At 72.8% G+C, this 111,097-nt stretch carries 109 protein-coding genes, 1 tRNA gene, 1 other RNA gene and 2 pseudogenes (1 of these 113 cut by a window edge); 67 read left to right on the top strand and 46 right to left on the bottom strand.

Translation table 11 applies throughout. From position 1 onward, the window contains the following. A protein-coding gene (locus GA0070564_RS02450) for a GNAT family N-acetyltransferase (RefSeq protein ID WP_091601813.1) crosses the window boundary here: on the bottom strand, positions 1-563 show its start. It extends 592 nt beyond the left edge of the window; the window shows 563 of its 1,155 coding nt (coding positions 1-563); the start codon lies at positions 561-563; its stop codon lies off the left edge, out of view. A gap of 170 nt (positions 564-733) precedes the next feature. On the opposite strand from GA0070564_RS02450, the gene secA reads away from it, so the two are divergent. Then, positions 734-3,646: a preprotein translocase subunit SecA gene (gene secA / locus GA0070564_RS02445; protein WP_091601810.1), complete on the top strand. Its 2,913-nt coding sequence runs from the start codon at positions 734-736 to the stop codon at positions 3,644-3,646. Between the two features lie 303 nt (positions 3,647-3,949). Here the strand turns inward: secA and GA0070564_RS02440 are convergent, their stop codons facing one another. Together GA0070564_RS02440 and GA0070564_RS02435 are read right to left on the bottom strand one after the other, a co-directional pair. Continuing rightward, on the bottom strand, positions 3,950-4,552 hold the full coding sequence (locus GA0070564_RS02440) for an Rv3235 family protein (RefSeq protein ID WP_091601807.1): 603 nt from the start codon (positions 4,550-4,552) through the stop codon (positions 3,950-3,952). Between the two features lie 101 nt (positions 4,553-4,653). Then, a complete protein-coding gene (locus tag GA0070564_RS02435) occupies positions 4,654-4,881 on the bottom strand; it encodes a helix-turn-helix transcriptional regulator (RefSeq protein WP_091601804.1) in 228 nt (75 codons plus the stop codon). A gap of 207 nt (positions 4,882-5,088) precedes the next feature. On the opposite strand from GA0070564_RS02435, the gene GA0070564_RS02430 reads away from it, so the two are divergent. Further along, the gene (locus tag GA0070564_RS02430) at positions 5,089-5,598 is read left to right on the top strand and encodes a DUF6912 family protein (RefSeq protein WP_091604402.1); all 510 of its coding nucleotides are present in this window, start codon (positions 5,089-5,091) and stop codon (positions 5,596-5,598) included. Between the two features lie 49 nt (positions 5,599-5,647). On the opposite strand, the gene GA0070564_RS02425 is transcribed toward GA0070564_RS02430, so the two are convergent. After that, on the bottom strand, positions 5,648-6,643 hold the full coding sequence (locus GA0070564_RS02425; protein WP_091601801.1) for a hypothetical protein: 996 nt from the start codon (positions 6,641-6,643) through the stop codon (positions 5,648-5,650). 352 nt (positions 6,644-6,995) lie between these two features. On the opposite strand from GA0070564_RS02425, the gene pruA reads away from it, so the two are divergent. The 10 genes from pruA (at position 6,996) to GA0070564_RS02375 (ending at position 15,913) form a co-directional block, all read left to right on the top strand. Next, positions 6,996-8,624 carry an L-glutamate gamma-semialdehyde dehydrogenase gene (gene pruA, locus GA0070564_RS02420; RefSeq protein ID WP_091601798.1) on the top strand — a complete coding sequence of 543 codons (1,629 nt, stop codon included), beginning with the start codon at positions 6,996-6,998 and terminating at the stop codon, positions 8,622-8,624. A 147-nt stretch (positions 8,625-8,771) separates the two neighbouring features. After that, complete coding sequence (locus tag GA0070564_RS02415) at positions 8,772-9,287, top strand: PadR family transcriptional regulator (RefSeq protein WP_091601795.1); 516 nt, start codon at positions 8,772-8,774, stop codon at positions 9,285-9,287. Between the two features lie 44 nt (positions 9,288-9,331). Then, entirely contained in the window at positions 9,332-10,453 is a 1,122-nt protein-coding gene (gene prfB / locus GA0070564_RS02410) for a peptide chain release factor 2 (RefSeq protein ID WP_091601792.1), read from the top strand. 118 nt (positions 10,454-10,571) lie between these two features. Continuing rightward, complete coding sequence (ftsE, locus tag GA0070564_RS02405; protein ID WP_088969966.1) at positions 10,572-11,252, top strand: cell division ATP-binding protein FtsE; 681 nt, start codon at positions 10,572-10,574, stop codon at positions 11,250-11,252. A 72-nt stretch (positions 11,253-11,324) separates the two neighbouring features. Further along, on the top strand, positions 11,325-12,200 hold the full coding sequence (gene ftsX / locus GA0070564_RS02400) for a permease-like cell division protein FtsX (RefSeq protein ID WP_091601789.1): 876 nt from the start codon (positions 11,325-11,327) through the stop codon (positions 12,198-12,200). Between the two features lie 199 nt (positions 12,201-12,399). After that, the gene (gene smpB, locus GA0070564_RS02395) at positions 12,400-12,879 is read left to right on the top strand and encodes an SsrA-binding protein SmpB (protein ID WP_091601786.1); all 480 of its coding nucleotides are present in this window, start codon (positions 12,400-12,402) and stop codon (positions 12,877-12,879) included. 105 nt (positions 12,880-12,984) lie between these two features. Continuing rightward, positions 12,985-13,360: a transfer-messenger RNA gene (gene ssrA, locus GA0070564_RS02390) on the top strand. 224 nt (positions 13,361-13,584) lie between these two features. After that, positions 13,585-14,250, top strand: coding sequence for a hypothetical protein (locus GA0070564_RS02385; RefSeq protein WP_141714687.1), 666 nt, complete (start codon positions 13,585-13,587; stop codon positions 14,248-14,250). 127 nt (positions 14,251-14,377) lie between these two features. Continuing rightward, on the top strand, positions 14,378-14,848 hold the full coding sequence (locus GA0070564_RS02380; RefSeq protein WP_091601780.1) for a hypothetical protein: 471 nt from the start codon (positions 14,378-14,380) through the stop codon (positions 14,846-14,848). A gap of 42 nt (positions 14,849-14,890) precedes the next feature. After that, positions 14,891-15,913 (top strand): hypothetical protein, encoded by a 1,023-nt coding sequence (locus GA0070564_RS02375; RefSeq protein WP_091601777.1) that lies wholly within the window; start codon positions 14,891-14,893, stop codon positions 15,911-15,913. Between the two features lie 14 nt (positions 15,914-15,927). Here the strand turns inward: GA0070564_RS02375 and mdlC are convergent, their stop codons facing one another. Both mdlC and GA0070564_RS02365 read right to left on the bottom strand, forming a co-directional pair. Beyond that, complete coding sequence (gene mdlC / locus GA0070564_RS02370) at positions 15,928-17,523, bottom strand: benzoylformate decarboxylase (RefSeq protein ID WP_091601774.1); 1,596 nt, start codon at positions 17,521-17,523, stop codon at positions 15,928-15,930. A 107-nt stretch (positions 17,524-17,630) separates the two neighbouring features. After that, complete coding sequence (locus GA0070564_RS02365) at positions 17,631-18,434, bottom strand: S-methyl-5'-thioadenosine phosphorylase (protein WP_091601771.1); 804 nt, start codon at positions 18,432-18,434, stop codon at positions 17,631-17,633. 148 nt (positions 18,435-18,582) lie between these two features. Here GA0070564_RS02365 and GA0070564_RS02360 point away from each other — a divergent pair, with 148 nt between their 5' ends. Both GA0070564_RS02360 and GA0070564_RS02355 read left to right on the top strand, forming a co-directional pair. Further along, positions 18,583-19,173: a YqgE/AlgH family protein gene (locus GA0070564_RS02360; protein WP_091601768.1), complete on the top strand. Its 591-nt coding sequence runs from the start codon at positions 18,583-18,585 to the stop codon at positions 19,171-19,173. A gap of 91 nt (positions 19,174-19,264) precedes the next feature. Continuing rightward, a tRNA-Ala gene (locus GA0070564_RS02355) sits at positions 19,265-19,337 on the top strand. Between the two features lie 83 nt (positions 19,338-19,420). Here the strand turns inward: GA0070564_RS02355 and GA0070564_RS02350 are convergent. Further along, on the bottom strand, positions 19,421-20,302 hold the full coding sequence (locus GA0070564_RS02350; protein WP_091601765.1) for a helix-turn-helix domain-containing protein: 882 nt from the start codon (positions 20,300-20,302) through the stop codon (positions 19,421-19,423). Between the two features lie 237 nt (positions 20,303-20,539). On the opposite strand from GA0070564_RS02350, the gene GA0070564_RS02345 reads away from it, so the two are divergent. The 4 genes from GA0070564_RS02345 (at position 20,540) to GA0070564_RS02330 (ending at position 23,652) form a co-directional block, all read left to right on the top strand. Next, positions 20,540-21,277, top strand: a complete 738-nt coding sequence (locus GA0070564_RS02345; protein ID WP_091601762.1) for an SDR family oxidoreductase — start codon at positions 20,540-20,542, stop codon at positions 21,275-21,277. A 24-nt stretch (positions 21,278-21,301) separates the two neighbouring features. After that, positions 21,302-21,604: a hypothetical protein gene (locus GA0070564_RS02340; RefSeq protein WP_091601759.1), complete on the top strand. Its 303-nt coding sequence runs from the start codon at positions 21,302-21,304 to the stop codon at positions 21,602-21,604. A 98-nt stretch (positions 21,605-21,702) separates the two neighbouring features. Next, positions 21,703-22,680, top strand: coding sequence for a zinc-dependent alcohol dehydrogenase family protein (locus GA0070564_RS02335; protein WP_091601756.1), 978 nt, complete (start codon positions 21,703-21,705; stop codon positions 22,678-22,680). Positions 22,681-22,758: 78 nt separating this feature from the next. Next, the gene (locus GA0070564_RS02330; protein ID WP_091601753.1) at positions 22,759-23,652 is read left to right on the top strand and encodes a lytic polysaccharide monooxygenase auxiliary activity family 9 protein; all 894 of its coding nucleotides are present in this window, start codon (positions 22,759-22,761) and stop codon (positions 23,650-23,652) included. A gap of 90 nt (positions 23,653-23,742) precedes the next feature. On the opposite strand, the gene GA0070564_RS02325 is transcribed toward GA0070564_RS02330, so the two are convergent. After that, positions 23,743-25,005, bottom strand: coding sequence for a nucleotide sugar dehydrogenase (locus GA0070564_RS02325; RefSeq protein WP_091601750.1), 1,263 nt, complete (start codon positions 25,003-25,005; stop codon positions 23,743-23,745). Positions 25,006-25,206: 201 nt separating this feature from the next. Next, complete coding sequence (locus GA0070564_RS02320) at positions 25,207-25,980, bottom strand: hypothetical protein (RefSeq protein ID WP_091601747.1); 774 nt, start codon at positions 25,978-25,980, stop codon at positions 25,207-25,209. Between the two features lie 170 nt (positions 25,981-26,150). Here GA0070564_RS02320 and GA0070564_RS02315 point away from each other — a divergent pair, with 170 nt between their 5' ends. Beyond that, positions 26,151-28,472, top strand: coding sequence for a glycosyltransferase (locus GA0070564_RS02315; protein WP_091601744.1), 2,322 nt, complete (start codon positions 26,151-26,153; stop codon positions 28,470-28,472). Positions 28,473-28,575: 103 nt separating this feature from the next. After that, entirely contained in the window at positions 28,576-29,658 is a 1,083-nt protein-coding gene (gene wecB, locus GA0070564_RS02310) for a non-hydrolyzing UDP-N-acetylglucosamine 2-epimerase (RefSeq protein ID WP_091601741.1), read from the top strand. A gap of 194 nt (positions 29,659-29,852) precedes the next feature. On the opposite strand, the gene GA0070564_RS02305 is transcribed toward wecB, so the two are convergent. Together GA0070564_RS02305 and GA0070564_RS02300 are read right to left on the bottom strand one after the other, a co-directional pair. Further along, on the bottom strand, positions 29,853-31,001 hold the full coding sequence (locus GA0070564_RS02305) for a class I SAM-dependent methyltransferase (protein ID WP_176730529.1): 1,149 nt from the start codon (positions 30,999-31,001) through the stop codon (positions 29,853-29,855). A gap of 158 nt (positions 31,002-31,159) precedes the next feature. Continuing rightward, entirely contained in the window at positions 31,160-33,145 is a 1,986-nt protein-coding gene (locus GA0070564_RS02300) for a glycosyltransferase family protein (protein ID WP_091601735.1), read from the bottom strand. Positions 33,146-33,435: 290 nt separating this feature from the next. Between GA0070564_RS02300 and GA0070564_RS29700 the strand changes: the two genes are divergently transcribed. Then, a complete protein-coding gene (locus GA0070564_RS29700; protein WP_091601732.1) occupies positions 33,436-34,218 on the top strand; it encodes a sulfotransferase in 783 nt (260 codons plus the stop codon). Positions 34,219-34,240: 22 nt separating this feature from the next. Here the strand turns inward: GA0070564_RS29700 and GA0070564_RS02290 are convergent, their stop codons facing one another. The 5 genes from GA0070564_RS02290 to GA0070564_RS02270 are packed head-to-tail and all read right to left on the bottom strand — an operon-like array spanning position 34,241 to position 40,687. Then, positions 34,241-35,251 (bottom strand): glycosyltransferase family 2 protein, encoded by a 1,011-nt coding sequence (locus GA0070564_RS02290; protein ID WP_245669790.1) that lies wholly within the window; start codon positions 35,249-35,251, stop codon positions 34,241-34,243. Next, entirely contained in the window at positions 35,248-36,912 is a 1,665-nt protein-coding gene (locus GA0070564_RS02285) for a glycosyltransferase family 2 protein (protein ID WP_091601729.1), read from the bottom strand. Before GA0070564_RS02285 ends, GA0070564_RS02290 begins: the two co-directional genes overlap by 4 nt. Then, positions 36,909-38,756, bottom strand: coding sequence for a hypothetical protein (locus tag GA0070564_RS02280; RefSeq protein WP_091601726.1), 1,848 nt, complete (start codon positions 38,754-38,756; stop codon positions 36,909-36,911). The genes GA0070564_RS02285 and GA0070564_RS02280 overlap by 4 nt, the downstream gene beginning before the upstream one ends. A gap of 47 nt (positions 38,757-38,803) precedes the next feature. Next, complete coding sequence (gene galE / locus GA0070564_RS02275; protein ID WP_245669789.1) at positions 38,804-39,949, bottom strand: UDP-glucose 4-epimerase GalE; 1,146 nt, start codon at positions 39,947-39,949, stop codon at positions 38,804-38,806. 30 nt (positions 39,950-39,979) lie between these two features. Further along, positions 39,980-40,687: a TetR/AcrR family transcriptional regulator gene (locus GA0070564_RS02270; RefSeq protein WP_245669836.1), complete on the bottom strand. Its 708-nt coding sequence runs from the start codon at positions 40,685-40,687 to the stop codon at positions 39,980-39,982. 195 nt (positions 40,688-40,882) lie between these two features. On the opposite strand from GA0070564_RS02270, the gene GA0070564_RS02265 reads away from it, so the two are divergent. Together GA0070564_RS02265 and GA0070564_RS02260 are read left to right on the top strand one after the other, a co-directional pair. Beyond that, entirely contained in the window at positions 40,883-41,779 is an 897-nt protein-coding gene (locus GA0070564_RS02265) for an ABC transporter permease (RefSeq protein ID WP_091601720.1), read from the top strand. Next, entirely contained in the window at positions 41,766-42,572 is an 807-nt protein-coding gene (locus tag GA0070564_RS02260; protein WP_091601717.1) for an ABC transporter ATP-binding protein, read from the top strand. The genes GA0070564_RS02265 and GA0070564_RS02260 overlap by 14 nt, the downstream gene beginning before the upstream one ends. 7 nt (positions 42,573-42,579) lie before the next feature. Here GA0070564_RS02260 and mgrA read toward each other — a convergent pair whose 3' ends face one another. Then, entirely contained in the window at positions 42,580-43,572 is a 993-nt protein-coding gene (mgrA, locus tag GA0070564_RS02255) for an L-glyceraldehyde 3-phosphate reductase (protein ID WP_091601715.1), read from the bottom strand. 44 nt (positions 43,573-43,616) lie between these two features. Here mgrA and GA0070564_RS02250 point away from each other — a divergent pair, with 44 nt between their 5' ends. The 8 genes from GA0070564_RS02250 to GA0070564_RS02215 all read left to right on the top strand — a co-directional run bounded on the left by GA0070564_RS02250 (position 43,617) and on the right by GA0070564_RS02215 (position 52,319). Then, positions 43,617-44,585, top strand: a complete 969-nt coding sequence (locus GA0070564_RS02250; protein ID WP_091601712.1) for an aldo/keto reductase — start codon at positions 43,617-43,619, stop codon at positions 44,583-44,585. Between the two features lie 4 nt (positions 44,586-44,589). Next, positions 44,590-45,087 (top strand): hemerythrin domain-containing protein, encoded by a 498-nt coding sequence (locus tag GA0070564_RS02245; RefSeq protein ID WP_091601709.1) that lies wholly within the window; start codon positions 44,590-44,592, stop codon positions 45,085-45,087. A 134-nt stretch (positions 45,088-45,221) separates the two neighbouring features. Beyond that, positions 45,222-46,505 carry a sensor histidine kinase gene (locus GA0070564_RS02240; protein ID WP_218104869.1) on the top strand — a complete coding sequence of 428 codons (1,284 nt, stop codon included), beginning with the start codon at positions 45,222-45,224 and terminating at the stop codon, positions 46,503-46,505. Further along, positions 46,502-47,152 (top strand): response regulator, encoded by a 651-nt coding sequence (locus GA0070564_RS02235; RefSeq protein WP_091601706.1) that lies wholly within the window; start codon positions 46,502-46,504, stop codon positions 47,150-47,152. Before GA0070564_RS02240 ends, GA0070564_RS02235 begins: the two co-directional genes overlap by 4 nt. A 77-nt stretch (positions 47,153-47,229) precedes the next feature. Next, the gene (locus GA0070564_RS02230) at positions 47,230-48,294 is read left to right on the top strand and encodes a hypothetical protein (protein WP_091601703.1); all 1,065 of its coding nucleotides are present in this window, start codon (positions 47,230-47,232) and stop codon (positions 48,292-48,294) included. 59 nt (positions 48,295-48,353) lie between these two features. Further along, positions 48,354-49,814 carry a magnesium chelatase ATPase subunit I gene (locus GA0070564_RS02225; RefSeq protein WP_091601700.1) on the top strand — a complete coding sequence of 487 codons (1,461 nt, stop codon included), beginning with the start codon at positions 48,354-48,356 and terminating at the stop codon, positions 49,812-49,814. Positions 49,815-49,816: 2 nt separating this feature from the next. Beyond that, the gene (locus GA0070564_RS02220) at positions 49,817-51,769 is read left to right on the top strand and encodes a vWA domain-containing protein (protein WP_091601697.1); all 1,953 of its coding nucleotides are present in this window, start codon (positions 49,817-49,819) and stop codon (positions 51,767-51,769) included. Between the two features lie 73 nt (positions 51,770-51,842). Then, positions 51,843-52,319 (top strand): hypothetical protein, encoded by a 477-nt coding sequence (locus GA0070564_RS02215; protein WP_176730578.1) that lies wholly within the window; start codon positions 51,843-51,845, stop codon positions 52,317-52,319. Positions 52,320-52,324: 5 nt separating this feature from the next. Here GA0070564_RS02215 and GA0070564_RS02210 read toward each other — a convergent pair whose 3' ends face one another. Further along, entirely contained in the window at positions 52,325-53,320 is a 996-nt protein-coding gene (locus tag GA0070564_RS02210) for a GlxA family transcriptional regulator (protein WP_091601692.1), read from the bottom strand. A 54-nt stretch (positions 53,321-53,374) separates the two neighbouring features. On the opposite strand from GA0070564_RS02210, the gene GA0070564_RS02205 reads away from it, so the two are divergent. Beyond that, positions 53,375-54,676 (top strand): MFS transporter, encoded by a 1,302-nt coding sequence (locus GA0070564_RS02205; RefSeq protein WP_091601689.1) that lies wholly within the window; start codon positions 53,375-53,377, stop codon positions 54,674-54,676. Between the two features lie 3 nt (positions 54,677-54,679). On the opposite strand, the gene GA0070564_RS02200 is transcribed toward GA0070564_RS02205, so the two are convergent. The 3 genes from GA0070564_RS02200 to GA0070564_RS02190 form a co-directional block, all read right to left on the bottom strand. Continuing rightward, entirely contained in the window at positions 54,680-55,444 is a 765-nt protein-coding gene (locus GA0070564_RS02200) for an RICIN domain-containing protein (RefSeq protein WP_091601686.1), read from the bottom strand. 93 nt (positions 55,445-55,537) lie between these two features. Further along, complete coding sequence (locus GA0070564_RS02195) at positions 55,538-55,822, bottom strand: DUF427 domain-containing protein (RefSeq protein ID WP_091601683.1); 285 nt, start codon at positions 55,820-55,822, stop codon at positions 55,538-55,540. Positions 55,823-55,861: 39 nt separating this feature from the next. Further along, positions 55,862-56,332 carry an aminoacyl-tRNA deacylase gene (locus GA0070564_RS02190; protein WP_176730528.1) on the bottom strand — a complete coding sequence of 157 codons (471 nt, stop codon included), beginning with the start codon at positions 56,330-56,332 and terminating at the stop codon, positions 55,862-55,864. A 94-nt stretch (positions 56,333-56,426) separates the two neighbouring features. Between GA0070564_RS02190 and GA0070564_RS02185 the strand changes: the two genes are divergently transcribed. From GA0070564_RS02185 to GA0070564_RS02170, 4 genes are all read left to right on the top strand, one after another. After that, complete coding sequence (locus tag GA0070564_RS02185) at positions 56,427-57,824, top strand: FAD-binding oxidoreductase (RefSeq protein ID WP_091601677.1); 1,398 nt, start codon at positions 56,427-56,429, stop codon at positions 57,822-57,824. Further along, on the top strand, positions 57,821-59,164 hold the full coding sequence (locus tag GA0070564_RS02180) for a class I SAM-dependent methyltransferase (RefSeq protein ID WP_091601674.1): 1,344 nt from the start codon (positions 57,821-57,823) through the stop codon (positions 59,162-59,164). The genes GA0070564_RS02185 and GA0070564_RS02180 overlap by 4 nt, the downstream gene beginning before the upstream one ends. Positions 59,165-59,259: 95 nt before the next feature. Further along, on the top strand, positions 59,260-59,820 hold the full coding sequence (locus GA0070564_RS02175) for a helix-turn-helix domain-containing protein (protein WP_091601671.1): 561 nt from the start codon (positions 59,260-59,262) through the stop codon (positions 59,818-59,820). Next, a complete protein-coding gene (locus tag GA0070564_RS02170) occupies positions 59,813-60,673 on the top strand; it encodes an SRPBCC family protein (RefSeq protein WP_091601668.1) in 861 nt (286 codons plus the stop codon). Before GA0070564_RS02175 ends, GA0070564_RS02170 begins: the two co-directional genes overlap by 8 nt. A 56-nt stretch (positions 60,674-60,729) precedes the next feature. On the opposite strand, the gene GA0070564_RS02165 is transcribed toward GA0070564_RS02170, so the two are convergent. From GA0070564_RS02165 to GA0070564_RS02155, 3 genes are all read right to left on the bottom strand, one after another. Beyond that, on the bottom strand, positions 60,730-61,047 hold the full coding sequence (locus GA0070564_RS02165) for a helix-turn-helix domain-containing protein (RefSeq protein WP_091601666.1): 318 nt from the start codon (positions 61,045-61,047) through the stop codon (positions 60,730-60,732). After that, on the bottom strand, positions 61,044-61,352 hold the full coding sequence (locus tag GA0070564_RS02160) for a type II toxin-antitoxin system RelE/ParE family toxin (RefSeq protein WP_091601662.1): 309 nt from the start codon (positions 61,350-61,352) through the stop codon (positions 61,044-61,046). The genes GA0070564_RS02165 and GA0070564_RS02160 overlap by 4 nt, the downstream gene beginning before the upstream one ends. 97 nt (positions 61,353-61,449) lie before the next feature. After that, entirely contained in the window at positions 61,450-61,977 is a 528-nt protein-coding gene (locus tag GA0070564_RS02155; RefSeq protein ID WP_091601657.1) for a DUF6244 family protein, read from the bottom strand. 273 nt (positions 61,978-62,250) lie between these two features. Here GA0070564_RS02155 and GA0070564_RS02150 point away from each other — a divergent pair, with 273 nt between their 5' ends. The 7 genes from GA0070564_RS02150 to GA0070564_RS02120 all read left to right on the top strand — a co-directional run bounded on the left by GA0070564_RS02150 (position 62,251) and on the right by GA0070564_RS02120 (position 71,682). Further along, entirely contained in the window at positions 62,251-62,928 is a 678-nt protein-coding gene (locus GA0070564_RS02150; RefSeq protein WP_245669788.1) for a S1C family serine protease, read from the top strand. Between the two features lie 136 nt (positions 62,929-63,064). Then, the gene (locus GA0070564_RS02145; protein ID WP_091601654.1) at positions 63,065-63,298 is read left to right on the top strand and encodes a zinc-ribbon domain-containing protein; all 234 of its coding nucleotides are present in this window, start codon (positions 63,065-63,067) and stop codon (positions 63,296-63,298) included. A 224-nt stretch (positions 63,299-63,522) separates the two neighbouring features. Continuing rightward, positions 63,523-64,929 carry an MFS transporter gene (locus tag GA0070564_RS02140; protein WP_091601651.1) on the top strand — a complete coding sequence of 469 codons (1,407 nt, stop codon included), beginning with the start codon at positions 63,523-63,525 and terminating at the stop codon, positions 64,927-64,929. Further along, complete coding sequence (locus tag GA0070564_RS02135; RefSeq protein ID WP_091601647.1) at positions 64,926-66,005, top strand: hypothetical protein; 1,080 nt, start codon at positions 64,926-64,928, stop codon at positions 66,003-66,005. Before GA0070564_RS02140 ends, GA0070564_RS02135 begins: the two co-directional genes overlap by 4 nt. Then, the gene (locus GA0070564_RS02130) at positions 66,002-67,483 is read left to right on the top strand and encodes a hypothetical protein (protein WP_091601644.1); all 1,482 of its coding nucleotides are present in this window, start codon (positions 66,002-66,004) and stop codon (positions 67,481-67,483) included. The genes GA0070564_RS02135 and GA0070564_RS02130 overlap by 4 nt, the downstream gene beginning before the upstream one ends. 91 nt (positions 67,484-67,574) lie before the next feature. Next, positions 67,575-69,128 (top strand): glycosyl hydrolase, encoded by a 1,554-nt coding sequence (locus tag GA0070564_RS02125; RefSeq protein ID WP_091604390.1) that lies wholly within the window; start codon positions 67,575-67,577, stop codon positions 69,126-69,128. Between the two features lie 235 nt (positions 69,129-69,363). Next, positions 69,364-71,682 (top strand): putative bifunctional diguanylate cyclase/phosphodiesterase, encoded by a 2,319-nt coding sequence (locus GA0070564_RS02120; RefSeq protein WP_245669787.1) that lies wholly within the window; start codon positions 69,364-69,366, stop codon positions 71,680-71,682. Here GA0070564_RS02120 and GA0070564_RS02115 read toward each other — a convergent pair whose 3' ends face one another. Then, entirely contained in the window at positions 71,683-72,282 is a 600-nt protein-coding gene (locus GA0070564_RS02115) for a TIGR03086 family metal-binding protein (protein ID WP_091601641.1), read from the bottom strand. 102 nt (positions 72,283-72,384) lie between these two features. On the opposite strand from GA0070564_RS02115, the gene GA0070564_RS02110 reads away from it, so the two are divergent. Next, complete coding sequence (locus tag GA0070564_RS02110; protein ID WP_091601638.1) at positions 72,385-73,143, top strand: MerR family transcriptional regulator; 759 nt, start codon at positions 72,385-72,387, stop codon at positions 73,141-73,143. Between the two features lie 183 nt (positions 73,144-73,326). Continuing rightward, a complete protein-coding gene (locus tag GA0070564_RS02105; RefSeq protein WP_091601635.1) occupies positions 73,327-73,611 on the top strand; it encodes a putative quinol monooxygenase in 285 nt (94 codons plus the stop codon). 69 nt (positions 73,612-73,680) lie between these two features. Here GA0070564_RS02105 and GA0070564_RS02100 read toward each other — a convergent pair whose 3' ends face one another. Beyond that, positions 73,681-75,216 (bottom strand): GntP family permease, encoded by a 1,536-nt coding sequence (locus GA0070564_RS02100; RefSeq protein WP_425412397.1) that lies wholly within the window; start codon positions 75,214-75,216, stop codon positions 73,681-73,683. A gap of 26 nt (positions 75,217-75,242) precedes the next feature. Continuing rightward, entirely contained in the window at positions 75,243-76,784 is a 1,542-nt protein-coding gene (locus GA0070564_RS02095) for a gluconokinase (RefSeq protein ID WP_091601633.1), read from the bottom strand. Between the two features lie 278 nt (positions 76,785-77,062). On the opposite strand from GA0070564_RS02095, the gene GA0070564_RS02090 reads away from it, so the two are divergent. The 3 genes from GA0070564_RS02090 to GA0070564_RS02080 all read left to right on the top strand — a co-directional run bounded on the left by GA0070564_RS02090 (position 77,063) and on the right by GA0070564_RS02080 (position 79,101). Continuing rightward, a complete protein-coding gene (locus GA0070564_RS02090) occupies positions 77,063-78,172 on the top strand; it encodes a hypothetical protein (RefSeq protein WP_091601629.1) in 1,110 nt (369 codons plus the stop codon). Between the two features lie 90 nt (positions 78,173-78,262). After that, positions 78,263-78,799 carry a membrane protein insertion efficiency factor YidD gene (gene yidD / locus GA0070564_RS02085; protein WP_245669786.1) on the top strand — a complete coding sequence of 179 codons (537 nt, stop codon included), beginning with the start codon at positions 78,263-78,265 and terminating at the stop codon, positions 78,797-78,799. Then, positions 78,796-79,101: a DUF1499 domain-containing protein gene (locus GA0070564_RS02080; protein WP_091601623.1), complete on the top strand. Its 306-nt coding sequence runs from the start codon at positions 78,796-78,798 to the stop codon at positions 79,099-79,101. The genes yidD and GA0070564_RS02080 overlap by 4 nt, the downstream gene beginning before the upstream one ends. A 10-nt stretch (positions 79,102-79,111) precedes the next feature. Here GA0070564_RS02080 and GA0070564_RS02075 read toward each other — a convergent pair whose 3' ends face one another. After that, complete coding sequence (locus GA0070564_RS02075) at positions 79,112-79,549, bottom strand: VOC family protein (RefSeq protein ID WP_091601620.1); 438 nt, start codon at positions 79,547-79,549, stop codon at positions 79,112-79,114. 106 nt (positions 79,550-79,655) lie between these two features. Here GA0070564_RS02075 and GA0070564_RS02070 point away from each other — a divergent pair, with 106 nt between their 5' ends. Further along, positions 79,656-80,522, top strand: a complete 867-nt coding sequence (locus tag GA0070564_RS02070; RefSeq protein WP_245669785.1) for a hypothetical protein — start codon at positions 79,656-79,658, stop codon at positions 80,520-80,522. After that, positions 80,519-80,890, top strand: a complete 372-nt coding sequence (locus GA0070564_RS02065; protein WP_091601617.1) for a GntR family transcriptional regulator — start codon at positions 80,519-80,521, stop codon at positions 80,888-80,890. Before GA0070564_RS02070 ends, GA0070564_RS02065 begins: the two co-directional genes overlap by 4 nt. Here GA0070564_RS02065 and GA0070564_RS02060 read toward each other — a convergent pair. Further along, complete coding sequence (locus GA0070564_RS02060; protein ID WP_091601615.1) at positions 80,856-81,446, bottom strand: hypothetical protein; 591 nt, start codon at positions 81,444-81,446, stop codon at positions 80,856-80,858. The two genes, GA0070564_RS02065 and GA0070564_RS02060, sit on opposite strands and share 35 nt — an antisense overlap. A gap of 170 nt (positions 81,447-81,616) precedes the next feature. Further along, positions 81,617-81,985, bottom strand: coding sequence for a VOC family protein (locus GA0070564_RS02055; protein ID WP_425412416.1), 369 nt, complete (start codon positions 81,983-81,985; stop codon positions 81,617-81,619). A 150-nt stretch (positions 81,986-82,135) separates the two neighbouring features. On the opposite strand from GA0070564_RS02055, the gene GA0070564_RS02050 reads away from it, so the two are divergent. The 5 genes from GA0070564_RS02050 to GA0070564_RS02030 all read left to right on the top strand — a co-directional run bounded on the left by GA0070564_RS02050 (position 82,136) and on the right by GA0070564_RS02030 (position 88,385). Beyond that, positions 82,136-83,350, top strand: a complete 1,215-nt coding sequence (locus GA0070564_RS02050) for an RNA polymerase sigma factor (RefSeq protein ID WP_218104884.1) — start codon at positions 82,136-82,138, stop codon at positions 83,348-83,350. An 86-nt stretch (positions 83,351-83,436) separates the two neighbouring features. Then, positions 83,437-83,805 (top strand): YciI family protein, encoded by a 369-nt coding sequence (locus GA0070564_RS02045; protein WP_245669784.1) that lies wholly within the window; start codon positions 83,437-83,439, stop codon positions 83,803-83,805. Positions 83,806-84,014: 209 nt separating this feature from the next. Beyond that, positions 84,015-84,893, top strand: coding sequence for a hypothetical protein (locus GA0070564_RS02040; protein ID WP_091601603.1), 879 nt, complete (start codon positions 84,015-84,017; stop codon positions 84,891-84,893). Positions 84,894-85,072: 179 nt separating this feature from the next. Continuing rightward, positions 85,073-87,226 carry an MMPL family transporter gene (locus GA0070564_RS02035; protein ID WP_091601601.1) on the top strand — a complete coding sequence of 718 codons (2,154 nt, stop codon included), beginning with the start codon at positions 85,073-85,075 and terminating at the stop codon, positions 87,224-87,226. Between the two features lie 118 nt (positions 87,227-87,344). After that, positions 87,345-88,385: a hypothetical protein gene (locus tag GA0070564_RS02030; RefSeq protein WP_091601599.1), complete on the top strand. Its 1,041-nt coding sequence runs from the start codon at positions 87,345-87,347 to the stop codon at positions 88,383-88,385. Here the strand turns inward: GA0070564_RS02030 and GA0070564_RS02025 are convergent. The 3 genes from GA0070564_RS02025 to GA0070564_RS02015 all read right to left on the bottom strand — a co-directional run bounded on the left by GA0070564_RS02025 (position 88,382) and on the right by GA0070564_RS02015 (position 91,129). After that, entirely contained in the window at positions 88,382-89,290 is a 909-nt protein-coding gene (locus GA0070564_RS02025) for an HNH endonuclease (protein WP_091604377.1), read from the bottom strand. The genes GA0070564_RS02030 and GA0070564_RS02025 overlap by 4 nt on opposite strands. Positions 89,291-89,396: 106 nt before the next feature. Beyond that, a complete protein-coding gene (locus tag GA0070564_RS02020) occupies positions 89,397-89,894 on the bottom strand; it encodes a flavoprotein (protein ID WP_091601597.1) in 498 nt (165 codons plus the stop codon). Further along, a complete protein-coding gene (locus GA0070564_RS02015; protein WP_091601593.1) occupies positions 89,891-91,129 on the bottom strand; it encodes a helix-turn-helix transcriptional regulator in 1,239 nt (412 codons plus the stop codon). The genes GA0070564_RS02020 and GA0070564_RS02015 overlap by 4 nt, the downstream gene beginning before the upstream one ends. A 249-nt stretch (positions 91,130-91,378) precedes the next feature. Here GA0070564_RS02015 and GA0070564_RS02010 point away from each other — a divergent pair, with 249 nt between their 5' ends. The 4 genes from GA0070564_RS02010 to GA0070564_RS01995 all read left to right on the top strand — a co-directional run bounded on the left by GA0070564_RS02010 (position 91,379) and on the right by GA0070564_RS01995 (position 92,496). Next, complete coding sequence (locus GA0070564_RS02010) at positions 91,379-91,603, top strand: hypothetical protein (RefSeq protein ID WP_091601590.1); 225 nt, start codon at positions 91,379-91,381, stop codon at positions 91,601-91,603. Next, positions 91,600-91,863: a DivIVA domain-containing protein gene (locus tag GA0070564_RS02005; RefSeq protein ID WP_091601587.1), complete on the top strand. Its 264-nt coding sequence runs from the start codon at positions 91,600-91,602 to the stop codon at positions 91,861-91,863. The genes GA0070564_RS02010 and GA0070564_RS02005 overlap by 4 nt, the downstream gene beginning before the upstream one ends. Next, on the top strand, positions 91,860-92,108 hold the full coding sequence (locus tag GA0070564_RS02000) for a hypothetical protein (RefSeq protein ID WP_091604374.1): 249 nt from the start codon (positions 91,860-91,862) through the stop codon (positions 92,106-92,108). Before GA0070564_RS02005 ends, GA0070564_RS02000 begins: the two co-directional genes overlap by 4 nt. A gap of 97 nt (positions 92,109-92,205) precedes the next feature. Continuing rightward, a complete protein-coding gene (locus GA0070564_RS01995) occupies positions 92,206-92,496 on the top strand; it encodes a GIY-YIG nuclease family protein (RefSeq protein WP_091601584.1) in 291 nt (96 codons plus the stop codon). 26 nt (positions 92,497-92,522) lie between these two features. Here GA0070564_RS01995 and GA0070564_RS01990 read toward each other — a convergent pair whose 3' ends face one another. The 4 genes from GA0070564_RS01990 to GA0070564_RS01975 form a co-directional block, all read right to left on the bottom strand. Beyond that, positions 92,523-93,461, bottom strand: a complete 939-nt coding sequence (locus GA0070564_RS01990) for a sensor histidine kinase (RefSeq protein WP_091601581.1) — start codon at positions 93,459-93,461, stop codon at positions 92,523-92,525. Beyond that, on the bottom strand, positions 93,458-93,799 hold the full coding sequence (locus GA0070564_RS01985) for an STAS domain-containing protein (RefSeq protein ID WP_218104868.1): 342 nt from the start codon (positions 93,797-93,799) through the stop codon (positions 93,458-93,460). The genes GA0070564_RS01990 and GA0070564_RS01985 overlap by 4 nt, the downstream gene beginning before the upstream one ends. 41 nt (positions 93,800-93,840) lie before the next feature. Further along, positions 93,841-94,068, bottom strand: coding sequence for a hypothetical protein (locus GA0070564_RS01980; RefSeq protein ID WP_091601576.1), 228 nt, complete (start codon positions 94,066-94,068; stop codon positions 93,841-93,843). Positions 94,069-94,148: 80 nt separating this feature from the next. After that, positions 94,149-94,970, bottom strand: a complete 822-nt coding sequence (locus tag GA0070564_RS01975) for an alpha/beta fold hydrolase (RefSeq protein ID WP_091601573.1) — start codon at positions 94,968-94,970, stop codon at positions 94,149-94,151. Between the two features lie 129 nt (positions 94,971-95,099). Between GA0070564_RS01975 and GA0070564_RS01970 the strand changes: the two genes are divergently transcribed. Beyond that, positions 95,100-96,176: a sigma-70 family RNA polymerase sigma factor gene (locus GA0070564_RS01970; protein WP_091601570.1), complete on the top strand. Its 1,077-nt coding sequence runs from the start codon at positions 95,100-95,102 to the stop codon at positions 96,174-96,176. Here the strand turns inward: GA0070564_RS01970 and GA0070564_RS30420 are convergent. Beyond that, positions 96,147-96,338: pseudogene (locus GA0070564_RS30420) on the bottom strand (hypothetical protein); the annotation flags it as partial. The gene GA0070564_RS01970 and the pseudogene GA0070564_RS30420 sit on opposite strands and share 30 nt — an antisense overlap. 75 nt (positions 96,339-96,413) lie before the next feature. After that, positions 96,414-97,178 (bottom strand): SDR family oxidoreductase, encoded by a 765-nt coding sequence (locus tag GA0070564_RS01960; protein ID WP_091604371.1) that lies wholly within the window; start codon positions 97,176-97,178, stop codon positions 96,414-96,416. A 100-nt stretch (positions 97,179-97,278) separates the two neighbouring features. Between GA0070564_RS01960 and GA0070564_RS01955 the strand changes: the two are divergent. Continuing rightward, positions 97,279-98,127 (top strand): annotated as a pseudogene (locus GA0070564_RS01955) (helix-turn-helix transcriptional regulator). Positions 98,128-98,150: 23 nt separating this feature from the next. Beyond that, on the top strand, positions 98,151-98,702 hold the full coding sequence (locus GA0070564_RS01950; protein ID WP_091601568.1) for a YciI family protein: 552 nt from the start codon (positions 98,151-98,153) through the stop codon (positions 98,700-98,702). A 152-nt stretch (positions 98,703-98,854) separates the two neighbouring features. Here the strand turns inward: GA0070564_RS01950 and GA0070564_RS01945 are convergent, their stop codons facing one another. The 3 genes from GA0070564_RS01945 to GA0070564_RS01940 form a co-directional block, all read right to left on the bottom strand. Then, entirely contained in the window at positions 98,855-101,008 is a 2,154-nt protein-coding gene (locus GA0070564_RS01945) for a choice-of-anchor J domain-containing protein (RefSeq protein WP_342672521.1), read from the bottom strand. 344 nt (positions 101,009-101,352) lie between these two features. Continuing rightward, the gene (locus GA0070564_RS29130) at positions 101,353-101,499 is read right to left on the bottom strand and encodes a hypothetical protein (RefSeq protein ID WP_176730527.1); all 147 of its coding nucleotides are present in this window, start codon (positions 101,497-101,499) and stop codon (positions 101,353-101,355) included. A gap of 92 nt (positions 101,500-101,591) precedes the next feature. After that, positions 101,592-101,939, bottom strand: coding sequence for a GYD domain-containing protein (locus GA0070564_RS01940; RefSeq protein ID WP_245669783.1), 348 nt, complete (start codon positions 101,937-101,939; stop codon positions 101,592-101,594). A 117-nt stretch (positions 101,940-102,056) separates the two neighbouring features. Between GA0070564_RS01940 and GA0070564_RS01935 the strand changes: the two genes are divergently transcribed. From GA0070564_RS01935 to GA0070564_RS01925, 3 genes are all read left to right on the top strand, one after another. Then, positions 102,057-103,388, top strand: a complete 1,332-nt coding sequence (locus GA0070564_RS01935; protein ID WP_091601562.1) for an AAA family ATPase — start codon at positions 102,057-102,059, stop codon at positions 103,386-103,388. 120 nt (positions 103,389-103,508) lie between these two features. Beyond that, on the top strand, positions 103,509-104,117 hold the full coding sequence (locus GA0070564_RS01930) for a hypothetical protein (protein WP_141714686.1): 609 nt from the start codon (positions 103,509-103,511) through the stop codon (positions 104,115-104,117). Positions 104,118-104,372: 255 nt separating this feature from the next. Next, positions 104,373-104,888, top strand: coding sequence for a GNAT family N-acetyltransferase (locus GA0070564_RS01925; RefSeq protein WP_091601555.1), 516 nt, complete (start codon positions 104,373-104,375; stop codon positions 104,886-104,888). Between the two features lie 11 nt (positions 104,889-104,899). On the opposite strand, the gene GA0070564_RS01920 is transcribed toward GA0070564_RS01925, so the two are convergent. Next, complete coding sequence (locus GA0070564_RS01920; protein WP_141714685.1) at positions 104,900-105,682, bottom strand: hypothetical protein; 783 nt, start codon at positions 105,680-105,682, stop codon at positions 104,900-104,902. Positions 105,683-105,830: 148 nt separating this feature from the next. Here GA0070564_RS01920 and GA0070564_RS01915 point away from each other — a divergent pair, with 148 nt between their 5' ends. Beyond that, entirely contained in the window at positions 105,831-107,069 is a 1,239-nt protein-coding gene (locus tag GA0070564_RS01915) for a hypothetical protein (protein WP_141714684.1), read from the top strand. A gap of 48 nt (positions 107,070-107,117) precedes the next feature. Here the strand turns inward: GA0070564_RS01915 and GA0070564_RS01910 are convergent, their stop codons facing one another. Continuing rightward, a complete protein-coding gene (locus GA0070564_RS01910) occupies positions 107,118-108,101 on the bottom strand; it encodes an aldo/keto reductase (protein WP_091601547.1) in 984 nt (327 codons plus the stop codon). A gap of 71 nt (positions 108,102-108,172) precedes the next feature. Next, on the bottom strand, positions 108,173-108,925 hold the full coding sequence (locus tag GA0070564_RS01905) for an SDR family oxidoreductase (RefSeq protein ID WP_091601545.1): 753 nt from the start codon (positions 108,923-108,925) through the stop codon (positions 108,173-108,175). 101 nt (positions 108,926-109,026) lie between these two features. Here GA0070564_RS01905 and GA0070564_RS01900 point away from each other — a divergent pair, with 101 nt between their 5' ends. Further along, a complete protein-coding gene (locus tag GA0070564_RS01900; protein ID WP_091601542.1) occupies positions 109,027-109,863 on the top strand; it encodes a helix-turn-helix transcriptional regulator in 837 nt (278 codons plus the stop codon). A 6-nt stretch (positions 109,864-109,869) separates the two neighbouring features. Here the strand turns inward: GA0070564_RS01900 and GA0070564_RS01895 are convergent, their stop codons facing one another. After that, entirely contained in the window at positions 109,870-110,721 is an 852-nt protein-coding gene (locus GA0070564_RS01895) for an aldo/keto reductase (protein ID WP_091601539.1), read from the bottom strand. Between the last annotated feature and the right edge of the window lie 376 nt (positions 110,722-111,097).

Genomic DNA, 111,097 nt, shown 5'->3' with positions numbered 1-111,097 from the left:
GCGGGGCCGGGCTCGTCCGGGGCGGGCACCTCGCCGGGGAACAGGGTGCCGATCCAGCCGACCCTCGGTGCGCCCCCGGCCGCCGCGACCTGGCGCAGCTCGCCGTCGACGTGGAAGCCGGCGCGCAGCGCCACCAGGCGGGAGGCGTGGTTGCCCAGCTCCGCCTGCCAGACCAGCCGGCGCAGGCTCAGCCCGTCGAAGGCCCAGCGGGCGACCGCCCGGGTCGCCCGGACGGTGACGCCGCGACCGCGCGCCCAGGGTGCCGTCCAGTAGCCGATCTCGCCGCTGCCCCCGGCGGGGTCGACGGAGATCAGGCCGCAGGAGCCGAGCAGCTCGCCGGTGTCGGCGTCACACACCGCGAAGGGGGCGCCGGTGCCGTCGGCCCAGGCGCTCGCCGACATGCCGGTGACGAAGCCTTCGGCGTGTTCCGGCAGGTACGGGCGCGGTACGGTGGTCCAACGCTGGATGTCCGGATCCTGGCAGGCGCGGTGCACGTCTGCGGCGTCGCCGGGCCGCCAGGGGCGCAGCAGCAGGCCGGCCTCGGTGATCTCCACAGGCTCCATTCCGGGCATCCTGCCGGATCGTTCGCGCTGGGCGTAACCGGGATATGGTGCGCCGGACACAGCGGTTGCCAGTTATGTCTGATTCACGGCCTCGGACCGCCGCCACCAGTGACCATCGCCCCGATGGAACGCCTACGATGGTTCGAGACTGTCTAGGGGAGCGTTGATCCGTGTCGATTCTGGAAAAGGTCCTCCGCGCCGGCGAGGGCCGTATGGTGCGCCGGCTCAAGGCCATCGCCAACGCCGTCAACTCGATCGAGGACGACTACGTCAACCTCAGCGACGAGGAGCTGCGCGGGCTGACCGAGCAGTACCGCGAGCGGATCGCCGACGGTGAGTCCCTCGACGACCTGCTGCCGGAGGCGTTCGCCACCGTCCGCGAGGCGGCTGCCCGGGTGCTCGGCCAGCGCCCCTACGACGTCCAGGTGATGGGTGGCGCCGCCCTGCACTTCGGCAACATCGCCGAGATGAAGACCGGTGAGGGCAAGACCCTGACCTCGGTCATGGCGGTCTACCTCAACGCGCTCTCCGGCAAGGGCGTGCACGTGGTCACGGTCAACGACTACCTGGCCCAGCGCGACGCCGCCTGGATGGGCCGGGTGCACGAGTTCCTCGGCCTGACCGTCGGCGTGGTGCTGCCCAACCGGCCGGCCGGCGAGCACCGCGCCGCGTACGAGTGCGACATCACCTACGGCACGAACAACGAGTTCGGCTTCGACTACCTGCGCGACAACATGGCCTGGTCGCAGGAGGAGCTGGTCCAGCGCGGTCACAACTTCGCGGTGGTCGACGAGGTCGACTCGATCCTCATCGACGAGGCCCGGACCCCGCTGATCATCTCCGGCCCGGCCGAGCACTCCGCCCGGTGGTACCAGGAGTTCGCCTCGGTGATCGCCCGGCTCCAGCCCGGCACCGACGGCGAGGGCGACTACGAGGTCGACTACGCCAAGCGGACCATCGCGGTGACCGAGCGCGGCGTCGCCAAGATCGAGGACCGGCTCGGCATCGACAACCTGTACGAGTCGGTGAACACCCCGCTCGTCGGCTACATGAACAACGCCATCAAGGCCAAGGAGCTCTACAAGCGCGACAAGGACTACATCGTCAGCGACGGCGAGGTCCTGATCGTCGACGAGTTCACCGGCCGCATCCTGCACGGGCGCCGCTACAACGAGGGCATGCACCAGGCGATCGAGGCCAAGGAGGGGGTGGAGATCAAGCAGGAGAACCAGACCCTGGCCACCATCACCCTCCAGAACTACTTCCGCCTCTACGAGAAGCTCTCCGGCATGACCGGTACCGCCCAGACCGAGGCGGGCGAGTTCAACAAGGTCTACAAGGTCGGCGTGGTCTCCATCCCGACCCACCGGCCGATGGTCCGCGAGGACCGCCCCGACGTCATCTACAAGACCGAGAAGGCCAAGTTCAACGCGGTCATCGAGGACATCGCCGAGCGGCACGCGGCCGGCCAGCCGGTGCTGGTCGGCACCGTCTCGGTGGAGAACTCCGAGATCCTCTCCACGCTGCTGCGCCGCCGCGGCATCCCGCACTCGGTGCTGAACGCGAAGTTCCACGCCAAGGAGGCGGAGATCGTCGCCCAGGCCGGGCGCAAGGGCGCGGTCACCGTGGCCACCAACATGGCCGGCCGCGGCACCGACATCCTGCTCGGCGGCAACGCGGAATACCTCGCCGCCAACGAGCTGCGCCAGCGCGGCCTCGACCCGGCGGAGAACGAGGAGGAGTACGCCAAGGCGATGGAGGAGGTCCTCCCCGTCTGGAAGCAGGCGTGCGAGGCCGAGGCGGAGGAGGTCGCCGCCGCCGGTGGCCTCTACGTGCTGGGCACCGAGCGGCACGAGTCCCGCCGGATCGACAACCAGCTGCGTGGTCGTGCCGGCCGGCAGGGCGACCCGGGCGAGTCCCGGTTCTACCTGTCGCTCCAGGACGAGCTGATGAAGCGGTTCCGGGCCGGTGCCGTCGAGGCGGTGATGGAGCGCTTCAACATCCCCGAGGACGTGCCCATCGAGTCGAAGATGGTCACCCGCCAGATCAAGAGCGCCCAGGCCCAGATCGAGGGCCAGAACGCCGAGATCCGCAAGAACGTCCTCAAGTACGACGAGGTGCTCAACAAGCAGCGCCAGGTGATCTACGCCGAGCGCCTGCGGGTGCTCAACGGCGAGGACCTCTCCGACCAGGTCCGCAACATGATCGACGACACGGTCGGCGCGTACGTGGTGGGCGCCACCAGCGACGGCTACGCCGAGGACTGGGACCTCGACCAGCTCTGGTCCAGCCTCAAGCAGCTCTACCCGGTGAGCGTCACCGTCGAGGAGCTGGAGGATGAGGTCGGCTCCCGGGCCGGCCTGGACCAGGACTTCCTGCTCGCCCGCCTCAAGGAGGACGCGCACGCCGCGTACGACCGGCGTGAGGAGACCCTCGGCGAGGAGGCGACCCGCCAGCTCGAGCGGATGGTGCTGCTCCAGGTCATCGACCGCAAGTGGCGCGAGCACCTCTACGAGATGGACTACCTCCAGGAGGGCATCAGCCTGCGGGCGTACGCCCAGCGCGACCCGGTCATCGAGTACCAGCGCGAGGGCTTCGACATGTTCGCCACCATGATGGACGGCATCAAGGAGGAGACGGTCGGGTTCCTCTACAACCTGGAGGTGCAGGTCCAGGAGCCGGAGCCCGAGGCCGAGGAGGTGCAGCTGCTGGAGAAGCCGGTCGAGATCAAGGCCAAGGGCCTCAACCGCGCGCAGCAGCAGGGCCTCCAGTACTCCGCCCCGACCATCGACGGCGAGGCGGGCGCGGGTGCGGTTGCCGTCGAACGCCCCGAGGAGCAGGCCCCGGCGCTCGGCCTCGGTGGTCCGGCGGCCCCGGAGCGCCCCGCCGCCCGGTCGAACACGCCGCGCCGGCCGGCGGGTGCGAGCGGCCAGGCGATGGCCGCGGCCGGTGCCTCCCGCCGGGCCGCCGCCCCCGGCCAGGCGGAGGCGGGCAACGGCCCGTCCCGCAACGCGCCCTGCCCGTGCGGCTCCGGCCGGAAGTACAAGCGCTGCCACGGCGCCGCGAACGGCGGCGACCTGTGACCTGCGCCCGTCGTCGCCCGTCCTGCGGGTGACAACGGAACGACCAGTGGTCCACGCGACGGGCCCCGGCCAACGGCCGGGGCCCGTCCGCATGTCCCGCCCCCGTCGCCTGCCCGGGCCGGCCACCCGAGTCACGGCATCCGGGACGCGCCGGAGGGGGCGCACGGCGCCGGTCCCGGCGTCATGGTCACGCTCGATCCTGGATGTAGTGGCCTCGTGGCGACGACGAGGCCACTACATCCAGGTTCCAGCACGATCTTGCGGCCGAGCGCCGGCGGCCGAGCGTCCGCGGCCGGGTCGGGGTCAGAGCACCTGGAGGGCGGTGCAGAGCCACCTGCCGCGCCGCTGCTCCAGTCGCAGCGCCATCGCCCAGCTGGGCCCGGTGGCGCTGCTCAGCACGGCGGCCACCTCGACCGCGCCGGCCCGCGGCTCGCACACCCGGATCCGGCGCAGTCGGACGGACGGGCGGGTCGAGCGACGGCGGACCGGTCCGGTGCGGGCGGCGGCCCGGGTGAGTTCCTGGACGACCTCGGCCGACTTCCCGGGTTCGCTCATCGGGCGGATCTGGCCGATGGGCCGGTAGCCGTTGAGGATCTCCAGGCAGGTGGCGACGAACCGGTGACCGGCCCGGGCGGCCTCCGGGGTGGCTGTGGCGCGTACGGCCGGGGGAACCGGCGCGGACGGGTGCCGGCCCGGTCCGGCCGGGGTGGGTCGGACGTCGCGGAGCCGGCCGGCGGGGCGGGTCGGCTCGGGGCGGCCCGGGTCGTGGAGGTCGAGGGTGAGCTGGAGGCCGGCCGGCGGGAGCCAGGGCTCGGCCTCCTCGTCGGTGAAGGGCGGGTCGATCGAGGGTGCCGGGCGCAGCCGGATCGGTGGACGGGGCGACACCGGACGGCGGGAGTCGACCATCGTGAACGGCCCCAATCCTTGCGTTTGCCTTCGTTTGCCTCCGACAAGAGTCATTCTCGGGCATGCTCAGGCCCCGGTCAATGCCCGGTGGAGCCGTCGGGTCACTCCGCGTCGCGGTCGGTCAGCGGGTTGCCACGGACCCATTCGGCCGTCTCGGCGTACTTGTGCTGGATGTATTCCTCCAGCCGGGCGCGCTCGACGCGCCACTGCCCACGGCCGCCGATCTTGATCGCGGGCAGCTCTCCGCTGCGCACCATGTGGTACACCTGCGAGTCCGACACGTTCAGCTCGGTGGCCACGTCGGAGAGCAGGAGGAACCTCGGTTCCACGAAGACTCCCGGGGTTGAGGGCGTTTGCCTCAGTTTGCCACCGGCGACCGACACTGCCCAGCAGGCCGTGCCGTCGGTCGTCCGGGGACAATCCGGGCGGGAAGCTGCGGCCCGGGCGGTGCGCGGTGTATGACGGTTGCGGCGTACGGCATGATCTGCGCCCGGGACCGGCGGCCGCCGGCCCGGACCGAGCAGGGGAGACGACCGGTGACCGACGAGCTTGTCCGGGTGTACGTGCCGGCGACCGTCCCGATGCTGGCCCGGCTGCACGCCGAGGGCCTGCGCGCGAGCGAGGCGCACGCCGTGACCCGCGACCTGCGTGAGTGGTACGCCGAGGGCGACGAGGAGGAGTTGGAGTACGTCGCCTTCACCCGTGCCGCCCAGGACGCGTTGCTGCTGCTCCGGGAGGACCCGTCGGCGCCCCGTCGCCGGGTGGTGGTCTCGGTGGACCTGCCCGCCGCGGCGGTCGAGCGGGCCGACGGGGTGCTCGGTTCCAGCCTGGTGCTGCTGTCGGCGCCGGTGCCCGCGGCCGCGGTGGCGGCCCTGCACACCGACGGCGCGGAGGCGGTCGCCGACGTCACCGCGGCGGTGGACGCGGCGCGGGAGGCCCTGGCGGGTGACCCGGACGCCCAGTTCACCGTCGACTCCGCCGAGGACCACGAGCTGGAGTGGTACGACGCGTCGGAGCTGGACCTGCTGCTGCGCACCGCCTCCTGACGGAGCGACCGGCCGACCGGCGTCCGGCCGGTCGGCGGAACGCGGGGGGTCAGCTCTCGGCGGGTTCCTCGTCGTGGCGGGCCGGGCCGAGGGTGCGGCCGAAGGCGATCAGCGCGGTGAGCGCCCCGACGAAGAGCACCCAGATCCCGTTGTCGATCCGGGAGGTGCCCAGCGACGTCTGGGCCACGGCGTCGGCTTCGCTGAGCGCGGCGGCCAGGTCGAGCAGCCCCCGGCCACCCACCCGGAGGATCACCTCGGTGAGCAGCAGGAGCAGCCCGGGCCCCGCCCCGGCCAGCAGGTACGCGGGCCAGCGCAGCGCCGGCGCCTGCGGGTCGCGGCGGGCCGCCCGGCGGCGGGCCCAGGTCAGGTAGCCGAACGCCAGCAGCCCGGCGACCAGCCCGGCGAGCAGTGACTCGGTCCGGGACACCCACTTGGCCGCGTCGACCGTGCCGGCCTGGGTGCCGTCCGCGCCGAACAGGTCGAACAGCGGGTCGCGGGCCCGGCTGAAGGCCACCACGAACAGCAGGGTGCCGAGGGCGGCGGTGACGATCGCGCCGACCGGGGCGGCGGTCCGGGCGCCGGCCAGGGCGCCGCCGATGATCGCGGCGGCGGCGGCCGTACCGGCGATGGTGTTGGTGGTGGCGTTGTCCGCGTACGTCAGGTTGATCGCCACCGCGGTGCCGAGGCCGACGAGCAGGCCGGTGCCGACGGCCACCAGGAAGCGCAGGGTGCCCCGGTCGGCGCCCTGCCGGGCGAGCAGCCCGGTGGTGGCCAGCGCGACGGCCGCGCCGGCGACCAGCGCGGCGGAGATCACGCCGGGCAGGGCGAAGGCGGAGAGGCTGATCGCGGTGACGCCGGCGGCGGCCGAGCTGACCGCCTGCCGGGTCGACCAGAGCATCGCCGCCAGCCAGCCGACGGCGAGCAGCGCCAGGACGGGGGCGCCGGGGGTACGACCCGGCCGGTGCCCGTCGAGCTCGGCGGCCCGGTCGGTGGTGGCCGGTCGGTCCGGCTCCGCGGCCGTGGAGCTGCCGGGCTGGTTGCTCATCGTCTCCCCTTCGACACGCGGGCCCGCGGGGGCGGGCGCCTGCACCGGCAACCCAGCGTACGCGCCCGGCGGCCCGCCTCCCGCAGCGCCGCCACGGTGCGGGCGGCCTGCTTTCCGTCGGTTTCCGGCCCGCTTCGGATACGGATCGGCGCCGGCGCGGCCCGGGAACCTGCTGATCGACGGAGGTGCGGGAAGGCGGGGGCCCGACCGGTGTCCGATCGGGCGTGGGAGAATCGCCGCGAGGTCCCGCCGCCGCGCCCGGTACGCCACGCGACGCCCGGTGTCCGGCCGTCCGGTCGGTGCCCGCGGGTCCGATTTCGCCACCGCTGTCGAGATCGCACAGGAGCCTGTGATGGACGCCGTGTTCTCCGTACCCGAGCCGCACAACGAGCCGGTCCACACCTACGAGCCCGGCAGCGCCGAGCGGGAGCGGCTCCAGCGGAGGCTGACCGAGCTGGCCGCCGAGCGGATCGAGCTGCCGATGACCATCGCCGGCGAGCAGCGGATGGCCGGTGGCGCGTCGATCGACGTGGTGCAGCCGCACAAGCACGCCCACGTGCTGGGCGTGACCGGCCACGCGAACCACTCCGACGCCCGGGCCGCGGTCAAGGCGGCCAAGGACGCCGCGCCGATGTGGCGGGCGCTGCCGTTCGAGGAGCGGGCGGCGATCTTCCTGCGCGCCGCCGAGCTGCTCGCCGGCCCGTGGCGGGACACCCTGAACGCGGCCACCATGCTCGGTCAGTCCAAGACCGCCGTCCAGGCGGAGATCGACGCGGCCTGCGAGTTCATCGACTTCCTCCGGTTCAACGTGCACTTCGCCCGCCAGCTGCTGGAGGCGCAGCCGAAGTCGTCGCCGGGGGTGTGGAACCGGTTCGACCACCGCCCGCTCGAGGGCTTCGTCTACGCGGTCACCCCGTTCAACTTCACCGCGATCGCCGGCAACCTGCCCTCGGCGCCGGCCCTGCTCGGCAACACCGTGGTCTGGAAGCCGGGCCCGACCCAGCAGTTCGCCGCGCACTTCACCATGCGGCTGTTCGAGGCGGCCGGCCTCCCGCCCGGCGTGATCAACATGGTCACCGGCCGGGGCGAGGAGGTCTCCGACGTGGTGCTCGCCGACCCCGACCTGGCCGGCATCCACTTCACCGGCTCCACGAAGGTCTTCCAGCAGCTGTGGCGGACCGTCGGGGAGAACATCGCCGGCTACCGGGGCTACCCGCGGCTGGTCGGCGAGACCGGTGGCAAGGACTTCGTCGTCGCGCACACCAGCGCCGACGTGGACGCGCTGCACACCGCGCTGATCCGGGGCGCCTACGAGTACCAGGGCCAGAAGTGCTCGGCCGCCTCCCGGGCGTACGTGCCGCGCTCCATCTGGGAGGGCGGGCTGCGCGACCGGCTGGCCGCCACCGCCGACTCGCTGACGTACGGCGACGTCACCGACTTCAGCAACTTCGGTGGCGCGGTCATCGACGACAAGGCGTTCGGCCGGCACACCGCCGCGCTGGAGCTGATCCGCTCCGACGACAGCTGCACCGTCCTGGCCGGCGGCACCGCCGACGACTCGGTCGGGTACTTCGTCCGGCCGACCCTGTTCGAGTGCACCGACGCCGCGCACGAGACGTTCACCACCGAGTACTTCGGCCCGATCCTCGGCGTGCACGTCTTCGACGACGCCCGCTTCGACGACGTGGTCCACCAGGCCGAGTCGATCGCCCCGTACGCGCTGACCGGCTCGATCTTCGCCACCGACCGCCGGGTGGTCGACGCGGTGGCGGAGAAGATGCGGTACGCCGCCGGCAACTTCTACATCAACGACAAGCCGACCGGCGCGGTGGTCGGGCAGCAGCCGTTCGGCGGCGCCCGGGCCAGCGGCACCAACGACAAGGCCGGCTCCTGGCACAACCTGGTGCGGTGGATGTCGCCGCGGACGATCAAGGAGACCTTCGTCCCGCCGACCGACCACACGTACCCCCACATGGGCTGACGCGCGTCGCCAGAAGGGCTCCCCACCGGCCGGAGGGGAGCCCTTCTGCGCACTGTCGTCGGCCGACAGTGCACATAGGAAGACCCGTCGGGTGGCGAAAACGGCAAATCCTGGACGCCGGGTCGACAAAGTGGCAGCTTAAAGGGCATGGCGGAATCCGGAGTCAACCCGACGGCGGCGGCCCTGCTCGGCCTGCTGCACGACGGCCCGATGACAGGCGGCCAGCTGATGGCCGCCGCTGAGCGCCGGCTGGCGCCGTACTGGTCGATGACCCGCAGTCAGGTCTACCGGGAGCTTCCGGTCCTGGCCGAGCGGGGTTTCGTGCGGCTGGGCAAGCCGGGCCCCCGGATGAGTCAGCCGTACGCGATCACGGCGGCCGGAAAACGGACATTCTCCCGCTGGCTGGCGGAGGACCCGGGGCGGGACACCATCCGCAACCCGGTGGCGCTGCGCATCGCCTTCGGCAACCTGCACTCGGCCAGCCAGCTGAAGAGCCTGTACGAGACGGCCAACCAGTACCACACCGACGCTCTCGCGGCCGTCCGCGAGCAGGTGAAGAACGCCAAGAAGGAAGGCGAAACGTACGACGCCGGCGCGCTGGAGTTCGCCGTCGCCTACCATCGGGCCGCCCTGTCCTGGCTGAAGGCCGCCCCGGTCGGCTGACGCCTCCGACTGCTGGAGCGGTCGAGGCAGTACGCTTGCTTGTCGTGACCGCTGCCGATTACGCCGAACAGCTCAAGGACCTCGACGCCACCCTGCGCAACATCGAGGCGGTGCTCGACCTCGACCGGCTGCGCCAGGACAAGGCCCGGCTGGAGGAGCAGGCGTCCGCGCCGGATCTCTGGGACGACCAGGCCAAGGCGCAGGAGGTGACCTCGCAGCTGTCGTACGTCAACGGCGAGATCGACAAGCTGGGCAGCCTGCGCTCCCGGATCGACGACGCCCAGGTCCTGCTGGAGCTGGCCGAGGACGAGTCCGACCCGGGCGTGCTGACCGAGGTCGAGACGGAGATCGCCGGGCTGACCAAGGCCATCCAGGAGATGGAGGTCCGCACCCTGCTCTCCGGCGAGTACGACTCCCGGGAGGCGCTGGTCGCGATCCGGGCCCAGGCCGGTGGCGTGGACGCGGCGGACTTCGCCGAGATGCTGCTGCGGATGTACCTGCGCTGGGCCGAGCGGCACGGCTACCCGACGGAGGTCTACGAGACCTCGTACGCGGAGGAGGCCGGCCTGAAGTCCGCCACCTTCGCGGTCAAGGTGCCGTACGCCTTCGGCACCCTGAGCGTGGAGTCGGGCACCCACCGCCTGGTCCGGATCAGCCCGTTCGACAACCAGGGCCGTCGGCAGACCAGCTTCGCCGGCGTCGAGGTGCTGCCGGTGGTCGAGCAGACCGACCACATCGACATCCCGGAGAACGAGGTCCGGGTGGACGTCTACCGCTCCTCCGGGCCGGGCGGGCAGAGCGTCAACACCACCGACTCGGCGGTGCGGCTGACCCACATCCCGACCGGCATCGTGGTGACCTGCCAGAACGAGAAGTCCCAGCTGCAGAACAAGGCCTCCGCCATGCGGGTGCTCCAGGCCCGGCTGCTGGAGCGCAAGCGGCAGGAGGAGGAGGAGAAGATGGCCGGTCTCAAGAGCACCGGCACCGGCTCCTGGGGCGAGCAGATGCGCTCGTACGTCCTGCACCCGTATCAGATGGTGAAGGATCTCCGAACCGAGCAGGAGACCGGCAATCCGTCCTCGGTCTTCGACGGCGAGCTGGACGCCTTCATCGAGGCCGGCATCAGGTGGCGCAAGCAGCAGCAGCTCGCCAACGACGCTGCGTGATCATGCGTGGGCGGAGCGCGTCATCGATCTTCCGTTGACCCGGTGAATCGATGACGCGCCTCGCATCACGGGGGCGTGGCACTTGGCTCTGCGGTTACACCGCGTAGACTCACCACCCGTGATTCAGCTTGAGCAAGTGACGAAGACGTACCCGAAGGCGTCCCGGCCTTCGCTCGACAACGTGTCCGTCTCGATCGAGAAGGGCGAGTTCGTCTTCTTCATCGGTCCATCCGGCTCCGGCAAGTCCACGATCATCAAGATGCTGCTGCACGAGGTCAGCCCCAACAAGGGCCGCGTCGTCGTGAACGGCAAGGACGTCACCACGATGCGCTCCTGGAAGCGACCCCACTTCCGGCGTTCGATCGGCTGCGTCTTCCAGGACTTCCGCCTGCTGCCCAACCGCACCGCGTACGAGAACGTGGCGTTCGCCCTCGAGGTGATCGGCAAGACCAAGGCGGTCGCCCGCCGGGTCGTGCCCGAGGTCCTCGAGCTGGTCGGTCTGGGCGGCAAGGAGCACCGGTACCCGCACGAGCTCTCCGGTGGTGAGCAGCAGCGGGTGGCGGTGGCGCGGGCCTTCGTGAACCGTCCGCTGATCCTGCTCGCGGACGAGCCGACCGGAAACCTGGACCCGGACACCTCGATCGAGATCATGCGTCTGCTGGACCGGATCAACCGCACCGGCACGACCGTCGTGATGGTCACGCACGACTCCAACATCGTGAACCAGATGCGCCGCCGCGTCGTGGAGATCGAGAGCGGCCGCATCGTGCGCGACCAGGCCCGCGGCGTCTACGGCTGAGCCGACGCTCGCCCGCCAGCCGTAGATCCTGACGACGAACACCTCACGCCGGAGAGCCGGAGGAATTTCCCGATGCGGATGAAATACGTCCTGACCGAGGTCATGGTCGGACTGTGGCGCAACGTCACGATGACCATCGCGATGATCATCACGATGGCCGTGTCGCTGTTCATGCTGGGCGGCAGTGGACTGCTGTACCAGAAGGTCAGCGACATGAAGGACCTGTACTACGAGAACATCCAGGTCTCCGTCTTCCTGAAGACCGACGTCAAGCCCGAGCAGCGCACCGAGCTGGAGACCAAGCTGAAGGGCGACAGCCTGGTCAAGACGGTCGACTACGTCAACAAGGACGAGGCGTACAAGCGCTTCCAGCAGATGTACCAGGACGCGCCGGACCTGGTGAACGCGGTCAAGCCGGACCAGCTGCCCGAGTCGTTCCGGCTCACCCTGGTCGACCCCGAGCAGTACAAGCAGATCTACTCGCAGTACAAGGACGTCGCCGGCGTCGACGAGATCGTCGACCAGAGCAAGCTGCTGGACAAGGTCTTCGGCGTGCTCGGCGGCATCCAGACCTTCGCGCTGGCGATCTCGATCGTGATGGCGATGGCCGCGCTGCTGCTGGTCGCCAACACGATCCAGGTGGCCGCCTACAGCAAGCGCCGCGAGGTCGCCGTCATGAAGCTGGTTGGCGCCTCCAACTGGTTCATCCAGGCGCCGTTCGTGCTGGAGGCGGTGGTGGCCGGCCTGATCGGTTCGCTCTTCGGCCTGGTGGCGCTGATCGCGCTGAAGACCCTGGGCGGTGGCGGCTCGCTGTCGGCGCTCGAGGGCCTGATCTCCCCGATCTCCTGGGGCGACATCTTCCTGGTGTTCCCGCTGATGGCCGGCGTCGGTGCCGTGGTCAGCGCGATCACCGCCTGGGTGACCCTCCGGTTCTACCTGCGGGTCTAGTCGCCGCACGGCTCTCCGAGAGCCCCTCCGCGCCGGAATAAACGGCGCGGAGGGGCTCTTGTCGGTGAGGCTTGTTCGGCCGGTGCCGGCAACGACCGACGGGCCCGCAGCGTGGGCCCGAACAAGCCTCATTCCGGTAGCATGATCTCCGCTCCGCGGCCGGGTGGTCGCGGACCCACGAGGAGGGAGGTGGCGCCGGATGCCACGGGAAAAGGGCCGCAAGGTGGTCGCCTCCAACAAGAAGGCCCGCCACGACTACGCCATCCTCGACACGTACGAGGCGGGCATGGCGTTGACCGGCACCGAGGTCAAGTCGTTGCGGGCCGGGCGCGCGTCGTTGGTGGACGCGTTCGCCCAGGAGCGCGACGGCGAGTTGTACCTGCACGGCATGCACATCCCGGAGTACACGCAGGGCACCTGGACCAACCACGAGCCCCGGCGGACGCGCAAGCTGCTGCTCAAGCGGCTGGAGATCGACCGGTTGGTCGGCAAGACCAAGGAGGGCGGCCTGACCATGGTGCCGCTCCAGGTCTACTTCTCCGACGGCTGGGCCAAGGTCGAGATCGCCCTGGCCAAGGGCAAGAAGTCGTACGACAAGCGGCAGGATCTGGCCAAGCGGGACGCCGACCGGGAGATCCAGCGGGCGGCGGGCCGGCGTGGCAAGGGGATGGACGACTGACTCGTCCGGTTCGTCCGGGTCGGCACGCCCGGGTGGGGCTCGGGATGAAACCCGTTGCGGTAGGCGTTAGGCTTGTCAGTGCCACCGACACTGGTGGCCTGTCGAGGGGGTGACTGGTTTCGACTTCGTACGCAGCGACAGGGGAAGCGAGCCGAGGAAGCCGACGTCGTCTCGAGAATCGGTCGTCGGAAACCAATAAGCGCCAAGAACAATCGCGCTGACTTCGCTCTCGCCGCCTGAGGCGAGTAGTGAGTCTGTCGGCCTGGGAGCGCCTCCGTCCCAGTATGCCGGCATCAGTTAGGAGGCTGGCCAACCGGACCCGGTCGCGGGGTCCGTGCGGCGAGATCAATCAGCGACTGGGCCCGTCACACCAACTTGCTCGCGTGAGCGGTGGGGCCGAGTAGAGGCATAGCGAGCTGCGCTCGGAGAAGCCCTGACAAACCGGCGAAGGACCCGGGTTCGATTCCCGGCACCTCCACCACCGTGACCTGTGCGCCCCGTCCACCCGGACCGGGGCGCACAGTCGTCTCCCCCCACCCAGCCCTGCCCCCCACCCGCCCACCTCCGTTGATCATGAAGTTGGCGGCGGCGAAACGGACATCTCACGCCGCTAACTTCATGATCAACGGATCGAGGCGCGAGGCGCGAGGTGTGAGGGGTGAGGACGGGCGGTGGGGGTTGTGGGGGCGGTCTAGGGTGTCGGGCGTGATGCAGGAGCCGTTGCGGTTGTCGATCGGGGTTTCCGGTGGGCAGCGGGCCTTCGCCGGGGTGGTGGGCGGGCTGTTCGCCGCCTTCGGGGCGGCGCTCGTGCTGCTGCCGCTGACCGGGGAGGCCCTGCTGCGCCGGATCGGCGGGTTCGGGGATCCGGTGCCGTCGTACGAGGAGGCCCGGGACCTGCCGCCCGGGATGCTCCCACCCGACCTGGCCGGTCGACCGGCTCAGGACGACGGGTTCGGATCGGTGCGGCTGGTGGGGCTCTGTGGGCTGCCGGTCGTCCTGCTCGGCCTCTACCTCGTGCTCCGGGTGCTGCGGACCGCGGCCTGGCTGGACGGCACCCGGGTCCGGGTGCGGGGGGCCGTCGGCAGCCGGACCGTGGACCTCGCCACCGCCGAGGTCACCGCCGGGGCCACCGGGTACCGGGCGGGAGAAGACGCCGTCGTCCGGGTGCCCACCGTGGTGGCCCGGGATCCCGCGACCGGCCGCCGGGTGACCGTCCCGTTGCGGAGCCCTGGGCTGGCCACCCTCCCGCCGCACGAGCTGCGGGCGTTGGCCGACGCCATGACGTCCGGCCGCCCGACCGGGGGCCGGGACTCCGACGTGCACGCCCTCGCCGGCCAGCTGCGGGAGATGGCGAGCAGACCGCTGGACTGAGGCACGGCGATGCTGGCGGGACCGCCGGGGACGATGGGGCCAATGAGGCGGCCCCGGTGCCTGGACAGGGCGGACCGACGGGTCCACCATCGCTGTACGCGGTAGCAGCGCAGCGCGGGAGGTGCCCATGGTCACCCGTCCGATCCGGCAGCCGACCACCGTCCCCGGGACCGGCCGGCCGCCCGTCCCGCAGCCGTCCCGGCCCACCTTCACCGGCGACGTGCACGCCCTGGCCCGGGCGCTCGCCGTGCCGCCGGGGGAGGCGCGCTGGCGGGAGCGGCTGATCCTGCGGCTGGCCCCCGTGCACCGGAGCTTCGCCGAGCACGTCCGGACCACCGAGGGGCCCGCCGGCCGCTACGCCGAGCTGCTCGACCAGGCGCCGCGACTCGACCACGGCGTACGGCTGCTGACCCGGGAGCACACCGCGATCGCCGCCGCCCTGGCCGCCCTGCAACGCGCCGCCGAGGTGCCCGGCGTGCCGTGCCAGGAGTTGTGCGGCCGGGCCGGGCACCTGCTGCGGGCGCTGGCCCGGCACCGGCAGCGCGGCGCGGACCTGATCTGGCAGGCGTACCAGACCGATCTCGGGGGCGAGACCTGACCGTCGGGGAACCGGCGCGGCGGAGTGGGCGTCCAACAACCCATGCGTCGCATTCTCGCCCTGCTGAGCCTTCCCCTCCTGGTCGTCGCGGCCGGCTGCGCCCCGGCCGGCTCCGACCCGTCCACCGCCGGCGCAGCCGAGCCGTCCGTGCCCGACCAGCGCCGGGCGGCGTTCGACGAGCGGGCCGCCGAGGTGGCCGAAGCGTGGCGCCCGGGCCCGGGCTGGGACACCGGGTACGTCCCGTTGCAGGAGCCGACCGTGCTGGCCGGCGACCCCCGGTTCAGCCCGGACACCGAGGCGGCCTTCCGCGCCGGCTGGTACCGGCTGCAGAACCCGCTGCCGATGTTCAAGCTGGCCCCCGGCACCATCCGGTTCCCGGACGGCACGATGACCGTGCCGCTGGTCGGCGCGGACGAGGCGTTCCGCCAGCTCGACCAGGGTGACCCGCCGCCGTGCGAGGGCCGGCCGATGACGCCGTCCGGCCGGTCGACGCCGCCGGGGTCCGACCCGACCGCGCCGGCCGGGCGACCCAAGGCGCCGGGACCCGGCCCGACGATCGAGCCCGGCCCGGACACTCCGGTGCAGAGCGAGCCGTCCACCGCCTGCATCCCGCTCACCGTCACCGGGGTACGGCTCGGCACGGCGTCCGTACGGACCAGCCGGGGCGTGGCCGAGGCGCCGGCCTGGCTCTTCACGGTGGCGGAGCTGGCGGTGCCGGTGGCCCGGGTGGCCGTGGCCCCCGTCGCCGTCACCGCCCCACCCGAGGTGAGTGGCCCGGGCGCGGCGGCACCGCCGGACGTGGTCGCCGGGGTGAGCCTGCGCGCGGTGACCGGCGACCGGGTCGACTACCGGGTGGGGGTGGGCGCCTGCGACAGCGGTGTCACGCCGCTGGTCGTGGAGCGGGACGACGTCGTGGTGGTCGGCGCGGTCGTGGTCCGCCCCACCGGGCCGTGCACGATGCAGCTCAAGCTGGAACCGGTGAGCGTCACCCTCACCGCTGGGCTGGGCGACCGTCCGGTGCTGGACGTGGTCACCGGCGCCCCGCTGGCCCTCACCCGTGACTGAAACCCGAGCCGCGGTCACAGGATGGCCGGCACCTCGGTGCTGATCGGCACCGGCAGCACGGTCGGCCGGTCGGCGGCGAGCGCCTCGGCCACGGCGTCACCCAGCCGGTCCAGGTCGTCGACGACGGTCGTCGCGCAGCCGTAGCCGCGCGCCACGGCGGTCACGTCCAGTCCGGGCAGGTCCAGCGCGGGCACTCCGGGGGTGTGCTTGAGTTCCGCGAACGCCTTGAGGATGGCGTACTGCTGGTTGACCGGCACCACCACGGCCAGCGGCAGGCGCAGCCGCGCCGCCGTCCAGAGTGCCTGCACCGAGTAGTGGAACGAACCGTCGCCGATCACCGCCACCACCGGCCGGCCGCGCCCGGTGTCCCGCTCGGCCAGCGCCACGCCCACGGCGGCCGGCAGGCCGAATCCGAGCCCTCCGCTGGCCATCGTGAGGTAGGACGCCGGCCGGCGGATCCGCACCCGCCGGCGCAGGGCGGCCAGGTTGGACGGTGACTCCTGCACCAGCACCCCGTCGGCCGGCCAGCAGGCGGCCAGGGCCGCGAAGAGCGCGTCCGGGTTCGGGGGATCGGTCACCTCCGGCGGCGCCGGGTCGGGTCGGGGCCCCGGCCGGGCCCGGTCGGTGGACGGCAGCAGCTCCCGTAGCGCGGTCAGGGCCAGCCCGGCGTCGGCGAGCAGGCTCTCCCCGACCGGCGCCCGGGCGGCCTCCTCCGGGTCGTCGGTGACGTGCAGCAGCCGAGCGCCGGGCGGCAGGTGGTCGCCCGGCACGTGCGGGTAGTAGCGGAACACCGGCGCGCCGACCACCAGGACCGTGTCGTGGCCGCGCAGCGCCTCGGCGAGCGGCCCGATCGCGTACGGCAGGACGCCCCGGAACTGCGGGTGGTCCTCGGGGAAGACGGCCCGCTCCGGTGCCGGGGCCGCCCAGACCGGGGCGGCCAGCCACTCGGCCAGCTCCACCGCGGCCGGCCAAGCCCCCGCCCGGTCCACCGCCGCGCCGAGCACCAGCACCGGCGCCCGGCTGCCCGCCAGCAGGTCGGCGAAGTCCCGCAGCCGCGCGGGGTCGGGCGCGAACCGGGTGGCCACCGTCCGGACCTGCGGCGGCGGGTCGGCCACCCGGTCCCAGTCGTCCATCGGCAGGGAGAGGAAGACCGGCCCGGCGGGAGGCTGCACCGCCGTGGCGTACGCCCGCATGAAGGCCGCCGGGATGTCCTGCGCGCGGGCCGGCTCGTAGCCCCACTTGACGTACGGTCGCACCAGCTCCGCCGCCCGTGGGCTGGCCAGCCGGGGCTCGACGAGCAGCATCTCCCGGGTCTGCTGGCCGGCGCTGACGATCAGCGGGGTCCGGTTGTGCCAGGCGGTGACCAGGTTGCCCATCCCGTTGCCGGTGCCCGGCGCGGTGTGCAGGTTGACGTGGGCGGGCCGGGCGGTGGCCTGGGCGTACCCGTCGGCCATCGCCATCGCCGACGCCTCCTGCAGGGCGTGCACGTAGTGGAAGTCGGCGGGGAAGTCCTGGAGGAAGGGCTCCTCGGTCGAGCCCGGGTTGCCGAAGACGGTGGTCAGGTCGAGCGCACGCAGCAGGTCGTAGGTCGTCTCGCGGACCGTCGCCATTGCCAGCTGCCCCCGTCTGCCGCGTGGTGCCGGAGATGGCTGGGTGGTCCGCCCCCCGACCAACCGAATCTATCGGCAGCAAGCCGCCTTTTCGGGCGCTTCCGGCGTCAGGGCAGCTCGAAGGGGAGCTTGATCCCGTCCAGGGCGTGCGCGCACGGGCAGTCCCGCGCCACGGGCAGCGCCGCCACCGCGTCCAGCAGCACCGCGCGCAACGTGTCGGTGTTCTCCGCGAAGACCCGGAACACCTCGTCCTGGGTCACCGACTCGCCGGCCGCCACGCCCGCGTCCAGGTCGGTGACCAGGGCGATCGAGGTGTAGCAGAGGGCCAGCTCGCGGGCCAGGACCGCCTCCGGGTGGCCGGTCATGTTGACCACCGAGCCGCCGATCGAGGCGAACCAGCGGGACTCGGCGCGGGTGGAGAAGCGCGGCCCCTCGACCACCACCACCGTGCCGCCGTCCACCGCGGTCACCTGCCGGCCGGTCGCCGCGTCGAGCAGCGTACGCCGGCCGGTGGGGCAGTACGGGTCGGCGAAGGAGAGGTGCACCGCGCCCCGGTCGTAGTAGGTCTGGGTGCGGCCACTGGTCCGGTCGATCAGCTGGTCCGGCACCACGAAGGTGCCCGGCCCGAGCTCCGGCCGCAGGCCGCCCACCGCGCACGGGGCGAGCACCTGGCGTACCCCGAGCGACCGCAGCGCCCACAGGTTGGCCCGGTAGGGGATCAGGTGTGGCGGGTGCCGGTGGTCGCGGCCGTGGCGGGGCAGGAACGCCACCGTCCGGCCGCCCACCTCGGCGATGGTGATCGCGTCCGACGGCGCCCCGTACGGCGTCTCGACCGTGTGCTCCGTGGCGCCGTCCAGGAGCGCGTAGAGCCCCGATCCGCCGATCACCGCCAGTTCCGCCGTTGGACCCATCGACGCTCCCTCGATCCTGTTCGATCATCCGCCCGTCAGACCTTAGCCAGCGGCGGGGACGCAGGCTATGGTGCCAGGCATGGCGATGACAGCGCGGACGGTCGAGGGCGTCGGGTCCGCCCCGGTGCGCGGCTGACGGAGGTCCGAGATGCAGGGAGAGGGACAGGCGATCGGTGGTCGCGCTATGGAGTCGATGACCGGACGGCTGCTGGTCGCGACGCCCACCCTGAAGGACCCGAACTTCGACCGTACGGTGGTGCTGCTCGTCGCCCACGAGGCCGGCGGCGCCCTGGGTGTGGTGCTGAACCGGGCGACCGAGGTGCCGGTGGCCGACGTGCTCGGCGACTGGAGCGACCTGGCCCGCGATCCGGCGGTGCTCTTCGAGGGCGGCCCGGTCCAGCCCGACTCGGCGATCTGCCTGGCCCGGATGCGCCACCCGATCAAGCCGTTGAAGGGCTTCCACCGGGTCTCCGGCGCGGTGGGCACCATCGACCTGTCGGTGGACCCGGAGCGGCTGCGGGAGAGCATCGGCGGCATCCGGGTCTTCGCCGGCTACTCCGGGTGGGGTTCGGGGCAGCTGGAGCAGGAGATCGAGGAAGGGTCGTGGTTCGTGCTCGACGCGCTGCCCGGTGACGCCTTCGTCGAGCGGCCGGACGACCTGTGGCCGATGGTGCTGCGCCGACAGGGCGGCATGCTGGCCGCCGTCGCCCACTTCCCGCCCGACGTCGCGCTCAACTGAGCGACCCGCGGAGGGGGGACCCCCGCGAGATGACCATGCCGAAGGCCGTGTGTATAGTTCTCTCGTGCCCGGGCAACCGGGACGACCGCAAGGGGCCGTGGCGCAGCTGGTAGCGCACCACACTGGCAGTGTGGGGGTCAGGGGTTCGAGTCCCCTCGGCTCCACCCGAGCGGAAGAAAGCCCTGGCGGGTAGTACCCGCCAGGGCTTTCTTCGTCCTCGGCGTCCCCGGCCGGTCCGGGCGCATCCTCACCGGCCGGACGGTTCGGGCGCCTCCCCGGGTGGCCGGCCCGTCGCCGGCGGCTGGCCCGCGAGCCCCCGAGCCGGTGCCGCGAGGGCGGCCAGGGCCGCGGCGCTGCGGCTGCCCGGTTCGGGCGCGCCGACCAGCAGTTGCTGACCGGGAGCGTCGCGGACGTCGAAGGTCTGGTAGGTCAGCTCGACCCGCCCTGCCTCGGGGTGGTTGATGACCTTGAACATGCGGGTGAGGCCCTGCACGGTCTGGTCCGCCCAGAGGGTGCGGAACCGCGGCGAGTCCCGTCGCAGGTCGGCCACGAGCGTCCGGATCCGGGGATCCTCCGGGAAGAGGCCGGCGTTCAGTCGCAGGGCGTGTACGACGTTCTCGGTCAGGGCCGGCCAGTCGGGGAAGACGGTACGGGCCCGCGGGTGCCCGAACAGCACCCGGACCATGTTGGTCGGGCCGGTGAACGGGGACAGCAGCGCGGCCGCCACGTCGTTGGTGGCCAGCACGTCGAACGCGGGACCGAGCACGTAGGCGGCGGCGGTGGGGAAGGCGTCCAGCAACCGCAGCAGGGCGGGGTGGACGGAGTCCCGGGAGTTGTCCGGGCCGAGGCGGGGATGGAGCCCGGCGAGCCGGAAGAGGTGGCCGCGCGCGTCCAGGTCGAGGCGCAGGGCCCGGCCGAGCGCGTCGAGCAGCTGTGCCGAGGGGTTGCGCTCCCGGCCCTGCTCGAGGCGGGCGTAGTAGTCGACGCTCACCCCGGCCAGGACGGCGAGTTCCTCGCGGCGCAGCCCGGGTACCCGGCGGTCGCCGCCCGCGTGCAGGCCGACCTCTTTCGGGTCGACCCGGGCGCGGTTGGCGCGGAGGAACTCCCCGAGCCGGTTTGAATCGGGCATGCTGACCAGCCTAGGGCTCCGGACCGGGGTCCCCGGCCGGCTCGCGACTTCGCCGGGGGCACACGGGTCGCAGGTTCGCGCACCGAACGGGACACGGAGCACCGAAGTCGGACGGAACGTACCCGGTGCCAGGGTGTGGCGCACCCCGGAAGTCGCACCCTTCCGGGGCCCGCGTACCGGCCGGATCGTTGAGCGAGCGGCGTTCGGCCGCAGGCCCGGATTGCAACAGGAGGATCAATGGGAACCGGTACCGGCTCGAAGATCGTTCTCATCACCGGCGCGAGCAGTGGCATCGGGGCGGCGACCGCCCGTCGGCTGGCCGCCGACGGCCACCACGTCGTGCTCGGCGCCCGGCGCGTGGACCGGCTGGCCGCCCTCGTCGACGAACTGCACGCCGCCGGCGGCACCGCCGAGCACCATGAGCTGGACGTCACGAGCCGGGACAGTGTGCGCTCCTTCGTCGAGGGCGCCCACGACCGGCACGGCCGCATCGACGTGCTGGTCAACAACGCCGGCGTGATGGCCCTGTCCACCCTCGACGCGCTGCGGGTGGAGGAGTGGGAGCAGATGCTCGACGTGAACCTGCGCGGCACCCTGTACGGGATCGCCGCCGCGCTGCCGCTGATGCGGGCGCGCGGCACGGGGCACATCGTCAACATCGGCTCCACCGCCGCGTACCGCGTCGACCCGACCGCCGCGGTCTACTGCGCCACCAAGTACGCGGTCCGGGCGCTCACCGAAGGGTTGCGCCAGGAGAACCGGGCCGTGCGGGTGACCCTGGTCAGCCCGGGCTACACCCACTCCGAGCTCACCGAGCGGGGTGGCGATCCCCAGGTGCGGGCCGCCGCCCACGCGGCCGCCGAGGAGCTGGGAATGCCGGCCTCGGCCGTCGCCGACGCGATCGCCCAGGCCATCGCCCAGCCCGACAGCGTCGACGTCAACGAGATCGTCATGCGGTCCACCGCGCAGGGCTGACCACACACCACGAGGAGTGCAACCATGAGCGAAGCGCTCGAGATGACGACGTTCCGGCTCGTCCCCGGCCTCACCGGCGCCGACTTCCTCGACGCCAACGCGGCGATCAACGACTACCTGCGGCGCCAGCCCGGTTTCCGGTGGCGCCGGATCGTCCAGGACGACGACGGCACCATCACCGACATCGTCGCGTGGGACTCCGTCGCGCAGGGCCGGCGCAGCGCCTCGGGGATCATGACCGAGATGGCCGACTCCCCGGTGCACGCCACCATCGACCACGCCACGGTCGACTTCCGGATCGTCCCGGTCCTCCAGCACACCAGCTGACCCCTCGGCGGCCACCCCGGCCGGGTGAGGGACGACCGGACAACCGGCGTCTGCGAGGACGCCTCGACAACAGAAAGGTGCGGTGCGTCGTGCGTGCCATGACACTGCGGGAGTTCGGTGCTCCCCTTCGGGTCGACGAGATCGACCGACCCACCGCCGGCGCCGGTCAGGTGCTCGTGCGGATCGTCGCCAGTGGCGTCAACCCGCTGGACACCAAGATCCAGGCCGGTCAGGCTCCGCACGCCCGCGTCCGACCGCCGGCGGTGCTCGGCATGGACCTCGCCGGGGTGGTCGCCGCCGTGGGGCCGGACGTCACGGACCTCGAGCCGGGTGACGAGGTGTACGGGCTCACCGGCGGCGTCGGTGACCTCCAGGGTTCGCTGGCCGAGTACGCGGCCGTGGACCGGCGGCTGCTGGCGCGCAAGCCGTCCGCGCTCTCCATGCGGGAGGCCGCCGCGCTGCCGCTGGCCCTGATCACCGCCTGGGAGGGGCTGGTCGACCGGGCCGGGGTCCACGCCGGGCAGAAGGTGCTGGTGCAGGGGGGCGCCGGCGGTGTCGGGCACGTCGCGATCCAGCTCGCCCGCGCCCGGGGCGCCGACGTGTACGCGACGGGCGGCCCGTCGAGCCTGGAGGTGATCCGCAGCCTCGGCGCGGTGCCCATCGACTACACCGCCGTCAGCGTGGAGGAGTACGTCGCGACGTACACCGGGGGTGCGGGTTTCGACATCGTCGCCGACAACGTGGGCGGTGCGACGCTCGACGCCTCGTTCACGGCGGTGCGTACCTACCACGGCCACGTGGTCAGCGCGCTCGGGTGGGGCACGCACGCCCTCGCGCCGTTGTCGTTCCGCGGGGCGACCTACTCCGGGGTGTTCACCCTGCTGCCCATGCTGACCGGGCAGGGCCGGGAGCACCACGGCGAGATCCTGCGTGAGGGCGCGGCGTTGGCCGACGCCGGGGCGCTCCGTCCCCGGCTCGATCCTCGTCGCTTCACCCTCGACACCGTGGGGGAGGCGCACGACCTGGTCGCCCGGGGCGCCGCGCAGGGCAAGGTCGTCGTCGACATCGACGCCTGAGGGCGGGTGGCGGGATTCCGCCGCGCCGTCGAACCTTTGCCGCCCCGCGCCCGTACCTGTGCGCGGGAGGTCGATCTCATGGCCGTACGCCGACTGCTCACCGCCGCCCTCGCCGGCGCGGTGACGCTGCTGCCCGTCACCACCCCCGCCCACGCGCACGGCGCACCCACCAGCCCGGTCAGCCGGGCGGCGGCCTGCGGGCCGGCGGGTACGGCGGCCGACACGCCGGCCTGCCTGGCGGCCGTCGCGGCCGGCGCGGCGGTACGCGAGTGGGACAACGTCCGGGTGGCCCGGGTGGACGGGCGGGACCGGCAGCGGATCCCCGACGGGGAGCTGTGCAGCGGTGGGCTGTCCGCGTACCACGGGCTGGACCTGGCCCGGGACGACTGGCCGGCGACCCCGCTGTCCCCTGGCCGGGCGTTCACCTTCCGCTACCGGACCACCATCGGGCACAAGGGCACGTTCCGGCTCTACGTGACCCGTCCCGGCTACCACCCCGGTCGCCGACTCACCTGGGCGGACCTGGAGCAGCGGCCGTTCCTCACGGCCACCGACCCGCCGGTGCGGGCGGGGGCGTACCAGATGCCGGGGCGGGTGCCGACCGGCCGGACCGGCCGCCACCTGATCTACACGATCTGGCGGAACTCCGACACCCAGGACACCTACTACTCCTGCTCGGACGTGGACTTCCCGGTGCCGGCGACGCCCCGTACCCGGGTCGCGTCGGCCGGGCCGGCGGCGACGGCCGACGCCACTCCGGCGGCGCTCGCCGACTCGGACGGCGGGGTGCCGGTGGCCTCGGTGACCGCCCTGGGCCGGGTGAACCTGACCCTGGTGGCCGGGGCGGCCGGCGTGGTCGTGGTGCTGCTGGCGGCGCTGGTCGGCGCGCGGTTGCGTCGGGCCGGCGCGCCGCCGCCGGGCCGGCGGTGCGAGGTCCGCAACCACCGGGCCGGCCGTCGCCGGGTCTGGTGACCCGCCGGCCCGGCCGGGTCGGCGCCGGAAACGACGGAGCCGCGCCGCACCCTGGGGTGCGACGCGGCTGCGCTGGTCAGCGGTGGAGCGTCAGAGCCGGTACGCCTTGTCGCTCTTGGTGACGCCGCGGGTGTCGAAGAAGCGCGGGGCGATCTCGGCCAGCCGGTCGGCGTCGTACTGCTTGTGGTTCTGCACCAGGATGACCAGGTCGGCGGCGGCGACGGCGCTCTCCAGGTCGTCCACCCGCAGCACGTCCACGTCGGAGATCTTCCACTGGCTCACGAACGGGTCGTGGTAGCTCAGCTTGGCGCCCAGGGCGCCCAGCTTCTGGGCCAGCTCGACGGCCGGGGACTCACGCTGGTCGGCGATGTTCGGCTTGTAGGTCACGCCGAGCAGCAGCACCGACGCGCCGTTGGTGGCCTTGCCGGCGTCGTTGAGCAGGTTCTGCGCCCGGTGCGCCACGTACGCGGGCATCGTCGCGTTGATCTCCTGCGCCAGCTCGACGAAGCGGAACGGGTAGCCCAGCTTCGCCCGCACGTTGTGGCTCAGGTAGTTCGGGTCGATCGGGATGCAGTGGCCGCCGACCCCCGGACCCGGGTAGAACGCCTGGAAGCCGAACGGCTTGCTGGCGGCGGCGTGGATGACGTCCCACAGGTCGATGTCCAGCTCGTGGCAGAACCGGGCCATCTCGTTGACCAGCGCGATGTTGATGTGCCGGTAGGTGTTCTCCAGCAGCTTGGCGGTCTCCGCCTCGCGGGTGCCCTTGGCCCGGACCACCGTCTCGATGAACCGGCCGTAGAACTGCGCGGCCCGCTCGGAGCAGGCCGGGGTGTGCCCGCCGACCACCTTCGGGGTGTTGTGCGCGCCGAACTTCTCGTTGCCCGGGTCGATCCGCTCGGGGGAGAAGGCCAGGTGGAAGTCGGTGCCCGCGGTCAGGCCGGAGGCCTTCTCCAGGATCGGCCGGACCACCTCGTCGGTCGTACCCGGGTAGGTGGTCGACTCCAGGATGACCAGCATGCCCTCGGTGAGGTTCGCGGCCACGGCCTCGGTCGCGCCGATCACCGCGCGCAGGTCCGGGCCCTGGTCCTCGGAGAGCGGGGTCGGCACGCAGATCACCGCGGCGGCGGCGCCCCGGATCTCGGAGGCGTCGGTGGTGGCCCGGAAGCCGGCGCCGATCATGTCGGCGATGTCGCCGTCGGACAGGTCGTCGACGTGCGACTTGCCGGAGTTCAGCGACTCCACGACGCGGGCGTTGATGTCGAAGCCGAGGACGGTCATCCCGGCCTTGGTCGCCTCCTGGGCGAGCGGTAGGCCGACGTAGCCGAGCCCGAGAATCACGACATCGACAGACACTGCCTGCTCCTTCACTGGGATGTCCACGCGGTGCGGGCGGGTTGGCCACCGACCGACCGGATGATCAGAAGTGGTGCTATTGGGCGTCTCGTGCCCGGTCGCTGCGGGAATCCCGGACGGGGCCGCCGTCGGATCAGCGAGGACGTTGACGAAGCGTACCCGTCCGGGCGGCGGATGCCCCACCCGAGCGCTCGGTGTCGCCTAGCGGTGACGCAGCGTGCGCTTGACCTTGCGCTTGGCCTTGCGGGCGAGGTTGCGCGCCTTGCGGGCCGCGCCGAGGACCTTGCGGCCCTGCGGCGTCATGCGCAGCACCCCCTTGAGGGTCTGGTCCTGCTTGCGCGACTCGCGCTCCTTCTCCAGCTCCAGGGCCAGGCTGTCCAGGTGCTTGAGCAGGGCGTGCTCGCTGCGCCGCTGGTCCTCCAGGTACTGCCCGACCACCGCCCGGGCCTCGCCCACGGTGATCCGGGTGGTGCTGTGCGCGGTGCCCGCGGTGGTCAGCCGGACCGCGGCCTCGGCCGTGGCCAGCAGGGCGCCGGTCGCCACCGCGGTGGTCTCCGGGGCGCCCCGGCGCAGCACCGCGCAGGGCGAGCCGCTGAACGCCCGCAGGCCGTGCCACTGGAGGCCGGCCAGGGCCACCGTGGCCGTCTCGGCGTCCGCCGCCGGACCGACCGGGTCGAGCGCCACCAGCAGCTGCCCGTCCGGGCGCAGGGCCGCCTGGAGCCGGGCGTTGACGGCGCCCAGCCACTGCGGGTCGACGTTGCTGCGCTCGATGACGATCGTGTCGAAGAGTCCCTCGATGACGACCTCGTCCGGATCCGGACCGACCTCCAGCACCACCGCCTCCGCGAAGGGGGTGCTCAGCGAGTCGTGGCCGTGGTGCCGGTCGTCGGTGATGACGAGCAGAGCCTGGTCGTGCTCGTCCGATCCGCGCAGGGGATGCTGAACCTCAACGGCCGATGCCGTATCGATCGTCATCCTGCGTTACCTCCCGGCCAGAGTCCTGGTTACGATGCGCGGCGAGATTAGCGCATGTGCCGGCGACGGTGGGCCGCGGCACCCGCTCCACGGGGGACGGGTCGTACCGTGTCGTCCGGCGGCAATCGCCAGTCGCCGGGGGCGGCGCGATGATACCGAGGAGCTAAAGCGTGGCAGGTGGCGAGTCACCCGAGGTCAGCGGATTGCGGAGCGGCAAGGCGGGGGACCGCCCGTGGCTCCAGCCGTCGGCCACCGCTCCGGACCGTGCCGGGATCACCGCGTGGCGCAACCAGGTCGACACGCTGCACAGCGAGATCCAGGCCGACCTCACCGCCGACGGGACGCACAACCGGGTGCTCACCCCCGGGGTCAGCGTGGTCATCCCCTCCTACAAGGGGGTCGGGCACATCCGGCGCTGCCTGGACTCGCTGGCCGAGCAGACCCTCGACCGGGGCCTGATCGAGCTGATCGTGGTGCTCAACGGGCCGGAGGACGGCACCCACGCGGTGCTCGACGACTTCCGGGCCGCGAACCCGGGCCTGGCGGTACGCGTCGTGCGGCTCAACCGGGCCGGGGCGTCCCGGGCCCGCAACGCCGGCATCGCCGCCGCCCGGCGGGAGTACACCACCTTCGTCGACGACGACGACCGGGTGTCGCCGGAGTTCCTGGAGGTGCTCTACCGCCACGCGAGCCCGCAGGTCGTGCCGATCGCCGGGCTGGTCAACGTGCGCCCGGACGGCACCGAGGACGCCGAGAACCCGATCAACACCATGCTGGTGGAGCACGCCGGCAAGATCACCGCGCCGGCCGAGGCGCGGGTGACCACCACCTTCAACGCCTGCAAGCTGGTCGCCACCAGCCTGCTGCGCGACGTCTACTACGACACCGACCTGGCCAGCGGCGAGGACGTGCTGTTCTGGATGACCGTGGTGGTGCGCGGGCACATCAACTTCTACCCGTGCCCCACCGAGGGCGCGATCTACTACCGCGAGCTGCGCGAGGGCTCGGTGTCCCGGCCCGAGCCGACCTTCGACTTCTACGTCACCCAGCGGCTCGAGGTGATCACCAGGCTGGAGCGGCTGCTGCCCGAGTGCGACGTGCGCAGCAAGGAGCTGCTCGCCACCCGGATCCGGGCGCAGACGGCGTTCCTCGCCGAATACCTCAAGGTCAACCCCGGCGAGTACGGCCGGGTGGTCGAGGAGATCGACCGCTACCCGATCTTCCACATGCCGTACGAGCGGATGAACGGCGGACTGGAGCGCGGCCTGGTCATCGCGTACGCGTTCCCGCCGTACGCCGACACCAGCGCGGTCGTGATGGGCAAGCGGGTGCGGATGATGGGGCGTACCGCCGACGTCATCTACAACGCGATGGACCGGATCCGCCCCACCGACGAGTCGCTGACCCGGATCTCCGGCCCGTTCATCAACCGCAAGGCCGCCCTGCCCACCCCGTCGTACTTCTCCGACTTCGGGTCGATGGAGAAGTTCGCGCTGGCCGGTCTGAAGCAGATCGAGCAGTGGCAGCAGAACCGGCGCAACTGGCCGTACCCGTGGATCTACAGCCGGGCGCAGTTCGCCCACTCGCACTTCCTCGCCGCCGCGTACAAGCTGGCGAACCCGAAGGTGCGCTGGACCGCCGAGTTCTCCGACCCGCTCTCCCGCGACATCGCCGACCAGGAGCGCGGCACCCCGGTCAAGGAGGGGGTGCTGATGGACAAGCTCCGCAACGGCCTGGCCGAGCTGGAGCTGCCGATCCCCGAGTCGACCAACTGCTTCGTCTGGACCGAGGAGATCGCGTACGCGCTGGCGGACGAGATCATCTTCACCAACGAGAACCAGATGGAGTACATGCTCAGCTACTGCTCCAGCCCGGAGCTGGCCGAGGTGGCCCGGCAGAAGGCCGTCGTCTCCCCGCACCCGACGCTGTCGCCGAACTTCTACCAGATGGTGGAGACCGACTACGCGCTGGAGCCGGGCGTCGCGAACATCGCGTACTTCGGCAACTTCTATGCCACCCGGGGTCTGGACGACGTCCTCGCGGCGATCGCGGCGCAGGACACCTGGACCCGCGCCCACCTGCGCATGCACGTCTTCACCACCAAGCCGGAGGAGCTCCAGAAGCGGGCCGCCGAGCTGGGCATCTCCGACGCCGTCCGGGTCGGGCCGTACGCCCGGTTCCTGGAGTTCCTGAACCTGACCACCAAGTTCGACTGCCTGCTGGTCAACGACGCGGTCACCGGTGACAGCCACGCGCAGAACCCGTACCTGCCGTCGAAGTGGTCGGACTACAAGGGCAGCGGCAGCCCGGTCTGGGGCCTGGTGGAGGAGGGCAGCCCGCTCAGCCGGCAGCCCCTGCACTACCAGTGCCCGGTCGGCGACGTCGCCGCGGCGACCGAGATCATCGCGCAGATCGTCCGGAACAAGGTCGGGGAGCGTCCGTACGACGCCGCCCCGGCGGGTGAGTGGACCTCCGTCGACCAGCCCGTCTGACCCACCCGGGGACATTTCCCGCACTCCCCTCTGGCATGCTGCGCTGGAGGGGAGGGGCGCCGCAGCGGTGCCCGATCCGTCATATCGATGCTGGAAGGCTCTGATGCCCGATCTCGTCCTGCACGTCACCGGTGCCCGGCCGAACTTCCCCAAGGCGGCCCCGGTCATCCGCGCGCTCGCCGATCTCGGCGTGCCGCAGGAACTCATCCACACCGGTCAGCACTACGACGAGAAGATGTCGGACGTCTTCTTCCGCGAGCTCGGGCTGCCCAAGCCGGACGTGAACCTGGGCGTCGGCTCCGGCAGCCACGCCGGCCAGACCGCGGCGATCATGACCGGGCTGGAGGAGATCTTCCTGTCCCGCAACCCGGGCATGGTGGTCGTCTACGGCGACGTCAACTCGACAGTCGCCGCCGCCCTGGTCGCCTCCAAGCTCCAGATCCCGGTCGCGCACGTCGAGGCCGGCCTGCGCAGCTTCGACATGTCCATGCCGGAGGAGATCAACCGGCTGGTCACCGACCGGCTGTCCAACCTGCTCCTGGCCACCAGCCCGGACGCCATCGCGCACCTCGGCAACGAGGGCACCGACCCGGACAAGATCCACCTGGTCGGCAACCCGATGATCGACACCCTGCTGGCCAACGTCGACCGGTTCGACGCCGACCGGGCCCGCACCGAGTACGACCTGGGTGACCGCTACATCGTGGCGACCCTGCACCGTCCCGGCAACGTCGACGACCCGGCCGACGCGGCGGCGCTGGTGAAGGCCATGCACGCGGTCGCCGACCAGGCCGAGATCGTGCTGCCGCTGCACCCGCGCGGACGGGCCCGGCTGGAGGCCGCCGGCCTCTTCGACCACCCGAAGCTGAAGGTCATCGACCCGCTGGGCTACGTCGAGTTCCTCGGCCTGGTCCGGGGCGCCTCGGCCGTGGTCACCGACTCCGGTGGCGTGCAGGAGGAGACGACCATGCTGGGCGTCCCCTGCCTGACCCTGCGCCCGAACACCGAGCGCCCGGTCACCATCACCCACGGCACCAACCGGCTGGTGACCCGGGAGGCCCTGCCGCAGGTGGTCGCCGACGTGCTGGCCGCCGGGCGCAGCGAGACCTGGCCGACGCCGCCGCTGTGGGACGGCCACGCCGGCGAGCGGATCGCCGCGGTCATCAAGCAGTACCTGCGGGACTGAGCCGAGCCACACCGAATAAGGCGCCCGCCACCCCTCGATGGGGATGGCGGGCGCCTTTTCGCGTCGTGCCGGGCGGCCCGGTCGTGCCCGGCGGCCCGGGTGTGCCGGCGGCCCCGGGTGTGCCGGCGGCCCCGGGTGTTAAGCGGGGCCCCCTCCTATACGAAATGCGTTAACAGGGGGCCCTTCCTTGCACCTCAGGCGATGGTCTGGCGCTCGCGCGGCTCGGCGGAGGTCCAGCTGCCCGGCCAGGTGCTGCGCAGCACCGAGGCGTCCTTCTCCAGCTTCAGCCGCTCCTCGGTGATCGACGGGGCGGTGTCGCGCCAGAGCTGGACGACCTCCTGCTCGTCCTTGCGGATCAGGTCGTCGAGCACCACCACCGCGTCCTCGCCGAGCCGGTCGCCGAGCAGCGGCATGGCGGGGAAGCGGGCGTGCGCCCCGGTGTCGGCGGGCGGGCCGTCCACGAAGAGCAGGCCGATCCCGTCCAGGTCACGCCAGGCGTCGGCGGCGTACCAGTGGTAGGTCTCGCCGGCCACGTCGATCGGCGTAAGCGGCGCGTGGCGCACCTCGGCGAGGTCCTGCACGCCGTGGGCGGTGAGCAGCTCGACGGTGCGGCGGGCGTAGTCCGCGTCGTGCTCCAGGGCGACCACCTTGCCGTCGATGCCGAACTGGCGCATGGCCAGCGCCGACCAGAGGGTGGAGAGCCCGCTGCCGCACTCGACCACCAGCTTGGGCCGCTCGTTGCGCAGGATGCTCACCAGCAGCAGCAGCACGTCCGGGGAGGCGGCCCAGCCGCGCATCGGCGGCACCCGGTTGCCGATCGGCACCATGGCGTAGAGGTTCAGCAGCGCCTCGACGCCCTTGTACGCGTTCGCGTTCTCCTGCCGGGTGACCAGCTTGCCGTAGTCCTCGCAGCGGGCGATCGCCTTGGCGAGCCGCTCCACGCCGGCGTTCGACGCCTGCCGCTCGCGGGCGAGGTGGTCGGTGAGCCGCCGCTCCAGCTGCTGGTCGAGGCGCTCGCCGAGCTCCTGGAGTTGCCGCTCGTGCCGGCCCAGCCGCTCGTCGGTGTGCTCCTGACCGGCTTCGATCAGCTGGCTCAGGTGCCACTGGTTGTAGCGGTGCTGCCGGTTGGACCGGAGGATGGCGATCACCACCAACCCGATCAGCACCACCAGCAGCACGGTGGTGGACGACGCCCCGCCCACCGTGCCGGCCACAATCGCCGCCACCGCCGTGGCGGCGGCGACCACGATCACCGCGACCGGCTGGGCCAGTGCCTTTCCGACGCCCCCCAGCGTCGAGCGGGCCCGGTCCGTCGTGCCGTGCCGCTCATCGGTCCTCTGCATCGACGCTCCTGAACTGAGGGTGAACTGAGTGCGGGCTGCGGGCATTATATGGCCGCCCGAAGTCCGGGCATACCGGTCGTCCCGGGCCACTTTTCGTGCCCCGGAACGGGCCCCGGCGAGAGGTCCCGGGGCCGTCCACGGACGACCCCGGGAACCGCTCAGCGGGTGCTGTAGTCCGCGAAGTACCCCCGTGCCTTCGCCACGTCGCCGTGCAACAGGGCCGCCCAGGCGTCGATCACGCCGGTCGGGTTGACCTTGGTGAGCATCTCCTGGTGGGCCGCGGCGGACCGCTCCGCCCAGACCTGCGGATCCGCGTTGGCGAGCACCGACTCGGCCGCCTCGGCGATCGAGTTCGGGATCCACCGGTTGTCGTAGATGTCGCGGGCACCCGGCCAGGGCCGGATCACCGGCACCGCGCCGGAGGCCATGCCCTCGGCGCAGCCGAGGTGGAAGCTCTCGATGTCGCTCATCGACAGGATGTTGCCGACCTTGCGGTACCAGCGGCCCATGTCCCGCCCGGGGGCGTCGAAGACCACCGCGCCGCGCAGCAGCGGGTCACGGTCGATCCGCTCCTGGCACCAGCCGACGTACTCCCGCTCCTCGGCCTTCGGCCAGACGTACTCGTTCTGCCAGGGCGGCAGCGAGCGGACGAACATGGTGAACCGGCGGTCCTGCCGGCGCACCTCGGCCAGCAGGTCCAGCGCCAGGTCGAAGCGCTTGTTGCTCCACTCCATGCCGACGAAGCCGATGTTGAACCGGGCCTCCGGCAGCTTGGGGCGGTCGACCCACTCCACGTCGAGGAAGTTGGGGATGTAGACCAGCTTCTCGGCCGGCCAGTTGAGCTCGTTGCGGATCCGCCGGCCGATCGGCGGGGAGACGTGGACGACCGCGTCGACCTTGTCGATGTCGATCAGCGCCGGGTAAGGAGCGTCCAGCTCGAAGCGGTGCAGCCGGACCACCAGGAACTGGTTCGGCTTCTTGCGCTCGGCGAACCACGCCGCGCTCGGCCGGGCCCACTCGGCGATGATCACGTCGGAGTCGTCGGCGAGCTGCTGGGTGCGCGGGGTCTTGATCGAGACCTTGGGCCAGTCGTCGAGCGTCACGTCCAGGTCGGTACGCGCGTCCAGCCGGTGCGCCAGCTCCCGGATGAACTTCAGGTCGTACCCGGAGATCACCGTCCTCAGCGTGCGCTCCGGGTGCGCCGGGCCCTGCGGCAGCGTCGCGGCCAGCACGGTGCCGGCCCCCCGGTCCTGCTCCGCGGCGGTCCACTCGGTCGGGAAGGTCTCCGGCAGGCCCGGAACGGCGATGGTCTTCGCCTCCTGGTCCCACCCGAGCCGGTTGGCCGGCGCCCAGGCGGCGTCGGTACCGCGCAGCCGGGCGGCGGCGAACGAGTACGGCATCTCATCGTGCACCGAGGGCGCGCCCGGGCGCAGCAGCCGGCGCCAGACGGCCAGCTCCTCGGCCTCCGGGGCCACCCCGGCGGGCAGCTCGTCGTCCGCCGCGTCGGCGCAGGACGGGCAGGTCCGGTCGGCGGCCAGCGGCGGGAGCACCACCACCCGGGGCCGGGCGCTCACCGTGGCCCGCTCCACCGACTCGCGGGCCAGCTCGCTGTCGGTGATGAACCCACCGATCTTGCCGGCGACCGCGTCCAGCTCGTCGGCGTACCCGGACTCGGCGCCCTGGACGATCCGCTCCGCCGGCAGGGCCAGCGACCAGATCAGCCGGCCCGGGGTGCCGCCGGCCAGCGCGGCGGCCGCGGCGCGCGGCGACTCGGCGACCACCAGGGCGGCGCCCTCCAGGCCGGGCAGCAGCTTCGGCGCGGGCGGGGCGGCCGGCGGCGGGGGCACCGGCGCGGCGGCCGGGCGACGCTGCTGCATCATCCGGCGGGAGCGGCGGTAGACCTTCACCAGCGGCTGCCGGATCGACGGCGCGAGCCAGGGCATCTTGGGCTGCTGCGGCGGGGCGGGACGCTTCGGCTGCGGCTTGGGCGGTGGCTGCCAGGACGTCTCGGTCACGCTCGCCCCGGCGGCCGTGAAGGCCGCCCGGAACGCGTTCCGCCAGCAGCAGACCCCGGGCAGATCGGGCCATCGACCGTCCCGCAGGAGAACGACGGGCGTGACCCGCTCGGGGCTGGCAGTATCCATCGGGTGGGGTCCCCCTCTTGGGCCGGCCCCAGGTCCTTCTGCCGCGACCGGGCCCTGTTCGTGTTGACGGAAAAGGGTGGTGACGTCGCCGGCAGCCCGGTGGCGCGGGGGCGCTCGGGAGGGCGCTCCCGACGGACGGTGGCAACTTCGCCATCAGGATAGACCGGCCCGATAGTCGACGTGGAGCAGCCTTCACCCGGCGGGGACGCCCGGCCGGCTGCGGTAGAGTGCCCGACGTCCCGCCCAAGATCCAACGTGGTGTCCGGTTTCCACCGCTCGTGGAGAGGCTCATGCGCGCACACCTGCCGTCCCGACTGACCCGTCGCGCGGGCGACGCCCGGAGCTACCGGTACGTCTTCGTGGTCACCTACGGCCGGTCGGGCTCGACGCTGCTGATGGGCCTGCTGAACACCATCCCGGGCTACCGGATCCGGGGCGAGAACGACAACGCCCTGCACCACCTCTTCCGGGCGTACGCCTCGGTGCGCGACGCGTACCCGAAGCGGGCGGAGACCGCCTGGTCGACCGGGGACCCCTGGTACGGCGCGGACCGGTGGCGTCCGGAGGAGTTCCGCCGGTCGCTGGTCGACGCCTTCGTCGCGCAGGTGCTGCGGCCGGCCCCCGAGGACCGGGTGCTCGGGTTCAAGGAGATCCGGTACACCACCGAGCACATCCGCGACCTCGACCCGTACCTGGACTTCCTGCGGACGGCGTTCCCGAACTCGAAGATCGTCTTCAACCACCGGCTCCCCACCGACGTGGCGAAGAGCGCCTGGTGGGCGGAGAACCCCAAGGCGCTGGAGCGGATCAAGGCCGCCGACGCCCGGCTGGCCGCGATCCCGGCCGACGACCGGCACTTCCACTTCCACTTCGACCGGATCGACGACAGCCTGGACACCATCCGGGAGCTGTTCCGCTTCCTCGGCGAGGAGATGGACACCAAGCGGGTCCGGGCCACCCTGGAGACCCCGCACTCGTACCGGCCGGGGGAGCGCCCGGTCGCCGCCGGCTCGGCCGCCGGTCGGGCCCGTACGCTGGCCCGCCGGGTCGTCGTCCGGCTCCGCCGCCGCTGAACCCCGCCCGGCCCGTCGCCGGTCAGCCGCCGCGGCCGAGCCGGCGGTAGACCGCGCGCAGGCCGGCGTACGCCCGCCAGTCGTCCCGGGCCACCAGGCGGTGCTTCAACCCGGCCATGCCCCCGGGCACCGGGTAGCCCTCCGCCGGCAGCCGGCGCCGGTAGTCGCGCGCCATCCGGTGGAAGAACGCCTCCCGCAGCTCCGGCGGCACCCGGCGCTCGTTGCCGACGATCACCAGATAGTGGTCGATCATGATGCGGAACAGGTCGGGGCGGAACCGGTCGTGGCGCGGGGCCGCCGCGTCCACCACCTCGAAGAGCCGCTCGTACTGGTCGAAGACCTCGAAGTGGCGGCGGCTCGGGGTCTTGGTGATCGCCCCGGTGTCGGCCCGCTGCCGATAGCAGTAGCAGACCCGGTCCAGCAGGTCGATGCTCCCCGCCGACATCAGCAGCGGGTGGCTGTAGGAGCAGTCCTCGTACCAGCCGGGGGCGAAGCGCAGGCCGGTCCGCTCCAGCAGCTCCCGCCGGACCACCTTCGTGCAGGCCGACTGGGCCAGCCGGAGCAGCTCCGGCCGCTGCGCCAGGGTGATCGGGGCGGCCGGGCGGGCCAGCACCCCGGGCGTCGACCCCGGCACCGTCCGGCCGTCGGGGAAGACCTCCTCGTGGTCGACCACCAGCACGTCCGGTCCGGTCTCGGCGAGCCGGGCCAGCACCGCCGCCACCGAGCCCTCGGGCAGCCAGTCGTCGGCGTCGACGAACCAGACGTACCGGCCGGTGGCGCGGGCCAGGCCGGCGTTGCGCGCCCCACCCAGGCCGGCGTTCTCGGCCAGGTGCAGCACCCGGACCCGGCCGTCGGCGTCGGCGTACCGGTCCAGCAGCGCGGGGCTGCCGTCGGGGGAGCGGTCGTCGACCGCCACGACCTCCAGGTCGGCGGTCGGGTCGGCCAGGATCGAGTCCAGGCACTGCGGCAGGAACGCCTCCACGGCGTACACCGGCACCACCACCGACAGCAGCGGGCCGCGCCGGTCGGTCACGGCTGGCCGTCCTCGGGGCCCGCGCCGTCGCCCGGGCGGGCCGCCGGCGGGGCGGGCCGGGACAGCCGGCGCCGGACCCGGGTGGAGAACTTCCGCCCGGCCAGCGTGCCGACCACCATCGTCGCCTTCGCCAGCGACCGTACGCCGGCCACCTCCACCGCGCTGGGCACCCAGCGGGTCCCGCCGAGCGCCGGGTCGGCGATCATCCGGATCCCCTCGGCGAGCTGCCGCTGCGGCACCCGGTCCAGGTCGATCACGCCGATCATCCGGTCCGGCACCCGCAGGCTGCCGTGCAGCTCGGTAACCAGGTCGGCCGGCGCGTCGGCGGTCACGCCCAGCCGGCGGGCCCGGCCCAGCGCGGCGGTCCGCCACAGCCGGGTCACCGGCGCGTCGGGGGCGTCGGAGGCGCGCAGCTCGACCAGCCCGACCTGCTCCCGGTCGGCCAGCTCGACCAGCCGGCCCACCGCGTGCGGCCCGAGCCCGTGCCGGGTCGACACGTCCAGCCGCCAGGCCGCCGGGAACGGGTCGGCGGGCGCCTCGGTGACCAGCCGCACCCGAGGGTCACCCCGGTAGGTCTCGGCGATCAGCCGCAGGTCCAGCTCCGGGTCGGCGAGCACCCGGCGGCGTCCCTCGTCCAGCCGGTCCCAGGGGCCCACCAGGTGCAGCACCAGGTCCGGCTCGTCGCCGCCGAGGATGGCGTCGACGGCGGTGCGGATCCGCTCCAGCGACCCGTCGCCGACGGTCAGCCGCACGTCCACCAGCGGCACCGACCAGCCCGTCCCGCCGACCTTGCGCAGCCAGCGCGGGTACGGCATCCGGTCGGCCAGGAACGGCCGGTTGTAGCGCTGGACCTGCTCGCGGGCCCGCATCACGTGGCTCGCGCCCAGGTGCCAGCTGCCGGCACCCGGCTCGGGGACGAAGAGCGCCCCGGCCTGGGCGAGCCGGTAGCCCAGCTCGGTGTCCTCGCCGAGGCGCAGCTCGGTGTCCAGGCCGCCGCAGGCCTCGTAGAGCTCCCGGCTCAGCGCGGCGGTCGCCCCGGCGTGGATGGTGAAGGCCAGGTGGTCGGCGGCGCGCAGCTTGTCGGTCCGGTCGATGTACCGCTCGACGTAGTCGTGCGGCTCGCCGGTGGTGGCGAAGAGGGCCTGCGGGGTCCCCGCGTCCCAGTGCTCCACCACGGCCGCCGGGGTGGGCCAGTCGGGGGCGCCGGGTCGGGTGTCGACGAACCGCTTGTAACCCAGGGTCACCGCGTACGGCGCCTGGTGGTGCCAGCGCAGCTGGGCCTCGACGTGCTCCGGGTAGGCCACCATGTCGGCGTCGAGCCAGTGCAGCACCGCGCCGGTGCTCTGGGTGGCGCCCACGTGCAGGGCGTTGGCCCGCCCCCAGCCGGTGGAGTGGTCGGCGGCGCGGATCAGCCGGGTACGCGTCGGCCGGTTCTCGGGCAGCGTGATCGGCGGCTCGGAGCCGTCGTCGACCACGACGACCTCCAGCAGCTCCGCCGGGTAGGTCTGCCGGCTCAGCGAGGCCAGGGTGAGGTCCAGGCTCTCCTGGCAGTTGAACGCCGGGATGATCACGCTGACCGACAGCTCGGGCCGCCAGTCGCCCAGGGCGGGGACGGTCAGCGTCGACCAGTCGTTGCGGCGGACGCGGGGCGCGGGGTTCATGCGGTTCCGAAGGTCTCGTGGGGCGGCAGTCCGGTCCACTGCCGCAGCGGGTTCTGCACGAAGTAGTCCAGGCCAGGGTCCCAGGTGTGCCCCTCGCCGTGGCGGGTGTAGAGGAATCCGAAGCCGTGCGTGCGGTAGACCAGGCCGCCGGCGTCCAGCACCCGGTCCAGCAGGGCGCGGTCGATGGACCGGTTCACCGGCCGCCAGCCGCCGACCGCCTCCAGGTCGCCGCGGGAGAGCAGCATGGTGCCGCCGGCCACCACGGCGTCGTACATCTCGGAGCCCATCCGGCGCCGCACGGTCAGGTCGCGGGGCTCCAGGTAGACGAACTCGGCGCCCTTGCCGACCACCGTCCCGCCCGAGTAGTGCCGGGCCAGGACCAGGTCCCAGACGTGCTCCACGCCGTAGCGGTCGTCGTCGTCAACCTTGGTGACCAGGGTGCCCCGGGCGTACCGGGTCACCTCGGACAGCGCCTCGCCGAAGACGACGTCCCCGGCCACCGGCACCACCTGCACCGGCAGCGGGCAGTCGGCGACCGCGGCGGCCACCGCCGGCGGCAGCTCGACGCCGTGCAGCCCGACCACCACCTCCAGCTCCGGGTAGGACTGTCCGGCCAGGTCGCGCAGCGCGGTGACCAGCCGCTCGGGGCGGCGGGTCATCAGCAGCGCGGTGACCGACGGCGGCCGGGCCAGGGTCGGGTAACCGTCGGTGACCCGGGGCAGGACCAGACCGGTGGCGTGTCCGCGCAGGGCGGCCCGGCGCTGCCGGATGCTGGCCAGCTCGCGGTCGACGGGGTCGGCGTCCGGGGCCGGCGGCGCGGCGGCGGTCAGCTCGGCCAGTTCCGGCCCGAGCAGGGCGGCGGCCTCGGCCGGCAGGTCGGGGGCGTGCACCAGCAGGCCGGTCATGGCGAGCTGGGCGACGGTGGCGGCCACGGCCGGGCCGGTGCCGGCCCCGCCGGCCAGGACCACCGCGGCCAGTTCCTTGAGTACGCCGGACTGCCGCCCGTCGAGCGGGTCACCGACCCGGCCGGCGACCACGACGTGGTCGTCGGCGCCGGTGGTGACCTGCCAGCGGAGCGTGCCGTCCCGGTCGAGCAGCCGCAGCGTGCCGGTGGGCATCTTCGCGCCGTAGCGGTTGCGGCCGACCGGGTTGGCGGTGCCGGCGTCGACCAGCACCACGCTGCCACCGGAGGCGTCGCGGACGCCGGTGGGCTCGCCGGTGAGCCGGGGGGCGGGCACGTTGAGCCGCCCGTCCGGCGTCTCGGCCGGGGTGTCCGCGCCGGCCGGGAGCAGCCGCAGGTCGTACGGGCGGACCGGGGCGTCGCCCGGCTCCGGCCCGGCCGGGACGCGGGTCACCGCGGCCGGGGTGAGCCAGCCGGGCAGCTCGCCGTCGACGGCCAGGTCGGGGGCGCCGGGGAGGGGCAGCGCGGTGGGCGGGCGCAGGGCGTCCAGCACGGCGGCCACCACCCGGTGCAGCGGCACCGGGTCGGCCAGGGTCACCGCGACGCGGGCCCGGCCGGTGCCGCCGCGGGGCAGCGTGATCTGGTGGGTGAGCAGCCCGGGCAGCGGCCCCAGCCGGCCGGACCAGCCGGGGCGGGGGGCCTGCCACCGCTCGACGGCGACGCGCAGCTCCGCCACCGAGGTCGGCTCGGCCCGGACGACGTGCCGGTGCAGCTCGGCGACGGTGGCCACGGTGATCTCACCGGGCTGGCCGCCGGCCGGCGTCGTGGCGGATTCCTCCCAGCCGGCCAGCCGTCGGGGCGTGGCCTCGCGCAACCGGCGGGCGTAGTGCCCCAGCCGCCGGCGTACCCCCGCCACCACCCGGCGCCGGGTCACGGCCGCCATCTCAACGCTCCGGCCCGCCGTACCCCTGTCGGAAACACCGGAAGAAGCTAGCACGGGGCGGGGCCGCTCCCGGCGGGGACGGCGTCGGTGCCACGCGGGCCGTGGGGGTCGGTCGGGGGCGCCCCGACGGTGGCGGTCGGTGCGTCCGCGCCGGCCTGCGGGCCGAGCACCGTGTCGCGTTCGGCCATCCAGCGCAGCGAGTCGCGGATGCCGTCGGCGATCGAGTACGTCGGGGTCCAGCCGAGCAGTTCCCGGGCCCGCTCGCTGCGGGTGTAGGTGCCCGCCGAGTCGCCGGGCCGGCGGTCGGTCTCGCGCACCTTCACGGGGTGGCCGAGGACCTGCTCGAAGGCGGTCACCAGCTCGCGCACGGTGGTGCCGTCGCCGGTGCCGAGGTTGATCACGGTGTACGTCCCGGCGTCGGCCGCGAAGATCGAGTCGAACCGGCGCAGGGCCAGCACGTGCGCCCGGGCCAGGTCCCAGACGTGCACGTAGTCGCGGATGCCGGAGCCGTCCCGGGTGGGCCAGTCGGTGCCGGTGAGCGGGAACTCCTCGCCACCCTGGGCGGCCTCGATGAGCCGGCCGAGCACGTGGGTCGGCCGGGGCACCTGAAGGCCGGTACGCAGCTTCGGGTCGGCGCCGATCGGGTTGAAGTAGCGCAGCGACAGCACCCGCAGCGGGTACGCCCGGGCGACGTCCTCCAGCATCTGCTCCAGCATCGCCTTGCTGCGCGCGTACGGGCTGAGCGCCTCGACCGGGGAGGTCTCGTCGACGGTGAAGTCGGCCCCGGGCTGGTAGATCGAGGCCGACGAGCTGAACAGCAGCCGGGTGCAGCCGTTGCGGATGACGCTCTCGACCAGGTCGAGCGACTTGGCCACGTTCTCCCGGTAGTAGCGCAGCGGGTGGGCCACCGACTCCGGTACCACGATCAGCGCGGCGCAGTGCACCACGGCCTGGATGTCCGGGTGCTCGGCGAAGATCTTGTCGATCAGCGGCCCGTCGGCCATGTCGCCCGGGTAGAAGATCCGCCCCCGGGTGAACTCCTCCCGGCCGGTGCTGAGGTTGTCCAGGATCACCGGGGTGATGCCGTTCTCCAGGCAGGCGGTGGCGACCGTGCTGCCGATGAAGCCGGCGCCGCCGACGACGAGGACCTTCACCTCGGGCAGGGCGGGCACGTTCTCCGTGCGGGGGAGCATCTCGGTGCCTCCTGGGCGGGGGTCGGGGATTCAGGCGGTGACGGGGGCGCCCGGCGGGGGCGTGCCGACCGGCGGGACGACCGCGGCCGGGGCGGGTTCGGTCGGTCGGGGCGCGGCGGGTGCGGGTCCGGCCGGTCGGGGTGCGGCGGGCCGGGGGGCCACGGCGGGCGGGGACATCAGCTCGGACTGGAGCGTGGCGGCGGTGATCGCCGCGAGCCGGGGCAGGTAGCCCTGGGGGATCCGGGTCCGGGAGATGGCCAGCCGCCAGTAGAGCGGCCCGATTATCAGGTCGACCGCCGCCTCGGTGTCGATCTGCGGGGAGAGTTCGCCGCGGGCGACCGCCCGGCCGAGCAGCAGGTCGGCGACGTTACGCTGGTTGGCGCGCAGCGCCTGCTGGAGCGTCTCGGCGATCTGCGGGTTGCGGGCCGCCTCGGCGAGCAGGTCGGGGACGACCTGCGAGGCCAGCCGGTGCTTGAGCACCTGGTTGATGATCTGGAGCAGGATCTCCAGGTCGTCGCGGAGCGAGCCGGTGTCCGGCAGCGGCATCTTGCGGACCGCCAGGTCGGAGACGACGTCGAGGACCAGGGCCAGCTTGGAGTTCCACCGGCGGTAGACCGCGGTCTTGCCCACGCCGGCCCGGCGGGCCACTCCCTCGATGGACAGGCGCCCGTAGCCGACCTCGGCGAGCTCCTGCATGACGGCGGCGCGGATGGCCGAGGTGATGTCTCCTCGGAGCACCGCTGCACCCGCCGGAGCGCGCTTGTTCTGGGTCACGCAGGCCAGCGTAGCGCAACGACGGTACCGTTGCGTCTCGACGTTGGTTGGACTACATTCGGCGCAGCGTTGAAACGGACCCGTTCCGTCGGGTGTCGCTTATACGCTGAGTGACGGATGCTCCTCCCCAGAAGGACCGAGAGATCGGAGCACATCTTCATGCCCGACACGGCGTTCGCCGATCCGGACGCGGGCCTGTCCCCGGCGGAACTGGCCGCCCGGCACGGCCTCGGGTTCGCCGGCACGAGACCGACTCTCGGCGGCTATGCCCGGCAACTGTGGGCGTACCGGCACTTCATCGTGGCGTACTCCAACGCCCGGGTCTCCGCGTCGTTCAGCCTGACGCGGCTGGGCCGGCTGTGGCAGGTGCTGACCCCGCTGACCAACGCGGCGGTCTACTACCTGATCTTCGGTGTGGTGCTGGCCACCAGGCACTCCACCCCGAACTTCATCGCCTACCTCTGCACCGGTCTGTTCATCTTCGTCTTCACCCAGACCGTGGCCCAGGCCGGCGTGGCCTCGATCACCGGCAACATGGGGCTGATCCGGGCGCTGCACTTCCCGCGTGCCTGCCTGCCGATCGCGATCGCGCTGATCGAGCTGCAGAACATCGGCGCCTCGATGCTGGTGCTGACCGGCATCGTGCTGCTCACCGGTGAGCCGCTCACCTGGGAGTGGCTGCTGATCTTCCCGGCGCTGGCGCTCCAGATGATCTTCAACACCGGTCTGGGGATGTTCCTGGCCCGGCTGGGCAGCAAGATGACCGACCTCAAGCAGGTCATCCCGTTCGTCATGCGGACCTGGATGTACGGCTCCGGCGTCTTCTACGCCTCCAGCCTCTTCGCCGAGCACCTGCCCAGGTGGGCGGCGGTAATCGTCGAGGCGAACCCGATGCTGGTCTACATCGAGCTGATCCGGCACGCGATGCTGGAGAACGTGAAGCTCTCGTCTACGCTGCCGCACCTGTGGCTGTTGGCGGTCGTCTGGGCGCTGGTGGTCTTCGTCGGTGGGTATGTCTATTTCTGGCGGGGGGAGCAGGAGTATGGGCGTGGCTGAGGTAGCGGAGCGCCCGGCCGAGGCCGGGCAGCGCATCCCCACCGTGATCGTCGACGACGTGCACGTGGTCTACCGGGTTCAGGGCCCGGGCACCCCGGGCAGCGGCTCCCCGGTCGCCGCGCTGAGCCGGATGCTCACCGGCAAGCGCACCCCGGGCCTGCGCGAGGTGCACGCGATCAAGGGCGTCAGCTTCACCGCGTACCGGGGCGAGGCGATCGGCCTGATCGGCAGCAACGGTTCCGGCAAGTCCACCATCCTGCGGGCCATCGCCGGGCTGCTGCCGATCGAGAAGGGCGGCCTCTACACCGCCGGCCAGCCCTCCCTGCTCGGCGTCAACGCCGCCCTGATGAACGACCTCTCCGGTGAGCGCAACGTCGAGCTGGGCTGCCTGGCCATGGGCATGAGCAAGGCCGACGCCAAGAAGAACTCCCCGTCGATCATCGAGTTCTCCGGCATCAACGAGCGTGGCGACTTCGCCTCGCTGCCGATGCGGACCTACTCCTCCGGCATGGCGGCGCGGCTGCGCTTCGCCATCGCCGCCGCGAAGAAGCACGACGTGCTCCTGATCGACGAGGCGCTGGCCACCGGCGACGCCCGGTTCCGCAAGCGCAGCGAGGCCCGGGTCCGGGAGCTGCGCGCCGAGGCCGGCACCGTCTTCCTGGTCAGCCACAACAACCAGTCGATCATCGACACCTGCGAGCGGGCCATCTGGCTCGAATCCGGGGAGATCCGAGGCGACGGCCCGACCGCCGACGTCATCAAGGAATATCAGCAGTACATGAACCGCAAGTGACGGTCGTTCACCGCCCGAGGAGCTGATCGATCTCGGCCAGCTCCTCGGCGGTGAAGTCCAGCCGGCCCACCGCGGCCACGTTCGTCTCCAACTGCCCGACGCTGCTCGCGCCGATGATGAGGCTGGTCATCCGCTCGTCGCGCAGCGCCCAGGCCAGCGCCAGCTGGGCCAGGCTCTGGCCACGGCGCTCCGCCACCGAGGCCAGCCCCCGGATGGTCGCCATCTTCTTCTCGTCCAGGTCGCTCTCGCTGAGGAAGACGCTGGTCCGCACCCGGGAGTCCGCCGGGATGCCCTTGAGGTAACGGTCGGTGAGCAGTCCCTGCGCCAGCGGGCTGAACGCGATGCAGCCGGCGCCGACCTCGGCCAGGGTGTCCAGCAGGCCGTCGTCCTCCGTCCAGCGGTTGAGCATCGAGTACGACGGCTGGTTGATCAGCAGCGGCGTACCGAGGTCCCGCAGGATCGCCGCCGCCCGGGCGGTCTGCTCCGAGTCGTAGTTCGAGATGCCGACGTAGAGCGCCCTCCCGGAGCGGACGATCGCGTCCAGCGCGCCCATCGTCTCCTCCAGCGGGGTGTCCGGGTCGAACCGGTGCGAGTAGAAGACGTCGACATAGTCCAGCCCGAGCCGGCGCAGCGACTGGTCCAGCGACGAGATCAGGTACTTCCGCGAACCCCACTCGCCGTACGGGCCGGGCCACATCAGGTAGCCGGCCTTGCTGGAGATCACCAGCTCGTCCCGGTACGGCCTCAGGTCGGTGGCGAGCATCCGGCCGAACGCCTCCTCGGCGGCGCCCGGCGGCGGGCCGTAGTTGTTGGCCAGGTCGAAGTGGGTCACCCCGAGGTCGAAGGCGCGCCGGACGATGTCCCGCTGCCGCTCGTACGGCCGGTCGGGGCCGAAGTTGTGCCAGAGCCCGAGCGAGATGACGGGCAGGCGCAGTCCGCTGCGCCCGCTGCGCCGGTAGGTCATGGAGTCGTAGCGGTCGTCCGCGGCAAGGTAGGTCACGGATCATCAGCCTAGTGCGCGTTGGCGCGGGTAGCTTCGAGCCCATGCGCTTCGTCCAGCTCGACACCCCCCGTCCCATTTCCAAGATCGGCCTCGGCACCTGGCAGTTCGGCTCCCGGGAGTGGGGCTACGGCGCCGACTACGAGCACCGCGCCGCCGACATCGTCCGGCGCGCCCTCGACCTCGGGGTCACCCTCTTCGACACCGCGGAGCTGTACGGCTTCGGCCGCAGCGAACGGATCCTCGGCGCCGCCCTCGGCGACCAGCGGGACAAGGTCGTGGTGGCCAGCAAGATCTTCCCGGTGCTGCCGGTCGCCTCGGTGGTGCAGCAGCGCGCGGTCGCCTCCGCGGCGCGGCTCGGTGTCCGGCAGATCGACCTCTACCAGGTGCACCAGCCCAACCCGGTGGTCGCCGACACCACCACCATGCGCGGCATGCGGGCCCTTCAGGACGTGGGCCTGGTCGGCGAGGTCGGGGTCAGCAACTACGGCCTGCGCCGCTGGCAGTTCGCCGAGGCCGCCCTCGGCCGCCGGGTGCTGAGCAACCAGGTCCGCTACAGCATGATCGACCGCAGGCCCGAGGACGACCTGATCCCGTACGCCGAGCAGGCCGGCCGGATCGTCATCGCGTACAGCCCCCTCGCCCAGGGCTTCCTCTCCGGCCGCTACGACGCGAAGAACCCGCCCAGCGGCGCGGTACGCCGGGCCAACCCGTACTTCCTGCCGGAGAACCTGGAACGCGGCGCCGAGCTGATCGACACGCTGCGGCAGGTCGCCGAGGCGCACGACGCCACGCCCAGCCAGATCGCCCTGGCCTACCTGCTGCGGCACCCGAACGTGGTGGCCATCCCCGGCGCGTCCGGCGTGGAGCAGATGGAACGCAACGCCGCCGCCGCCGAGATCGACCTGGCCGACGACCAGTACGCCGCCCTGCGGGACGCCGCCCACCGGTTCCGGCCGGTGACCGGGCTGGCCGCGGCGCCGAAGCTGCTCCGCGCCCGGATGGGAAAGTGAGCGCATGGACGACATCACCGCACTGATCCTCGACGACCACGCGGCCTTCCGTCGCGGCTTCGCCCGACTCGACGACGCCCGCGACGACGCCGAACTGCTCGCCGTCTGGGAGGCGCTCGCGCTGCACCTGGACATCCACGCCGAGGCGGAGGAGACGATCCTCTACCCCCACCTGGTCAGGCACGGCGACGACGGGGAGGAGGAGACCGAGGACGCCATCGGCGACCACAACAAGATCCGCGACGCGGTGGCCGAGTCGAAGCTGCACCCGGTCGGCTCCGACAAGTGGTGGGCCGCGGTGTGGAAGGCCCGCCGGGAGAACAGCGAACACCTCGCCGAGGAGGAGGACGAGGCGCTGCCCGACTTCCGCCGGCACGCGGGCGTGGAGCTCCGCGCCGAACTGGGGGCGCGCTGGCTGACCTTCTACGGCGAGCACAAGAACGGCCGCGACCTGCGGTTCGCCGACAAGGACCCGCAGGAGTACGTGCGCGACCATCGCTGAGGTGGGGTGGCTGCCCGGAAACCCTGACCTGGGTGGGGTGCGTCCGTGGGTTGCGGTGGGTGCCGTCGTCGTGGGGCTCGATCTCCCCGGTGCGGGGGAGTCGCGGACGGGTGCTGCCGGGCCACAATGTGGCGGTGAGGGGTTGGGGGGCGCTGGGGGCGCTGGTGCGGGCCAGCACCTGGCGGCGAGCGGTGTTCCTGCTGCTCGGCGGGGTGCTCGCGCTGCCGTACGCGCTGCTGGCGGCGACCTTCGCGCAGCTGTTCACCCGGGACGTGGTGCCGGTGCCGCTGGTGGTCGGCCTGCTGCTGGTGGCGACGGTGATCGCCGCCGTGCCGGTCTTCCTCGACGGCAGTCGGACCCTGGAGATCGCCGCCGTCCGGGCGCTGCTCGCGGTGGAGCTGCCGGAACCGCCGGCCGGTCACCGGCCGGACCGGGAGACCCGGCTACGGGCCGCGCTCTGGATCGCCCTGCACCTGGCCACCGGAGGGTTGGTGCTCTTCGCCGCGATCAGCGCCTTCCCGATGGCGCTGGTCTTCATCGCCCAGCAGTTCGGCATCGACACCGGGCCGGCCGACACCCTCGGTCCGCTGACCGGTCGGGCCCCGGTGTGGCAGACCGTCACCGGGGTGCTGCTGCTGGTCGGCCTCGGCTACGCGGTGGCCGGGCTGGGCGCGCTGGCCGCGTCGATGGCGCCGGTGCTGCTCGGGCCCTCCCCGGCCGAACGCATCGCCGGCCTGGAGGCCCGCGCCACCCGGCTGGCCGAGCGCAACCGGCTGGCCCGCGAACTGCACGACTCGGTGGGGCACGCGCTGACCGTGGCCACCCTCCAGGCCGGCGCCGCCCGGCAGCTGCTCGACGGCGACCCGGAGTTCGCCCGGCGGGCGCTCGCCGCGATCGAGGAGACCAGCCGCGCGGCAATGGACGACCTCGACCACGTCCTGGGGCTGCTCCGGGAGCGCGAGGACGGGTCGCGGCCACCGGCCGACACCGCCCCGCAGCGCACCCTGGCCCAGCTCGGGCGGCTCGTCGACGACACCCGCGGCACCGGGCTGCCGGTGCGTACCCGGATCGCCGGCGACCTCGCCGCGCTGCCCGCCGCGGTCTCCCGGGAGGGCTACCGGATCGTCCAGGAGGGACTGACCAACGCCGCCCGACACGGCCACGGACCGGTCCGGCTGCGGGTGGACGTACCCGCCGGAGCGGCGGCCCCGGACCCCGGCGGACCCGACCCCCGGTGGCTGGAGATCGAGCTGGAGAACGAGCTGACCGCCACCACCGGGCCCGGTGGCGGCGGACGCGGCCTGGACGGCATGCGGGAGCGGGTGCTGCTGCTCGGCGGCCGGATCGACGCCGGACCGGAGGGCGGGCGCTGGCGGGTCCAGGTCCGGCTGCCGGTGCCCAGGGAGGAGCCCAGGTGAGCATCGACGTGCTGATCGTCGACGACGACGAACTGATCCGGGTGGGGCTGCGGGCGATCGTCGACGCCCAGCCCGACCTGCGGGTCGTGGGGGAGGCCGCCGACGGCGCCGAGGTGCCGCCGCTGGTGGCGAAGCTGCGCCCCCGGGTGGTGCTGATGGACGTGCGGATGCCGGCCATCGACGGCATCCAGGCCACCCGGCGGCTGCTCGCCACCTCCGCCGACCCGCCCCGCGTCCTGGTCGTCACCACCTTCGCCAACGACGAGTACGTCTACGAGGCGCTGCGCGCCGGCGCCAGCGGCTTCCTGCTGAAGCGGGCCCGTCCCGCCGAGGTGGTGGAGGCGATCCGGGTGGTGGCCGCCGGGGAGTCGCTGCTCTTCCCGGCGGCGATCCGGCAGCTCGTCGGGGCGTACGCGGGGCCGGGCGGGGACCGGCTGGCCTCGGCCCGGCTCACCGAGCGGGAGGGGGAGGTGCTGCGGCTGATGACCACCGGGCTGTCCAACACCGAGATCGCCGCGCAGCTGGTCGTCGGGGTGGAGACGGTGAAGACCCACGTCGGCAACGTGCTGGCCAAGCTGGGTGTGCGGGACCGCACCCAGGCGGTGATCGCCGCGTACGAGTCGGGGTTCGTGGTCCCGACCGGCTGAGGCCGTCCCCCGGCCGGGGGACCGGGCTGGCCCCGGCGCGGGAGGCCGGCGACGGTCGATCGGCCGAGGCTGGAACCATGACCACCACGACCCGCACCCCGACCGGATCCCGGCTCGCCCTCGCCCCACCGCTGGCCGCCGCCTGGCTGGCCGGCTGGGGTGTGGTCGCGCTCGTCGGCACCCTGACCCGGGCCGGCTACCCGTTCGGCGACAACGACCCGTACGGCGACGGCGCGAACCTGCTCCGGCTGGTGCCGGTGGCGGCCGGGCCGCCGCTCTTCGCCGCCCTGCTGTTGGCCGGCGCCGTGGTGGCCCTGGTCGCCACCGGCTCCACCCCGCTGCGTCGCCCGACACGGCTGCTGGTCCTCGGCTACGGCTGGGCGCTGGCCGCCTTCCTCGCCGTGGTGGTGCCGGACGTGCGGGTGCTGATGATGCTCGGCTACGCGCCGATGCTGATCCTCGGCGCGCCGTTCGGCTGGCCCCCCGTCGACTACTCGGCGCTGTTCACCTGGGCGCTGTTCGCCCGGGGCGCGGCGCTGGTCGGCGGGGTGCTGCTGGCCGGCGCGCTGCTGGTCTGGCAGCGGCGGACCGGCGCGGCCTGCATGGCCTGCGGCCGGCGCGCGGCGGGGCACGGCTGGACCACGGCGGCGTCGGCCGCCCGGTGGGGGCGCTGGGCCACCTGGACCGCCGCGGTCATCCCGCTGGTCTACGCGGCCACCCGGTTCGCCTGGCTGTTCGGGATCCCGCTCGGCATCGGCCGGGACCTCCTGACCGAGATGCACGAGACCGGACTGGTCTGGGCCGGTGTCGGGCTGGGCGCGTTCGCCACCGTCGGCGCGGTGCTCACCGTCGGTCTGGTCCGGCCCTGGGGTGAGCGGTTCCCGCGTTGGCTGCCCGGGCTGGCCGGCCGGCGGGTGCCGGTGGCCCTGGCGGTGGTCCCGGCGACCCTGGTCGCCCTGTCGGTGACCGGGGCGTCGCTGGCCCTGCTGACCGCCCCGCAGTTCTGGCGGCTGACCGAGGACCTCAGCGCGGCCGAGGCGCCGATGCTGCTCTGGCCGTTCTGGGGCGTCGCGCTGGGGGCGGCGACGCTGGCGTACCACCTGCGGCGGCGGGGCGCCTGCCGGCGCTGCGGCCGGGACTGACGGCCACGGATGGGCCGGCCCGCTCAGTGACGGGCGATCCCGGCGCGGACCGCGCTAGCGTGTATCGGGTGACTGCGCCCAACCAGGCTATTCCGGTCCCACCCGCCGACCTGCCCGGCACGCTCGGGCAGCTCCGCGCCGCGGGACACCGCTACCGCACGGTCAAGCAGGAACTCCGCGACAACCTCCTGGCCCGGATGCGGACCGGCGAGGACCGCTTCCCCGGCATCGTCGGCTACGACGACACCGTCCTGCCCGAGGTCGAGCGGGCCCTGCTCGCCGGCCACGACATGGTGCTGCTCGGCGAGCGCGGCCAGGGCAAGACCCGACTGATCCGCTCGCTCGGCGCGCTGCTCGACGAGTGGACCCCGGTGATCCCCGGCTCGGTGCTCAACGAGCACCCGATGCACCCGCTCACCCCGGCCAGCCACGCCCAGGTGGCCGGGGCCGGCGACGACCTGCCGATCGGCTGGCTGCACCGGTCGATGCGCTACGGCGAGAAGCTCGCCACCCCGGACACCAGCGTCGGTGACCTGATCGGCGACGTGGACCCGATCCGGATCGCCCAGGGGCGTACCCTCGGCGACCCGGAGACCATCCACTTCGGCCTCGTGCCGCGTACCAACCGGGGCGTCTTCGCCGTCAACGAGCTGCCCGACCTGGCCGAACGCATCCAGGTGGCGCTGCTCAACGTGCTGGAGGAGCGGGACATCCAGGTTCGCGGCTACCAGCTGCGGCTGCCACTGGACCTGCTCCTGGTGGCCAGCGCCAACCCGGAGGACTACACCAACCGGGGTCGGATCATCACCCCGCTCAAGGACCGGTTCGGCGCGGAGATCCGTACCCACTACCCGGTCGACCTGGAGCTGGAGCTGGCGCTGATCCGGCAGGAGGCCGACCTGGTCGCCGAGGTGCCGGAGCACGTGCTGGAGGTCCTCGCGCGGTTCGCCCGCGACGTCCGCGAGTCACCGTCGGTGGACCCGCGCTCCGGGGTCTCCGCCCGGTTCGCCATCGCCGCCGCGGAGACCGTCGCGGCGGCCGCGCTGCGCCGCGCCGGCCTGCTCGCCGGTTCCGCTCCCGCCGGGGTACGCCCCGAGGCCGCCGTCGCCCGGGTCGGCGACGCCGTCTCCGTCACCTCCACCCTGCGCGGCAAGGTGGAGTTCGAGAGCGGCGAGGAGGGGCGGGAGATCGAGGTCCTGGCCCACCTGCTGCGTACCGCCACCGCGGAGACGTTCCGGACCCGGTTGGCCGGGCTGGACCTGTCCGGCTTCACCGCGCTGGTCGGCGAGGGCGCGGTGATCGAGACCGGGGAGCTGGTCTCCTCGGCCGAGCTGCTGCGCCAGGTCGGCACCGTCCCCGGGCTGGCCAAGGCGCTGGACCGGCTGGGCCTGGGCGACGCGCCCACGCCCGAGCAGGCCGCCGCCGGGGTGGAGTTCGTCCTGGAGGGGCTGTACCTGACCCGCCGGCTCGGCAAGGACGTCACCGAGACCGGGCGCACCGTCTACGGCGGCCGGGGCTGACCATGGCCGGCAACCGGTTCCGGTACGGCCAGTGGCGCGGCGGGCCCGACCCGCTCGCCCCGCCGTACGACGTGCGCGAGGCGGTGGACGCCGTCGGCGCCGAGGTGCTCAACGGCGGCAGCCTGCGGGAGGCGCTGCGTGACCTGCTGCGCCGGGGACCGCAGGGCCGGGGTGGCCTGGACGAGCTGGCTTCCCGGGCCCGTCGGCTGCGCCGGGAGGCGCTGCGCCGGGGCGACCTGGACGGGACGGTCACCCGCTCCCGGGCGCTGCTCGACCAGGCGCTCGCCGCCGAGCGGGACGCGCTGCGCGGACGCGGCGACGACGACGCCCGCTTCGCCGAGGCGGTGCTGGACAACCTGCCCCGCTCCACCGCCCGCGCGGTGCAGGAGCTGGCCGGTTACGAGTGGGCCAGCGAGGAGGCGCGGCGGACGTACCAGCAGATCCTCGACGGGCTCCGCGGCGACGTGTTGGAACAGCGCTTCGCCGGGCTGCGCGACGCGGCCCGGGCGGCCGGTGACCCGGCGGTGCAGCGGCAGCTCGCCGAGATGATGCGCGACCTCAACGACCTGCTGGACCGGCACGCCCGCTCGGAGGACACCACCGACGCGTTCGCCGAGTTCATGCGCCGGCACGGCGAGTTCTTCCCCGAGCGGCCCAAGGACGTCGACGAGCTGGTCGACGTGCTGGCCCGGCGGGCCGCCGCCGGGGAACGGCTGATGCGCTCGCTGTCGGACCGGCAGCGCGAGGAACTGGCCGGCCTGATGCGCCAGTCGCTGGGCGACCGGCTCGCAGGCGAGCTGTCGGCGCTCGACGACCACCTCAGGGCGCTGCGTCCCGACCTGAACTGGCAGCGCGGCGAGCGGGTCCGCGGTGACCAGCCCCTCGGGTACGGCGAGGCGACCGGCGCGCTCGACGAGATCGCCGAGTTGGACGAGCTGCTCGACGCCCTGGACCAGGACCAGTCCGGTGCCACCCTGGACGAGGTGGACGTCGAGGCGGTCGCCCGGACGCTGGGCCGCGACGCCGCCGACGACGTACGCCGGCTGCGGGAGCTGGAGCGGGAGCTGCGCCGGCAGGGCTGGGTGAGCCGGGACGCCGACGGCCTGACCCTGAGCCCGAAGGCGTTGCGCCGGCTCGCCGGCACGGCGCTGCGCCGGGTCTTCGGTGAGCTGACCGCCGGCCCGCGCGGCCAGCACGACCTGCGCTCGGCCGGGGCGGCCGGCGAGGTCAGCGGCGCCTCCCGGCAGTGGGAGTACGGCGACGAGCAGCCCCTGGACGTGGTGCGCACCCTCACCCGCGCGGTACGCCGGGCCGGCCCCACCGTGCCCCTGCAACTGGCCGTCGAGGACTTCGAGGTGGTGGAGACCGAACGGCGGGCGTCGGCGGCGGTGGCGCTCTGCGTCGACCTGTCGTACTCGATGATCTCCCAGGGGCGCTGGGGGCCGATGAAGCAGACGGCGCTGGCCCTGTCGCACCTGGTGGCCACCCGGTTCCCGCAGGACGCCCTCCAGATCGTCGGGTTCGGCCGGGAGGCGGCGGCGCTGAGCCAGCAGGAGCTGGCGGCCGTCGAGCCGGACCTCCAGCAGGGCACCAACCTCCAGCACGCGCTGCGGCTGGCCGGGCGGCACCTGCGCAAGCACCCGGGCGCCGAGCCGGTGGTGCTGGTGGTCACCGACGGCGAGCCGACCGCCCACCTCGACCCGGAGGACGGGGAGGCGTACTTCCACTGGCCGCCGCTGCCGGAGACGATCGAGGCGACCATCCGGGAGGTGGACCGGCTGACCCGCTACGGCGCCACCATCAACCTGTTCATGCTCGGTGACGACCCCGGCCTGCGCCGCTTCGTGGACGCGGTGGCCCGCCGCTCCAAGGGCCGGATGTTCACCCCCGACCCCGACGACCTGGGCGAGTACGTCGTCGCCGACTACCTGCGCGCCCGGCACGGCCGTCGCTGACCCGCCCCCGTCCGGGTGAACCGGTGCCGATCGGCCGGCACCCGGGCGGGGCGGCGGGTTGGCTGCGGGGGTGGTGGAGAGCGGGGAGTTGCGGCGACGCTACGGCGAGGTGTTCGACCTGGTCGACGGCGGGGATTTCGGTACGCCTGCCGAGGGGGAGCTGAGCGCCGAGCAGATCGTGGCGCACCTCGCCGCCAACGACGAGCTGATGAGCGAGGCGACCGAGGCGGTGCTCGCCGGCTCCCCGTTCGCCTACTACGACCTGGAGACCATCCACCGGCCGCAGCTGGACGCGCTGACCGCCGAGTGCGGCGGGCTGGACGGGCTGGGGACCCTGCTGCGGGCCACCAGCCAGAAGCTCTGTGCCCTCGCCGACCGGCTGGGCGAGGCCGCCGAGACGCCGGTCGACACGGTGCTGCGGGAGGGCTTCGACCTGGACGTGGACGAGTCGCTGCCCTGGGGTCGGGTGCTGGACCTGCACGCCCGCGTCCACCTCCCGATGCACCTGGCCCAACTGCACTCCCTGCGCCGCCAACCCCACCCGGCCTGACCCGGTCAGCCGGGGATGCGGCGGAAGGTGCGGCGGTAGGCCGAGGGGGAGACCCCGATCCGCAGCTGGAGCTGCTGGCGCAGGGCGGCGGCCGTGCCGAAGCCGGACCGGTGGGCGACCTGGTCGACGCTCAGGTCGGTGGTCTCCAGCAGCAGGCGGGCATGGTCGGTGCGCTGCCCCAGTAGCCACTGGGCCGGGCTGAGCCCGGTCTCGGAGCGGAAGTGCCGGGTGAAGGTGCGCACGCTCATCCGGGCGTGCCCGGCCAGGTCCCGCAGGGTGACCGGCTCGTGCAGCCGCTGCCGGGCCCACTCGCGGGTGGCGGCGGTGCCGGTACGCGGGCCGGCCGGGACCGGTCGCTCGATGTACTGGGCCTGGCCGCCGTCGCGCCACGGTGGCACCACGCAGCGCCGGGCCGACCGGTTGGCCACCGCGGCCCCGTGGTCGGTGCGCACGACGTGCAGGCACAGGTCGATCCCGGCGGCCACGCCGGCCGAGGTGAGCACCGGCCCGTCGTCGATGAAGAGCACGTCCGGGTCCAGGTCGACGGTCGGGTGCAGCCGGCGGAAGCGGCTCGCGTACGCCCAGTGGGTGGTGGCCGGGCGGCCGTCGAGCAGCCCGGCGGCGGCCAGGACGAAGGCGCCGGTGCAGATCGACATGACCCGGGCGCCCCGGTGGTGGGCGGCCCGCAGCGCCTCGGCGACGGCCGGGTCGACCGTGCCGTCGTCCAGTGCGGTGCCGCTGTGGATGCCGGGGACGATCACCGTGTCCACGGCGGCCAGCAGCTCCAGCCCGTGTTCCGGGAGGACCTGGAAGCCGGCGCTGGAGCGGATCGGCTGGCCGCCCGGAGTGCAGATGGTGACCGTGTAGAGCGGGGTGTCGTCGTCGGCGCGGGCGGTGTGGAAGACCTGGGAGGGGGTGCCCAGGTCCAGGGCGACCACCCCGTCGAGGGCGAGCACGCCGATCCGGTGCGGGACGAGGGCCATGGCCCGATTATTGCGCATGATGGCTTTCCGGCCACTCGCCGGTCGGGTGGCCCGCCCCGGAGACTCGACGGCGTGATCCGACACCGCCCGCATCAGGCCTGGTACGTCGCCGCCGTCGCCTTCGTGGCGCTGGTCGGCGCGGCCGGGTTCCGCGCCACACCCGGGGTGCTGCTGCACCCGCTGCACGCCGAGTTCGGTTGGCCGCTGGCGACCATCTCCGCCGCCGTCTCGGTCAACCTGCTGCTCTACGGGCTGACCGCGCCCTTCGCCGCCGCGCTGATGGACCGGTTCGGCATCCGCCGGGTGGTGGCCGCCGCGCTGCTGCTGGTCGCCCTCGGCAGTGGCCTGACCGTCTTCATGACCGCGAGCTGGCAGCTGCTGCTCTGCTGGGGCGTACTGGTCGGGCTGGGCACCGGCTCGATGGCGCTGGCCTTCGTGGCGACCGTGACCGGGCGGTGGTTCGTGCAGCGGCGCGGACTGGTCACCGGGGTGCTGACCGCCGGTGGGGCGGCCGGCCAGCTGGTGTTCCTGCCGCTGCTGGCGGTGCTGGTCCGCGACCACGGCTGGCGGGCGGCGGCGCTCGTCGTGGCCGGGGCCGCGCTGGCGGTCGTACCCCTGGTGGGGTGGCTGCTGCGTGAGCACCCGGCGGATCTCGGCCTACCGGCCTACGGCGCGGCCGAGGTGGTGCCGGCGCCCGCGCCGGCCGGTGGGGCGGCGGCCCGGGCGGTGGGCGCGCTGGCCGGCGCCGCGCGGACCCGCGCGTTCTGGCTGCTGGCCGGCGGCTTCGCGATCTGCGGGGCGACCACGAACGGGCTGGTCGGCACCCACTTCGTGCCGGCCGCGCACGACCACGGCATGCCCGAGACCACCGCGGCCGGACTGCTGGCCGTGGTCGGGATCTTCGACATCGCCGGCTCGATCGCCTCGGGTTGGCTCACCGACCGGGTGGACGCCCGGCTGCTGCTGGCCGCCTACTACACGTTGCGCGGGGCGTCGCTGCTGGTGCTGCCGGCGCTCTTCGCCGACAGCGCGCAGCCGAGCATGCTGGTCTTCATCGTCTTCTACGGGCTGGACTGGGTGGCCACCGTGCCGCCCACGGTGGCGCTGTGCCGGGAGTACTTCGGCGCGTCCGGGGCGGTGGTCTTCGGCTGGGTCTTCGCCGCCCACCAGTTCGGCGCGGCGATCGCCGCGACCGGGGCCGGCCTGGTCCGCGACTCTCTCGGCGACTACGCCGTGGCCTGGTACGCGGCCGGAGCGCTGTCGGTCGGCGCGGCCGTGCTGTCGCTGGCGCTGCGTCGGCGGGATCCGGTGGTCGTCGCGGTGGAGCCGGTGCCGGTGGTCACCGGGCGGCGGGCGTGGAGTTACCGCGGCTGACGGTCAGCCCAGCGTCCACTGCTGCTCGGCGGTGGCGGTGCAGGTGGCCTGCTCCAGGTAGGCGCCGGCGGTGGTGGCGTTGTCGTGGATCCGGACGCACTTGCCGCTGTGCACCGGGGTGAGCAGCACCGGACCGGTGCCGATGGCGACGATCCGCCACTGCTGGTTGGCCTGTCCCTGGCAGGACCACTGCTGCACGACCGCGCCGTCGTCGCCGCTGCCGCCGTCCACGTCGAGGCACTTGCCGGTGGCGGCGTTGGTCAGGGTGACCACGTCCCCGTTCACCGGGGTGGCCACCCACTGCTGGTCGGGGCTGCCGGTGCAGTCGACCAGCGTCGCGTCGGCGCCCTCGGGTTCACCGCCGGCCAGGCCGACGCAGAGGCCGGAGGTGACCGTCCGGAACAGCTGCGGACCGGTGGGCGGGCCGGCCGGGGCGGGTGGCGCCGAGGGCGTGGTGGCCTCGGGCGTCGGCGTCGGCGACGGCTCGGCCGGAACGGTCGGGATCGGCTCGACGGTCGGCTCGGCCGCCGTCGGGGACTCGTCGGCCGCCGGTTCCTGGGTGGCCGCCGCGGCGGGCAGCACCGGCTCCTGGCCGCCGCCGCCGAGCACGCCGGTGGCGAAGAAGGCTCCGAGCAGGACGCCGACCAGCCCGATCGCCAGCGCGATCCGCATCAGCGGGTCACCGGGCAGCCCGGGGCGGGCCCGGCGGCGGCGGGCGGCGCCGTAGACGGTGCCGGCCGGGTCGTTGCGCTCATCGGAGACGGCCATGGGGGCATCCTGACGCAACCGGGTGCCCCGGGGCCAATCGCCGCTCCGCCCGGTCACGCTCGGTCCACCGGCGGCGCCGGCGATCGACGCCGCTCAGTCGACGACCCGGACGTCCTTCCAGAACGCCACCCGGTCGCGGACCTGCTCCGCCTCCGGCTTCGGCTCGGGGTAGTACCAGACTGCGTCGGCGCTGCTGCGGCCGTCGTCCTCCAGGGAGTAGTAGGAGGCGGTGCCCTTCCACGGGCAGACCGTGTGCGTGTCGGACTCCCGGATCAGGTCGTCGCGCAGGGTGGACCGGGGGAAGTAGTGGTTTCCCTCGACCAGCACGGTGTCGTCGCTCTCGGCGATCACGACGTCGTTCCACACAGCTTTCGGCATGCCCCCACGCTATGCCGCCACCGGCCCGCCGGCCACTGCTCAGCGGGTCGGTTCGGGATCGGTGACGTCGGCGACGGTGGCGGCCAGGGCGGTCAGCGCGGCGTCGGCGTCCAGCGCCACCGCGACGCCGTGCTCGCCCGCGCCGAGGGTGATCTCCCGGCCGCGCAGCCGCTCGTCGGCGATCACCGGCCAGGCGGTGGTGGCGCCGAACGGGGTGATGGTGCCGCGTTCGTAGCCGGTGGCCTCCCGGGCCGCCGCCGCGTCCGGCATCGACAGCCGGCTCACCCCGAGCAGCGCCCGCAGCTTCGGCCAGGAGATCACCCGTCCGCCGGGGGTGAGGACGAAGAGGTGCTCGCCGGGGCCGCGGCGGACCACCAGGGTCTTGACCACGTCGGGGATCTCCACGCCGCGGGCGGCGGCGGCCTCGCCCAGGCTGGCCACCGGAGCGTGCCGGATCACCCGGTACGGCAGGCCGGTGGCATCGAGGGCGGCGATCGCGGGGGACGGCATGCCCGCCACGGTAGCCCGCACGCCGCCGGCGGGACGCGAAACGGCCACCGTGGACGTCCCCCCTTCCGGGCGGGTGGAGGCGTAATGTGATCTCATGCGCGCGGAGCGTGTGGATCATCCGGTGGACCATGATCAGGCGGTGGCCACGCTGCGGCGGTCGTACGCCGCGGTGCCACCCGGCGAGCCCGTGCGGCTTGCCAAACGCACGTCGAACCTGTTCCGACCCAGGTCGGTGCCGAGCGCTCCGGGGCTGGACGTCAGCGGCCTGAGCGGGGTGATCGGGGTCGATCCCGAGGCCCGGACGGCCGACGTGCAGGGCATGTGCACCTACGAGGACCTGGTGGACGCCACCCTGTCGCACGGGCTGATGCCGCTGGTCGTGCCGCAGTTGCGAACGATCACCCTGGGTGGGGCGGTGACCGGGCTCGGCATCGAGTCCACCTCGTTCCGCAACGGCCTGCCGCACGAGTCGGTGACCGAGATGGACATCCTCACCGGCTCGGGCGAGATCGTCACCGCCCGGCCGGTCGGTGAGCACGCAGACCTGTTCCGGGCCTTTCCCAACTCGCTGGGCAGCCTCGGCTACGCCACCCGGCTGCGGATCGAGCTGCAACCGGTGCGCCGCTTCGTGGGCCTGCGCAACATCCGGTTCACCCGGCTGGAGGAGTTGACCGACGCGATCGCCGAGGTGGTCGAGAAGGGCGCCTGGGCGGGGGAGCCGGTCGACGCGATGGACGGGGTGATGTTCAGCCCCGGCGAGGCCTACCTGGTGCTGGGGTCGTTCAGCGACGAGGCGGAGCGGCCGAGCGACTACACCGGCCAGGACATCTACTACCGGTCGCTGCGCCGGCGCACCCGCGACGTGCTGACCGCGTACGACTATCTCTGGCGTTGGGACACCGACTGGTTCTGGTGTTCGTCGGCGTTCGGGGTGCAGCATCCGGTGGTGCGCCGGCTCTGGCCACAGCGCTACCGGCGCAGCGACTTCTATCACCGGCTGGTCCGCCTCGAGCACCGGCACCAGGTGGCCGCCCGGGTGGACCGCTGGCGGGGTCGGCCGGCCCGGGAGCGGGTGGTGCAGGACGTCGAGATCCCGCTCACCGCGACGGCGGGCTTCCTGCGGTGGTTCCACCGGGAGGTGGGGATGACCCCGGTGTGGCTCTGCCCGCTGCGGCTGCGGGAGCCGGCCGGCCCGGGATCGGCCCGGGCATGGCCGCTGTATCCCCTCCAACCGGACGAAACCTATGTGAACATCGGCTTCTGGGGGAGTGTGCCGATCGCCGCAGGGGCGGCGGACGGCGACGTCAACCGCTCGATCGAGCGGGCGGTGTCCGAGGCGGGCGGGCACAAGTCGCTCTACTCGGACGCGTACTACGACCGGGAATCGTTCGACCGGCTCTACGGCGGCCAGGTGTGGGGGGCCGTACGGGACCGCTACGACCCGGACCACCGGCTGACCGGACTGTACGAGAAGGCGGTAGCACGACAATGAGCCTGACCGACCGAGAACAGGGGGCGGCGAGTACGCCCGCGACACCACCGGCGGGGGGCCGGCGGGGCGGTACGACCGTGGCGGACGTGATCCGCGCGGTCACCACCGGCAGCCTGCCGGTCCGGATCACCGGGTACGACGGCAGTGCCGTCGGTCCGGCCGACGCCGGCATCACCCTCTCCATCCGTAACGAGCGGGGCCTGTCCTACCTGCTCACCGCCCCGGGCGACCTGGGCATGGCCCGGGCGTACGTCAGCGGTGACCTGGCGTTGAGCGGTGTACACCCGGGTGACCCGTACGCGGCGCTGACGGTGCTCAAGGACGACATGCCGCTGCGGCTGCCGTCGGTGGCCGAGGGGCTGGCCCTGGTCCGGGGGTTGGGCTGGGAACGGCTGCTGCCGCCGCCGCCCCCGCCGCAGGAGGCCCAGCCGCGCTGGAAGCGGGTGATGAACGGGCTGCGGCACTCCAGGTCCCGGGACAGCACGGTGATCTCGCACCACTACGACGTGTCGAACGCCTTCTACGAGAAGGTGCTCGGCCCGTCCATGACGTACACCTGCGCGGTCTTCCGCTCCCCGGAGGACACGCTGGAGGAGGCGCAGCGCGCCAAGTACGACCTGGTGGCGAACAAGCTGGCGCTCAGGCCGGGGATGAAGCTGCTGGACGTGGGTTGCGGCTGGGGTGGGATGGTCCGGCACGCGGCCAGGGAATACGGCGTCAAGGCGCTCGGGGTGACCCTGTCGAGGGCGCAGGCGCAGTGGGCGCAGGCGGCGATCGAGCGGGAGGGCCTGTCGGAGCTGGCCGAGGTGCGGCACCTGGACTACCGGGACGCGCCGCGGGAGCAGTTCGACGCGGTCTCCTCGATCGGGCTGACCGAGCACATCGGGGTGCGCAACTATCCGGCGTACTTCCGGGCGTTGCGGGAGCGGCTGCGCCCGGGCGGGCGGCTGCTCAACCACTGCATCACCCGGGCCGACAACCGGGCGCCGCACCGCTCGGGCGCGTTCATCGACCGGTACGTCTTCCCGGACGGCGAGCTGGCCGGTCCGGGGCGGCTGATCGGCGAGATCCACGACGCCGGCCTGGAGGTGCACCACGAGGAGAACCTGCGCCAGCACTACGCGCTGACCCTGGCGGGTTGGTGCCGCAACCTGGTGGAGCACTGGGACTTCTGCGTGGGCGAGGTCGGGCCGGGCACCGCCCGGGTGTGGGGGCTGTACATGGCCGGGTCGCGGATGGGCTTCGAGCGCAACGGCATCCAGCTGCACCAGGTGCTGGCGACCCGTAACGGGCCGGACGGCGAGACGACGTACCCGCTGCGTCCGGACTGGACGTCCTGACCGGCGACTGACCCCGGCGAAAGGCCGCGCGATCCGCGCGGCCTTTCGCCGACCTCATTGACAAACTCTTTTTGTACGTACAAACTGATTTTTCCATGAGAGACGTCCTGTACCTGGAAGAACGCGAGCAGGCCGAGACCCTGCTCAAGCCGCAACGCATCGAGGTGCTGCGGCAGCTCGCCGAGCCCCGGACCTGCACCGAGGTCGCCGCCCGGCTGGAGCAGACCCCGCAGCGGGTCTACTACCACGTCAAGCAGCTGGTGGCGGCCGGCCTGGCCGAGCAGGTCACCACCCGCCAGGTGCGCGGCATCACCGAGGGCATCTACCGGGCGGTCGCCCGGTCGTACTGGCTCTCGCCGCGACTGGTCGGCCGGATCGGCGGGACGCGGCGGGCGAGTGACGAGCTGAGCCTCGGCTACCTGCTGGACCTGATGGAGCAGGTCCAGGCCGACGTCGCCGACCTCGACCGCACCGCCCCGGAGCTGCCCTCGATCGGCGTCTCCGGCGAGATCCGGGTGCCCGCCGAGCGCCGGCAGGAGTTCCTGAACGACCTGCGATCCACGCTCCAGGACCTGTTCACCCGCTACGGGGGCGCCGAAGGGGACGCCTTCAAGCTCGCCGTGGCCTGCTACCCGAAAGGCGAAACAGATGAGTGACCTGCTGACCGTGCGCGTCCGGCTGGCCGCGCCCGTCGAGGCCGTCCGGCACGCCCTGACCGACCCCACCGAGCTGCGGACCTGGTTCGCCGAGCACGCCGAGGTCGACCTGCCCCACCGGTACGAGTTCTGGGGCCGCCACACCCCGGAGGGGGACGAGCCGCACCAGCGACTGCTGCACGCCGACGAGCACACCCTGCGCTTCGCCTGGACCCTCGACGGAGTGGAGACCACCAGCGAGATGTCCCTGGCCCCCGACGGGCCGGACGCCACCGTCCTCACGCTCACCCAGAGCCACTTCGTCTTCGCCGAGGCGCTCGACGGCAGCAGCATCCGCGGCGTCCTCCAGACCTGGTGGGCGCTGTCGCTGGCCAACCTGGACGCACACCTGACCGGCCGGCCGCTGCTGCCGAGGACCGACTTCACCTCCGCCGACCTGCGCGGCGAGCTGCTGATCGCCGCCCCGGTCGACCGGGTCTGGACCTCACTCACCGACTCCGAGCAGGCCAGCGCCTGGTTCGGCTACCCGATCGGCATCGAGCCCTGGGTCGGCGGCCGGTACGCCATGGGCGGCTTCGACGCCGGCCCCGCCGCGAAGGTGGTCGACCTGGAGCCGGGCCGGCGAATGTCCGTCGACTGGGGGCCGGTCGGCGTCACCACCTGGGAGCTGGCCGAATCCGACGGGAAGACGAAGCTGACCTTCGTGCAGAGCGGCTTCGACGAGGGCAATCCGCCGTACGCGGCGTGGAGCGGAACCGTGGCCGGCCTGTCCGAGCTGCGCCGCTATCACGAGCTGGCCGACTGGCGACCGATCTGGCTCGCCGTGGAGATGCCGTCGGTCGCGCCGGCCTGACTGTCCATGCGGCCCGACCCCTCACGAGGGGTCGGGCCGCGACCGTCCGGACTGATTCAGGCGATGGCGGCGATGTCGCCGTCGTCGAAGTAGATCGCCTGGTGCAGTCGTCCGCCGAGTGCGGCGGCGAACCGGGCCACTACCTCCTGGCCGGAGATCTGCCCCTGTTCGATCTGTGACACCCGGCCCTTCGAGACACCCATCCGCTCGGCGACCTGTTGTTGGGTCAACCCTCGGGCACGCCGGATCTCCGCCAGGCGGTGTCCCACCACCTCCGCCAGCAGTTCCTGCTTACCGGCCGCCACGGCCTCCTCGCCGCCAGCCCGGTGTACGTACTCCGCCCTGATGTCCGCCCAGCGCACGTGGTTGCTCACGACGGCCCCCCTTCTTCCTGCGCCCGTTCCTTCAGATATAGCTCGTAGCGTTGCTCGGCAAGCGGGATGGCCTGCTGGTACCACGCATTCCACTGCCCAGCTTTGTCGCCGGCGACCAGCAGGATGCTGGATCGCCATGGATCGAAGACGAACAGGATGCGTACCGTCCCCGGTCGCAGTTCCTTGAGATTAGCGATCGTCGAGCCTCTTATGGCGTCCACGAGTGGACGGCCGAGTCCGGGCCCCGACTCGGCCAGTACGTCGATCGCCTGCACCACTCGTGCGTACGTCGCCGGGTCGAGCATCTCGATCCAGGCGCGAACCTCGTCGACGATGAAGACATCTCAGCCCGGTGAATCCATGGGATGAGTATAGCGATTGCTAAACTCAAAGGTGGGTCGGTCAGTCGGTGGTGGCGCCGAGTTGGCGGGCCTCGGCGACGGCGGCGTCGACGGCCCGCCCGGCGGTGCCGGTGCGCTGCACCACCAGCGTGAGCACCTGCTTGACGCTGTCCAGGGCGGCCAGCATCGGCCCCGGCTGACCGCCCTGCAACACCACCCGGGCGAGCTGCTGCACCTCGCCGACCTGGGCGATGCTGCGGGCGGTGGCCTGCCGGGCACCGTCGACGGCCTGCCGGACCGGGGTCAGCCCGGCGATGGTCTCCTGCGGGGTGGCCTGGTGCGGGACGGTCGCGGTGACGGTGGTCGCCTCGCCGAGGGAGGTGGCGAGCGCACCGAGGCCACCCCGCAGTTCGCCGATCGCGCCGCGTACCCGGACCACGCCGGCCGCGACCGCCGCGAAGCCGGCGCCGGCGGCCCGCAGCGCGACGTCCTGGGCCTGCTTGTCGGCGGCGCCGACGAGCCCCTGCGCCCGTTCGACCCCGGCGGCGAGGGCGCGCAGCTCACCGGTGATGGTCTCGATGTGCGACACGGCAGCCGGCCTCCCGATCGATGACGGTGCGGATGCCGCCGAACCTACCGGCACGCACGGCGTTCGCACAGGAACTCCACAAGGCGGCTCCAGCGGACCGCGCGACGGTGGTGCCATCGCCGGACCGAGGAGGACCGATGCTCGACACGTTGACCCGTCCCGCGCCCACCGACCCCGCGCCGCCCGCCGCCGCACCAGCCGCCGGGCGACCTGCCGGCCGCGCCGGCGTCGTCGCACCGTCGGCGCCGGCTGGCCGCCGCCGGGCTCGCGCTGGTGCTGGTCCTGGGCAGCGGTACGTCCGGCGCGCTGGTCGCGGAGCGGATGGCCGGCGGCGGCACGCCGTTGGCCGCCGCGACCACGAGCATCGACTCGCTCTCCGGGGTGGTCGCGGCGGTGTCGCCGAGCATCGTCACCGTCCAGGTCGACGGCAGCGGCGGCACCGTCCTCGGCTCCGGGGTGGTCCTCGACGCCGACGGCCTGATCCTCACCAACGCGCACGTGGTGGCCTCCGGCGGCCGGGCCACCGTAGAGTTGGCCGACGGGCGTACCGCGCCGGCCACCGTGGTCGGCCGGGACAGCCGGGCGGACCTGGCGCTGCTGCGCGCCTCGGGCCTGTCCGGGTTGACCCCGGCGACGCTGGGCAGCGACGCGACCCTGCACGTCGGTGACGCGGTGCTGGCGTTCGGCAGCCCGCTCGGCCTGGCCGGGACGGTCACCTCGGGCATCGTCTCCGCCCTGGGCCGCTCGGTCGACGACCTGTCCGGGCTGGTGCAGACCGACGCGGCGATCAACCACGGCAATTCCGGCGGTGCGCTGGTGGACACCGCCGGGCGGGTGGTCGGCATCAACGTCGCGATCGCCACCACCGGCGAGGACAGCGGCAGCATCGGTCTGGGCTTCGCCATCCCGGTCGACACGGTCCGCGCCGTGGTCGCCCGCCTCCAAGCCTGACGCCGGTGGTGCGGGCCGGTCGCTGAGTCGTCCACGCTCTCAGGTCTGTAGCGGCGGACGGAGCACCAGGAGGCACCGGCGGCAGCGCCGAAAATTGGCAGGTGCAAAATCGGGGCCGGCTGGGTACTGCCGGGCGATGTTCTTCATCTTCGGTCTGCGGACCAAGGTCGACCGGTCGGGCGTCGCGCACCGGGTCTGCCCGAACTGCGGCAACAACGCCGCGCAGGTGATCACCCGGCGGGCCACGAAGTTCACCCTCTTCTTCATCCCGCTGATCCCGATCCGCACCCGCTACGCGCAGCAGTGCACCTTCTGCGGCGCCGAGTACGACCTGTCGAAGTCCGAGGCGCGTCGCCTCCCGGTCGGCTGAGACGTGGCCCGCTTCCTCTGCTGGCTGATCGGTCGGCAGCCGGTCCAGCCGCCCCCGGCCCCGGTGCACACCGTCTCCCGCCCCCCGTGCACGCCCGGCCGCCGGCACCGGCGCCGTGGTCGCCCCGACGCGGGCGCGGCCTCGCCGCGTTCGCCGTGGAACCGCTCGGCGGGGCGCTGACCGGCCGGGACTAGGCTGGGCCGGTTGTCCGAACGGGGAGAATCGTGCGCAATCACCCGGCCGTCGTGCTGGTCGCCGTCCTGCTGTCCACGCTGGCGCTGCCGGTCTCGCTGACCGGCGCGTCGGTCGCCCTGCCGGAGGTGGGCCGCGACCTGGACGCCGGGCTCGCCGCCGTGCAGTGGGTGGTGAACGGCTACAACGCCACCTTCGCCAGCTTCATGCTCGCCACCGGCGCGCTGGCCGACCTGTTCGGTCGGCGCCGGGTGTACGCGGTCGGCCTGGCCCTGTTCGCCGCGGGCGGCCTGCTCGCCTCGGTCGCCCAGGGCATCGTCCTGCTGGACCTGGCCCGCGCGCTGTCCGGCGTCGGGGCGGCCGCCGCCGCGACGAGCGCCTCCGCGCTGCTCGCCGGGGCGTTCCACGGTCGGGCCCGGGCCCGCGCCTTCGGTGTCTTCGGCACCACCATCGGCGCCGGCCTGGCCTTCGGCCCGTCGATCGCCGGGCTGCTCATCGAGGCGTTCGGCTGGCGGGCGGTGTTCGCCGCCCCGGCCCTGGTGGCCGCGCTGGTGCTGGTCGTGCTGGTGCCGCTGCTGCCGGAGTCCCGCCAGCCCGGGGCGGGCCGGGTGGACTGGCCGGGCACGGTCACCTTCACCGCCGCGTTGCTGCTGCTCATCTTCGGTTTCGTGCAGGGACCCGAGTTCGGCTGGTCGGCCCCGGTGATCGTGGCCGCGTTCGTCGCCGCGGTGGCGCTGCTGGTGGCGTTCGTCCGGGTGGAGCGGCGCAGCGCCCATCCGATGTTCGACCTCTCCCTGCTGGCGAACCCCCGGTTCGTCGGCATCTGCCTGGCGGCGGCCACCATCGTCGCGGTGCTGGTGCCGCTGCTGGTCTACCTGCCGTCGTACCTGACCACGGTGGTGGGGGTGAGCCCGGGCGCGGCGGGCGCCACGCTGATCCTGCTCACCGCGCCGACGCTGGTGCTGCCGCTGCTCACCGGGGTGCTGACCCGGCTGGTGCCGGCCACCACGGTCACCGTGGTGTCGGTGGCGGTGGTCGGCGCCGGGGCGGCCTGGGCGACGGTGCTGGGCCCGCACGCGGGCACCGGCACGTTGGCCGGTCCGCTGCTGACCATCGGGGTGGGCGTGGGGCTCTCGATCGGGCTGCTGGACGCGATCGCGATCGGCAGCGTCGCCCCGGAAAGGGCCGCCACCGGCGCCGGGATGATCAACACAGCGCGGCTGGCCAGCGAGACGGTCGCCATCGCCGTGGTGGGCGCGGTCCTGGCCAGCACCACCGGTGGCCGGCTCGCCGACCCCGGGTTCACCGGCGGGCTGCGTACCGTGCTCTGGGCGATGACCGGCCTGGCTCTGGCCGCCGCGGTCGCCACGGCCGTGCTGGCCCGGCGCGGCCTGCGACGGGCCACGGCGGCGGGAAGCGCCTATCCTGGCGGATCATGACGAACACCGCGCAGCGCCTGGCCGAGATCCGCGGCGACGTGCCGCCGAAGCGGCACAACGCCCGGACGATCGCCGCGCTGACCGGCAATCCGGGCTGCACCCGGCGGGCGGTGCTCGACGGCGCCGGGGTGGACAAGCCGCGCCTCGCCGAGCGGGTCGGGTTCCCGGCCCGGTTCGGGCAGTCGAGGTTCGCCATCACCCGGGGCAACGCGTTCGAGGCGCGGGTGAAGGCCGACGGCGGGGCCGAGCTGCTGCGACTGGTGGCCGAGCGGTTGGGCGTACCGGTGCCGGCGGCGGCGAGCTGGACGGACCTGGGCGGCGCCGAGGACCTACCGGACCGCCACGAGCGGTCCCGCGCGGCGTTGACCGCTCCGGGGGACGACGCGGCGCTGTTCGACCATCCGCTGCTGGGGCTGGCCGTGGCCGGGCAGCGGGTGCACCTGGAGCCGGACCTGGTGGCCGCCCGGCTGGCCGGCCGGTTCCACGTGGTGGAGATCAAGTCGTTCCCGGTGGTGGACGGCCAGGCCGACCCGGCCAAGGTCTCCGGCGCCGCCATCCAGGCCGCCGTCTACGTGCTGGCGCTGCGCGAGCTGCTCGCCGAGCAGGGACGCGATCCGGAGCTGGTGTCGCACGAGGTGGTGCTGGTCTGCCCGCGCGACTTCACCAACCAGCCGGTGGCCAGCCTGGTGGACGTGCGCCGGCAGCTGCTGGTGCTGCGCCGGCAGCTGGACCGGATGGACCGGATCGAGGACCTGCTGGCCCGGGTGCCGGCCGGGTTCACCGCCGACCCGACGGCCGACCCGGCGACGTTGACCGCCGGGCTGTCAACTGTGGAGGCCCGCTACGCGCCGGAGTGCCTGGCCGCCTGCGAGTTGGCGTACTTCTGCCGGCAGGAGGCCCGGGAGCGGACCGGGGCGATGGGCCGGCCGGTGCGGGAGGCGCTCGGCGGCGTCGCCGACGTGGCGCAGGTGCTGGCGCTGGCCGCCGGCGAGCGGGCCCCGGAGCCGGAGCAGGCGGAGGCCGCCGCGCTGCTGCGGGCCGCGGCCCGGCTGCGCGCCGAGGCCCTGGCCCGGTGAGTACGCTGCGCGCGCTGGCCAAGGCGCAGGCCCTCGCAGCCGGGGTGGCCCAGCCGGTGGCCACCGTCCGGCACGTGCACCTGTCCGCCCGGCCGCTGGTGCTGGTGCCACTGGCGATGGCCGGTGAGGCGCACGCCCCGCTGGCGGCGCTGGTCGGCACGGCGCCGGACGACGCGCGGCTGCTGGTGGTGCCGCAGCCCCGCAACCGGGACCAGCGCTTCGCCTTCGTGGCGGAGCTGGCCGAGGTGGTGCTGCCGTACCTGGACTCGTTCCGCGGGGTGAGCGAGGCGGTGCCGACCGACCGGGGCCGCGACGTCCGCTACCGGCACGTGGACGCGCCGCAGCTGCTGGTGCCGAACCCGGCCGGGGTGACCTTCCTGCGGCTGCTCGGCCGCTCCAGCCGGTTCCGGCACGTCGACGGCGACTATCCGGTGCACCCGGCGGTGCCGCTGCTGGGCCGGTGGCTGACCTTCTTCGCCGAGCGGGCCGAGCAGCCCGGGTCGTCGGCGCTGCTGGCGATGACCGAGGCGTTGGCCCTGCACTGGGCGACCGGGCAGAGCGCGGTGGAGGACCTGCATCTGCCGGCGCTGCTCGGCTGGATCGACCCGCCGCCGGGGCTGACCGGCGCGCAGGCGGCCGCCCGGGCGGAGGACCCGACGGTCTGCCCGCCGGCCGGCCCGGCGACCGACCCGGACTTCGACAACCGGGTGCTCGCCCCGGCGATCGACGCGTACGCCGGCGCCGGTGACGACGAGGTGGCCCGGGCGGCGGCGTACGCGGAGCTGGAGCGGGTGTTGCGCGGCCAGCTCGCGCCCACCTGGGAGCTGATGTGGCGCGGCGTGGGGTTGCTGGCCGGCCTGCCGGCCGGGGCGCGGGTGGCCGGGCGCTGGGACGGCGACAAGGACGCGTTCACCGGGTACGCCGAGCACGTCGACTCCGGCGGTGGTCCGCAGCCGCGCCGGGACGGGGCGGTGGCGGCGGCCCGGCGGCTGCACCGGCTGGAGCGGGCGGCGACCTCGTACGCGGTGCAGCGCGCCTACGACGACCCGCTCGTCATGGCGGAGCACCGGCTGGCCGGGGAGGCGTTCGTCGCCGAGGTGACGCTGGCCGACCCGGGGCGGGTGGACGACTCGGGGAAGCGGCCGGTGCTGCGGCCCCGGATCCAGGTGGTGACCACCGAGCCGGTGCTGGTGCCGGCGGGGGCGACGCTGTGTTCGCCGGTCCGGCCGGCGCAGAAGGCGAAGGTGGTCTTCCTGACCCCCGCCGAGGGGAAGACCGAGGTGGTGCTGGAGCTCTCCGGCGGGATGGGCCGCGGGTTGACCGCGCCGCCGGGCAGCGTGCCGGAGGTGGGGGAGCGGCTCTGCCTGACCACCCTGTCGGACGCGTTCCTGCCGGCCGGCGCGTTCCCCGAGCCGGAGGAGACGCCGTGGACGCACGGCGGCCCGCCCCCGACCATCGAGGACGTTGACCCAGAGTAGTCGCAACAACATATTTACATGCTTGAAACTTAAGCGGTTCAGTAGTTCAGTGGAGGCCAGCACCCCCGTCCCCCGGAACGAAAAGGTGACCATGCGAAGCAGAGTCCGCCTCGCGCTGAGCGCCGCCGCCACCGCCCTGGCCGCCGCCTCCGTCCTGACCGTGGTCGGCCCCGCCGACGCGCACACCGTCTCACCCGCCAACGCCAACGCCTCCGCCTCCACGAAGAGCGTGCTCAACTGGCTGGGCCACCTGCCCAACCGCAGCAGCAACCGGATCGCCTCCGGCTTCTTCGGCGGCTACAGCAACAGCGGCTTCTCGCTCAGCCAGACCGAGGAGCTGCGCTCCGCCACCGGGCAGTACCCGGCCATCCTCAGCTGCGACTACGGCTCCGGCTGGGCCACCAACAGTGACATCACCGCCCTGGTCGACCACTCCTGCAACTCCAGCCTGAAGTCCTGGTGGAGCAGCGGTGGCCTGGTCACCGTCAGCGTCCACTCGCCCAGCCCGGCCAACGCCAACGGCGGCGGGCTGAACACCCCGATGGCCAACTTCGCCGACCTGCTCAACCCGTCCACCGACGCCGGCGCCCGCTGGCGGCGGCTGGAGGACAAGATGGCCGCCGGCCTCCAGGACCTGGAGAACGCCGGCGTGCCGGTGCTGTTCCGGCCGTTCCACGAGGTCAACGGCGACTGGTTCTGGTGGGGCAACCGGGACCCGAACACCTTCAAGCAGGTGTGGCAGCAGATGTACACGTACTTCACCCAGACCAAGGGGCTGGACAACCTGATCTGGGTCTACTCGGCCGACTTCAGCCGGGGCAACCGCACCACCTACTACCCGGGCGCCTCCTACACCGACATCGTCGGCATGGACGCCTACGACGACAACCCGCAGGTCTCCGGCATCCAGTCCGCGTACTCGGAGCTGGTCGGACTGGGCAAGCCGTTCGCCTTCGCCGAGATCGGCCCGGACACCGCCGGCTCCTTCGACTACGGCAAGTGGGTCACCGCGTTCCAGCAGAGCTACCCGAAGACGTCGTACTTCCTGGCCTGGAACGACAGCTGGAGCCCGGCCCGCAACTCCGGCGCGAGCACCCTGTTCAACAACTCCTGGATCGCCAACCGCGGCGAGGTCGACCTGGGCACCGTCACCGAGCCCGGCGGTGGCGGCACCACCACCCCGCCGCCCTCCGGCGGCACCCTGCTGGCCGGCTTCGAGTCCGGCACCGAGGGCTGGACCGGCACCAACGTGACCGGCGGGCCGTGGCAGGTCAACGAGTGGGCCGCCCAGGGCTCCTACTCGCTGAAGTCCGACGTCAACCTGGGCGCCGGCGCGGCGTACCTGAAGAAGACCGCCACCACCAGCCTGAGCGGGAAGACCACCCTGCGGGCCACCGCCCGGGTCGCGCCGTGGGGCAGCTTCGGCACCGGCAGCCAGGCCAAGCTGTACGTCAAGACCGGCACCGGATGGCAGTGGTTCGACGGGGGCTCGGTCGCGGTGACCTCGTCGGGCGCCAACCTCTCGCTCAACCTGGGCGGGGTGGCCAACCTCGGTGACGTCCGCGAGATCGGCGTGCAGTTCGTCCCCGGCAGCGGCGCGAGCGGCGCCTCCGCCGTCTACGTCGACAACCTCACCATCTCCTGAGGATGTAAGCAGGGGCCCCCTCTTAACGCCTGCGGTATAGCAGGGGGCCCCTGTTGACACCCCGCCTCTCCTCCACTATCCGCTGTGGATCGCTGCACCGATCGTCACGGCTGCCAGGCCCGGTCGATCGACCCTGGCGGCCCGCCGGAGCGGTGGCTACGCTTGCCGCGTTCGCCGTCCGTGACCGGTCCTCACCGTGAGGGTGCACGCAGGAGAGAGAGCCGGAGCGATCGCTGTGCAACCCCAGGACGTGACCGTGGCCGCCGCGGCGCCGGTGCCCCCCCGCCGGGTGGGGCGGCTGGGTCTGCTGGCGGCCGGTCTCGTCGTACTCGTCGAGCTGGTCTGGTTGCTCGCCGAACTGCCCGGCGCTGCCCTCGCCAGCGACCTGGGCGCGGTCACCGTGGCGAGCTGGTCCATGGCGGCCTGCGTCGCCGCCGCCCACCGGCATCCGGTGCCGCTGCGCCGGTTCTGGTCGCTGCTCGCCGCCACCATGGGCCTCGCGGCCCTCGGCCGTACGGTGTGGACGGTCGAGCGGATCGGCGCCGACGACCTGCCGCACACCCCGCTGATCGGCGCCATCTTCACCCTCGGCCTGATCACCGGCACCGGGGCGTTGCTCAGCTCGCTGTCGGCGCCGCGCAGCGCGGTGGGCCGGGCCCGCACGGTGCTCGACGGGGTGATCGTCGGGCTGGCGCTGATCCCGATCGGCTGGGTGGTGGTCTTCCGGGACGTCGCCGCCGCCGACCTCATCGATCCGCTGCGCAGCTTCGCCCTGCTCTACCCGATGCTCGACCTGATGCAGCTGACCATCCTGGTGGCGGTCGCCGGGCCGGCCCGGCGGACCTGGGCGCCGCTGACCGTGATCGGGGTCAGCCTGGCCATCCGGGCCGCCGCCGACGCCGGCTACGTCTCGCTGTTCGCCCACGACACGTACGCCCCCGGGCACCCGATCGACGTCTGCTGGCCGCTGAGCTACCTGCTGGTCGGCGTCGCCACCGGCTACCCACCGCCGCCGACCTGCGACGGCGCCGACGACACCGTCGAGTCTCCGCTGCCGCCGTGGTGGCGGGTGGCGCTGCCGTACCTGCCGGTGGGTGGCGCGATCGTGGCGGTGCTGCTGTCCCGGCGCCCGACCGGGCAGACCCCGCACCTGGTTTTCGTCGGGATGATGGCGCTGCTCGGCGTGCTGGCCGTCCGGCAGGGGCTGGCCGCCAACGAGAACCTGCGGCTGGTCGCCCGGCTGCGCCGGCTGGCCTACTCCGACCAGCTCACCGGCCTGCCGAACCGGCTGATGTTCACCCGGCGGCTGCGCCGGGCGCTGCGCACCCGGGCGCCGGTCGCCGTGCTGCTGCTCGACCTGGACGGCTTCAAGCAGGTCAACGACCGGTTCGGGCACGCCGCCGGTGACCGGCTGCTGATCAGCATCGCCGAACGGATGCACGATGTGGTGGGCGACGCCGGCACCATCGCCCGGCTGGGCGGGGACGAGTTCGCGGTGCTGGTCGACGGGGGCCGGTCGGTCCCGCCGGAGCGCCTCGCCGACCGGCTGCTCGCCGCCCTGGAACCGCTGCCCGGCGAGGAGGACCTCGGCGTGCACCCGTCGGCCAGCATCGGCATCGCCGAGTACGGGCCGCAGCACACCTCCCACACCGACCTGCTCCGCGACGCCGACATCGCCATGTACGCGGCCAAGGCCGCCGGCAAGTCCGCGTACCGGACCTGCACGCCGCTGCTGCGCGAGTCGGCGGTGACCCGGGCCGAGCTGATCGCCGACCTGCGGCGCGCCGTCGACGAGAGGCAGCTGTACCTCGAATACCAGCCCATCGTCGACCTGGCCACCGGCACGGTACGCAGCGCCGAGGCGCTGGTGCGCTGGCGGCATCCCCGGCTCGGGCCGCTGACCCCGGCCCGGTTCCTGCCGCTGGCCGAGGAGACCGGGCTGATCCTGCCGATCGACCGCTGGGTGATCCACGAGGCGTGCCGGGCGGCCGGGGCGTGGCGGGAGCGGGCCCCGGAGGCCACGGTCGCGGTGAACATCTCCGCCGCGCACCTGCGCCGGCCCGACCTGATCGCCACGGTCACCGGGGCGACCGCCGGGGCCGGGCTGGCTCCCCGCGCGCTGACCCTGGAGCTGACCGAGTCGGCGTTGATCGAGGGGAGCGACGCGGTGCTGGAGCGGCTGGGCCAGCTCCGGGAGCTGGGCATCCGGATCGCCATCGACGACTTCGGCACCGGCTACTCGTCGCTGAGCTACCTGCACCGCATCCCGGCGACCGAGCTGAAGATCGACCGGTCGTTCGTGGCCCGCCTCGACGACGACGCCCGGGCGTACGCGACGGTGGAGATGGTGACCCGGCTGGCCGGGGCGTTCGACCTGGCGGTGGTGGCCGAGGGGGTGGAGACCGAGGCGCAGCACGCGGCGGTCACCGCGATCGGCTGCGTGCACGGCCAGGGCTGGCGGTACGGCCGCCCGGTGGCCCTGGCCGAGCTGCTCACCACGCTCACCCCGGTCGACGCCGGACCACCCCGCCCGGCGGGGCGTTCGGCGCGCTGATCAGGCGTGCGGCCAGGTCGGGGCGCGGCCGACCAGCGCGAGGATCCGGTTCAGCGGGTCGGGGTCGTCGGTGGCGGGCAGCCGTGGCGCGAAGGCGGCGTCGGGCGCGAGCCGCCCGGGGCCGTCGGGGATGGCCTCGGCGACCGGGACGGCGGCGTGCAGCAGCTCCGCCGGCAGGGTGAACGGCAGGTCGAGTGAGCGGGCGACGTCCCAGCCGTGCACGACGTAGTCGATGAAGTGGAAGCTGACGGCCTGCCGGCCGGCCACCCGTACTCCCGCGCCGAACTCGGGGAGGGCGAAGGTCCGCTCCGGCACGTCGGGTGCGGCGAAGGCGGCGATGACCTGCTCGGCGGCGTCGGCGTACTCCGCCGCGGGGTCGTCGCCGAGTGGGTGGGTCCGCCACTCGGCCAGGGAGGTGCCGCGGCCGGTGGCCGAGGCGGCGAACCCGCAGTGCTGCGCGGTCATGTGCGCCAGGAGCGCGGCCAGGTCCCAGCCGGCGCACGGTGTGGGCCGTCCGAGGTCGTCGGGGCGTACCCGGTCGACCAGTGCCACGGTCGCGCGTACCGCCGTCTCGTCCTGGGCGCGCAGGTCGGGAATCATCTGTCCGAGCCTACGGCGACGGACCGGTGGCCGCTCGCCCGTATTTCCTTGACCCTCACGTCGCGGGAGGCGGGAGCCTGGTTGTCAGGAAGGGAGGGAACCATGGCGTACACGGTGGGACAGGTGGCGCGGGCCGCCGGGGTGACGGTGCGGACGCTGCACCACTACGACGAGATCGGGCTGCTGTCGCCGGGTGGGCGTACGCCGGCCGGCTACCGCCGCTACGACGACGCGGACCTGGAGCGGTTGCAGCTGATCCGCTACTACCGCGAGCTGGGGTTCCCGTTGGACGAGATCGCCGCGATCCTCGACGACCCGGCCGCCGACCCGGCGGCGCACCTGCGCCGGCAGCACGAGCTGCTGACCGGGCGGATCGGGAAGCTACGGGAGATGGTCGCCGCGATCGAGCTCGCGATGGAGGCGAGGAAGATGAACATTCAGCTGACCCCGGAGGAGCGGTTCCAGGTCTTCGGCGACTTCGAACCGGAGGACCACGCCGAGGAGGCGGAGCAGCGCTGGGGCGACACCGAGGCGTACCGGCAGTCGGCCGAGCGGACGGCCCGCTACTCCAAGGAGGACTGGCTGCGGAACAAGGCGGAGAACGAGGACTGGGGGCGACGGATGGTCGCGCTGATGACCTCGGGCGTCGCGGCGGACTCGGCGGAGGCGATGGCGTTGGCCGAGGAGCACCGGCAGCTGATCACCCGCTGGTTCTACGACTGCCCATACGAGCTGCACGTCTGCCTGGCCGACATGTACGTGGCCGACGAGCGGTTCACCGCGTACTTCGAGGCGATCCACCCGGGGATGGCGGCCTATCTGGCCGAGGCGATCCACGCCAACGCGATCAGCCGCGCCTGACCGACGGGCGGCCTCGCGGCGGCCGGCGCGGCTCGCGCGGAGGGCGATGTCCCGGCGAGCCTGATACCTCTGGGGCATATTTATACCTGTGAGGTATCACGCTCGTGGAGATGTCCGCCCGCCGGCCGGCCGGACCCGCGCGCGTCCGGCGTCGGGCGGGCCCGGGAGAAGGGGAGGCGGCGCATGCTGATCGTCGCCGGCACCCTCTACGTCGACCCGGGCGGTCGGGACGCCTACCTCGCCTCGTGCATGGAGGTGATCCGGGCGGCCCGGTCCGCGCCCGGCTGTGTGGACTTCGCGGTCAGCCCGGACCTGGTCGAGCCGGCCCGGATCAACGTCTACGAACGCTGGGAGTCCGAGGAGCAGCTGCTCGCCTTCCGGGGCGCCGGCCCGAGCGGCGAGCAGGCGGCGGCGATCCGCGGCGCCGAGGTGCACCGCTTCGTGATCGCCTCGGTCGAGGCGCCCTGACGCTCCGCGCACGACGAGGCCGCCGCCACCCGGGCGGGTGACGGCGGCCTGGTCGCAGGAGGAGCGCCGCTAGACGACCAGGTCGAGCAGCATGACGCCGGCGAAGCCGACCACCGAGATGATGGTCTCCATCACCGACCAGCTCTTGATGGTCTGCCCGACGGTGAGGCCGAAGTACTCCTTGACCAGCCAGAAGCCGGCGTCGTTGACGTGCGAGAAGAACAGCGAGCCACAGCCGACGGCCAGCGCCAGCAGGGCGACCTCGGGGCCCTGGAGGGTCGCCGCGAGCGGCGAGACGATGCCGGCGGCGGTGATGGTGGCCACGGTGGCCGAGCCGGTGGCGACCCGGATGCCGACCGCGACCAGCCAGCCGAGCAGCAGCGGCGACAGGCTGGCGTCCTTGGCGGCGTCGGCGACCAGGTTGCCCACCCCGGCGTCCACCAGGACCTGCTTGAAACCGCCACCGGCGGCGACGATCAGCAGGATGCCGGCGATGGCCGGCAGCGAACCGCCGAGGAAACCGGAGACCTGGGTACGGCTGAAGCCGGTCCGGTAGCCCAGGAAGATCATCGCGAAGATGACGCCGGCGAGCAGGGCCACGATCGGGGTGCCGACGATGTCCAGCGCCTTGCGGCCACCGGTGTCCTCGGCGAGGGTCAGCTCGCCGATGGCGCGCAGCAGCATCAGCACCACCGGCAGCAGCACGGTGATCACGGCGGCCCACAGGGCGGGCGCCCGGCGGGGGCGGTTCTCCTCGTCGATCGGCTCGCCGGGCCGGCCAGCGCCCGGGTTGACCAGGTCGTCTTCGGTGACCAGGTCGCCGTCGGCGTCGACCGGTCCCCGGCCGGGGGTGGTGGGTCGGGTGTCGCCCGCGGCGCCGGAGCGACCGGCGACGGCGAGCGGCCGGCGGGTGGGCAGCAGCGCCTCGGGGGCGGTGGCCGTCACGTACCGGGAGATGAAGTTGCCGAAGACCGGGCCGGCGATGATCACCGTGGGGATGGCGACCAGCAGGCCCAGGGCCAGGGTCTGGCCGAGGTTGGCGCCGAGGGCGTCGATGGCGACCAGCGGGCCGGGGTGCGGCGGCACCAGGCCGTGCAGCACCGACAGGCCGGCCAGCGCCGGGATGCCGATCTTCATCAGCGGCACGTCGACCCGGCGGGAGACCAGCAGCACGATCGGCACCAGCAGCACCACGCCGACCTCGAAGAAGAGCGGCAGGCCGATCAGGGCGGCCACGCCGGCCATCGCCCAGGGCAGGGCGCCGCCGGAGACCCGGGCGACGACCCGTTCGACGATGCTGTCCGCGCCGCCGGACTCGGCGAGCAGGCCGCCGATCATGGCGCCGAGGGCGATCAGCAGGCCGACGCCGCCGACGGTGGAGCCGACCCCGCTGCTGAACGAGGTGACGATCTTGTCGGGCGTGACGCCGGCGACGACGCCGAGCACGGCGGCGCCGAGGATCAGCGACAGGAAGGGGTGGACCTTTCCCCAGGCGATGAGGAGCACCACCGCGGCGATGCCCAGCAGGGCCGCGATGATCAGTTGGGTGTTGCCGGCGTTCGTCAGTGGTTCCGCCGGTGCGGCGAGAACAGGGGTCACGGTCATCACGACCTTCGTCAGGTACGGGCGGGTCACATGGGCGGTGCGGTGGGTGGGGGTTCCGGCGGCAGGCTGGGTGCCAGCCGTCGCAGCGACGCGAACGTGGGGACGAGCGCGTCGTACAGCTCGGAGAAGAGCGGCAGCAGGGCCGCGTACGTCGCGGCGGCGCCCGGGTCGGGGCGTACCGTCTCGTCGATCTTGACCAGGTCGGCGGCGACGTCGATGGACTCGATCAGGCCGAGCGCCTGCATGCCCAGCAGGGCGGCCCCGAAACTGGAGCCCTCGTGGCCGGCGGGGAAGCTCACCGGCATGCCGAGCGCGTCGGCGAGGATCTGCCGCCACAGGGGGCTGCGGGCGAAGCCGCCGCTGGCCCGGACCTCGCGGACCTCGTTGCCGGCCGCGCGGACCGACTGGAGGACCAGCGCGAGCTGCTGGCAGACCCCCTCCAGGGCGGCGCGGACCAGGTGCTCGCGTCGGTGGCCGTGGGTCAGCCCGACGTACGCGCCGCGGGGCAGCGCGCTCCAGTGCGGCGCCCGCTCGCTGAGCAGGTACGGCAGCATGATCAGCCCGCCGGAGCCGACGGGCGCCCTGGCGGCGGTGGCGAGCAGCTCCTCCTCGGCGTGTTCGCCCAGCTCCGGCGCGAGCGCGTCGCCGGCCCACTGGAGCACGATGCCGCCGTTGTTGATCGCCCCGCCGACCACCCAGCGGTCCTGGGTGAGGGCGTAGCAGAAGACGCCGCCGAGCGGGTCGACGGCGGGTCGTTCGACGGCCACCCGCATGGCGCCGGAGGTGCCGATGGAGCAGGCCACCACGCCGGGGTGGACCGCGCCGAGACCGAGGTTGGCCAGCGGCCCGTCCCCGGCGCCGACCACCACCTTGGTCCCCGCGGGCAGGCCGGTGGCTTGGGCGGCCTCGGCGGTCAGCCCGGGCAGGACGGTGGTGGTGGGGACCAGTTGGGGCAGCTGCTCCTCGGTGATCCCGGCGCGCTGCAACGCCTCCGGGTCCCAGGCCAGCCGGTGGATGTCCATCAGGCCGGTGGCGGAGGCGACGGAGTGGTCGGTGACCAGCGCCTCGGTCAGTCGCAGCAGCACGTAGTCCTTGATGCCGACCCAGTGCGCGACCCGCTCGAAGAGCTTCGGTTCCTGCTCGCCGAACCAGACCAGCTTCACCATCGGGGACATCGGGTGCATCGGGGTGCCGGTACGCCGGTGCAGCGCCAGCCCCGCCGGGACGGCCCGCATCCGTTCGGCCTGCCGGCTGGCCCGGGAGTCGGCCCAGGTGATCGACCGGGTCAGTGGGGCGCCGTCGGCGTCCAGGCCGATCAGGCTGTGCATGGCGGTGCTGAACGACAGCCCGGCGACCGGCCCGGGCAGCTGGGCGACGACCTCGCGGATCGTCTCCAGCACTGCGTCGTGGATCAGTTTCGGGTCCTGCTCGGCGTACCCGGGGTGCGGCTCCTCCAGCGGGTAGCCGACGGAGTGGGTGGCGAGCTGCCGCCCGGAGGCGTCGTACGCGACGGATTTGGTGCTGGTGGTGCCGATGTCGACGCCGACAACCACCGCCGTGTCCGCCACCGGTACGCCCCCTCGCCTGCGGTGCCGGCAGCCTCGTCGCCGCCGGCTGCGGCTGACGTTACCCACGGCTGACCGGTGCTGCACGGTGTGCCGCATCTCCTCAGGTCAGCCGGGCTTTCTGCCGTCCGGAACATGAATCGACGCGCCCACATCGCCCTATCGTGCCGGTTGCTGCGCCGTTCGGGTAGAACGTCGGCTTCGTCGGCTCCGCCCCGCCCGCGTCGACCGTTGATCCGGATGACACCCCGGTTGGTGGTTCGCACGGCGAAGGAGTCGGCGTGGCGGAGACTGATGCGACGGGTTCCACCTGGCGGTACCGGTGGGCGTACCGGCAGAACGAGCGGCGGCAGGTCGCGTTCCGCGACGCCGAGCAGGCCTGGCGCCGCCGCGACGGGGAGTTGCGCCGGCTGCGGGCCGCCGCGGCGGCGCTGAGCGGAACGCCCGGCGCCGGGCTTCCCGTCGAGCTGACCCCCGGCGAGACGGTCTTCTGGGCCCAGCCGGGTGCGCAACTGGTCGAGGTGCGGCACACCGCCGTGCTGCCCGCCCCCGAGCTGCGGGTCGCGGCGGATCCGCCGCCGCTGCGCGGCCGGCGCCCGGACGGGGTGAAGGTGGTCGACGCCGGGCTCGCCGTGCTCACCAACCGCCGGCTCCTGCTGGCCGGCGGTCGCGGCCGGCGCGACTGGGCGTACGCGAAGATGACCGGCCTGGCCCACGACCCGGCGGCGCCGGTCACCCTGATCCAGGTCCTCGACCGGCGCGGCACCTCCGGCCTGCTGCTGCCGCCGGACGCGGCGGCGGAGTTCCGGTTCACCCTGACGCTGGCCTTCGCCGAGGCGATCGAGCAGCGCGAGGCGGTGCTCGGGCAGCTCGACGAGCTGATCGCCGAGCACGCCCAGCGGGAGCCGTTCCGCCCGTCGATCGTCAGCCCGGCGCAGGCCCGGCTCTCGGCCCGGGTGCCGGGTGGCCGGCGTACCGTCGCGGTGGCCGCCGCGTTCGCGCTGATCGTGCCGGCGGTGCTGCTGGAGTCCGAGCCGCCGGTGCAGACGGACGTGGCGGTGGCCGCCACCCCCGCGCCGACGCACACGCCGACCCGGCTCGCCCCGGCCGGTCCGGTGGCCCGCAAGCCTCGGCCGTCGGCGTCGCCGTCCGCGTCGCCGGAACGGTTCTGCGGCGCGCCCCGCAACCCGTTCGGGTACGACTTCTGCGGCGGCGGGGAGAAGGTGAGTCGGCCGGCCCGCGCGGTCTGCGACTTCTTCGACTGCGCGCCCGGCTTCTGGCAGGGCAAGGGTTACCTGGTGCAGTGCCGCGACGGGCAGTACAGCCTCAACGGCGGCCGGCCCGGCGTCTGCGCCCGCCACCAGGGCGCCCGCCGCCCGGTGACGCTGTAAGCACGGGCCCCTTCTTAACGCCTGCGGTATGGCAGGGGCCCCTTGTTAACAGCCCGTTCGGGGTTGCGCGCATGATCCACCATGGCCGGCGTGAGCGACGACGACGGCGACGAGCGCAAGCGTGACAAGGGTTGCGACTACGATCCGCTGCCGGCCTGCGACATCGGTCTGCTGGACTGCGATCTGGCCTGCTGCGACCTCGGGCTCTTCTCGACGGCGCTGACCCTCGGCGCGGTCACCGCCGGGGTGACCCGGGCGCCGCTGGCCGACCGGGCCGGGCGGGCCGCGATCCTCGGCTACCGGCGCTGGCTGTCGCACCGCTGGCCGGGGCGGTGCCGGTTCACCCCCAGTTGCAGCACGTACGGCCTGGCGGCGGTGGAGCGGTACGGCCTGGCGGTCGGTGGGCGGCAGGCCGCCGACCGGGTCCGCCGCTGCCGGCCCGAGGTGCCCCGTGGCACCACCGACCCGCTGCGCGATCCGGCCGACGGGCAGCTCCGTCGGGCGGCGCGGAGCGCCGGACCGGCCGGGTCCGGCCGGGTGGCGGTCGTCGATTCGCCGAGCGCCGGGTTGGGTAACGGCGAAGGGCGAGACGCGGCGGACCATCGTGAAGGCGGGGCAGCGGAATGAAGCACTTCCAGTCGCGGGCTTTCCTGCCGGTCGCGCCGCCGGTGGCAGCGCAACGGCTCAGGGTCGGCCCGGAAGGACTCGACCGCGCCCGGCCGGTCGAGCAGGTGGACGCCTGGACGATCCGGGTCCGGACCGGGATGAGCATGAGGTCGTGGGGCGAGGACGTGACGGCGTCCGTCCGGCCCGCCGAGGGTGGCTCGACGGTCGAGGTCCACAGTGGCTCGCGGCTGCGGACCACGTTGTTCGACTATGGCCAGAACCGGCGCAACGTGGAGCGGGTGCTGAGCGCCGTCGAGGGCTGACGCCCGGTGATCAGGAGCCGGCGCCGAAGTTCGGCAGGGTCAGCGTCCCGTCGTCGGCCAGGGCGAATCCCGGGTTGTGGGCGATCTCCCACACGTGCCCGTCGGGGTCGGTGAAGCAGCCGGCGTACCCGCCGTAGAAGGTCTCCCGGGGTGGCTGGGTGAGGGCGGCGCCGGCCGCCGCCGCGTCGGCGAGGATCGCGTCGACCTCCTCGCGGGAGCGGACGTTCTGCGCGAGGCTCAGCCCGCCGAAGCCGTCACCGCCGCGGTCGGCCACGCCGGCGTCGTCGGCCAGCTTGCCGCGCCCCCACAGGACGACGGCCAGCCCGCCGGCCTGGAAGAAGACGGTCTCCTCGACCTCCTGGCCACGCCAGCCGAGCCGCTCGTAGAACGCGCGGGCGCGGGCGACGTCGGCGACCCCGAGGGTGATCAGACTGATCCGCTGCTCCATCCCCGCACCGTATGCGCAGCCGACCTTGTATCAATCGGTTGACACAAGGAGTCCGCGGGCCGCATGCTGGTTTGTGCCAAGCGTTTGACACAAGAGGGGTGGTCGCGTGGCGCTGTCGCTGCTGCTGGGGATCGTCGTGATCGCGCTCGTCGTCGCCGCCCTGGCCGGGACACCGGCCGCCGGCGATCCCGCGCCCGCCCGGGTCCGCCGGACCGTCCGGGGCTGGCGGTGGGCCGGCCTGACCGTCGGGGTGGCCGCGGCCGCCGTCGCCGTGCGGGCCGACCCGCTGGGCCGGGGTACGGCGATCGCCGCGCCGCTGCTCGGCCTCTGCGTACTCGCCGGGGTCGTCGCCGGGGAGACCCGGGCCGCCCGCCCCACCGGCCCGGCCCGCGCGGCCGCCCTGGAGACCCGGCAGATCCGGCACTACCTGCCCCGATGGCCGGCCACGGCGGTCGCGGTCGCCGGTGTCGGCCTGGCCGTCCTGCTCGTCGCGACCACCGCCGCCGGTTCCCCCGACGACCAGGGTCGCGCCGGCCGATCATTCGGGTACGACTGCGGCGAGTTCACCGGCGGCCACGGCCCGTGGCCCGGCTCCTTCTACAGCCTGCCGCTGGCCGTGGTGCTGGGCGCCGGCGTCCTGCTGGCCGGGCTGGCCCTGCGCAGGGTCGTCGGTCGTCCGCGTCCGGTGGACGACGCCGGTGACCTGGTCCGTGACGACGCCGAGCGGCGCCGCTCCGGGCACGCCGTCACCGGTGCGGCCGGACTGCTGGTCGCCGTCCCGCTGATCGGCGTGTCGGTGACCGCCGCCGGGGGGCTGCTGGCCAGCCCGTGCCGACCGGCGTGGTGGACGGCCGCCGCCTGGCTGCTGCTCCTGCTGACCCCGGGCTGGCTGGCGCTGGCCGGCTGGAGCGTGACCGCCCTGCTCCGATCGGGTGCCCCGACCCCCCGGCCGGCCGTACCCGCCGCCCGATGACGCCGGCGCTGCGGCTGGACGCCGACGACCCGACGCCCCCGTACGAGCAGCTGCGCCGGCAGTTCGTCGACCTGATCGGCTCGGGCGTGCTGCCGCCGGGGGAGCGGCTGCCGCCGCTGCGCCAACTCGCCGGCGACCTGGGGTTGGCCGTCGGCACGGTGGCCCGGACGTACCGGGAGCTGGAGGCAGCCGGGCTGGTCCGCTCCCGGCGCGGCGGCGGGACCCGGGTCACCCGGGACGTCCCGCCGCCGGAGGCCGGGCCCGCCCTGGACCGGCACGCCACCGCGTACGCCCGGCAGGCGAGGCTGCTCGGCGCGGACCTGGAGGCGGCCGTCACCGCGCTGCGCCGGTCCTGGCCGGCGGGCTGATCGGCAGCAGCCCGGCGAGCACCAGCGCGGCGCCGATCGGCAGCAGGTCCAGGTTCACCGCGATCGCCACGAACCCGGCCAGCACCAGCACCGGCGCCCAGGCAGGTAGCAGCCGGGGCCGGGCCGTCGCGGCCAGCGTCAGCAGGGTGAGCAGCCCCAGCTCGAACAACAGCGGCCCACCGAAGAGCACCAGATCCGGGGTGTCGACCGCGTCGGCGAAGCCGGCGAAGAGGTCCCCGAGGATCACCCAGCCGAAGCCGACCGCCCCGACCAGCCCGGCCACCGTGGCCACGTCGGCGAGGGTGCGCCGCCGCCGCGAGCCGTCCCGCAGCACCGCCCGCAGCCCCACCATGAGGAATCCGAACAGGACGACGCCGAGCAGGAAGAGCGTGTGGCCGAGGTTCCAGGCCCAGCCGTCCTTGTCCCGGTGGCCGTCCAGGCCGTCGAGCAGGCGCAGCAGCCCGTAGGCGAGCAGCAGCAGGGAGGCCGTCACGGCGGTGGGCCGCAACCAGGGGTACGCGGTGCGCCCGGCGGCGCGGGCATCGTCGGTGATCATTGCCTCACCGTCCCGCCGCCGTCCCCCCAGAAACATCCGGTCCCGCCCCTGACCTCCCCCGGACACCCGCACCCCGAGACCTGCGTTGATCATGAAGTTGGCGGCACTTCTGTAGATCCACATCGCCGCCAACTTCATGATCAACGCCACCGGGTGGCGTGGGGTGGGGGTCAGGCGGGGCGGTGGCAGACGGCTTCGACGTTGTTGCCGTCGGGGTCGCGGACGAAGGCGCCGTAGTAGCCGGGGTGGTATTCCGGCCAGACCTTCGGGGCGTGCAGGACCTCGGCCCCGGCGGCGATCGCCGCGTCGTGGAAGGCGTGCACGGCCGCCCGATCGGGGGCGGTGAAGGCGATGTGCGCCGGCACCGGCGTCGCGCCCTCGGCGGTCGGTTCCAGCCAGAAGTCGGGGCGGTCGACGCCGTACCCGATCGGGCCGGGCTCCATCAGCCGGCGCGCGCCCAGCGGGGCGAGCACGGCGTCGTAGAAGGCGGCGGCGACCGGCAGGTCGCGCACTGGTACGGAGAAGTGGTCGAGCACGATGCCTCCCGGCGGTCCGTCGTGACCAGGTCACCCTACGAAGGGCCTACGACACTTCCGCCCGGGTGCTGGCGGATGTCGGACCCGGCTGCTGTCATGGGGCCCGTGACGGAGACCGAGGCGGCGCGGCGGACCGTGGAGACGGTGTGGCGGATGGAGTCCGGGCGGGTGGTCGCCGGCATCGCCGGCCTCGTCCACGACGTCGGGCTGGCCGAGGAGCTGGCCCAGGACGCGCTGGTCGCGGCCCTGGAACAGTGGCCGCGCGACGGGGTGCCGGCGAACCCGGGGGCCTGGCTGACCGCCGTCGGCAAACGCCGGGCGATCGACCTGATCCGCCGCCGGCAGACCCAGCAGCGCACCCTCGCCGAGCTGGGCCGGGACCTGGACGAGCAGGTCACGGTGGACTTCGACGCCGCCGTCGAGGAGCGGATCGACGACGACCTGCTGCGGTTGATCTTCGTGGCCTGCCACCCGATCCTGTCCCCGATCGCCCGCGCCGCGCTCACCCTGCGGCTGCTCGGCGGACTGACCGTCGGCGAGATCGCCCGTGCCTTCCTCACCTCGGAGTCCACCATCGGGCAGCGGATCACCCGGGCCAAGCAGACCCTGGCCACCGCCCACATCCCGTTCGAGGTGCCCACGGCGGCCGAGCGCGCCGAACGCGTCGACTCGGTCCTCGAGGTCATCTACCTGATCTTCAACGAGGGGTACGCGGCCACCGCCGGCGACGACTGGATGCGCCCCGAGCTCACCCGCGAGGCGCTGCGGCTGGCCCGGGTGCTGCAGGGGCTGATGCCCGACGAGGCGGAGGTGCACGGGCTGGCCGCCCTGCTCCAGATCCAGGCGTCCCGCATCCCCGCCCGCACCGGCCCGGACGGCGAGCCGGTCCTCCTCGACGACCAGGACCGCGCACGCTGGGACCGGCTGCTGATCAGTCGTGGGCTGGCCGCCCTGGACCGGGCGCGCGCCCTCGGCGACCCCGGCCCGTACACGCTCCAGGCCGCGATCGCGGCCTGCCACGCGCGGGCGCGTACCCCCGCCGAGACCGACTGGCCGCGGATCGCGGCGCTCTACGCGGACCTGGCGGCGCTGGTGCCCTCGCCGGTTATCGAGCTGAACCGGGCGGTCGCCGTGGCCCGGGCCGACGGGCCGGCCGCCGGCCTCGCCCTGGCCAGGGAGTTGGCGGACGAGCCGTCGCTGGCCGCCTACCACCTGCTGCCCAGCGTGCTCGGTGACCTGCTGGTGCGACTCGGCCGGCACCGCGAGGCGCGGGCCGAGTTCGAGCGGGCGGCGGAGCTGGCCGGCAACGAACGGGACCGGGCGCTGCTGCGGGACCGCGCCGCGGAATGTTTTTCGAAAGAATCTTGAACGGCGATGTCGGATCCGGGGCGACTCGTGCGACGCGTCGGTGAAAGGCCACTTCCGATGGAGAGGAACCACCCACCATGCGCTTCATGATCATGCACAAGCTGGACGAGACGGTGCCCGGCAGCTACCAGCCCACCCCGGAGTTCCTGGAGCTGCTCGGCCCGTTCATGGAGGAGGTCACCAAGTCGGGGGTGATGCTCGCCGGCGAGGGGCTGCGGCCCAGCACGGACAACGCCGCCCGGGTGAAGGTCACCGACAAGAAGACCACCATCACCGACGGGCCGTTCACCGAGACCAAGGAACTCATCGCCGGGTTCGTGCTGGTCGACGTGCGGGACAAGGCGGAGGCGGTGGAGATCGCCCGCCGGTTCGCCGACGTCTTCGCCCAGACCGGCCTGGACGTGGAGATCGACGTCCGCCGGGTCACCGAGTTCGAGGACATCAACGCCGGCTGAGCCCAGCCACTTGTTCACTCCATCGCGTCCGCGGCTTGAGGACGTGGTGAGGTCGGCCGCCGCCTGCCACCATGCTCCGGTGGCAGGCGCGACCGCCTACGCCTCGGTGAGCCGCCAGGGTGCGGCCGCGGCCGCACCCGCAACCGATGGCGGTCCGCGTGCGTCTCAACGGGTGGAGGTGCACGGGGATGAGGCGCTGCCTGCTCGCAATGACTGTCCTGCTGCTGCTCGCCGGCTGCCACACCGAGTCGGGGGACGACCTGGGCTCGCCCGCGCGGGGTGACCTGAGCGATTCACAGCTGCGGCAGCAGGCCCGCGCCGTCCTCGACCGGTACGAGCAGGTACTGCGACGAGCCGGCGGTCAGGGCCGGTTCGTGCCGGTCGGCTCGCCCCAGCGGCAGGTGGGCGACTGGGAGTTGGAGAACGGGCGGAACAAGGAGTCGCTGGCCGCCGGTGAGTTCGCGCCCGTCGCCGACCTGCCGACCCCACCGGAGCCGACGGGCAGCGTGATCTGGAACGACGGAAGCCGGGAGACGGTGCCGCTGGTCGGGGCCGAGGCCACCCTGGCCGGGTTCCGGGCCGACGGGGCGCGCTGCGACGGCTGCCCGCCGCTGCGGGTCACCGGCGCCCGGCTGACCACCCTGCGGATGGAGACGACCCGGGGCACCGCGACCGTCCCGGCGTGGGAGTACACGCTCGCCGGCACCGGGGTGCGGCTGGTCCGGGCGGCGGTCGACCCGGCTGCCACGGTCGAGGTGTCCCCGTTGCCCTGGGATTCGGAGTCGCCGAGCGCGATGAGCATCGAGAAGGCCACGACCCAGCGCGGCGACCGCACGCTGACCGTGACGTTCACCGGGGCGCCGGGGCCGGGCAGCGAGCCGTGCGGGGTGGACTACCGGGCCGAGGCGGTCCAGTCGGTGTCCGCGGTGGCGGTGATCGTCCACGCGCACCCGAACAGTTCCCAGCAGGTGTGCCCAGCCATCGGGGCTCAGCGCACCGCGACCGTGGAGCTGGCCCGTGAGCTGGGGGAGCGGGCCGTGCTGGAGGTGCAGCAGGGGCAGCCGGTCCGGCTCACCGTCACCCGCTGACAGCGGCGCGGCGCCTCCAGATAGCAGGGCGGCACGCCGTCCCCAGTCCGAAAAGGATTTGCCCACCACCGGTAGCATCCACGCTGGGTAGCGGAAGGCTGCCGTCATCGTGACGGCCGGGCATCCGGCAGGCGTCGGGCCCCGGGCCGTCGAGCGCGGGCCGACACACGGGGGAAGCCATGTTCGAGCGGTTGGGCAGATTCGTCGTACGCAGGGCGTGGTGGGTGATCGGGGGCTGGCTGCTCGCCGCGATCGCGATCATCACCGCGGCACCGTCGCTGTCCGACATCACCTCCGCCGACCAGGAGAGCTTCCTGCCCAAGTCGTACGAGTCGGTGCAGGCCACCGAGCTGGCGAAGAAGGCATTCCCGCAGCAGGCCACCGCCACCGCCACCATCGTGGTCAAACGCGCCGACGGGCAGCCGCTCACCGAGGCCGACCAGACGAAGGTCGGCGAGCTGGCCCAGGCGTTGAAGGCGAAGAACATCCCGCACACCGAGGGCTACCTGACCGGCCCGCCGGCCGTCGCCCCGGACAAGTCGGTGCAGGTGGTCAATGTCGGCCTGGACGCGCCGACCCCGGACGACCCGGCGCTGCTGGATTCCGTACGCGACCTGCGCTCCTCGCTCGGCCCGGCGCTGTCCGGCAGCGGGCTGAGCGCCGGGGTGGCCGGCGACGTGGCGAGCTTCGTCGACAACGAGGACACCTTCAACAGCGCCTTCGCCGTGGTCGGTGTCGCCACGATCATCCTGATCATCGGGCTGATCCTGATCATCTTCCGCAGCCCGATCGCCGCGCTGCTGCCCGTCGTGGTGATCAGCGTGGTCATGGCGGTCACCAGCGGGCTGGTCGCCGCCGCCGGCAAGGCCTTCGACCTCAACGTCAGCCAGGACCTCCAGACCATCCTGCTGATCGTGCTCTTCGGCATCGGCACCGACTACATCCTGTTCCTACTGTTCCGCTACCGGGAGCGGCTGCGCGCCGGCGACGACAAGCGCACCGCGATGATCGTCTCCGTGGAGCGGGTCGGCGAGGTCATCACCTCGGCAGCCGGCGCGGTGATCGTCGCTTTCCTCGTACTCCTGCTCGCGTCCCTGGGGTTCTTCGGCTCGCTCGGTCCGGCGCTCGCGATCGCCGTGGCGGTCATGCTGGTGACCTCGCTGACCCTGATCCCGGCGATCGTGTCGCTGCTCGGCCGGTGGGTGTTCTGGCCGTCGAAGGCCTGGCAGAAGGCGCCGAAGGCCACCATGGCCCGCCGGCTCGGAACCGTGATCGGCCGCCGGCCCGCGTTGGTCGCCGCCGCGTCCGGCGCCCTGCTCGTGGCGCTGGCCGCCGGCACGCTCAGCTACCAGGCGGACTACGACTTCAGCGCCGGCTTCCCGCAGGACACCGAGTCGGCGAAGGCCGCCAAGGACCTGCAACGCGGCTTCGCCGCCGGGGCACTCGCCCCCACCGAGGTCTACCTGACCACCGGCAACGGCAGCCCGCTCACCGACCAGCAGGTCAACGGCTTCGCCGCCGCCGCGGCCGACGCCCCCGGCGTGGCCCGGGTGCAGCCGGCCGAACGCGGCACCGACCCGAGCGTCGCCCGGGTCAACCTGCTGCTCAACGAGAACCCGGTCTCCAACGAGGCGATCACCCTGGTACGCGACGACCTGCGCGACGCCCTGCACGCCAAGGCGCCCGCCGGCACGAAGGCGCTGGTCGGCGGGCCGACGGCGATCTTCGCGGACATCAACTCGGCCAACAACCGGGACCTGTCGGTGATCCTGCCCGTCGCCGCCGCGCTGATCGCGCTGATCCTCGCGCTGCTGCTGCGCAGCCTGGTCGCGCCGATCTATCTGGTGATCGCCGTGCTGCTGAACTTCGCGGCCACGCTGGGGGCGACGGTCTACCTGTTCCAGGGCTTGCAGGACAAGCCTGGGGTGACGTTCCAGTTGCCGATCATCCTGTATCTGTTCGTGGTGGCGATCGGGACGGACTACAACATCCTGATGATCGCGCGGCTGCGGGAGGAGGCTCGGGAGGGTCACGAGCCGCACCAGGCGGCTGCCATTGGGGTGGAGCATGCCGGGCCTACGGTTGCCGCGGCCGGGCTGATCCTCGCGGGGACGTTCGGGGTGCTGATGTTGGCGCCGATCTCGTTCCTGCAGCAGATGGGGTTCGCGGTGGCGATCGGGATCGTGCTGTCGGCGTTCGTGATGTCGATGTTCTTCGTGCCGGCGGTGACCGCGCTGATCGGGCACAAGGCTTGGTGGCCGGGGCATGGGGACGCGCGGCGGACCGACGGGCCGCACGCTGAGCCGGAGCCGGCGGGCGCGGCCACGGTGTAGGGGCGAAGGTCCCGCCCCGCGGTGACCGCACCCCCTGCCGCCCCGGACGGGACGGGCGCACGCTGAAGGTGCCCACCTGTCCGGCGGCGGCGCGCCGGCAGCAGCGTCGGGAGGGGCCATGAACGCCACACGGCCGGCTGTCCGCGGCAAGATCCGGCACCGGGCCCTCGCGGCCACCCTCGCCGCCCTGGCGTTGGCGATGGCGGCTACCTCACTCGTCGGTCCGCTCGGGCTTGGCCTGATGCGCTACCGCACCTCACCCAACACCCTGCACCAGCTGCTCGGTAGCGACCTCGCCGCGCTGGTCGCGGTGGCTCCGCTAACGGTGGCCGCTGCCGTGCTCGCGCTGCGCCGCCATCCGGTCGCGCCGCCGCTGGCCGTCGGCCTGGCGGTGTACGCGCTCTATACGTACGCGCAGGTCATCATCGGGCAGGAGTACCTGCGGGAGCCCGGCAACGTGGAGCGGTTCTTCCCGCTGCTGCTGGTGGTGTTCCTGCTCGCCGAGGCGGTGCTGGTGCTCGGCTGGCGCGCGCTGCCGCCGACCCTGCCGTCGCCGTCGCCGCGGCTGGGTCGGGTCGCCGGGCTGACGCTGCTGGTGGTGGCGGCGTTCCTGGTGTTCGGGCTGCACCTGCGGTCGATGGTGATGGCATGGTCGGATCCGTCGTCACTCACCGAGTACGCGTCGAGCCCAACGCCGTTCTGGATGGTCAAACTCATGGACCTGGGGGTCGTCGCCCCGGCCGCCGTGGTCGTCGGCGTCGGGATGCTGCGTCGAGCCGGGTGGGCGCGGCGGGCGGCGTACGCGCTGCTCACCGGGTGGACGTGCCTCGCGGCGTCGGTGACTGCCATGGCGGTGGTGATGGCCGTCGATGGGGACCCGGACGCGTCGGTGGCGCTGGCCTGCGGGTCCGGGGTGGCCGCTATTGCGTTGGGTGGGCTGACGGTGGCCTTCTACCGGTCGCTGATGACGCGGTGCAGGACCGCGCCGGCCACGCCGATGTGCTGGTGCGCGCCGGACGTCCCCCGGGACGTGGCACTCGGCTGGATGCCCACGCCAAGGGCCGTCCCGGCGAGCACGGCGCGGCCGGCCGGGACGATGAAGCCGGTTCAGGCGTCGCCGGGCGGACCAGTGGACTCTCGTAGGCGCTCCAACCTTTAAGCCGCTGAGCGGAAGGTCTCGTAGCGAACCTCAAGACGATCGCGATCCGGTCGGGCAGATCGCTCAGAGGGAAGACCGATCCTCCTACCGTGCATGTCTTGGATGCCGTGGCGCAGCATCGGACCGTCCACCTCCTTCCGAATGTCGGGCCGCACTTCCACGACGTGATCAGGACGGATGCCAAGGATGTTCTCATCAAAGGCAGCGTGGTGGATCTTGCAAAGAGCTAGACCATTCGGGACCACTGGCTCGCCCTGAGGTAGGCCATCAGGGATGATGTGTGCGGCGTCGAGCAGCGAGCGATGGCGTAACTGGCAGATTGCGCATTGAGTGGCATACGCCTTGAGCACCCTAGCGCGGAAGACTGGCTGGTGGAGGCGGAGCTTTGTCAGCCGCTCGACATAGCGCCGCCGCTCTTCGTCTATTACGCTTCTCGGTTGGATCATTCGCTGTGCCTCGTCAAGGGCAACGACAAACTGCAAGTCTTTCCGCTCGTCACCGACCAGCCATACGGGATAGCGGGGCAAGAAAACGCCAGGGGCGATTCCAACAAACCAAAAGAGGGGAAGGTTCCATTCGTGGGCTTTGCGTAGTGCCACGTTTTCCGGATGGTCCGGATCGCTGCCGCGATACTTGTAGCGAAGTAGCCCATCCGGCCCCTCCCGGTCCTCGTATGGCGGCGGTTGACCCGGCTTCGTAAAAGTGGTTTTGATGGAGAGGGCGGCGTCGAGTATGGCGGGCTTTCGAATCCCTCGCTGCCGATCGATGAGTGGAATTCGAGCACCCTCGAACACGAATTCTTCGAGCTCATCGCGGGTTACCAGCTCTTGGTGGATCTGGCTTCGTTCGGTTAGCCATTGGGCGGCTGCTGAGCGAAGGCGTGAGTCGAAAGCCGCGTCTGCCATGATCGACATCCTGCCACTGCGTCTCTTTGTCTGCCTTCATCCGAACGGCTCACTTGCTGCGGGCGAATACCTGGGCGGCGTGTTGTGGAGATCTCCTAACGCCAACCTAGCTTGCCTGAAATCGGATTATCTGTACGGTTTTCTCCCATGAGGGAGGGCTGGATAGAAGTGCCGTCCGCGCTCCTGCACCTTGAAGTAAATCCAGGTGTCGTATATAGCTCGGATGCGTTGCCAGCTGCGCTTTGACGTGCGGAAATGCGTACACCGGGACGTTCGCGCCGAGTGCTTCGTTGAGGACGCCGAGCGCGAGCGTGTCGTTGATCCCCAGCGCCCACTTGTTGATCACGTTGAACGTCGCCGGCACCACGGCGACAACATCCGCCGGCGGGTGCGGCTCCGGCTCTCCCGGCATCCGCCACTCCACCCGCACCGGATAGCCCGTCTGCTGCGCCAACGCCTCCCGATCGATCCAGGTGGCAGCGGTCGGCGTAGCGGTCAGGCACACCGTCCACCCGTCCTCTTGCAGAAGCTGGATCAGCTCCCCGATCCGCAACACCGGAGGAGCGGCACAGGCCACGAGCGCCAACACCCCGCGACGGGTCATGTCAGCAACTCGGCTCGTTCAGCCAACGGCCGTAGCCCCGGTGTCGCCACCCGCCGCTCCTTGGCCAGCAGGTCGAGCAGCAGCGATCGTGCCTGCACGTTGGCGTAGACCATCTCGGCCCCCAGCCGCTCCGCTTCGAGAAGATGCAGCACCGACACCGACCGGTCCCCGGAGGACATCATTGCTGCTGCCGCCAGGTCCACGTGCACCTGCGCCCGTCGACCGACCAGCACCGCCGGCAGGCGCGAGGTGTCGAGCCGTACCCCGATCTCCTGCGCCTGCTCACCGTTCCCGGCGACTACGGCAGCGGAGACGGCATGGATGGCGACATTGGTCGGACCGAACCCGGTCCACAAGAGGTTGCGATCGGATCCGAGGATTCTCGCCAATTCATTGGCCTGCGTGAGGAACTGGCCGGCTTCCTTGGCCTGACCCTGCCGGGCGCTCATCACCGCGGCCAGGAGCATCAGTGATCCCCGAGCCGAAAGTAGATCGGGCTCCGCAGCGGCGTTACCGAGCCGGTCGATGCTGACCAGCGCGATCTGTTGCGCCTCGTGATCCCTCCCGGGGAGGCGCAGAAGGGCACATGCCGCCTGGTAGGCCGCCATGGCTGCCAGGGCTCGGTCATCGGCCAGACGAGCAGCGGTGGCAGCCCGATCGGACGTCAGCAGGGCGGTGTCGCGGTCGCCGACTTTGATCGCCAACTTCGAGGCCGCCAAGTAGGCGGCGGCGAGCAGCCGGAAGGCGGCACTGCGGTGCAGTCCCGTCGTCTCCCCGGCCAGGGCCGTCGTCTGGTTGAGCACCTCTGGAAGTAGGCGAGCGGCAGAGGTGTAGCTCGCTCGCTGGTACAGACCATGCACTCGGCCGACAGCCCGCCGCGCCTCATTCACCGACGGACATGGGCCGGCAGGAGCCGGTAGGTAGCTGGAGAGAAAGGTCCGTAGCCCGTTCAGCAGTTCGGACCGGGCGGCGGGGGCGGGGCTCCGAGCGTCTTCTCCCATGGTCTGCCCTCGGTGTGCTGTCACTGACACGTCGATGAGCATGCCGTCGAGCTGTTCGAGCGTAACTGCCAACGCGGAGGCGATCCGGGTCCGATGCCACGGCTGCGGGTCTGTCTCGGCGTTCTCCCAGCGCACGACCGTGGACCGTTCCACACCGAGGAGTTCGGCCAGACGCTCCTGGCTGTACCCGAGCGCCTTACGCCGCTGGCTGAGCCGGTGTCGCTTCAACGCCATCCGCGATCTCCTTTCCCCTGCCGCCACTGTAGTGACAGTCCGTAGAGCGGGCGGGCACGCAAACGCCTCAGTTCTGCGTCACCGAGGCCTCTCCGCTGCTGTAGTTCCTGCTCGGCTGCGGCACGAGGCTGATCACATGGCCCGGGGCGGGTGCCGGGCTCCGGCCGCGTCGTTCCCCCGTACGGCAGCGGCCGTCCCCGCCCGCCCCGGCGCCACTCCACCGCACCGCGACCCGGGAGGCGCCCACCGATGCCCGCCGTACTCGACGACTTCCCCGTCCTCACCCCGGTCACCGACGAGGACCTGACCCTCGCAGCACTCGCGGTCCGCGTCCACGCCCCGGAGTCCTGGCCGGAGGGCCCGCTCTGCCGCAGCGAACGCGTCCCCTACCCGTGCCGCCTCGCCCGCTGGGGCCGGGCGACCCTCGACGCCGTCGGCCTCACCGAGAATGACCTGGCGGTGCCGCGCCCATGATCTACGTGACCGGCGACCGCCCCCTCCCGCACCAGATCCGCGCCGCCACCTTCGACACCCGCTGGCGCGGCCTGGACCCCACCCAGGTCCACGCCTACCTCGCCCGGATCGCCGACGAACTCGACCGTGTGCGCCGCGACCTGACCACCGCCACCACCGAGGCCGAACGCATCCGCCAGGCCCTGCGCCAGTGGCAGTCCCGCCACGCCGCCTGCCACCACCCCGACCAGAGTTCACCCAACAGCCGGTGGCCCAGGTGAGCCGCTGGATCATCCACCTGCCCACCACGCTGACCAGCCGAGAGACCGCCGCCGGCCTGGCCGCCGTACTCAAGACCTCCCTCGACCACGTCGACGCCATCGACTTCGGGGAGACCACCCTCAGCGAGGAGGACGCCCAGCACCTGCGCCACCGCGTCTGGTGCGACACCCGCCTGCCCGGCGGCCGGCGGTGCCGGCTGGGGGACCGGCATCCGGGCCCGTGCGGGACGGCGGGCGAGGGCTGATCGGCGTGCCGTCCGGAGGACGCCCGAGACCGAGGACCTGGCCGGTTTCACGCCTGCGCGGCCGTACACGACGGAAGCCGTCATCAACGCGCCCGGCGTGCACGTGGTCCTGGACGGCGGCGTCGTCCTCTACGTCGGTCGGACCGGGAACCTGCGCGACCGGCTACGCCAGCACCTGACCGGCAACCGGGACTCGTCGGTGCTGCACCAGCAGGTCGGCGCCGAGCTGGACCGGCGCGGGCCGGTGGCCACGGCTGCGGACATCGCCGACTGGCTGGGCGGGCGCGAGGTCCGCTGGCAGGAGACCGACAACCCGGAGGGTACGAAGGAAGCGCTGCTCCTGGCCCTGAAGCCCCGCTTCAACCGGCAGCTGCCCAAGCCCCGTTGACGGAGGATGGGCCGGCCGCACCGTGCTCAGCGGGAGAAGTACAACCGGATCCGGGCACCCGTCCCGCCGGGGGCGACGGCCACGTCGTCGGCCAGGCCCCAGGCCAGCCACATTCCCCGGCCGCCCTCCTGGGTCTTGCCGGGCGGGACGTAGCCGGTGGTCTCGTCGGGCAGCCCCGGACCCTGGTCGGCCACCTCGACGACCAGCCGGTCCGCCTCGGACCAGCAGGCCAGCTCGGCGGCGGCCGAGACGCGCAGGGCGTTGATCACCAACTCGTGGATGGCGAGGACGGCGTCGTCGGCCCGGGCCTCCCACGCGTCCGCCAGCCAGGCCTGGACGCCGTGGCGGGCCTCCCTGGGGTTGACCACCGACAGCACGGCGGCGTTGCGGGGACGCTCACCCCACGCCGGCTGGACCGAGCGGATGAACTGCTGCGGATCCTGGTACGCCGGGGTGGCGACCGGCGCGTCCCCGGCCCAGGCCAGCGGGTGGGTGCGGGCAACGGCCTCGAGGACCGTCGCGGGAAGCCGCTCGGCGTCGTGCAGGCACAGGCTGTAGTAGGGCAGCTCGGCGTAGCAGCGGTTGGCGACCGACTCGTACCGGCTCCACTTCCGGCCATCCTCCCGGCCCAGCCAGACCGGCTCCGCTACCAGGCGCCAGGTCGGCACCGAGGCGTGCAGCACCCGCAGGTCCCGGTCATAGGCTCGCAGGGTGTCGTGCCCGCCGCGCCACCAGTTCTCGGCGGCGGTGAACGCCGCCAGCCGGCTCACGTCGGCGCCCAGCTCGTCGGCGAGCAGCGTACGCACCCGATCGCCGGCGACGACCAGCACCGGCTCGCCCCGGGACAGCCCCTCGGCGACGAACGGCACCACCCGGTCGATGAGTTCCCGATCGGTGCGGAAGGTGAACCCCTCGTGCGCGAACGTGCTGCCGTCCCAGTCGCCGGTCGGGCGGATCCCGGTCATGCGGCCGCCCCCTGCGCGTCCAGCAGGTCGAACAGCTCGAGGCAGTGGGACACCGTCCGGCGCGGCCTGATCAGCCGCAGCCGCACTCCGGTCTGCGCCAGCAGCCGGACCGCCCGGGCCAGCATGCGGGCGCCCGCGGCGTCGAGGAACTCCAGGTCTGTCAGGTCGAGCACCACCTCACCGGGGGATCCGCCGGTGAGGTCGACCAGCGCGGGGAACACGTCGTCGACCAGATCGTGGTCCACCTCGCCGTGCAGCGCCGGGTCGGCGAACGTCCAGCAGACGTGGTCTCCGGGGTGCAGGCCTGTCGGCGAGTACCACCGCCGTAAGGCAGTCACGACGACCACGCTACCCGCGCGATTCGACGCCGGCCAGTGGATCATCCGGGGCGTGAGCTGGGCGCGCGCACCTCCGAAGCCGCCTCGAGGTGGCCGGCCATCACCGCCAGGATCCGTACGGTCTCCGCGTACTCCTCGGGGGTGAGGCCGCGCATCAGCAGCCGCCGCGTCTCGCCCACCCGTTCGGCCGCGGTCGCGTCGAACCGCTGGTCGATCAGGTTGTGCAGGTGCTTGAGCCAGTAGCCGATCGGCCGCTCGGTCCCGCTCACCGCGTCTCCTCCGTCGGACTCCCTGCCTACCGCACCGGCGCCACCTGCCCCCGTGTCAGGCGGCGCCGGCCGGGCAGCGGTCAGCGGTCGAGGAAGGCGAGCGTGACCGCCGCGAACAGCGGCGAGTCGGGCATGTTGTAGTGCGTCACCCCGGGCAGGATGGCCAGCGCGTGCCCACCGGCCGGCCGTCCCTCACCCATCCAGCCGCCGTCGCGCAGCCCGCCGTCGAGCAGCTTGAACACCTCGACGTAGTGGCTCGGCGGGGCCATGTCGGCGTCGCCGGCCACCACCATCGTCGGCACCCGCAGGCCGCGGACCTCCTCGGTGAAGTCGAAGTCGTTGGCCATCGCCGCGCCGATCTTGTCGAGCAGCCGGGGGAAGTCCTCCGGACGCGGCGCGACCCGCATGTACAGCTCGTACATCGGGGTGTCCTTGAGGAACTCGACGGCGGCGGCGCCCATCTGGCCCTGCTGCGCCCGCATCTCCGGGTAGATGGCGTCGCTGCGGATGTTGGCCGACGCGCTGACCACCCGGCCGACCTTCTCGGGGTGGCGGATGCCGACGTGCAGGGCGACGCCGCCGCCGAGGGAGAAGCCGACGACGTCGGGCTTGTCCAGGCCGAGGTGGTCGATGAGGGCGGCGATGTCGTCGGCCATCGTCGGGATGTCCAGCGGCCGGTCGATGTCGGCGGTGCGGCCGTGTCCTTGCAGGTCGGGGAGGATGACCTGGTGCTTGGCGGCCAGGGCGGGCAGGATCGCGCCGAACATCTCGCCGGAGCCGAGGCCGCCGTGCAGCAGGATCATCGGGCTGCCCTGCCCGTGCGTCTCGTAGTACAGGTGCAGGCCGTTGACGTCGGCGTACTCGCCGGTGACGGTGGCGGCGGTCTGCGCGGTGGTGCTCATGGTGGGTTCCTCCGGGTCGCGTCCTGTCATGTTGCTGGGTGGACCGGGCGGGTGCCGGGAACTCATCGGTGCCCGCGACACTTTTTCCGAGGGCCCCGGGTTGTCGGGGGTGCGGGTTAGGTTGTCGGCATGAGCGAGGTGGCGACCAGCACGTCCGTCGAGGAGCTCCTGGAGCCTTACCGGTCCGAGCTGACCGGCTACTGCTATCGGATGCTCGGCTCCGCGTTCGAGGCCGAGGACGCGGTGCAGGACACGTTCGTGCGTGCCTGGCGCAGCTTCGAGCGGTTCGAGGGCCGGTCTGCGTTGCGGACCTGGCTCTACCGGATCGCCACGAACGTCTGCCTGAGCATGCTGACCAGCGCCCAGCGCCGGGTCCGCCCGATGGACCTCGGTCCCGCCGGTTCCGGCGACGCGACCGACCCCGGCGAGCCGCGCCCGGACGAGATCTGGACGGGGCCGGCGCCCGACGACCGGGTTCTGCCCGAGCGCGCCGACCCCGCCGAGGTGATCGCTGGCCGGGAGTCGGTGCGGCTGGCGTTCGTGGCCGCGCTGCAACACCTGCCGCCCAGGCAGCGGGCCGTGCTGATCCTGCGGGAGGTGCTGGCCTGGTCGGCGCAGGAGGTCGCCGAGCTGCTCGACACCAGCGTCGCCAGCGTCAACAGCGCCCTGCAACGGGCCCGCGCCACCATCGCCGCCGCGGACACCGGCGGCGACGTCCGCCGGCCCCTCGACGAGGAGCAGCGGGCGCTGCTCGCCCGCTACGTGCGGGCCTTCGAGGCGTACGACCTGACGGCGTTGACCGCGCTGCTGCACGAGGACGCCACCCTGTCCATGCCGCCGCTGCCGCTGTGGCTGCGCGGCCCCGACGACATCGCCGCCTGGATGGCCGGCACCGGTCGCGGCTGCCGCGGCTCCCGGCTGGCGCCGACGCTGGCCAACGGTCAGCCGGCGTTCGCGCAGTACCGTCCCGACCCGGACGGCCCGGGTCACGTGCCGTGGGCGCTGATCGTCCTGGACATCTCAGCGGGCCGGATCGCCCGGCTCAACTACTTCCTCGACACCGACCACCTGTTCCCGCTCTTCGGCCTGCCCGACCGGCTCGAAGAGGGCACCGGCGAGGCCGAGCAGGCCGGCCAGCTCGCGCAGGCCGGTCCCGGCGCCGCTGACCGTCAGCCACCAGCCGTGCCGGCGGGCGGTCATCCGTAGCCGGGCCAGCGCCTCCACCACCACCAGGTCGGCATCGACCACCGCGGCCACGTCGCAGACGACCACCCCGGGCTCACGGCCGCGCAGCGCCTCCGCCAGGTCGGCGCAGAGGGCGGGAACGTCCGCCCGGGTCAGGGTCGCGCCGACGGCGAAGCAGAGCACGGAGGTGGCCACGCCGGTAGGACCGCCGGCAGCCGGAAAACTCACCGCTGCCGGTCCGGCGATCCGGTACGCCCCCTACTTCCCGTGCGGGTCGGCGGTGTTGAGCATCGCCACCACCTGGTCGTAGTCGCCGCGCGCCTCGCCGTGGCGGAGGAACTTCACCCGCTCCACCTGGATCTCCTTCGCGTCGGGTTGCGCCTCGATCAGCGCCACCACCTCGGCCACGAAGTCGTCCAGCGGCATCGCGAACTCGCTGTTCTCCTGCCCCGGCAGCAGCCCGGTACGCACCGCCGGCGGCACCAGCTCCACCACCTTCACGCCGGTGTCGGCCAGTTGCAGCCGGATCGACTCGCTGAGCATGTGGATGGCGGCCTTCGACGCGTTGTAGCTGGGGGTGGCGGCCAGCGGCGCGAACGCCAAACCCGAGGAGACCGTCATGATCGTGGCGTCCGGCCGGCTCCGCAGGTGCTCGACGAACGCGGCGATCAGCCGGATCGGGCCGAGCACGTTGGTGGTGATGATCGACTCGGCGGAGTCGAGGAACCCGGCCGGGTGGTGCCAGTCCTCGACGCGCATGATGCCGGCCATCGCCACCAGGACGTTCAGGTCCGGGTGCCGCTCCAGCACCTGGCGGGCGCCCGAGGCGATGCTCACCGGGTCGGCCGTGTCGATCTCCACGGTGTCGATCCCCGGATGGTCGGCGGCGATCTTCGCCAGCACGTCGGCCCGCCGGCCACCGAGGATGACGGTGTTGCCCCTGGCTTGCAGCTCCAGCGCGAGGGCCAGGCCGATCCCGCTCGTCGAGCCGGGGATGAAGATGGTGTTCCCGGAAATGTCCATGCCACCAGCCTGCCGCCAACCCGGTTCGCCGGTGCAGAGACCGCTCATCGGGGGATCCACGATCCCTGGTTGGGCCGCCGGACCGGCGGATACTGGGATCATGGACCGCGCAGCCCTGGCCGACTTCCTCCGCCGCCGCCGCGAAGGGCTGCAACCCTCCGACGTCGGGCTCGCCCCCGGTGCCCGCCGCCGCGCCCCCGGTCTGCGCCGCGAGGAGGTCGCCGCGCTCGCCGCCATGTCGACCGACTACTACACCCGCCTCGAACAGCGGCGCGGACCACAGCCCAGCCCGCAGATGCTCACCGCGCTGGCCCGGGCGCTGCGCCTCACCGGCGGGGAACGCGACTACCTGTTCCGGGTGGCCGGGCAGAACGCCCCGACCCCGGTCACCGCGGCCACCCACGTCGCCCCGGCGCTGCTGCGGGTGCTGGACCGCCTCGAGGACACCCCCGCGCTCATCCTGTCCAACCTCGGCGAGACGCTCGTGCAGAACCGGCTGTCCAAGGCCCTGCTCGGCGACCGGTCCCGGCACACCGGGCTGGCCCGCAGCGAGGCGTACCGGTGGTTCACCGAACCCGACGAACGGCTGCGCTACCCGCAGGACGACCGGGCCCGGCAGAGCCGCGCCCAGGTCGCCAACCTGCGGGCCGCGTACGGGACGATGGGCCCGTAGTCCCGCGCCGGCGAGCTGGTCCGCGCGTTGCAGAAGGCCAGCCCCGAATTCGCGGAGCTGTGGGAACGCCACGAGGTGGCCCAGCGCTTCGTCGACCACAAGACCATCGTCCACCCCGAGCTCGGCCCGATCGAGCTGGACTGCCAGGTGCTCTTCACCGAGGACCAGTCGCAGGCGTTGCTGGTGCTGACCGCTCCGCCACGCAGCGAGGCGGACGAGAAGCTGCGCCTGCTCGCCGTGCTCGGCCACGAACGTTTTCCCGCTGGGCGGCCCTGACCGGCCGGTGAATACTGCCGCGCATGGAGTTCCTGATCTACCACCGGGACCGGCCCGGCTCGGCGGCGCTATGTGACGAGCTGATCGAGGCGCACTGGGCCTACATGGACCGGTACGCCGAGCAGATGATCGCCCGCGGGCCGACCCTCGCCGACGACTTCGACACGCCTACCGGCAGCGTGCACATCCTCGACCTGCCCGATCCGGCCGCCGCCCGCGCGTTCGCCTTCGACGAACCCAACTACCAGGCCGGCGTCTACCGCGACGTGCTGATCCGCCGGTGGCGCAACACGCTGGGACGCACCATGTGGCAGTTTCCCGGCGGCCGGAACGGCGGCAGCCGCTACCTGGTGCTGGGGCTCGGCGCCGGGCCGGCGGCCGACCTGACCACGCCCGCCGACGCGGGGGAGTTGATCGCGTACGGGCCGCTGCTCTCCGACGACGGCGCCGGCTGGCTCGGCACCGCCGCCCTCGTCCGAGCGCCGGACCCCGACTCGGCGCGGGCCGTCCTCACCACCGGCCGGTACGCCGCCGTCGAGGTGCACAACTGGCAGTTCGGCGGCCGACCGGCCTGAGTCTCCCGCCCGCGCCCCTGCCGGCGAACGGCGGAACGCCCGGACACCCACCGTCACGGCGGGCATCCGGGCGCTCAACTTCCGTGCGGCCGGTGGTTAAGAAGGGGCCCCTGCTATACCGAATGCGTTAACAGGGGGCCCCTCCTTACACCTCAGCCGGGCTGGACGACGCCGTTCACCTTCAGGGTGTACGGGGCGTACTGCTGGACCTGCTCGGTCGGCTCGTCGTAGGCGACGATCGCGACCACCTTCGGGAACAGGAAGAGAAGCGCCCGCTGCGCCGGAGTCAACGTCACGCTCGACTTGCCGTCGAACTGGAGCTGCAGCGCGATGGAGTGCTTCTCGTCGAGGCCGACGAGCCGCAGGTTCCAGTTGTTCACCGCGACCGGCTTGATCTCGGTGGGCGAGTCGAACGGGGCGAGGCTGCTGCCGTCGCTGATCGTCGTCCCGCCGACGGTGATGTCGTCGATCAGCAGGCCACCCTCGTTGACGCCACCGTCGCTGACGTAGCGGAAGCCGAGCAGGACGCTCTTGCCGGCGTACGCGGACAGGTCGTAGGTGTGCGCCTCGAACCCGTCGGTGGTGCCGTTGAGCGCCGGGCCGAGCGGCCCGTCGACCGTCTTGTCACCGGGGATGGCGGTGTAGGTGGCGCCGCCGTCGGTGGAGACGGTGACGTACCCGTAGTCGAAGCCCGCCTCGGCGCCGTACTTGGCGACGAAGCGCAGCGTCGGGTCGGTCGTCGGCACGGTCACCGGGGTGACCGCGGTGGCGTCGGTGTTGTTGACGTTGCCGGAGAACAGCACCGGATTGCCGGGACGGTCCGGGTCGTCGTTGACGACGGTCCAGGCCAGCGGCTGCGCCGGCAGGGTCGTGGCGCCGGTGAAGGAGAGCGACCGCAGGTCACGGCCGCGCAGCACCGTGCCGTCGGCCTTCTGCAGCGGCACGTAGTCCGCCCCGTTCGGCGCCGCGCCCGGGGTGGCGTACGCCCGCGGGTTGGCCAGGTTGACCGTGGAGCGCAGGCTCGGGCTGGTCACCCGGCTCTTCGGCACACCGAGCATCACACCGCGGCGGTCCCCGACGACCTTGTCCACCAGGACCATGGTCTGGTAGTCGTGGATCACCTGGTACATGTTCTTGACGCCCTCGGCGGCCAGCAGCGCCTGCAGGCTGGCCAGACCCTGCCGCGCACCGTCACGGTGCAGGGCGGAGATGAAGTCCGTGCCGTAGCGGTCGTAGAGGAACTGCATGAACTCGTACGCGTTGCCGTAGTCGGCGAGCACCGCGTTCGGGTTCGGGCTCTCCCCCCACAGGGTCAGCGAGTTCTCCGGCCCACCGCAGTCACGCGGGTTGGTGTTGTACGGCGTCTGCACCGGCCCGAAGCCCTGGAAGCAGTACAGGTGGCTGTCCGCGCCCCGGTCGAACACGGTGGCGGTGGTGTCGACGTAGCCCACGAGCGACTGGGCGAAGTCGGACAGACCCTCGTTCATCCAGGTCGTCTCGAACGGGTCGGTGTACGAGTGCAGCAGGTGCTGGTACTCGTGGGCGAAGGTGCCCTCGTAGTTGCGCGGCCGGGCCGGGCGGCTGGTGCACAGGTCGTCGGTCGGCTCGTTCGGCGGGTTGGCGCCGGTGCGGTGCGCCCAGTCGAACGCGTCGATCGTCATCACGTTGCGGTCGAACAGCTCGTTGAGCTGCGAGGAGAAGAACCCGGCGATGTAGGTCGGGGCGGCCGGGAAGGTGTAGTAGTTGTCGTCGCGGACGTTGTCGACCAGGGTGACGGTCTTGCTGCCGCCGCCGGTGTAGTCGCCGCCGTTGCCGCTGGCGTCCGCCCCGAGCAGCGCGTTGCTGCCGTCGCGGTCCGGCGCGACGCTGAACGCCGCCGACTCCTTCGGGTACATGTTGTTGTCGAACTCGTTGACCAGGTCCGCCACCTGCGCGTCGGTGACCGTCGTCGAGTCCGGGATCTGGGCGCGGCAGTCACCGGCCGGGAAGGCGATGTCGTTGGCCACCCACACCTCGATGTGGTTGCCGACGCCCCGCAGGGTGTAGTCCTTGCGGTAGTACCGGCCCTGGAGGTCGTCGAGTCCCAGCCACTGCCGGACGGTGCCGACCGCCGGCGTCTCGGCCGCCGCGAGGCCCTTCGACCGGGCCTGCGCCCGCGGCTGGTAGCGGGTCGGGGTCTTGACCGGCTTGCCGTCGAGGGTGAAGTCCTTGCGGGTGAGTTCCCGGGTGTCGTCGGTCCGGGCCTGCTTAGCAGCGTCCGCAGTGGTGGGTGCGGCGGGTGCGGCCACCGCGGCGGATGCGTGCACGACGCTGAACAGAGGTAGAACGATGGAGATGGCTGCTGCACCGGCGAGGCGGCGACGTGCCATTGGCCCCCCTAAGGGAATCTGAAATGGATCGTCGGCGGGGTACCGATCGATCGTTGTGCCAATGACGTTCGTAGCCGGAGAAGTTGCCGTTGGCAACAGGTGCGCCACGACAATCTTCAGGTGGGGCCGACCGGGCCATCACCCATCCGACCGGTGGCCGCACCGGTCAGACGTTCGGAGAGAGCCGTCGCGGTGCGGTCGCCCGGGACCGGACGGTCGTGCGTCGCCGCTATGCCGGGGACGCCGCCAGGCTCGGCAGGAGTCCCACGGACGTCAGTCGTTCACATGCCGTCGCGATGTGATCCGCGGTGAACAGGCGGGCCTTGCGGCCACTCCATCCGGAGCAGCCGACCGGCGGCGAGAATGGCGGGCAGGTTGTCGATGTGGGTGAAGTGCATGATCCATGCCTGTGTGGCGGGGATGCGCACGACCGTCCTCAGTGGTGCGAAGGGGTGGTGAAGAGGTCACCTTATCTTCAACGTCACCCAGTCGCTACCCTCAGCGACGGCCATGAGCCCGGTCAGGCGCCCGGCGGCTCGTACGCCACCCGCAGCTGCATCACCTGGTCGACGTCCGCTGGCGTCATCAGCGGCGTGACCCGCAGGTCCAGCCCGCCGGCGGAGCGGATCGCCAGCGCGATGCTCACCGCCGTCTGCTGGTCCGGCAGGTCGCACAGCACGTACGAGTCGTGCTCCTCGAACGCGAAGTACAGCGCCTCCACCGACCCGCCCGCGTTCTCGATCATCGCGGTCACGATCTCGGCGCGTTTCGTCCCGCCGTCCTGCCGCAGCCCCTTGACGCCCTGGACGGTGTAGGTCGCCGTGAGCAGGAACTTCGCCACCTCGACACCCCCGATGTCCGACTCCACCGGCCCGCCTGCGCCGGCCGGACCAGGCCGCGGATACCCGCTCGGCCCGCCGCCACGCCTGGGGTGTCGGTGCCGGGCGGTAGGGTCCGCAGGCAGCCGACCGGGGAGGGGGAAGGGATGCTCGGGCTGGAGGTGCCGGCCGCCGTCGAGGCGGAGCGGGTGATCACCGCCGTGCTGGCCGACCTGCGCTCCGGTGACCACCGGGGCGTGGTGGTCGACTCCCCACCGGGCGCCGGCAAGTCCACCCTCGTGGTCCGGGCCGCCGTCGAGCTGGCCGCCGCCGGCGAGTCGCTGATCATCGTGGCGCAGACCAACGAACAGGTCGACGACCTCGTCGACCGGCTCGCCCGCAAGGCTCCCGAGCTGCGGATCGGTCGCCTCTCCGCCACCGAGTACAAGCCCTCCGCCCGGGTCCGCGGCCACGAGACGGTCCGGGTCGCGGCCAAGGTCACCGACCTCGCCGACTCGGCCGTCATCATCGGTACGGCCGCCAAGTGGGCCACCGTCGCGGACGGCGTCTGGCCGTGGGCGATCGTCGACGAGGCGTACCAGATGCGCTCGGACGCCCTGCTGCGCGTGGCCGGCAGGTTCGAACGGGCCCTGTTCGTGGGGGATCCCGGGCAGCTCGATCCGTTCTCCACCGTCGAGACCCTGCGCTGGACGGGCCTGACCTGGGATCCGATGCAGTCTGCGGTGGCCACCCTGCTGCGACACAACCCGCAGCTGCCGGTGCACCGGCTGCCCGTGTCGTGGCGGCTGCCCGCCACCGCCGCGCCGCTGGTGGCGGCCGCGTTCTACCCGTTCACCGGGTTCCGGGCCGGCACCCGGCCCGCCGACCGGGCCCTGACCCTCACCGAGCCCGGCGCAGGCGACCGGCTCGACGCGGCGGTGGAGGTGGCGGCCACGACGGGCTGGGCGCTCTACGAACTGCCGGCCCGGCAGACCATGCGTACCGATCCGGAGGCCGCGGCGACCTGCGCGGCGCTCGCGCTGCGGGTGCTGCGGCGCGGCGCCGTCGCCATCTCCGAGCAGGCGCCCGGCGGGGCGCCGGTCACCGCGGACCGGATCGCCGTCGGCGCAGCCCACCGCGACCAGGTCGCGGTGATCCGCGCCCGGCTCGGCGAGGAGGGCGCGGGCATCACCGTCGACACCGCCAACCGGCTCCAGGGCCGCGAGTACGACGTGACCATCGTGCTGCACCCGCTCTCCGGGCGGCGCGACGCCACCGCGTTCCACCTGGAGTCGGGGCGGCTCTGCGTGCTCACGTCGCGGCACCGGCACGCGTGCCTGGTGGTGGCCCGGGCGGGGATCGGGGAGCTGCTGGACGCGCACCCGTCGACGGAGACGGTGCACCTGGACGTGCCGGTGAAGTTCCCGGACGGCTGGGAGGCCAACCACGCCATGCTCGCCGCCTGGCACCGGGGTCATGCGGTGACGTCCATGGGCTGAGGGCTATACCCAACATCGACGGATGTGAGATCGTTGCTGCTCTGGGTAACTGCTCCAGTGCAGGGGGTAAGTGCTGTGGTCGTTGATGAGCCGGCGCCATGGACAGTCCAGAAGTTCGGCATGGACCTGACCCGCGAGCTACGTAACCGCATCCCGAACGCTTTGCACCGCGCAGTCGAGTTGGCCCAACATGCCCGCGAGGCGTCGGCCCTGGACACCGACCACGCGTTCGGGCCGACCCGGTGGAAGCAGCAGTACGAATCGCTGCACGAGCATCTTCGTGATCTGCCGGAGGTGACCGACGTGCACCCGCCGGGCACACAGGTCCGGGTCACCATCTGCTGCGGGCACCTACTACTGCCCTGGATGTACGGCAGGCGCAGCGGCGTCGACATGCGCAACGCCACGGGGCCACTCAAGAGTCAGTTGATCCGCGACCTGCTCGTGCTCTTCGGACCGAAGCCGGGTTACGACGAGCCCACCCTCCCCGACATGCCGCTCACCCCGGACGAGGCCCGGGACCGCACGCTCCTCCGGGAGGCCATCGAGCAGCTCACCCCTCAGCCAAAGGTGCTGCTCATCGGTTTCGCCTGCAACTCCGGCGAAGGGCTGCTCGGCGTGTCCTGGGGCGAGGCGGCTCTCGCCCAGGGCCGCAAGCTGGACTGGGGGCCGGTCGAGGAACTGTTTCAGCTCCGACCCGCACCCTCGGCGGCGCCCAGCCTCGGGTGAACCCGTGCTCACTGGCAATGGGCGGCGTGAGTCGCCCCGCCGGCTTGCCTTCGTGCCAGTGCGCCGCCTGACTCAACGGCAGCTCCGACGCAGAGCAACGCTGCGGTGGTGCCGCACAGCTCGACGTCGTCTGATCGGCGTCGGCCGGATGTGAGAAGGGAACCCTTCTATACCGGAGGCGTTAACAGGGGGCCCTTCCTTGCACCCTCGGCGCGTCCGACGGGCCGCGTCGGGGTTCGGCGCTTCAATGGCGGCATGGGGGACGTGGAAATCGAGCCGTGGAGCGAGGACGACCTGGAGCTGCTGCGGCAGCTCAACCAACCCTCGGTCCGCGCGTACACCGGAGGCACCGAGACCGACGACCAGGTGGTCGTCCGGCAGGGCCGTTACCTGCGCGGCCCGGTTCGCGGCGCCGGGCAGATGTTCGCGGTGGTGTTGCAGCCCGAGCGGGTGAAGGTCGGCAGCGTGGGCTACTGGCCGCGGGTCTGGCACGACCAGCCGGTCTACGAGATGGGCTGGGCGGTGCTCCCCGAGTTCCAGGGGCGGGGGATCGCCACCGCCGCCGTGCGGGCGGTGGTCGACGCGGCGCGGGCCCGGGGCGACCGGAGGTGGGCGCACGCGTACCCGTCGGTGGACAACCCGCCGTCGAACGCGGTCTGCCGCAAGGCCGGCTTCGAGCTGGTCGGCCCCACCGACTTCGAGTACCCGCCGGGGCAGCTGATGCGCTCCAACGACTGGCGCCTCGACCTGAAGGCGCCGGCGGACGGCTGACCCGGGTCGGATCAGGCTGCGGGCGTCGGGCCCCCTTCACCGAGGCCGGCGAGCTTGAGCCGCATGTCCGCCGGCACCCTGTCGCCCTTCGGGTCGAGGAGTTGCACGAGGTCGATCAGCGCCGCCTGGAGTTCGATCACCCGAGCGCTGCCCTGCTCGTCGTCCGCGTCGACGAAATCCACGTCGGCCCGCAGTCGCGCGAACCAGGCCGCGAACCGGGGATCGGTGTCGAGACGTTCGCAGAACGCGGCGTATCCGAGCACGCCACGGGTGGGGCCGGTCGGTTCGTCGGCGTACTCCTGCATCAGCTCGCCCACGGCCCGCTGCCCGCCCCGGTAGAGCTGGAAGGGGCCGGGCCGGTTGTGGGCCAGGATGCCGGTGATCCGGTTGAGCAGGGCGAGCAGCTCCCGGGTCAGGGGGACCGCCCCGATGTCGAGGAAGCGCTGCTCCCGACGCACGATCTCCACCCAGCCCAGATATTCGGCGATCGTGTAGACGGTGTGGTCGCGGGCGTACCGCTGCTCGGGCGAGTCGCCGTCGCCGAGCTGGCGGGGGAGGAAATTCGTGGTCATCACGTTGAACAGCCGTGACTGCAACGCGTACGCCGACCACAGCAGCGGCTCCCGGTAGCGGCGGAACAGATCCTCGGCCACCTCCTGCCGGCTGCGCCGGCGGCTCTGCTCCTGTAACCGGTGCTGCACCACCGCCGTGCGGTACGCCAGCAACGCGGTCACCATAACGCCGACGAGCGATACACCGGCCGACAGCACAGCGATCACGATTTCCGGAGCCACGGCTGCGATTCTGGCCGATCCACGTCGATCCCGCCGCCCCGCAGCTGATCACCGACGGGTCGGGCCGAGGGCTGCCGTCGACGATGGACGGTCGATACGGTGTGTCCCTGGTCGACCCGCGCGAGGTGGGTCGGGGAGGAGAACATCGATGAGGCGTACCGGACGCATCGCCATGGTGGCGGTGCTGGTGGCGGCGGCACTGGCCGGCCCGGCGAACCCGGCGCAGGCGGCCGACCCGGCACCGACGAAGATCTCCGCCTCCGGCTACCCGCTGACCACCACCCGCAGCTACGCCGATGCCGACCTGCTCGGCGGGGCGATCGGCGCGGACAAGAAGCGCGGCGTGGACTGGGTCCTGGCCAACGCCAACCGGTCGCTGGAGCCGCTGTCCTGCCAGACCGGCAGCGGCAAGGCGATGACCTACCTGGCCAGCCAGGGCACCGGCGAGTACGGCTTCTGCTGGGACGACACCGGCACCTCCACCGACGACCCGAGCAGCACCACCTGGATCCCGCAGGGCATCACCACCACCGCCGACGCCTACGGCAACTACACGTACGACGGCGTGCAGGCGGTGGCCACCACCTGGTACAGCACCGACGCCGGGCACGTGCGGGTGTCGCTCGCCCCGGCCGCCGGCTACCGCAGCGGCGCGAAGTACCGGCACCTGCTGCTGGTCGACCCCACCTCCGGCGGCAACTACACCGCCGTCGAGGACTGCCACGCCGGCGGCGCGATGTGGTACGGCACCATGCTCTACGTCGCCTGCACGGACCACGTGAAGCTGTTCAGCTGGGACCACCTGTGGAGCGCCGACACCACGTCGTACTGCGCGGACAAGGTCGGCCGGTACGACGACAACGGCACCGTCCGGTTCTGCGCCGACGGGTACGCGTACGTGATGGCGCAGGTCGGCCAGATCACCCCGGTCAACGCCAACGTCCGGTTCTCCTCGCTCGCCCTGGACCGGGGCTCCTCGCCGGACAGGATGGTGGTCACGGAGTACTCCACCAGCAACGGCGCGAAGATCTGGCGGTACAACCTGGACTACACCACCCGGCTGCCCGCCGTGACGGCCCCGTCGACCACCACCGGCGCCGCCGACGTCTGGTCGATGCCGTGGGACAAGGTGCAGGGCGCGGTGACCCACGGCGACAACTTCTGGTTCAACAGCAGCGGAGGCGCCGACTTCTACGGCAAGCTGCGCTACTGGAACAGCTCCACCGGCAACCCGGTCAAGACGTACACCGGGGCGCACGGCGCGGAGGCCATCTCGTACTGGGGCTGGGGTGACGGCGCCGGCGGCCAGCCGGACATGCTCTACACGCTCTCCGAGCATCCCGCTTACCGGGCGGTCATCGCGATCCGTCAGGGCGACTTCAACTGACCGGTGGCGCCGGCCGGCGGGTGGGTCCGCCGGCCGGCGCCCCCGCGGTCAGCCCGCCGTGTCCAGCCGGGCGCGCTGCTCGGCGGTGAGGTCCAGGTCCACCGCGGCGAGGCTCTCCTCAAGCTGCGCCACCGACGAGGCGCCCACCAGCGGGATCGACGGTACGTCCCCGCCCATCAGCCAGGCCAGCACCACCTGGTTGACCGTCGCCCCGGTCTCCGCCGCCACCGCCTCCAGCGCCGCCAGCCGGGCCGGGGTGCTCGGCAGGTCGTAGCCCTCACCCAGCCGCTCGGGCCGGACGTAACCACCCCTGATCAGCGGCGAGTACGCCACCAGGGTCAGCTGCGGTTCGGCCCGCAGGTAGCTGGCCAGGTCCGGCCCGACCCAGCCCACGTCGCCGTCCCGGTCCAGCTCGCTGGGCAGGTCGGGGCGGCGGGGCAGGTAACTGCGGTGGTACTGGAGCACCTCGTACCCGGGCAGGCCGGCCGCCGCCGCGATCGCCCGCGCCCGCTCCACCCGCCAGGCCCGGTGGTTGCTCGCGCCCAGCAGCCCGACGGTGCCCTCGGCGACCAGCTCGGCGAAGCCCTCCACGGTTTCCCGCAGCGTCACCGTGCGATCCTCGATGTGGGCGTAGAGCAGCGGCAACCGGTCCAGGCCCAACCGCTCCCGGCTGCGCTCCGCCGCCTCCCGGATCACCTTCGCCGACAGTCCCTCCGGGTTGTCGGTGTAGCTGGTGCCGGGGGCCAGCGGCCGGGCGCCCAGCTTGGTGGCGATCAGCACCTCGTCACCGACGCCCCGGCTGCGCCGCCACCGGCCCAGCAGCTCCTCGCTCTCCCCGCCCTGGCCGCCGTTGGTCCAGAACGCGTAGTTGTCGGACGTGTCGACGAAGGTGCCGCCCGCCTCGACGTAGCGGTCCAGGATCGCGTACGAGGTGTCCTCGTCGGTGACGGTGCCGAAGAGCATCGCGCCCAGGCTCAGCACGCTGACCTCCCGCCGGGTGGCGGCGTCGGTGCCGATCGTGCGGTATCTCATGGGTCCTCCCCGTTGGGTCGAGAGCCGACGCCGGCCAGCCTGGTTGCTGGAGTGCACTCGAGGTCAAGCCCTCACCAGGGCAGCACCCCGTAGTCGCCGCCCTCGTCCATCCGGAATCCCCAGAGCAGACCGGTCGGTCCGTCCGCCGGCAGGGTCGCCAGGTGCACGCTGACCTCGGCGCCCTCCTCGGCGGTACGGAAACCGGCGTGCGAGTTGAAGTCGGTGGCGCAGTACCCGGGGTTGGCCGCGTTGATCCTGATCGGGGTGTCCCGCAGCTCCTTGGCGTACATCGCGGTGATCATGTTCAGCGCGGTCTTCGACGACGGGTACGGCACGGAGGTGAGGCCGGCCAGGGCACCCTCGGGGTTGGTCATCGCCGCGATGGAGCCGACCTCGCTGGAGACGTTGACGATCCGGGCGGCGGGCGCGCGGCGCAGCAGTGGCAGGAACGCGTTGGTCACCGCGACGGGTCCGAACACGTTGGTCTCGTACACCTCGCGCATCGTGGCGAGGGTGGTCTCGCTGGGCAGCGCGGAACCGTCGGCCCGGACGATGCCCGCGTTGTTGACCAGCACGTCGAGGTGGTCGTACTCCTGCTCGACCAGCTTCGCCGCGGCGGCGACCGACGCCTCGTCGGTGACGTCCAGCGGCACGAAGCGGGCGTCCGCCCCGCCGGCGCGCAGCGTCCGTTCCGCCTCCCGGCCGCGGCCGGTGTCCCGGGCGCCGACCAGCACCGTCATCCCGAGCGCGCCCAGCTGTCGCGCGGTCGCGTACCCGATTCCCTTGTTGGCCCCGGTGACCAGGGCGATCGTCTTCGTCGTCATGCCCCGAGGGTGCCGGCGGCCCGGCTGCGGCGGGAGGGACCCGGCGAGGCTGGTACCGGCGGTACCACCCTGGACGGCCCGGATTGCGGCACCCTGGGGCCATGAGCACGCTTCGCCGCGACGAACTGGCGGGCTTCCTGCGGGCCCGCCGCGCCGGGTTGCGGCCCGCCGAGGTCGGCCTTCCCGATGGGGTACGCCGCCGCACGCCCGGCCTGCGCCGGCAGGAGGTCGCCCAGCTCGCCGGCATGTCCATCGACTACTACATCCGCCTGGAGCAGGGGCGCGGGCCGCACCCGTCCCGGCAGGTGCTCGCCGCCCTCGCCCGGGCGCTGCTGCTGACCCGCGACGAGCGGGCCTACCTGTTCCGGGTCGCCGGGGAGAGCCCACCCGACGCGACCGGCCCGTCCCGCCAGGTGCCGGCGGGGCTGCGGCACCTGCTGGACGCGATGACCGAGACGCCGGCGTTCCTGGTCGACGCCGCGTACGGGGTGCTGGCCTGGAACCGGCTGGCCGCCAGTTTCGTGGGGGACCTGTCGACGCTGCCGGCCGAGGAACGGAACATGGTCCGGCACATGTTCGGCGCGGCGGTGCCGGAGTCCCACTGGGACGACGCGGAGGTGCTGCGCTTCGCCCGGACGTCGGTGGCCGACCTGCGGGCCGCGTACGGTCGCTATCCGGCCGACCCGGCCATCGCCGCGCTGGTCACCGAGCTGCTCGGGACCTCACCGCGGTTCGCCGCGCTCTGGGCGCAGCACGAGGTGGGGGAGCGGCGCCCGACCGTCAAGCGGGTCGACCACCCCGAGTTGGGGCCGCTGGAGTTCGAGTGCCGGGTGCTGCACGTGCCGGAGACCGACCAGCGGCTGATCGTCTACGTCGCCGCGCCCGGCACCCCCAGCCGTGAGGTGTTCCGGCGGCTGGGGGCGCGGGCCGACGCCTGACCGGCGTTACGCCGGCACGTAGTCGAACGTGTCCGGGTTCGGGCCCTGCCGGCCGGCCTCGCCCTTGTTCAGACCGTTGATCCGCTCCATCGCGACGTCGTCCAGCTGGAAGTCGAAGATCGCGAAGTTCTCCTCGATCCGCTTCGGGGTGGTCGACTTCGGGAAGACGATGTCGCCGCGCTGCACGTGCCAGCGGAGCGTCACCTGGGCCGGGGTCCGGCCGACCTGCTCGGCGATGTCGACAATCGTCGGGTCGTCGAGCACCTTGCCCTGCGCGATCGGCGACCAGGCCTCGGTGGGGATGTTGTGCGCCTTGCCGTACGCGCGCACCTCCTCGTTGCCGAAGTACGGGTGCACCTCGATCTGGTTCACCGCGGGCACCACGTCGGCCTCGGCGGCCAACCGCTCCAGGTGCGCGACCTGGAAGTTCGACACACCGATCGACTTCACCCGGTCGTCGCTCTTGAACTCCTCCAGCACCTTCCAGGTGCTGACGAAGTCGCCGTCGTAGAGGGTGGGCAGCGGCCAGTGGATCAGGAACAGGTCGAGGTAGTCGAACTTCAACGCCGAGAGGGTCGACTCGAACGCCTTGCGGGCGTCGTCCGGGCGGTGGAACCCGTTGTTCAGCTTGCTGGTCACGAAGACGTCGCCGCGGTCCAGACCGGACTCACGGATCGCCTGGCCGACCTCGGCCTCGTTGCCGTACATCTCGGCGGTGTCGATGTGCCGGTAGCCGACGTCCAGGGCCGTGCGAACGGCCTGCACGGTGTCCTTGGGCTCGATCTGGAACACCCCGAAGCCCAGCTGCGGGATGGTGTTGCCGTCGTTGAGGCTGATGTCGGGAATCGGGTTCGCCATACCGGCTCTCTCTCCCATCGTCAGGGGCGCCCGATCAACTGTCGGGAGCGTTTCCACGCCCGGGTCGGGCGCCTGTCACGGCTGTTCTCCTACCCGCTCCGACCGGATCGTCACGGGCGGGTCGGGGTGATCTGGGACATCGGGCATGAACGCCGGCCTGCTGAGGCAGGTTGCGTGAGGCCAGGGCCAGCCCGATCCCGGCCGCGGATCGGGCCCGACCGGGCGACCCGGTTGGGCGGTCTGGCGCCGGTTGTCCGGATCGCGGGTGGTCGGTGGCACCCCGGGCGGTGGAATGGCGGCCGGGCCGAGGTCGTTACACCCTCTGGACGACCGCAGCAGCGCCCCGGCTGCCAGCACCGATGCCGTGACGGATCGG

Origin of the sequence: Micromonospora mirobrigensis (assembly GCF_900091555.1) — a bacterium.
In the GTDB taxonomy this organism is placed as follows: domain Bacteria; phylum Actinomycetota; class Actinomycetes; order Mycobacteriales; family Micromonosporaceae; genus Micromonospora; species Micromonospora mirobrigensis.
This window is presented reverse-complemented; position numbering and strand designations above follow the sequence as displayed.

Excerpts from the sequence above, each read along its gene's own strand:
- GA0070564_RS02110 (WP_091601638.1), top strand. The coding sequence starts at position 72,385 with ATGGCGTACACGGTGGGACAGGTGGCGCGGGCCGCCGGGGTGACGGTG.
- GA0070564_RS02200 (WP_091601686.1), bottom strand. The coding sequence starts at position 55,444 with ATGGCCGTCTCCGATGAGCGCAACGACCCGGCCGGCACCGTCTACGGC.
- GA0070564_RS02265 (WP_091601720.1), top strand. The coding sequence starts at position 40,883 with ATGCCCGACACGGCGTTCGCCGATCCGGACGCGGGCCTGTCCCCGGCG.
- GA0070564_RS02050 (WP_218104884.1), top strand. The coding sequence starts at position 82,136 with ATGGAGTCCGGGCGGGTGGTCGCCGGCATCGCCGGCCTCGTCCACGAC.
- GA0070564_RS02175 (WP_091601671.1), top strand. The coding sequence starts at position 59,260 with ATGAGAGACGTCCTGTACCTGGAAGAACGCGAGCAGGCCGAGACCCTG.
- GA0070564_RS02415 (WP_091601795.1), top strand. The coding sequence starts at position 8,772 with ATGGCGGAATCCGGAGTCAACCCGACGGCGGCGGCCCTGCTCGGCCTG.
- GA0070564_RS02250 (WP_091601712.1), top strand. The coding sequence starts at position 43,617 with ATGCGCTTCGTCCAGCTCGACACCCCCCGTCCCATTTCCAAGATCGGC.
- GA0070564_RS02125 (WP_091604390.1), top strand. The coding sequence starts at position 67,575 with ATGCGAAGCAGAGTCCGCCTCGCGCTGAGCGCCGCCGCCACCGCCCTG.
- GA0070564_RS02425 (WP_091601801.1), bottom strand. The coding sequence starts at position 6,643 with ATGAGCAACCAGCCCGGCAGCTCCACGGCCGCGGAGCCGGACCGACCG.
- GA0070564_RS01960 (WP_091604371.1), bottom strand. The coding sequence starts at position 97,178 with ATGGACATTTCCGGGAACACCATCTTCATCCCCGGCTCGACGAGCGGG.
- GA0070564_RS02245 (WP_091601709.1), top strand. The coding sequence starts at position 44,590 with ATGGACGACATCACCGCACTGATCCTCGACGACCACGCGGCCTTCCGT.
- GA0070564_RS02210 (WP_091601692.1), bottom strand. The coding sequence starts at position 53,320 with ATGCGCAATAATCGGGCCATGGCCCTCGTCCCGCACCGGATCGGCGTG.
- GA0070564_RS02065 (WP_091601617.1), top strand. The coding sequence starts at position 80,519 with ATGACGCCGGCGCTGCGGCTGGACGCCGACGACCCGACGCCCCCGTAC.
- GA0070564_RS02060 (WP_091601615.1), bottom strand. The coding sequence starts at position 81,446 with ATGATCACCGACGATGCCCGCGCCGCCGGGCGCACCGCGTACCCCTGG.
- GA0070564_RS02350 (WP_091601765.1), bottom strand. The coding sequence starts at position 20,302 with ATGCCCGATTCAAACCGGCTCGGGGAGTTCCTCCGCGCCAACCGCGCC.
- GA0070564_RS01925 (WP_091601555.1), top strand. The coding sequence starts at position 104,373 with ATGGGGGACGTGGAAATCGAGCCGTGGAGCGAGGACGACCTGGAGCTG.
- GA0070564_RS02365 (WP_091601771.1), bottom strand. The coding sequence starts at position 18,434 with ATGGGTCCAACGGCGGAACTGGCGGTGATCGGCGGATCGGGGCTCTAC.
- GA0070564_RS02340 (WP_091601759.1), top strand. The coding sequence starts at position 21,302 with ATGAGCGAAGCGCTCGAGATGACGACGTTCCGGCTCGTCCCCGGCCTC.
- GA0070564_RS01950 (WP_091601568.1), top strand. The coding sequence starts at position 98,151 with ATGGAGTTCCTGATCTACCACCGGGACCGGCCCGGCTCGGCGGCGCTA.
- GA0070564_RS02375 (WP_091601777.1), top strand. The coding sequence starts at position 14,891 with ATGCGTCGCATTCTCGCCCTGCTGAGCCTTCCCCTCCTGGTCGTCGCG.
- GA0070564_RS02170 (WP_091601668.1), top strand. The coding sequence starts at position 59,813 with ATGAGTGACCTGCTGACCGTGCGCGTCCGGCTGGCCGCGCCCGTCGAG.
- GA0070564_RS01915 (WP_141714684.1), top strand. The coding sequence starts at position 105,831 with ATGAGGCGTACCGGACGCATCGCCATGGTGGCGGTGCTGGTGGCGGCG.
- GA0070564_RS02015 (WP_091601593.1), bottom strand. The coding sequence starts at position 91,129 with ATGGCGTTGAAGCGACACCGGCTCAGCCAGCGGCGTAAGGCGCTCGGG.
- GA0070564_RS02320 (WP_091601747.1), bottom strand. The coding sequence starts at position 25,980 with ATGACGATCGATACGGCATCGGCCGTTGAGGTTCAGCATCCCCTGCGC.
- GA0070564_RS02010 (WP_091601590.1), top strand. The coding sequence starts at position 91,379 with ATGCCCGCCGTACTCGACGACTTCCCCGTCCTCACCCCGGTCACCGAC.
- GA0070564_RS01935 (WP_091601562.1), top strand. The coding sequence starts at position 102,057 with ATGCTCGGGCTGGAGGTGCCGGCCGCCGTCGAGGCGGAGCGGGTGATC.
- GA0070564_RS02005 (WP_091601587.1), top strand. The coding sequence starts at position 91,600 with ATGATCTACGTGACCGGCGACCGCCCCCTCCCGCACCAGATCCGCGCC.
- GA0070564_RS02230 (WP_091601703.1), top strand. The coding sequence starts at position 47,230 with ATGACCACCACGACCCGCACCCCGACCGGATCCCGGCTCGCCCTCGCC.
- GA0070564_RS02440 (WP_091601807.1), bottom strand. The coding sequence starts at position 4,552 with ATGGTCGACTCCCGCCGTCCGGTGTCGCCCCGTCCACCGATCCGGCTG.
- GA0070564_RS01895 (WP_091601539.1), bottom strand. The coding sequence starts at position 110,721 with ATGGCGAACCCGATTCCCGACATCAGCCTCAACGACGGCAACACCATC.
- pruA (WP_091601798.1), top strand. The coding sequence starts at position 6,996 with ATGGACGCCGTGTTCTCCGTACCCGAGCCGCACAACGAGCCGGTCCAC.
- GA0070564_RS02330 (WP_091601753.1), top strand. The coding sequence starts at position 22,759 with ATGGCCGTACGCCGACTGCTCACCGCCGCCCTCGCCGGCGCGGTGACG.
- GA0070564_RS01930 (WP_141714686.1), top strand. The coding sequence starts at position 103,509 with ATGGACCTGACCCGCGAGCTACGTAACCGCATCCCGAACGCTTTGCAC.
- wecB (WP_091601741.1), top strand. The coding sequence starts at position 28,576 with ATGCCCGATCTCGTCCTGCACGTCACCGGTGCCCGGCCGAACTTCCCC.
- GA0070564_RS02045 (WP_245669784.1), top strand. The coding sequence starts at position 83,437 with ATGATCATGCACAAGCTGGACGAGACGGTGCCCGGCAGCTACCAGCCC.
- GA0070564_RS02300 (WP_091601735.1), bottom strand. The coding sequence starts at position 33,145 with ATGGATACTGCCAGCCCCGAGCGGGTCACGCCCGTCGTTCTCCTGCGG.
- GA0070564_RS02360 (WP_091601768.1), top strand. The coding sequence starts at position 18,583 with ATGCAGGGAGAGGGACAGGCGATCGGTGGTCGCGCTATGGAGTCGATG.
- GA0070564_RS01900 (WP_091601542.1), top strand. The coding sequence starts at position 109,027 with ATGAGCACGCTTCGCCGCGACGAACTGGCGGGCTTCCTGCGGGCCCGC.
- GA0070564_RS02345 (WP_091601762.1), top strand. The coding sequence starts at position 20,540 with ATGGGAACCGGTACCGGCTCGAAGATCGTTCTCATCACCGGCGCGAGC.
- GA0070564_RS01910 (WP_091601547.1), bottom strand. The coding sequence starts at position 108,101 with ATGAGATACCGCACGATCGGCACCGACGCCGCCACCCGGCGGGAGGTC.
- GA0070564_RS02025 (WP_091604377.1), bottom strand. The coding sequence starts at position 89,290 with ATGGCAGACGCGGCTTTCGACTCACGCCTTCGCTCAGCAGCCGCCCAA.
- GA0070564_RS02195 (WP_091601683.1), bottom strand. The coding sequence starts at position 55,822 with ATGCCGAAAGCTGTGTGGAACGACGTCGTGATCGCCGAGAGCGACGAC.
- smpB (WP_091601786.1), top strand. The coding sequence starts at position 12,400 with ATGCCACGGGAAAAGGGCCGCAAGGTGGTCGCCTCCAACAAGAAGGCC.
- GA0070564_RS02160 (WP_091601662.1), bottom strand. The coding sequence starts at position 61,352 with ATGCTCGACCCGGCGACGTACGCACGAGTGGTGCAGGCGATCGACGTA.
- GA0070564_RS02075 (WP_091601620.1), bottom strand. The coding sequence starts at position 79,549 with ATGGAGCAGCGGATCAGTCTGATCACCCTCGGGGTCGCCGACGTCGCC.
- ftsX (WP_091601789.1), top strand. The coding sequence starts at position 11,325 with ATGCGGATGAAATACGTCCTGACCGAGGTCATGGTCGGACTGTGGCGC.
- GA0070564_RS01975 (WP_091601573.1), bottom strand. The coding sequence starts at position 94,970 with ATGAGCACCACCGCGCAGACCGCCGCCACCGTCACCGGCGAGTACGCC.
- GA0070564_RS02285 (WP_091601729.1), bottom strand. The coding sequence starts at position 36,912 with ATGAACCCCGCGCCCCGCGTCCGCCGCAACGACTGGTCGACGCTGACC.
- GA0070564_RS02105 (WP_091601635.1), top strand. The coding sequence starts at position 73,327 with ATGCTGATCGTCGCCGGCACCCTCTACGTCGACCCGGGCGGTCGGGAC.
- GA0070564_RS01970 (WP_091601570.1), top strand. The coding sequence starts at position 95,100 with ATGAGCGAGGTGGCGACCAGCACGTCCGTCGAGGAGCTCCTGGAGCCT.
- galE (WP_245669789.1), bottom strand. The coding sequence starts at position 39,949 with ATGCTCCCCCGCACGGAGAACGTGCCCGCCCTGCCCGAGGTGAAGGTC.
- GA0070564_RS02260 (WP_091601717.1), top strand. The coding sequence starts at position 41,766 with ATGGGCGTGGCTGAGGTAGCGGAGCGCCCGGCCGAGGCCGGGCAGCGC.
- GA0070564_RS02220 (WP_091601697.1), top strand. The coding sequence starts at position 49,817 with ATGGCCGGCAACCGGTTCCGGTACGGCCAGTGGCGCGGCGGGCCCGAC.
- GA0070564_RS02020 (WP_091601597.1), bottom strand. The coding sequence starts at position 89,894 with ATGACCCGTCGCGGGGTGTTGGCGCTCGTGGCCTGTGCCGCTCCTCCG.
- GA0070564_RS29700 (WP_091601732.1), top strand. The coding sequence starts at position 33,436 with ATGCGCGCACACCTGCCGTCCCGACTGACCCGTCGCGCGGGCGACGCC.
- GA0070564_RS01990 (WP_091601581.1), bottom strand. The coding sequence starts at position 93,461 with ATGACCGGGATCCGCCCGACCGGCGACTGGGACGGCAGCACGTTCGCG.
- GA0070564_RS02145 (WP_091601654.1), top strand. The coding sequence starts at position 63,065 with ATGTTCTTCATCTTCGGTCTGCGGACCAAGGTCGACCGGTCGGGCGTC.
- mdlC (WP_091601774.1), bottom strand. The coding sequence starts at position 17,523 with ATGGCGACGGTCCGCGAGACGACCTACGACCTGCTGCGTGCGCTCGAC.
- GA0070564_RS02080 (WP_091601623.1), top strand. The coding sequence starts at position 78,796 with ATGAAGCACTTCCAGTCGCGGGCTTTCCTGCCGGTCGCGCCGCCGGTG.
- GA0070564_RS02380 (WP_091601780.1), top strand. The coding sequence starts at position 14,378 with ATGGTCACCCGTCCGATCCGGCAGCCGACCACCGTCCCCGGGACCGGC.
- GA0070564_RS02100 (WP_425412397.1), bottom strand. The coding sequence starts at position 75,216 with ATGACCGTGACCCCTGTTCTCGCCGCACCGGCGGAACCACTGACGAAC.
- GA0070564_RS02305 (WP_176730529.1), bottom strand. The coding sequence starts at position 31,001 with ATGCAGAGGACCGATGAGCGGCACGGCACGACGGACCGGGCCCGCTCG.
- GA0070564_RS02030 (WP_091601599.1), top strand. The coding sequence starts at position 87,345 with ATGAACGCCACACGGCCGGCTGTCCGCGGCAAGATCCGGCACCGGGCC.
- GA0070564_RS02035 (WP_091601601.1), top strand. The coding sequence starts at position 85,073 with ATGTTCGAGCGGTTGGGCAGATTCGTCGTACGCAGGGCGTGGTGGGTG.
- GA0070564_RS02185 (WP_091601677.1), top strand. The coding sequence starts at position 56,427 with ATGCGCGCGGAGCGTGTGGATCATCCGGTGGACCATGATCAGGCGGTG.
- GA0070564_RS02335 (WP_091601756.1), top strand. The coding sequence starts at position 21,703 with ATGACACTGCGGGAGTTCGGTGCTCCCCTTCGGGTCGACGAGATCGAC.
- GA0070564_RS02135 (WP_091601647.1), top strand. The coding sequence starts at position 64,926 with ATGACGAACACCGCGCAGCGCCTGGCCGAGATCCGCGGCGACGTGCCG.
- GA0070564_RS02115 (WP_091601641.1), bottom strand. The coding sequence starts at position 72,282 with ATGATTCCCGACCTGCGCGCCCAGGACGAGACGGCGGTACGCGCGACC.
- GA0070564_RS02180 (WP_091601674.1), top strand. The coding sequence starts at position 57,821 with ATGAGCCTGACCGACCGAGAACAGGGGGCGGCGAGTACGCCCGCGACA.
- GA0070564_RS02040 (WP_091601603.1), top strand. The coding sequence starts at position 84,015 with ATGACTGTCCTGCTGCTGCTCGCCGGCTGCCACACCGAGTCGGGGGAC.
- GA0070564_RS02280 (WP_091601726.1), bottom strand. The coding sequence starts at position 38,756 with ATGGCGGCCGTGACCCGGCGCCGGGTGGTGGCGGGGGTACGCCGGCGG.
- GA0070564_RS02190 (WP_176730528.1), bottom strand. The coding sequence starts at position 56,332 with ATGCCGTCCCCCGCGATCGCCGCCCTCGATGCCACCGGCCTGCCGTAC.
- GA0070564_RS01905 (WP_091601545.1), bottom strand. The coding sequence starts at position 108,925 with ATGACGACGAAGACGATCGCCCTGGTCACCGGGGCCAACAAGGGAATC.